The organism is Streptomyces sp. NPDC050738 (genome assembly GCF_040654175.1).
Taxonomy (GTDB): domain Bacteria; phylum Actinomycetota; class Actinomycetes; order Streptomycetales; family Streptomycetaceae; genus Streptomyces.
On record NZ_JBFAHN010000013.1, the window covers coordinates 1 to 113,767 of the forward strand.

Sequence of the window (113,767 nt, forward strand, 5' to 3'; positions counted from 1 at the left end):
GCCGTCGGCGCCTCCCGCGCCGCCGTCGACGCCGGCTGGTACCCCCACTCCAACCAGGTCGGCCAGACCGGCAAGAGTGTCAGCCCCCAGCTCTACATCGCCAACGGCATCTCCGGCGCCATCCAGCACCGCGCCGGCATGCAAACCTCCAAAACCATCGTCGCCGTCAACAAAGACGCCGAAGCCCCCATCTTCGACCTCGTCGACTACGGCATCGTCGGCGACCTCTTCCAGGTCGTCCCCCAACTCACCGAAGAAGTGAACACCCGCAAGGGCTGAGCCCCCAGGCACAGCGTCACCTGTTCGGACCTCTCGCGTCGCCGAGCACCGCTCGGCGCACCAGGCTCTAGCGCAAGCGCACAAGTGCGCGGCCCGACGGCGCCAAGGAGAAGGTCATGGACGACTATCCGCTGCTCAACCTGTTCTGGACCATGATGTGGTTCTTCCTCTGGATGATGTGGCTGTTCCTCCTCTTCAAGGTCATCGGCGACATCTTCCGCAGCCACGACCTCAGCGGCTGGGCCAAGGCCGGCTGGCTGATCGTGGCGCTGGTCCTGCCGTACCTCGGTGTGCTCCTGTACGTCATCTTCCGCGGCAAGTCGATGGGCGAACGGGACCTCAAGCAGGCCGAGGCCCAGCAGGCGGCGTTCAAGGAGTACGTACGCGATGCCGCCGGCTCAGGGTCGGGAGGCACGCCGGGGTCGAGCGTGGACGAGCTCACCAAGCTCGCCGACCTCAAGGAGAAGGGCGTGCTCAGCGACGCGGAGTTCCAGCAGGCGAAGGAAAAGCTGCTGGCCTGAGCGGCTGAGCGGAACCACGACGGCCGGGCCCCCGCCGCAATGGCGGGGGCCCGGCCGTCGGGCTGTGCCCAGGCTTCCAGGCGTCAGGAGAGCACGGGTACCGGGTACGTCGGGTACTCGACCCCGGAGACGTGCTGGACGACACGGATGACCTGGCAGGAGTAGCCGAACTCGTTGTCGTACCAGAGGTAGAGGATCGCGTCGTCGCCCTCGACCTTGGTGGCCCCGGCGTCCACGATCGACGCGTGCCGCGAGCCGATGAAGTCGCTCGACACCGCGTCGGGCGCGCTGGTGAAGTCGATCTGGCGCTTGAGCGGCGAGGTCAGCGACACATTGCGCAGGTAGTCGAGCACCTCTTCGCGGGTGGTCTCGCGGGCGAGCCTCAGGCTGAGGATCGCGATGGAGACGTCGGGTACCGGAACGCGGATCGAGCTGCCGGTGATCCGCGCGTTCAGGTCGGGCAGCGCCTTGGCGACGGCGGAGGCGGCACCGGTCTCGGTGATGACCATGTTGAGCGGCGCGGAGCGGCCGCGGCGGTCGGAGTCGTGGTAATTGTCCAGCAGGTTCTGGTCGTTGGTGAACGAGTGGACGGTCTCCACGTGACCGCGCAGGACGCCGTACTCGTCCGCCATGGCCTTCAGCGGCGGGACGATCGCGTTGGTGGTGCAGGACGCGCAGGACAGGATCTGCTCGTCCGGCTTGATCATGTCGTGGTTGACGCCGTGGACGACGTTGGGGACATCGCCCTTGCCCGGCGCGGTCAGGACGACCTTGGCGATACCGGGGCGCAGGTGCTGCGAGAGGCCCTCGCGGTCGCGCCACTTTCCCGTGTTGTCGATGAGGATGGCGTCCTTGATGCCGTACGCCGTGTAGTCCACCGCCGTCGGGTCGTTCGAGTAGATCACCTTGATCTCGTTGCCGTTGGCGATGATCGTGCTGTTCGCCTCGTCGACGGTGATCGTGCCCTGGAACTGCCCGTGGATGGAGTCGCGGCGCAACAGCGAGGCGCGCTTGACGATGTCGTCCCCGGCGCCCTTGCGGACCACGATGGCGCGCAGCCGCAGACCGTTTCCGGAGCCGGCCTTCTCGATGAGCAGGCGGGCGAGAAGGCGGCCGATGCGGCCGAACCCGTAGAGCACCACGTCACGCGACTCGCGCCGCTCGACCTTGTTGGCGCCCGTGGCACCGGCCACGGCCTCGGCGGTGAACTCCTCCACCGAGAGACCGCGGTCGTCGGTCTTGTACGTGGAGGCGAGCATGCCGAGGTCGATCTGGGACGGACCGAGGTCGAGGGCGGCGAGGGCCCGCAGGAACGGCAGCGTCTCGGTGACCGAGAGCTCCTCCCCTGCGATCTGACGGGCGAACCGGTGGGTCTTGAGGATGCTGACCACGGACTTGTTCACCAGGGAGCGGCTGTGCAGCAGGACGGTGACGTCCCTCTCCCGGTGCATCGTGCCGATGATCGGGATCATCGCCTCCGCGATCTCCTCGCGGATCTTCCAGTTGGTGAAAGAGTCGTCATTGACAGTCACAGGTTTATCTTTCGAGCTAGGCGGCGCTCATATGCTAGCCGCACGCTCTTTCGATCATGCACACCGGGCCCGGTACGGCTCTGAGCAGCGACGATGCGGTCAGGCCGCGACCCGCAGCTGCTGGCGGACCACGATCGCGTCGAGCCGGATCGAGAACGGGACGACGTCGGAGATCTCCAGGGCGGTCGCCCTCTCCTTCTCCAGGCCGACGGTCACATCGATGCAGCAGGCGATCGCGTACATGTGCTCTCCTGTCTCCTCGTCCTGGAGCGCGAAGAACAGATCGCGGTAGTAACTGGTCCGGTCCTCGCCTTCGTCGTAGTACGAGAGCCCCGGCTCGCCCTCCTGCGCCGCCAGCCCGGTGAAGGCGCGCACCAGTTCCCGCTCGATGGTGTCCCAGAAGTCGGCGTCGGCAAACGTATCCGGAAGGGCCTGGCGCACCGCCTCCTTGAGGGAGAGCACCATGACCATGACCGGGGCGTGCTCCTGGAGCCCCCAGCCACGGACCATCTTCACCGTGTCGCTGTCGGGTAGGGCGGCCGCAGCGTCGCGGATGTGGCCGAAGTCGAAGTTGACGGTCGCCGGGGCGATCGCCTCCTGGAACAACTGCCCTATGGCCCGGGCCTGTTCGAGATGTCCGGGGCCCACCTCTATGACGGTCCTGAAGCCGGCGGCCATGGTTCCTCCTGTGGTGCTGCGCTGAGAAAAGGGGATCAGTCCGCGGACGGGCCCGGGGAGACGGCCTCCCAGGCGAATCCGTCCGGGTCGGTAAAGGGTCCGGCGGAGCTGACGATCGCGATCCGGTGCGATCCGCTGCCGTCCGGGTCGACGCCGGCGTCCTTGGCCAGGGCGCTGCGCCCGTACAGCCCCAGCTTCACGGGGCTCGACGGTGTGGCGAACTCGACGTACTTGCGGCCGAAGCTCTTTGCGACGGCGAAGCCGCGGTCGACGTAGAACTTCTTGCTCTCGGCCATGTCCGCGACGCCGAGCAGGAGCACGATGTCGTCGATCTTCCGGGTGTCGGGGCCTGTGTCCTTCTTCGCCGAGGTCGCGACCTTCCAGATCGTGCCGTCGGGGGCCTGGACGACGCCTCCGAAGCCCCACAGCGATTTCTTGACGGGCTTGAGCGAGGTGGCACCGGCGGCGAGGGCCGCGTCGACGAAGGCGTTGACGGTGGCCGGCTGGGAGACCGTGAGCGAGAGCGTGAACGCGCGGAAGCCGGAGGTGGGCGCCTCGGAGGCCCGCAGATCGAGCTGAGTGTCGAGGCCGAAGGCGTCGGCGTAGAAGCGGCCGGCGGCCTTGGGGTCGGCCACGTCGAGGGTGAGGGATGCGATGGAGGTCATGCCGACGACGCTACGCAGGGCCCGGAACCCGCGCTTCTCGATTCCTGACCGGTATCGGCGGGGCGTCCGGGCCGGCCGGTGAGGGCCGGCCCGGACAGCACCGTCAGACGAGGTCGAACCGGTCCAGGTTCATGACCTTGACCCAGGCCGCGACGAAGTCGTTCACGAACTTCGCCTTCGCGTCGGCGCTCGCGTAGACCTCCGCGAGCGCGCGCAGCTCGGAGTTCGAGCCGAAGACGAGGTCGGCTCGGCTGCCCGTCCACTTGACCGCGCCCGTGGCCGGGTCGCGGCCCTCGAAGGCGTCCTGCGCCTCGGACGTCGACTTCCACTCCGTGCCCAGGTCGAGCAGGTTGAGGAAGAAGTCGTTGGTCAGCTTGCCCGGGGTCGCGGTGAGCACGCCCTGCTTCGACTGCTGGTGGTTCGCGCCGAGGACCCGCAGGCCACCGACGAGGACCGTCAGCTCGGGGGCGCTCAGCGTCAGCAGGTTCGCCTTGTCGAGCAGCAGGTACTCGGCCGGGAGGCGGTTGCCCTTGCCCAGGTAGTTGCGGAACCCGTCGGCGGCCGGCTCGAGCGCGGCGAACGATTCCACGTCCGTCTGCTCCTGTACGGCGTCGACCCGGCCCGGCGTAAAGGGGACCTCGATGTCGTGACCGGCGTTCTTGGCCGCCTCCTCGACGGCGGCGCCGCCGGCGAGCACGATCAGGTCGGCCAGCGAGACGTTCTTGCCACCGGCGTTGAAGGACTCCTGGATGCCTTCGAGGGTGCGCAGCACCGACGCCAGCTGGTCCGGGTTGTTGACCTCCCAGCTGCGCTGCGGCTCCAGGCGGATGCGCGCACCGTTGGCTCCGCCGCGCAGGTCGCTGCCGCGGAAGGAGGAGGCCGACGCCCAGGCGACCGACACCAGGTCGGAGACCGTGAGGTCGGAGGCGAGGATCTGCTCCTTGAGGGAGGCGATGTCCGCCGCGTCGACGAGCTCACCCGTACGGGCTGGCAGCGGGTCCTGCCACAGCAGCGTCTCGGAGGGGACCTCGGGGCCGAGGTAACGGACGACCGGGCCCATGTCGCGGTGGGTCAGCTTGTACCAGGCGCGGGCGAAGGCGTCGGCGAACTCCTCCGGGTTCTCGAAGAAGCGCCGCGAGATCGGCTCGTAGACCGGGTCGAGGCGCAGCGAGAGGTCGGTGGTGAGCATCGTGGGGAGGCGCTTCTTCGACGGGTCGTGCGCGTCGGGAATGGTCGCCTGCGCGTCCTTGGCCACCCACTGGTTGGCGCCGGCCGGGCTCTGGGTCAGCTCCCACTCGTAGCCGAAGAGGTTCGAGAAGAACTCGTTGCCCCACTTCGTCGGCGTGCTCGTCCAGGTGACTTCGAGGCCACTGGTGATGGCGTCGCTGCCCTTGCCGGTGCCGTACGCGTTCTTCCAGCCCAGGCCCTGCTGCTCCAGGGGAGCGGCCTCGGGGTCGTCGCCGACGTTCTCGGCCGGGCCCGCGCCGTGGGTCTTGCCGAAGGTGTGGCCACCGGCGATCAGGGCGACGGTCTCTTCGTCGTTCATCGCCATGCGGCGGAAGGTCTCACGGATGTCGCGGGCCGCGGCGATCGGGTCCGGGTTGCCGTTGGGGCCTTCGGGGTTGACGTAGATGAGGCCCATCTGGACCGCGCCGAGGGGGTTCTCCAGGTCGCGGTCGCCCGTGTAGCGCTCGTCGTCGAGCCAGTTGACCTCGGGACCCCAGTAGACGTCCTCCTCGGACTCCCACACGTCCGCGCGGCCGCCGGCGAAGCCGAAGGTCTTGAAGCCCATCGTCTCCAGGGCCACGTTGCCGGTGAGGACCAGGAGGTCGGCCCAGGAGAGGGACTGGCCGTACTTCTGCTTGACGGGCCACAGCAGCCTGCGGGCCTTGTCGAGGTTTCCGTTGTCCGGCCAGCTGTTGAGCGGCGCGAAGCGCTGCTGACCGGCTCCGGCGCCGCCGCGGCCGTCGCTGATGCGGTACGTGCCGGCGCTGTGCCAGGCCATCCGGATCATCAGCGGGCCGTAGTTGCCGAAGTCGGCGGGCCACCAGTCCTGCGAGGTCGTCAATACCTCGGCGATGTCCCGCTTCACGGCCGGGAGGTCGAGGGTGTTGAAGGCCTCGGCGTAGTCGAAGTCCTCACCGAGGGGGTTGGCCACGGCGGGGTTCTTGGCGAGGATCTTCAGGTTGAGCCGCTCGGGCCACCACTGGCGGTTTCCGCCGCCCTGGGTCGGGTGCGGTGCGCGCTCGTGTGCGACGGGGCAGCCGGATGTCTCCTCCGGCTTGGGGTCGGTGACGATCGCGTCGTGGTTCTCAGTCATGGGAATCCTTCCGGACGGGGCGGATCACACTGCTCAGGAGCTGAGGGCGGTGGAACAGCGCGTCCCGTGAAGTCACGCGTTTTCCCCTGCTGTTGTCCTGACCCTTGGCTGTCGGCCGGAATCGATCCTACGATGGACTAAGTCCAAGTCAATACGACAGACAGACCCGTACGAGTCATTCGTCAGACGGCGCACAGGAAGACTGGTGGGCATGAGCGACCTGCTGAGACGACTCCGCGGACGCGGCTGGCGTATGACAGCCCAACGCAGGGTGGTCGCCGAGGTACTGGCCGGTGAACATGTCCACTTCACCGCGGACGAGGTGCTCGCGCGCGCGACCGTGCGCCTGCCCGAGATCTCCCGCGCCACCGTCTACAACACCCTCGGTGAACTCGTCGCCTTGGGCGAGGTGATCGAGGTGTCGGCCGACGGTCGGGCCAAGCGCTACGACCCGAACGCCCATCACCCGCATCAGCACCTGGTGTGTTCGGGCTGCGGAGCGATCCGGGACGTCCACCCCGGAGGCGACCCGCTGGAGCAGCTGCCTGCCTCCGAACGGTTCGGCTTCGCCGTCTCCGAGGTCCAGATGACCTTCCGGGGACTCTGCCCGGACTGCTCCCGCGGGTGACGTAAGTCCGCTCCCCCGCTGGTTGCCGAGGCACCGTCAGCACCCGCTCCGGACGCGGGTATTCCGGGAATCCTTGACACCTCGAACCGGCAGGAGGAGCATCCCTTCGTCGTTGACAACGTTGTCGGAGTTGCTCCGTCACATACGTCCGAAGGGCAGGAACGGTGTCATACACGCGCACCCGGCTCAGAGCTGTCAGCTCGCTCGCGGTGGCCGCCTTGGCCGCACTGGGGCTGGCCGACGCGGCCTCCCCCGCCTCGGCGGCACCTTCGTACAACACCGTCAAGGACCCGGTGTCGTACGTGAATCCGCTCATCGGCACGTCCAATGCGGGCAACACCTACCCCGGCGCGGTGCAGCCGTTCGGCATGCTGGCCTGGAGTCCGCAGAACTCGAAGGGCAAGCAGGTCTCGACGCCGGCACCCGGCGGCTACCAGTACAACGCGACGAAGATCCGCGGCTTCAGCCTCACGCACCTCAACGGGGTCGGCTGCTCCGGCGCGAACGGTGACATCCCGATCATGCCGTACGCGGGTGATGTCGACTCCTCGCCCAGTTCGGACACCACCGACGCGAAGTACGCGAGCACCTTCGCGCACGCGGACGAGACCGCCTCGCCCGGCTACTACAAGGTCGGCCTGGCCGGTGGCGCGTCCGCCGCGCTCACCACCACCGCCCGTACGGGAACAGGGCAGTTCGGCTTTCCGGCGGACAAGCCGGCCACCATGCTCTTCCGTACGTCGAACTCGGAGAGCGGCAGTACGGGCGCCACGGTGAAGATCGACGCGGCGAAGCGGACCGTGACGGGCTCCGTCACCGCGGGGAACTTCTGCGGGCCGCAGAGCGCGAACAACCGCAAGGATCTCTACACGCTGTACTTCACCGCCCACTTCGACAAGGCGTTCGCGAAGATCGGTACCTGGACGGACGGCACGGTCGCGCCCAACTCCACGTCTGCTTCCGGCGGTACGGGCTACAGCGCGTCGGGCAACGCCGTGGAGGGCAAGGGCTCGGGCGGATACATCACCTTCGCCGACGGGACCACCAGCGCCCAGGTGAAAGTCGCCGTCTCCTACGTCAGCCCGCAGAGCGCCGAGGCCAACCTCCTTGCGGAGAACGGGCCCCGCGAGAGCTTCGACTCCGTACGGGCGCATGCTTCGCAGACCTGGAACAAGGCGCTGAAGTCCATAGAGGTGGGTGGCGGCACCGACGCCCAGCGCGCGACCTTCTACACCGCGCTCTACCACTCCATGCTGGAGCCCACCCTCACCAGCGACGTGGACGGCCGCTATCTGGGCGCCGACCGCGCGCCGCACCGGCTCGCCAAGGGGCAGAAGGCGCAGTACGGCACCTTCTCCGGATGGGACCAGTACCGCGCACAGGTGCAGCTGATGACGCTCCTCGACGCGCGGGCGGGCAGCGACTATGCGCAGTCGCTCTACAACTACGCGAGTCAGCGCGGCGGAGAGTGGGACCGCTGGCTGCTGGAGAACGGCAAGACGAGTGTGATGTCGGGGGATCCCTCCGACGCGGCGCTCGCCGGGATCTACGCCTTCGGCGGCCATGACTTCGACGTCAAGGGTGCGTTGAAGTCGCTGGTCACGGCGGCGACCGTACCGACGGCCAACGACTCCGACAGCTCGGGCTGCAATGTCGAATGCGTGGGACAGCGGCCCGCGCTCGACAAGTATCTGGAGCTCGGTTACGTACCGGCGGACAACTGCCACTGCTGGGGAGGCGCAGCCGAGACGCTGGAGGACGCGGCCGCCGACTACGGCCTGTCCGAGCTGTCCCGGCAGACCGGGAACACCGCCGACGCGAAGAAGTTCCTGGACCGCTCGGGCAACTGGACGAACGTCTTCGACGCCAACGCCACCGCGCAGGGCGGCTACATCCGCGACCGCAAGGCCGACGGCACCTGGGCGGGCACCTTCACGCCGGGCACCGGCAGCGGCTTCGTCGAGGGATCCAGCGCGCGCTACACCTGGATGGTGTATTCGGACGTGGCGGGGCTGGCCGGCGCGATGGGCGGCGACGCGACGGCGGTGAAGCGGCTCGACGCCTTCTTCCGTACGCCGGACGGGAAGTTCGACTTCTCGGCGAAGGACGCGACGCGCTACGACGCGACCAATGAGCCGGACATCAACGCCCCTTATCTCTATGCCTACTTGGGCGCGCCGTACAAGACGCAGGAAACGGTCCGCGCGGAGATGGACCAGCTGTGGAACGACACTCCGGGCGGTATCCCGGGCAATGACGACGCGGGCACCATGTCGTCCTGGTACGTCTTCTCGGCGCTCGGCATGTACCCGCAGAACCCGAGCCGCGCCGATCTGACTCTCTCCGCACCGCTGTTCCCCCGCGCCGTGGTGCACACCGGGCGCGGGAAGACGATCACGGTCAACGCACCGGCCGCTTCGGCTCAGAACACGTACATCCACGGCCTGAAGGTCGACGGCAGGACGTCCGGCAAGCCGTGGGTCCCCGCCTCGCTCGTCACGCACGGCGGCACCCTGGACTACACCCTGGGCGCCACGGCGGACACGTCCTGGGGCAGCGCCGAGGCCGATGCCCCGCCGTCCTTCCCGGGCGGTGGCGTGAAGTACTTCACCGGTGCCTCGCCGGACCAGCTGAAGGTCGAGCCCGGTTCCGGGAGCGCCGAGACGACCGTCAAGGTGCAGACCCTGGAGACGAAGGCCACCACCGTCCACTGGTCGGCGAAGGCACCGGCCGGTGTCACCGTCACCCCGGCGGAAGGCGACTTCACGGTCCCGGCGCGTGGTGCGGCGAGCGCGAAGCTCACCGTGGCGGCCGCCGCGGACACGGCCGAGGGCCACTATGCGGTCCCGGTGACCTTGACGTCGTCGACCGGCGCGGAGCTTCCGAAGACGTCCGCCGCGGTGACGGTCGCCGCGAAGAACAGCATGCTGTGGAACCGCAACAGCACCGCCATCTCCACCGACGACGACAATCCGCAGGCCAACTTCGACGGTGAGGGCTGGAGTTACTCGGCGAAGGCACTCGCCGCCGCGGGCACGACACCCGGCGGGACGGTGTCCTCCGGCGGCTTCGACTTCGTCTGGCCCAAGGTCGGCGCGGGCGAACCGGACAACATCGAGGTGGCCGGCACCGCACCCCAGGTGCTGAACGTCCCGTCGGCGGCGGGCGCCACGAAGCTGAGCCTGCTGGGCAGCGCGGCCGAGGGCACGGCCTCCGGACAGGCGACGCTGACGTACACCGACGGCACCACGCAGCAGGCCGGGATCGGCTTCAGCGACTGGACGCTGGGCGGTGGCACACAGCAGCCTTCGTACGGGAACACGGTCGCGGTCCACACCACGTACCGCGACGTCCAGGGCGGCGGTACGGACCCGGTGGGCACGGAGGTCTTCGCGACCGCTCCGATCGCCCTTCAAGCGGGCAAGCAGCTCGCGAGCGTGACACTGCCCGCCACCACGGAAGGCGGTGTGATCCACATCTTCGCCGTGGCCACCGCATAGGGGGTGTCCGGCCAACTGACGGCCTGTTGTGTGCTGTTCCGCTCAGCGGCACAGCACACGACAGGCCGGTCGCGCGTCAGCAGGCTGTTCTCGTTGGCCGGGCGCCTGGCCCGCACCTCGTCGGTGCACCGGGCTCCCGCGGTCTCCAAGGAGGACACCATGGGGTTGTCGGCGACGCGTGACGGGACGGGTGACCATGCCCGCACTCCCCGCGGCACCGTTCCACGCGCCCGCCGCGGCGACCTGCTGGGCCTGCTGACCGCGGAGTTCGACGGCGTCCACGACGTGTGGCGCTCGGCCGCCGGCACGGTGTGCGTCGCCGGTCCGGAAGCCGCCCGGGCGGTGATGGGCAACCGGCACGCCACCGTGGCCGGGACATCGGACTTCTTCCGTGTACGAGGCGGGGTCTTCGGACCGCGCGCCGCCCAGATCCGCATCGGCCGCTCGGCGCGCGCGCTCGTCCGCCGCCATCTCGACGCGACGCGGGCCGGACTCCCGGCGCTGATCGCGGAGCGGCTCGCGCCCCGCAACGTCTGGCCCGATGCCGGGAACCTTCTCGTCTTCCGGTATCTGCGGGACGTCCTGCTCCACCCGGACGCGCCCCCACCGCTGCACGAGGCCATCGAGGCGATCGTCATGCGCTCGGTCCTCGCGGGCGCCCGGCAGCGCCACTCGCCGCCGTCGCGTCTGCTCTTCCGCCGCCGGGCGCTGGGTGTGCTGCACACCGCGATACGGGCCAGGCAGTACGCATCCGAGCAGCGCCGGGGTCCGGGGGAACCGCGCGATCTGCCCGATGTCGTACTGGAAGGGAGCGGTCCGGGAGCGGATCCACGCGATCTCGCCGAGGTCCATCTCTCGTTCCTGTTCGCCGCCGTCGGATCGGTCGGCTTCGCACTCGGCTGGTCGCTCCGGTGAGCGCTCCCGCCGCGCTACGGTGCCTGCCATGCCTCGATCAACCGCTGAACCGCTGCCCGTCACCGCCGACGACCTCGATCAGGCCGTCCAGCTCTCCCTCGCCACGCTCAGGGAGGCACCTTCGACGGCCTGGGAGTCCAAGGCCGGCTCGCTGGAGTGGGACTGCTGGGAGACCGTCGAGCACCTGAGCGACGACCTTTTCGCGTACGCGGCCCAACTGGGCCCCAAGCAGCCGCCGTTGGACAGCGAGGTCCCGTTCGTCTACGAGAGCCGCAGGCCCGGCGGCCCCAAGAACACCGTGCACGCCAACCGCGCGGCGGGAGCTGCCGGCCTGCTGCAGGTGCTGGACGCGAGCGGCGCGCTGCTGATCGCCATGGTGCGTACGACGTCCCCGCAGGTCCGTGCGCACCACGTCTTCGGCGTCTCGGACCCCGAGGGCTTCGCCGCGATGGGGATCGTGGAGACGCTGGTGCACACCCATGATCTGGCCGAGGGGCTCGGACTGGCCTGGGCGCCGCCCGCTGACCTGTGCGCGCGGGTCCTGGCCCGGCTGTTTCCCGATGCGCCGTCGGACACGGACCCCTGGACCACACTGCTGTGGGCCACCGGCCGCGCCGAGCTGCCCGGTCACCCCCGCCTCACCACCTGGCGCTGGTACGGCGCACCTCGCCCCTAGCTCAGACGGCCCCGGGGTCCTGGTACACCGCGTCGAGCGCGAGGTGGGCGCCGCCCCGGGCCGCGGCGGCGAATCCCAGTGCGGACAGGCGTACTTCGCAGCCACCCGCGTCCGGCGCCATCACGCGTTCGCGGAGCACCTCGTGGATCCGGTCCAGCATGAGATGCCCGATGTGGGTGAAGTACCCGCCCAGGACCACCACCCGGGGATTGAGCACATCGGCCAGCAGGGCGAGCCCGAGGCCGAGGTCTTCTGCGACGCGCGCCAGTGCCTCGCGGGTCCGCACGTCGCCTTCATCGGCGCGGCGGCGCACCTCGCCCAGGCGGGATTCCAGTTCGACGGCCGGGTCGTGGATCCAGTCGCCGTCGCCCGTGCCGGCCAGGCGCAGGATCGCGTCCAGGCCCACCATCGTCTCCCAGCATCCGCGCCGGCCACAGGCACAGGGGGTGCGCCGCGGGTCGAGGGGCATGTGGCCGACCTCGCCGGCGAAGCCGGTGGAACCCCGCAGCAGCCGGCCGTCGCTGATGATGCCGGCGCCGATGCCGCGTTCGCCGGTGATGCACACCATGTCGTGTACGTCGGAGCCCTCCGTCTGGACGTATTCGGCGAGGGCGCCGAGCTTCGCGTCGTTGTCGACGGTGAGGTGCGGCAACGGCTGTCCCAGGCGCCGGCGGAGGCCTTCCGCGACAGCGACTTTGCGCCAGCCGATGGCGGAGGCGTACTCGACCGTGCCGGCCGCGGTGTCGATGACGCCGGGTACGGCGAGGGTGAGGCCGACGGGGCGGATGCCGTCGCGGCCGAGCGCGGTGAAGCAGGCGCGGATCGCCTGCGCGGTGAGGTCGAGCACCTCCTCCGTGCCCGCTTCGGCGACCGCGACGGCGACGCGGTGTTCGTAGACGCTGTCCCCGCCCAGAGTCAGCGCGAGGACGTGCACGTAACTCGTGCTGATCTCCACGCCGATGCCGCACAGGCCACGGCCGTCGATCCGCACCAGGGTGCCGGGGCGGCCCACGGCGCCTTCGCGTTGCGCGGATCCTTCGCTGATCAGGCCGTTGGCGACGAGTTCGGCGACGAGCGTGGTGACGGTCGGCTTGGGCAGACCGGTGTCCGTGGCGATCTGCGCGCGCGAGCGCGGTCCCGCGTCACGCAGGATCCGCAGCACCACACCGAGGTTGGTGCGCCGGATGGAACTCCGGTCCCGGGGCCGGGAGGACCCGGCGGGGGCGGCGTACGGAAGCGTCGCCGCACGAAGATCGGTCACTGCGTCCTCATCTCTGGGCGGTGCTGCCAGGGCACTCATGATGGCAAGCCCGGTGCCCGGCGTCAGGCCCGGGCCGATCCCGGTGATGAGCCTTGACAGCCTTTCAGTTAATTAGGATTCTAGCCGAACTAATCTCCACGCCGCTGTGAACACCCGCGCTCCGCACCAGATGAGGAGTATCAGTGTCATTCCGTACGAGAACGAGGACCGCCGGCACGCTCGCCGCCACCGCCGCCCTCCTGTTCGGCGCACTGGCCACCGCCCCGGCCACGGCCCAGTCCCCCACCGCCGCCCCGGCGTCCCCCGAGTACTCCGTATCCATCGGTGCCAAGGGACCCTGGACCAACCCCGACGACACCCCCTCGGCCACGTACATCGACAAGAACGGCGCGTTCTACTACCAGTCGGCCCACGCCCTGTACGGCGCGAACGACCCCCGCAAGTGGACGTTCTACACCGGCAAGGACTTCGACTCGGCCACCCGCTCCGCCGCACTCAGCGACGCCGTGAACCCGGCCAACGCCGACGACCGCAACAACGACACCACATGGCGCTGCAACAACAGCCCCACCGGCCGTGAGGCCACGTACGCACCCGACACCTCCGGCTACGCGCAGAAGAACTACTGCGACCTGATGGGCGTCTGGGTGGACCCCGACACCGGCGACTGGTACGGCCTGGTCCACAACGAATTCACCCCGCAGCCCCACGGCGACGGACTGCACTACGACGCGATCGACCGCGCCGTCTCCAAGGACCAGGGCAGGACCTGGGCGATCAAGGACCACGTGCTGACCTCGCCGTACAGCACCAAACGCGGCGACAACCAGGCGTTCCCCCACGAGACGTACCACTACGGCAACGGCGACGCGCGCCTGTTCGTGGACACCGCGTCCGGCTACTTCTACGTCTACTACAACTCGCGCGTCATCCCGAAGGGCGGCGTCCCCGGAGGCTGGACCTCCGCCAGCCGCGGGCATGTGGCCCGCGCCCCCATGTCCGGGAAGATGACGCCCGGTTCATGGAAGAAGTGGTACGACGGCTCCTGGTCCCAGCCCGGAACCGGCGGCCTGGAGAGCAACATGGAGCCGGTCGACGCGACCCACACCACCGGCTACACCCCTGTCGCACACGACTACAACCCGGCTAACCCCGGCAACGTCCAGGAGCAGCAGGCGGCCGGCACCCTGCCCGCCAAGTCCGACCTGCTGACCATGAACATCGCCTACAACGCCTACCTGGGCCTGTACGTGGGCGAGCCCGAGACCGTCAAGCAGGACGGTACCGAGAAGCAGCGCTTCTACGTCACCGACAACCTCGCCACCCAGAAGTGGAAGCTGGTCGGCGACTCCGGCGACTACACATCAGGGTCCTGGTACCGCTGGCTGCTGGACTCGGTGAACAGGACCGGTTCCACCATCGTGGGCAAGAAGTTCCGTTCGTACTGCTCGTTCTTCTGCTCCGAAGGCGCCGACGGCGAGTACTACGACACCGTCATCGACACCAACTCCCCTGCCGCGCCTGTCGATCCGGGCACGGCCTACACGATCGCCGGCGGCACCGGCCGCGTCCTCACCCAGGTGCGGGGCAGTACGGCGACCACCTCGCAGGCCTCCTCCCGCGCCTCCGCCCTCGGACAGTGGATCTTCACCCCCAACGGTGACGGCTCGTACCGGATCGCCAACGCGTCCACGCACCGGCTCCTGGGCGTCGACGCGAAGAGCAACGCGGGGCGCGCCTGGGCGGCCAAGCCCACCGCGACCGACGCGCCAGCCGGCGGACCCACCGTCGGCCAGCAGTGGTTCGTCGTCGCCAACACCACCGTCGGCGCGAAGCCCACCGGCACCTACCGGCTGGTGAACCGCTACAGCGGTCTCGTCATCGGGCTTTCGGCCACCGCGGGGCGCCTCGCCGAGACCACGCCCACCCGTGCGTGGACCGACACCACCGGCGGCCAGGTCGGCAGCGGTCGCAGTGCCGCGGAGCAGATGCTCACGCTCACCGCCACAGGCGCTGCCCACCACGGCCACTGACACCCGCGCCGGGCGGGCCCGCCCTGCACCCGATCCACACCTTGGAGGCCCCGCGTGCCCGCCCGGTACCACCTGCGATTCCAGCTCCACCCCACTGCGGCCGCCGGCCGTCAGGCCGCCGAACTGGCCGAGTTCTGCCGCCAGTCGGGCGTCGAGGAGGTCGTCCTGCTGCTCGCCGCCGAGGAGTTCGCCAGCGGACACCCTTCACCCGGCGACGAGGACCTTCTGTACGACACGGCGGCCACCGCCGCCGCCATCCTGCGGCAGGCCGGCCTCGACGTCAGCCTCAATCCGTGGGTGACCGCGGGGCACGCCGATCGCGGCCGCCACGACCGCCATGGCTTCGCCCCCATGGTCGGGCCCGACGGCCGGTCCGCCACGGAGCAGGCGTCCTTCGCCTGTCCACGCTGGCGCGCCTGGATCGCCGCGCACTACGCCCGTTTCGCCGGGCTCGGCTTCCGCGTCCTCTGGCTGGAGGACGACTTCCGCTATCACAACCACGCACCGCTGGAGTGGGGCGGCGGGTTCGAACCGCTCATGCTGGACCGCCTCGCGGACCTCATCGGCGCTCCCGTGACGCGCGAGGAAGTGGTGGCGGCCGTGACGGCCCCTGGCACCCCGCACCCCTGGCGCGCGCTGCTGCGGCAGACCTGGCGTACGGCACAGCTCGAGGTCGCCGCCCTGGTCGCCGAAGCCGTCGCGAAGCACTCGGCAGGCCGCTCGCGGCTCGGTCTGATGAGCTCGGGCCCCGGCGCCCACGCGATCGAAGGCCGCGACTGGCAGGCCCTCTTCGACACGCTCGCCATCGAGGGCGAGACGGTCCACCGGCCCCACTTCGCTCCGTACAGCGATGTCCCGGGCCGTGAACTGAGCCGCTCCGTCTGGATGCTGGACGTCCAGCGAAGCCTGCGGCCCGCCTCCGTGCGCACCGAACCGGAGATCGAGAACTGGCCGCACACCGCCTGGTCCAAGTCCGACACCCAGACCTGGTCGGAGATGGTGACCGCACAGCTGTCCGGCGCGGACGCGATGTTCCTCAATGTCCTGCCCGTCCCGTCCGGCCACGCCCTGCGCCATCCGCGCGTCGCGGATCTCCTGAAGCGATCCCGGCCGGCACTGGACTTCGCGGCAGAACGCCGGCTCGGCGAACTCGGCACCTGTGGCGTGGGACTTCCCGTCCTCCCGGATGGCTCGGCGCATGTCCGCACGGCCCGGACAGGGAATCTCGCGGACCTGGCCGTCGACCCCGGCCCCGCGGCGGAGTTCCTGCTGCACTACGGGGTGCCGGTGACGGCCGAAGAGGCGCCGGTACGGGTGCTGTGCGGCCAGGCCGCCTGGTCGTTCGACGACGCGGAGCTGCGGCGGATGCTCTCCGGCGGGCTCCTCGTCGACGGGCTCGCCGCGTACATCCTGAGCGAACGCGGTTTCGGGGAACTGCTCGGTGTCACCGTGCCGGAGATCGTCGACCGGCAGGATCGGGCCGCGCCGGGTCCGTACGCCATAGAACAGGTCCACAGGTCCGCGGACGGCGCGGGCCACGACGTCTACCTGAGCGTCAACATGCAACCGGCCCTGGCCCGGCTGCTCCCCTCCGCCGGAGCCGAAGTCCGGACCAGCATCCTCACCCCTGACCTGCAGCAGTGGGGAGCGGGCCGCTGCCTCTTCACCAACGCACTCGGCGGCCGTGTCGCGGTCCTCGCCGCCACAGCACCTCAGCTGCTGCCGTACGACGACGAAGGCCAGCGACTCCTGCACGCGACGGTGCGCTATCTGGAGGGCGGTACGCCCACGCTCCCCCTGGTCAGCGGCGGACCGTATCTGATCCCCCGCCTGGCACGCACCGAGAACGGCTGGCAGCTCGCCGTCGCCAACGGCAGCGCAGACCCGGCCCGCCCCCGTATCACCTTGCCCTCCATGCCGGCCGAGGCGGAGGCGACGCTGCTCCACCCGCTCGCCGCCCCCGCCCAGGCCACGCTGACCGCATCGGCCACGGCCCTGACCCTCGACCAGGAACTCCCGCACCGCGGCTGGCTGCTGGTCGCGGGCTCCACGCCGGCGGTCAGGCCGCCGTCGCGGCCTCGCGCATGATGTCCGCCAACTCACCGCGCAGCCTGGCGAATTCAGCACTGCCGCGCAGTGCAGCGGGGTCCGTGGCGGAGTCCCGGGTCAGGTCCACATCCACCTCCGCGACGATCCGGCCCGGGTCCGCCGCCATCACCAGGACCCGGGTGCCCAGCAGCACCGCCTCCTCCGCGGAGTGCGTCACGAAGAGCACCGTGGTGCCGAGGGACGCGGCGAGCGCACGTACCTCCTCCTGAAGCCGTTCCCTGGTCAGCGCGTCCAGGGCGGCGAACGGCTCGTCCATCAGCAGGACTTGGGGCTCAGCGGCAAGTGCCCGCGCGATGGCGACGCGCTGTTGCTGTCCGCCGGACAGCTCCCAGGTGCGGCGCCCTGCCGTGCCGCCGAGCCCGACGCGGTCGAGGAGCGACGCGATCCGCGCGGGGCGTTCCGCGCGCGGCACCCCGTGGCGGGCGAGTGCGAAGCCGATGTTGCCGCCGACCGTGCGCCAGGGGAAGAGCCGGGGCTGCTGGAAGACGATTCCGGTGCCACGACCGGGCGCTGCGGGCGCCCCCTGCACCACGCCGGTGCCCGAGGTGGCACGCTCGAAGCCCGCGACGATGCGCAGCAGGGTCGTCTTTCCGCAGCCCGAAGGCCCGACCAGGACCACGAACTCTCCGGCACGCACGGTCAGCGAGACATCCTCCACCGCGGTGACGGCCGAGCCGCCCTTCCCGTACCGGACCGTGATGCCGTCGAGGACGACGGCCTCTTCACTCTGCGGCGACACCGGCCAGCTCCTTCACGGCGAGGGCCTTCTGGAAGACCGTCTTGTCGGGCACCGCGTCCACGGCCTTCTGGCCCTTGAGGAAGACGGCCGCGTCGTGCAGATTCACCGCGAGCTCGCCGGGTGCGCCGGGCTTTCCGAGGTACTGAGGACCGGCCTGCTCCTTGGCGGTCAGCAGGACCAGTTGGGCGAGTTGCGCCTTGGCCTGCGCGGTGGACAGGCCGAGTTCTCTGCCGATGGAGGCGGCGGCCTTGGCCGGGTCCGACTTGGCCTGGCCGACGGCCTGGTCCTCGGCCTTGAGCCAGGCGCTGACGATCTCGGGGTGCTTGGCGGCGAAGGCGTCGGTGACGACGCCGAGGTCGGCGGTGGCCTTGCCCTGGGCGGCGAGCTCACGGCTGGTGATCAGCACCTTGCCGTCCTTCTCCAGTTCACCGAGGGTCGGTGTCCAGACGTAGGCGGCGTCGATGTCGCCGCGCGTCCAGGCGGCGAGCGCGTCCTGCGGCTGGAGGTCGATGATGTTCACGGCGGAGGGCTCGACTCCGGCGTCCTCCAGCGCCGCGAGCAGGGAGTAGTGCGAGGTGGAACCGAAGGGGGCGGCGACCTTCTTGCCCACCAGCTGCTTGAAGTCGTTGATGCCCTTCTTCGCGACGAGGGCCTCGTTGTCGCCGATGACGTCGTGGATCCAGACGACCTTGTACGGGATGTTCAGCGGTGCGGAGAGCCCCTTGGTGACCGGGCTCGAACCGGCGAGGCCCAGATCCACCGAGCCCGCGATCACCGCGGTGTTCACATCGGCGCCCGAGTCGAACTTCACCCACTTGATGTCGGCGTCGGGCAGCGCCTTCTCCAGGAGTCTCTGGTCCTTCACCACCAGGTCGGCGTTGGGTATCGCCTGATAGGCGATGCGCACGGCGGTCTTTCCACCGCCGCTGTCGGAGGAGCCGGATCCGCCGCAGGCGGTCGCGGCGAAAGCGGTGAGGGTGGCGGCGGCCAGCAGGGCGGCACGGCGTACGGACACGAGGACATCTCCAGGACTCGAAAGGTCGAACAGGAAGAAAGAGGAAAAGCGACGGGCGCGTGCTGCGGGGGCCGTTCAGGCGCGGCCGCGCCAGGGCACCAGGACCCGCTCGGCCCACTTCAGCAGCGCGTCGAGCACGATCCCGGACAGCCCGATGGCGATGATCCCGACGATGACGACGGCGGTCTGGTTGTAGCGCTGGGCGTCGCGGATCATGCCGCCGATACCGGGAACTCCGTTGATGGTCTCGGCCGCGACGACCGAGGTGTACGCGACGCCGACCGCGATCCGAACACCGGTGAGGATCTCCGGAAGCGCGGCCGGCAGCCGTACGGAGAGCAGCAGCGTGATGCGGCCGGAGCCCAGAGCCCGTGCCGCCTCGACGAGTCCGGCCGGTACCGTGCGCACCGCCGCTGCCGTGGCCGCCGCGATCGGCGGGAGGGCGGCGATCACCAGCAGCCAGATCTTCGGGGACTCGTCGATGCCGAACCAGATGACGAGCAGGGAGAGATACGCGAGCGGAGGCAGCGTCCGCAGGAAGGTGACCGCAGGCTCCAGTACGACGGCGACGGGCCGGACCGCTCCGATCAGCAGCCCGAGGGGGATCCCCACCAGCGCCGCGTATCCGGTGCCGATGCCGATGCGGCGCAGGCTGACGCCCAGATGCTCGATGAGGAGATGACCGCCGTAGCCCCGTACGCCGTCATGGACGGTCGAGGTCAGCACGAACTGGTGCCACACCTCGCCCGGCGACGGCACCAGGACGCGCGGCCACACCTCGGCCGTGACCACCAATTGCCAGGCCGTCAGCAGCACGGCGAGCGCGACCGCCCGCAACGCCAGCCACCGCAGGGCCCCGGCGCGCGGCGCGCGCCGTTCGCGCACGGCGATCCGCGCGGGAGCGGCGGTCTTCTCCAGCACGGTCATCGCGCGCTCTCTTCGGCGATCAGCGCGTGCAGTCGGGGGGCGACCTCTTCGCCGACCCGGTAGGCCTCTTCGAGGTGCGGGTAGCCGGAGAGAATGAACTCGTCGACGCCCAGCGCGCGGTACTCGTGGAGTCGCTGGGCGACCTCGTCGTGCGAGCCGACGAGTGCCGTGCCCGCGCCTTCGCGTACGAGCCCGATGCCCGCCCAGAGGTTGGGGGCGATGGTGAGCTTCGCGGTGTCCTCGCCGGAGCCGTCGTGCAGTGCGGTCATCCTGGCCTGCCCGGCGGAGTCCATCTGCGCGAACCGCTGCTGGCTGGCGCGGATCGCGGCCGGGTCGAGACCGCGCAGGATCCGGTCGGCCTCGCCCCATGCCTCGGCCGCGGTGTCCCTGCTGATGATGTGCAGCCGCAGCCCGTACCGCAGGGCGGGAGCCTTGGCCCGCAGCCGTGCGATGCGTTCCGCGACGGCGGCCGGCGGTTCGCCCCAAAGGAGTTGTACGTCGGCGCGACGGGCGGCGACCTCTTCGGCGGCGGGCGAGGCTCCGCCGAAGTACAGCGGGACGGGATGCTGGACGGCGGGGTCGACGAGGTGCGCGCCTTCGACGTGCACATGCGCCCCGTCGAAGTCGACGCGCTTGCCGTCGAGCAGTTCTCGCAGCACAGCCATGGTCTCGTCGGTACGGGCGTACCTCTCGTCGTGCGCCAAGTGGTCCCCATAGGCCCGCTGCTCCGCCGGATCCCCTCCGGTCACCACATTGAGCCGGAGCCTGCCGCCGGCGAACCGCCGGAAGGCGTCGGCCTGTTGGGCCAGCAGGGTGGGGCTGGCGAAGCCGGCCCGGAAGGCGACCAGGAAGCCGATGCGATCGGTGTGCTGGGCGAGTGCGGCGGTGAGGATCCACGGGTCCACGCAGCCGAGCCCGACCGGCGTCAGCAGCGAGTGGAAACCCACTTGTTCGGCGGCGCGCGCGACCTGCGCCAGGTATCCGATGTCCGCGGTCCTGCGCGTGGCGGAACCGGTCCTGCCCTGGACGGAGGTGACGCCGCCGGGGTCGCGGCCGTCGCCTCCGGTGGGCAGGAACCAGTGCAGCAATGGATTGATTTCGGGCATGACGAAACCTCGATGGCAGCAGGGAAGTCGGGTGGGATCGACTGTGGCGGCGCGCGACGGCGGCCCGTTACGAAAACGGGCTGCGGAGAGGCAGAGCAGAAAGGGGTGTCAGCAGCCGGACAGAGGGCTGGACTTGACCCGACAGAGCATGCTCGAGACACGCTGGAGATCCACGTGTCGGCGCGAGACAAGGGCGGGGGTCATGCCCGCATCCTGACCGCGGACGGCACGCCCCGACAACCACGTCCCGTATGGCGGACACGACGATGTCAGCTGTCGAGACGGCCCCATGGCCGGAGGGGCGCCGGTCCCAGGCCGGGGACCGGCGCCCCTCCGGGCGGCGATTCAGGTCACCACAGGACGGGCAGCCGCTCCGGAATCCGCTTCATGAACCCGGTCCGCCACACCAACTGCTCGATGGGTACCGCGAGTTCGAGCTGCGGCATGCGCTCCAGCAGGGTCTCCAGGGCGATCTCCGCATGCTTCTTGCCCAGCGCGGTGGCGGGGCAGTAGTGCTGCCCGCCACCGAAGGACAGATGGGCCGTGCTGTTCTCCCGGCCCGGATCGGCTCGGTGCGGGTCGGGAAAGACCTCCGGGTCGAAGTTGGCTCCTTCCACGAGCACCAGGACCAACTCGCCCTTTTTGACGTCCACTTCACCAAGTCGTACGTCGTCGAGGGCGAGGCGCGGCAGCCCGTCTCCGATGGAGAGATTGATCCGCAGCAGCTCGTCGACGGCGGCCGGGATCTTGCTCCGGTCGGCGAGGAGTTCGGCCTTCAGCTCGGGGTGCTGCATGAGCGAGACGAGCGCCATGGTCAGGAAGCCCGAGGTGGAGACGACCCCCGCACCGAACATCGTCACCCCCACCGTGGCGAGCATCTCGTCCGTGAGATGCCCGTACTGCGGGTCCTCCCGGAGCGCCGCGAGTTCGGCCATGAGCCCGGTGGTGGCCGGATCGTCCAGCCGCTCGGCCATGTACGCGATGTCGCGGTCCCAGTTGAGCCGTGCACCGCTGATCGGGCAGGCGGAGTTCATGAACGCGATGTCGAGGCTGCGCATCAGCTTCGGCGCGGCGTCCTGCGGGATCCCCAGGATCCGGTTGTGCATGCCGGCCGAATAGGGGTCGGCGAACCCGCCGCGCAGATCTGCGGGCGCGCCCTGTGCCATGAGCCCGTCGACCAGCTGCGCCGCGTGCGTACGCAACCACTCCACCAGGCCCGGGGCCTTCGGGTTGAGCGCCTTGAGCACGGCCTTGCGCAGCCCGGCGCCGGTGATGTTGCCCATGTTGTTGACGACCTCGGGCGGGATCGTCAGCGCGTACTGGCGCGGCACCCCCGGGGCCGAGGTGTCCTTGAGGCTGAACCGGCTGTCCTCGAGCACCTGCTTGCACAGGGCGTACGAGGACACCAGCCAGGCCTCGTCCCCGGCGATGGTGCGCACCCGGCGCACGGGGCTGGTGGTGCGCAGCGCCTCCGTCTCCGGAGGGATGCGGTCGCCGCGCCAGGAGAACGGGAAGTCCACGAGACCGTCCGTGGTGGTGTCGGGCAGCGTCTCAACGGACATCGGAGTCTCCTTCGGCGGGGGTGACGACGGCGTGGCCCTGATTGCGGGAGGCGCGCAGCCCCGAGCCGCGCGAGTAGAGGAGTTCCGCCATCGGCAGGAGCTGGTGGTAGCAGTTGAGCGAGGAGGGCACGCCCAGGATGGCCGGGGTGTCCAGGAAGAGCGGGGCCTCGGCGCAGACGTACCTGCGGCACACCTCGCGCTGGAGCGGGGTGGCGGCTTCTCCGTTCAGGACCTTGGAGCGGAGAAAGGAGTCCACGAGCGCGTCGCACGTCGCGCGGAAGTCCGGGTCCGCCGTCAGGAGGGTCTGGATGTGCTGATGGATGCGCCGGTAGGCCGGGTTGTCCGTGAGGGCCGACATGGGCTGTCCACGGAGCCGGCCACCGCCGGGATCGAGGTCCCGTACGGCGGCCGTCACTTTGGCCCGTACTCCGCGCAGGTTCTTCACCGCTTTGCGGCGGGCGTCCTCCGCGCCGTATCCGAGGGCTTCGTACATCTCCGCCACGTGCAGGTCGGTATAGACGAAGTCGACGCGGTCGAAGTGCTCGATGCCCCACAGGGCGAGATCGTTGACCCGCTGGGCGGAGAAGTAGCTGTTGCCCGGCGAGACCCCGATCACCGCGTGATCGCGGTCGGCGAGGATCACCTCACAGTGCGGGGTGTAGCAGTCGGTGGTGAAGGTACGGGGGGATGTCGCTGTCTCTGTCGTTGCAATGCTCACGGCTGGAGAGCCGTCCTTAGCCGCCGCTAGTCCCGAGGGGCCCTGTGCCCCTGGTGTGGCGACGACGACACAACGCTATGGATCGACAGCGCAATGTCACTGTTACCCGGGGTTCTTGGCTGGAAAAGACACCGCGGGACGGAGCGGACGGCGTGATCAGGTCCGGTCCAGCACCGATCCGCCGGCGTACCGGGCGGATGCACCCAACTCCTCTTCGATCCTGATGAGTTGGTTGTACTTCGCGGTGCGGTCGGACCGCGACAGCGAGCCGGTCTTGATCTGGCCGCAGCCCGTCGCCACCGCCAGGTCGGCGATCGTGGTGTCCTCCGTCTCGCCGGAGCGGTGCGACATGACGACGGTCCAGCCCGCACGGTGCGCGGTGGCGACCGTGTCGAGGGCTTCGGTCAGGGTGCCGATCTGGTTGACCTTGACGAGGACCGAGTTGCCGACGCCGGTACGGATGCCCTCGCGCAGCAGGCCCTCATTGGTGCAGAACACGTCGTCGCCCGTGAGCTGGCAGCGGTCGCCGACGCGGGCGGTCAGCTCGCGCCAGCCGTCCAGGTCGTCCTCGGCCATCGGGTCCTCGATGGAGACGATCGGATACGCGTCGATCAACTTGGCCAGGTAGTCGACCTGTTCGGCGGGAGAGCGGCGCACACCCTCGCCCGCGTAGACATACGTACCGTCCACGAAGAACTCCGACGAAGCCGGGTCCATGATGAGGCCGAAGTCCGTTCCGGGGCGGTATCCGGTGCGGTCGATGGCCGCCATGACGAAGTCGAGTGCCTCTTCGGCGGTACGGAGCGCGGGCGCGAAGCCGCCCTCGTCCCCGACGCCCGTGGAGTGCCCGGCGGACAGCAGGTCGCGGCGGAGCGTGTGGAAGACCTCGGAACCCATGCGTACGGCTTCCGCGAAGGTCTCCGCACCGATCGGCGCGATCATGAACTCCTGGAAGTCCAGCGGGTTGTCGGCGTGGGCGCCACCGTTGACGATGTTCATCATCGGCAGCGGGAGAAGGCGGGCGTCGGCGCCGCCGAGGTAGCGGTAGAGCGGCTGGCGGTGGGCCGCCGCGGCCGCCTTGGCCGTGGCGAGGGAGACGCCGAGGAGCGCGTTGGCGCCGAGGCGGGACTTGTCGCTCGTGCCGTCGAGCGCGACGAGCGCGGCGTCGAGTCCCGCCTGATCGTCGGCGTCACGGCCCACGACCGCCGCCGCGATCTCCGCGTTGACATGGGCGACCGCACGGTCGACGCCCTTGCCGTGCCAGCGCGCGGGGTCCCCGTCGCGCAGTTCTACGGCCTCCCGGGCTCCGGTGGAGGCACCGGACGGGACGGCGGCGCGGCCGAGCGACCCGTCGGTGAGGAGGACATCGGTCTCGACCGTGGGGTTGCCCCGGCTGTCGATGATCCGCCGGGCGGTGACGGAGCGGATGGCGGTGGGCTCAACTGCCTTGGAAGCCATGGGAGGTCCTTCTCGTCGATGCACGCCGCGGCCCTGCTGCGACAACGCTGGCGCGTGCCGCGACAGAACAGACTGTACAGCAAGGCTGTTCAGTTCAGCTGTTCAGTTGTGCTGCTCAGCTCAGCTGCGCAGTTCGGCTGTGCAGTGCAGCTGTGCAGGTGAGGTACGCAGCCTCGCTGGCGATCACCGGTTAAAGTGCCCTATGCCCACCCCGGAACCCGCCGCCGTCGCCACCGAACTGCGTACCGCGATCGGCAAGCTCTCGCGGCGCGTGAAGCACGAGGACCGGATCCCGCACGGTCAGGTCTCCGTGCTCGGCACCCTCGACCGCGACGGGGCCATGACCACCAGCGATCTCGCGGCGGACCAGCGCGTACGTCCTCAGTCGATGGCGCGCGCGGTCGGGCTGCTCATGGAGCAGGGGCTCGTCGCCCGCCGGGCGCACCCCACCGACGGCCGCAAGTCCCTGGTGGAGCTGTCCAGCGCGGGTCGGGCCGCGCTGGAAGAGGAGCGCGGCCGCAGGGCCGGCTGGCTGGCGCAGGTCATCGAGAGCGAACTGACCGCCGAGGAGCGGGACGTGCTGGCGCGCAGCGCCGCCCTGATGGACCGGCTCTCCGCGCGCTAGCTCGTCTCAGCCCACCAGGTCGGGTGCGCGCAGCATTTCGGACGGGATCCCCCAGGCGTCGACGAGGTCGACCGCGAGGGGCCGGACCTTGCGGCAGAGGTCGCTCACCTCACGGCTGATCGCCTTGGAACGCTGGACGGTCAGCCGCCCGTGCTCCATGAACCAGGCCCGGTCCGCCTCGATCGTCGTCAGGGCGAAGAGATCGCACAGCAGGCCCAGCGCCACCTTGTTGTCGCCCTCGGGCTGCGCGCGCGTCCGCTCCACGAACGCCTCGAGGACCAGCCGCTCGACATGTGCGTGGGCGACCGCGATGACATGGTCCTGGACCTGCGAGAAGACGGCCCCGGGACTGCGCTTCTGGTCGATGCCGCGCTTGAGCCGGCGGGCCACGCCGGCCAGCATGTGCTCCTCGCGGTAGCGGAGCATGGCGAGGTGGTAGTCGGAGTCGAGCAGGCCGGCTTCCTGGTCCCACTCCTCGCCGCCCGGCAGCAGGTCGCGTACCCGCTCCAGCAGCTTGTGGACCGACGTCTTCTCTATGACCGTCTCGACGGCGAGGCCGGTGACGTAGCGGACCATGCCGAGCTGGTCCAGGTCCTCGAACTCGCCGGCGTAGTGGGTGAGGAGGCCCTTCGCCACCAGCTGCAGCAGGACGTGGTTGTCGCCCTCAAAGGTGGTGAAGACGTCGCTGTCGCCCTTGAGGGCGGCGAAGCGGTTCACGGTGAGATAGCCGGCGCCGCCGCACGCCTCGCGGCACTCCTGGACCACCCGGGTGGCATGCCAGGTGGCGAGTGCCTTGGTGCCTGCGGCCCGCGACTCCAGCTGCCGGCGCGCGTGCGGATCGTCCTTGATGCCGGAGAAGACCTCGTGCAGTTGCGTACGGACGACGTCCTGCGCGAAGTGCAGCGCGTACGTACGCGCGATGAGCGGCAGCAGCCGGCGCTGATGCAGCCCGTAGTCCAGGAGGAGTTGCTCCTCGGTGTCCGGGGCCGCCGCGAACTGCCTGCGCCGCACCGCGTACTTCGTGGCGACCGCCAGGGCGACCTTGGCCGTGCCGACCCCGGCGCCGCCGACGCTGACCCGGCCCTGCACCAGGGTGCCGAGCATGGTGAAGAAGCGCCGGTCGGGATTGTCGATCGGGCTCTCGTAGACGCCCTCGGGGGTGACGTCGGCGAAGCGATTGAGCAGCGCCTCGCGCTCCACCCGCACGCCGTCGAACCAGATGCGGCCGTTGTCCACGCCGTTGAGCCCCATCTTGCGTCCGGCGTCCTCGATCCGGACGCCGGGCACCACCTCGCCGCCCTCCCGGATCCGTACGACAAAGGCGTGCACGCCCTCAGCTTTCCCTTCGACCTCCAACTGGGCGAAGACGACGGCCAGTTCCGCGTGGCGGGCCGCGTTGCCGATGTAGTCCTTGCGCGCCTGGTCGCCCTGGGTGGTGAGGACGAACTCCTGGCGTGCGGCGTCGTACCGCGCCACGGTGCCGAGCGCCTGGACGTTGGAACCGTGCCCGGTCTCGGTCATCGCGAAGCAGCCCATCAGCCGACCGGTGATCAGGTCGGGGAGATAGGCGTCGTGGTGGCGTTCGGTGCCCAGATGCAGGATCGCGCCGCCGAAGAGCCCGAACTGCACACCGACCTTCACGAGCACCGACAGGTCGCCGAAGGCGAGCGTCTCGAACGCGGCGATCGACGCTCCGATGTCGCCGCCCCCGCCGTACTTGTCCGGGAAGCCCATCCCGGTCTGCCCCGTCGCGGCCATCTCGACCACGAGCTCGCGCACCCGCTCGCGATACGCGTCGGTGCCGAGCTCGTCGGCCTCGTCGAGCACGGAGGCGTGAGTCACCAGGTTGGTGCGGACGAGATCGCGGATCCCGGCGTACTCACCGTCGAGCAGCCCGGTCAGTGCCGGGACGTCGATCTCGGGCTGGACATAACCGCTCGCAGCAGTGGATGTGTTGTCGGTGGCCATGACATTCCGCTACCCCACCGGGCGACGATCAAGCGGTCGCCCGGGGATCTTGGAACCGTACGGGGGACGGAGGCGCGGCCACACAGCGCCCTCGGCGCCGAGTGGGACCGGCACGGAGGGCCCCGGTAGCGTGCCGGGGATGGAGAAGACCGTGAAGACCGTCACGTATCTGGAGATGACCGATCCCGGTGAGCTGAAGCCCGGCCGGGTCGTGCCTTCGTTGGCGCTGCGCCGCGAGGCGGGGCTGTCGGAGTCCGCGCGTTCGGTGCAGGCCCGGGTCGGAGCGGCCTACGGGTGGCGGAGCTCGACGCGTTCCGAGCAGGAGTGGCAGGAGCTGGCGCACGCGCACCCGAACCGCCAGTACTGGTTGATCGAGCTGGCGGGCGAGACGGCCGGGATCGCCGCGCTGGAGCCCCAGCCCGGTGGGGTCGTGGAGATCCGCACCTTCGGACTCCTGCCGGAGTACGTGGGCCGGGGGCTCGGCGGGCATGCCCTGACACTGGCGCTGCGACAGGCCTGGGCAACCGAACCGCTGGAAGCGGGGGCCGTGCGCAGGGTCTGGCTGCACACCAACTCCAACGATCACCCGAGCGCGCTCCTCAACTACCGGAGCCGGGGCCTGCGCGTCTACCGCACCGAGGTCGAGGAGTAGGTTCTCACCGCGCGAGCGCGCCCATGGGGTCCCAGGCCGGCAGGACGATCGGCGGCTCGCCGAGGGCGGCGGCGAGCTCCGGCGGCAGCGCCGAACGCCGTACCGCGACCTCGAAGACGTGCTCGCCGAACCACGAGTCGTTCATCGTCCAGAAGCCCTTGTCGGCCTTCTCGTCGCCCCAGCTGTTCTCGACCCGCCAGCGGCGCGGAGCGCCGTCGACCACATCCACGCCGGTGAACAGCATGGCGTGCGTCATCTGGGTCTCGCGATGGACGAGCCTGGCCGCCTTGTCCATCTCGAACGACGCGTCGTAGACCGCCTCGTAGTCGTAGAGCGCCGCATCCCAGAGCCCCACGTCCCCGCTCATCATCCGGCCGACGTCACAGCCGAACCAGACGGCTTCGCCGCCCACGACGGAGTCCATGCTGAGACGCTTCAGCAGGTCCATCTCCACATTGAGATAGACCACCGGCGGAGCCTCGATCACATTGCCCAGGTACTCGACGGTGAAGGTCCGGCCGGCCGGGCTCGACTCCCTCGGGTCGTGGACGAGACACACGTACTCGTCGAGGGGTATCTGCACATACGCGGCCGCGAACTCGGCCGGCGTCATCCAGCCCTCACGGTGGAACTCCTGCTTCTCGTCCCGCCACTGCCACAGGAACCGCTGCGGCGGCGTGCCGAGATGGATGCTGAGCACCCGGTGGACGGCGGCCAGCACCTCGCCCTTGTGCACGCGCTGTGCCTCGACGCCCTCCGATGCCATACGGCGAAGATCGCGGGCGCCCCGGCGGAGCAGACTCATCAGGGCGCGGTTCATGGGCCCCGTCGCCGACGAGCTGTCCGTCTCCGGCATCGCCGACTTCGGCACCAGGCCGTGCTTGGCGACCAGCGCCACGAACATGTTCCACTGGCCGCCGTCACTGATGGGGTCCCCGAGCAGGTGCGCCACCGTGCGGTCGTCGGCGTCGCGTCCCGAGGTCTCGACGATGCTCTCCAGGAAGTGGTTCGCCCGCTCGAACTTGTCCCACCAGAGCACATAGTTCTGCGAGAACTCGAAGTCCTTGACGCCGAGCTTCCGTGCGGCGCCGACGCGCAGCAGGTTCAGCCCGGCGAACATCCAGCAGCGGCCGCTCTTCTTCTGGTTGGTGACCTTCCAGTCGTCCAGGTGGTGGGAGACCGAGTGGTCGGCGGCAGTCACGATCCGCCGGTCAAGGGCGATCTCGTCCACAGGTGTCCGGGTCACGGCGTTCTGCATCAGCCGGTTCGCCGCGCGGGAGGCGAACTCCTTCTCGAACAACTCGAGTTGCGCGGGGGTGAGACTGCGGTCCATGGCCTGACGGGAGTGAACGTGTCCGAGCGTCACAGTGATCCGGTTCCAGTTCTCGAGGCGGGCCGTGATCGCGCGGGCCCGGGACAGGCAGGAGGGGCAACGCGCTCTCACCGTCGCACGGCCGCTCAGCCGCGGTCAACGAAGTTGCCGAGGCGCTCGAGGCGGTGACCTGCCGTGCCGGGAACAGCCGCCGGAGCGGCGATGTTGCACGGGGAAGGGGCGGAACCGTACCCAGACCTTTTCCCACAGGAGGACGTTTCATGAAGGACGGGACCTTGACGCTCATGGCGGTCCACGCCCACCCCGACGATGAGGCGACCAGCACGGGAGGCGTCCTCGCGCGGTACGCGGCAGAAGGAATCCGCACCGTTCTCGTGACGTGTACGGACGGCGGTTGCGGCGATGGACCGGGGGGCATCAAACCGGGCGATCCCGGGCACGATCCGGCAGCCGTCGCCGCGATGCGGCGCCAGGAACTCCAGGCGAGCCGTGACGTCCTGAAGATCAGCGATCTGGAGACGCTGGACTACGCCGACTCCGGAATGATGGGCTGGCCGAGCAACGACGCACCCGGGTCGTTCTGGCGGACCCCGGTGGAGGAGGGTGCGGCGCGGCTCGCGGAGCTTTTCCGGCGCTACGAGCCCGATGTGGTCGTGACCTACGACGAGAACGGCTTCTACGGCCACCCCGACCACATCCAGGCCCACCGCATCACGATGGCGGCGCTGGAGCTGGTCCCGCAGACGCCGAAGGTGTACTGGACGACGGCGCCGCGCTCGATGATGCAGCGGTTCGGTGAGGTCCTGCGCGAGCTCGGGGAGGACTTCCCGGAGCCGGATCCGGCCGAGGCCGAGGCGATGGCCAAGATCGGACTCCCCGACGAGGAGATCACCACCTGGGTGGACACCAGCGCGTTCGGCGGCCAGAAATTCGACGCGCTGGCCGCGCACGCCAGCCAGGGCGAGAACATCTTCTTCCTCAAGATGGGCCAGGAGAAGTTCACCGACCTGATGGGCGTGGAGACCTTCGTACGGGTCCAGGACACCACCGGCGCGGCCGTGCCCGAGAACGACCTCTTCGCCGGACTGCGCTGACCGCCTGCATGGGCCTATGAAGTCACGCGCTCGCGCGCGGGTTCAGCCGGTGCATCGAGTTCAGCGGATTCCAGGTGATCCGAACCGCCGGTCGGGACGGTGCCACGCAGCGCCGCCTCGACCCGGCGGTTGTCGGTCATGCTCGCCGTGACGGCGGTCATGGCGAGGAGGAGACCGCCGGCGGCGTAGATCGGGGTGCGGATGTCGTACGTGGTCGCCAGCCAGCCGCCGAGGAAGGCGCCGAACGGGGCGGCGCACATGGCGAGCATGCGGGAGGTCGAGGCGACCCGGCCCATCAGATGGGCCGGGACGATCGCCTGCCGCAGCGAGGGCCCGAGCACCATCGTGGCGCCCATCCCCGCCCCGCAGACGGCGAGCGCGAGCCCGGCCGCGTACGGATTCGGGGCGGCGGCAAGCCCCAGAATGGCAAGCCCCTCGACCGCGGCCGTGCAGGTCAGCGCGGTGCCGGTGCCCAGTCGCCGGCCGAGGAAGGAGGCGATGCCCGCGCCGAGCAGGCCGCCGGTGGCCTCCGCCGTGAGGAGCAGGCCGAAGCCGAAGCTGCCGATGCCCAGACGCTCGTGCGCGAAGAGGGCGAGCACGGTCTCCACGGCGAGGAAGGCGATGTTGCCGACCGCCGGACGGAGCGCGAGTCCGAGCAGCAACCGGTCCCCGAAGACGTACGAGGCCCCGGCCCGCGCCTGCCGGAGCAGCGACTCGCGGGCCGCCGGTTCGGGCCGGGGCGCGTCGGGCAGCGACCGCACGAGCAGCGCGGAGAACACGAACGACACCGCGTCGGCGATCAGTGGAACCGCTCGCCCGAGCGCGAGCAGCGCACTGCCCGCGGGCGGCCCGGCGAAGCCGGACATCGCGGTCTGGGCGCCGTGCAGGCGGGAGTTGGCGCGCTCCAGGGATGCGGGGTCTCGGCCGAGCAGATCCGGCAGATAGGCCGTGGCGGCCGTGTCGAAGAAGAGTCCGCCGAGGCCGAGCAGGAAGGCGACGGCCGCGAGCAGCGGAATGCTCAGCGCGTCGAGCGCGGCGGCCGCCGCCGGTATCGCGAGCAGCACCGCACGCGCCACGTCCGCGACCCACATCGTGCGCCGGCGGTCCCAGCGGTCCACCAGCGCACCGCCGAGCACCCCGAAGAGCAGCCACGGCAGCGTCCCGGCGGCCGTGACGACGGCGAGCGCCATCGGATCCCGGGTCAGCGCAAGGGCGAGCAGCGGCAGCGCGGCATGCATCACCCCGTCGCCGAACGAGGACACCGTCTGCGCGGTCCACAGCCGACCGAACCCGGACGGCAACGTCGACTTCCCTGTATCCAAGGTCACTTGGACTCCCCCTCGGCCTGCTCGCCCGACGCAGGCCGGAACAGTGCGAAGGCGAGCGACACGTCCGGCAGTGACGGATCGGACAGCTCGCGGTACTCGTCCGCCAGTGCCCCCAGCCGCGCCCCGAGCTCCGCGAACTGCTCGTCGGTGAGCCGCAGATGCGCCATCCGCACGTGCCGCTCGCTGTCCGCCGGCGCCGCTTCCAGGTCGGCCACCGCATGGCGCATCAGCAGGTCGGGCTGTCCCACCCCCGCATCCGGCAGCACGATCGACCGCGCGGCCATGGCGTAGTACCGCTCGGTGACCCCCCGCACCTTCCGCGTCCGCACCACCTTGACCAGGCCGGCCCGCTCCAGCAGTCGTACGTGGTAGCTGGAGCTCCCCTTCGCGAGGCCCACCCGCCCGGCGATCTGCGTGATCGTCGCCGGCTCGAAACGGAGCACGGCCATGATCCGGTGACGCGTGAGATTGGAGACGGCGCGCAGCTGCTCGTCCGTCGTGACGTGAAACGCCTCGGGAAGATCATCGGTTGACATGCGTCCAATGGTCAACGTTTCTTGACCATTGCGCAAGGGGATTGCGCGGAGCGGCGCAGACGATCTTGAACAGGGCCGCGCCGCCCTGGGTGCGGCGGCGCTACGCTGCTGTGCCGTGCAGGAGACGCGCCTCGACATCGACCGGATCCGGGCGGCTCGCCGGGTCATCGACCCGATGTATCTCGACACTCCGCTGTACTGCTGCGAGGCACTGGAGCCCGGCCTCGGATGCACGGTGAGCATCAAGCTCGAAACGGCGAACCCGGTCCGCAGCTTCAAGGCCCGCGGCACCGAGGTGGTGGCGAGCCTGCTCGCCGGCACCGGCTCGCGCGCCGTGGTGTGCGCCAGCGCGGGCAACCTCGGCCAGGCCCTCGCCTGGTCCGGTCGCGGCCGGGGGCTCGACGTCACGGTCGTGGCATCCCGCTTCGCGACTGCGACCAAACTCGACGGTATCCGCGCATTGGGCGCCAGGCTGGAACTGGTGGACGGGGACCACGAGACGGCCCGCGACCGGGCGGCGGCCATCGCGCGCCGCGACGGTATCCGGCTGGTCGAGGACAGCCTGGACATCGAGACCTGCGAAGGCGCGGCGACCATTGGCCTGGAACTGGTCGCCGCCCCGCCCTCGTTCGACACCGTCCTGATCGCTCTCGGCGGCGGAGCGATGGCCACCGGCATCGGTCATGTACTGAAGGCCCTGGCCCCCGAAGTCGAGGTGATCTGCGTCCAACCCCTGGGCGCACCGGCGATGACGTACTCATGGCACCAACGCCGCGTCGTCACCACCGACGCGACCGACACCATCGCCGACGGTGTCGCAGGCCGGCGTCCCATCGCGGCCGTCCTGGACGACCTCCTCCTGGTGGCCGACGACGCCGTCCTGGTCCGGGAGTCGTCGATCATCGCCGGTATGCGGATGCTCCTCGACCACGCCGGCCTCGTCGTCGAACCGTCGGCCGCGCTCGGCATCGCGGCGATCCTGGAAGACCCCGAGCGCTTCGCCGGCCGACACGTGGCCACCATCGTGTGCGGCAGCAACGTCGATCCGGACGCCTATCGCCGCTGGATCGATGCGCCCCTCCACAGGCCTTGACCATCACTGACGTAGACTCGTCGGCTGTGGCGGACACCCAGTACGAAGACCTGTTGCGGCTAGTGCTCACCTCCGGAACGGCCAAAGCCGACCGGACGGGCACGGGCACCCGAAGTGTCTTCGGGCACCAACTGCGCTACGACCTCTCGCAGGGGTTCCCGCTGGTCACCACCAAGAAGGTGCACCTGCGGTCCATCGTGTACGAACTGCTGTGGTTCCTGCGCGGCGACTCGAACGTCGGCTGGCTGCAGGAACACGGCGTCACCATCTGGGACGAATGGGCCGACGCGGACGGTGGACTCGGCCCGGTCTACGGCGCGCAGTGGCGCAGCTGGCCCACCCCGGACGGCAAGCACATCGACCAGATCAGCGATGTCCTGGGAACGCTGCGCAGCGACCCGGACTCCCGCCGGATGATCGTCTCCGCCTGGAACGTGGGAGAGCTGGCCAAGATGGCGCTCGCGCCGTGTCACGCCTTCTTCCAGTTCTACGTCGCCGACGGCAAGCTCTCCTGCCAGCTGTACCAGCGCAGCGCGGACCTGTTCCTCGGCGTCCCCTTCAACATCGCCAGCTACGCCCTGCTCACACACATGGTGGCGCAGCAGACCGGCCTCGAGCCGGGCGACTTCATCTGGACCGGCGGCGACTGCCACATCTACGACAACCACGTCGAGCAGGTCACCGAGCAGCTCTCGCGCACCGCGTTCGAGTTCCCCGAGCTGCGTCTGCGCGCAGCCGGCTCTCTCTTCGACTACGCCTACTCCGATGTGGAAGTGCACGACTACCAGCACCACCCGGCCATCAAAGCCCCGGTCGCAGTGTGAACATCGGGCTGATCTGGGCGCAGACGCCTGCCGGCGTGATCGGCGCGGGCAACGCCATTCCGTGGCGCGTACCTGAGGACATGGCGCACTTCAAGGCGACCACCCTCGGCCACCCTGTGGTGATGGGGCGCAAGACATGGGATTCGCTGCCTGCGCGATTCCGCCCGCTGTCCGGCAGGCGCAACATCGTGGTGACGCGCGATCCGCGGTGGGCGGCCGAAGGCGCGGAACGCGCCGGGTCCATCGCCGACGCTCTGGAACTCGCAGCCGATGCGTCGGGGCCGGCTGCCCCCGCTGAGGCATGGGTGATCGGCGGCGGGGAAATCTACCGCGCCGCCATGCCCCACGCCACGGTGCTCTCGGTCACCGAAGTCGACTCGACGATCGACGGCGACACCTACGCCCCGACACCGGACCCGAGCTGGAAGGTCTCCGAGGACGAAGGCTGGCAGTCCTCGACCTCAGGGCTGCGCTACCGCATGCGCCGATACACCCGCTGACACGCGCACCGCGTAGCCGGTGAATCAGCGGGGGCCGAGTCCGGTGCGCCCGTCGAGGAGTTCGCGGACGATGTCCAGATGGCCGGCGTGACGTGCCGTCTCTTCCACCATGTGCATGATGATCCCCCGCAGGTCGGCGACTTCGTCGTCCACCATGCCGGGGTGAGACCCCTGCGGGGGCGCCGACAGCGGCGTGCGGGCGATCACCGCGTCGGAGCGCCGGCACTGGTCTTCGTAGAAGGCGAAGACCATCTCGGGCGGTCGCGGTGTCGTCGATGGGTCGTGGTCGTCGGGCCACACCAACGGCTCGGCTTCCCCGGTGACGACCTCCTGGAACCAGTGCCGCTCCGCGTACCCCAAGTGCTCTATGAGCCCGAGAGGCGTCCACCCGGAGGGCACGACCGACGTGGTCAGAGCCTGAGGGTCGAGGCCGTCGAGGATGGCCAGCACGCTGGTTCGCTGCGCCGCGAGGTACGCCGACAGGACCTTCTTCTCCTTGCTGTCCGTATTCATGTGTGCATGGTGGCAGCCGCCACTGACACCGGTCACGGGTGCAGCGCGAGAGCGATGTGCGGAGACAGGGCGCGGAGGAAGTCGGGGGCATCGAAGAGTTCGCCTGCGGAGGCGACACCGGTCGTGCGGGTCTGTCCGGTCAGGATGCGGTGGACCGCTTCGACCGCGAGGGGTGCGGTGACGGCGTAGATGTCCTGACCGCTTGCCGTGGCACGCCGTTCGGTGTCACCGGAGCGTACGACCACGTCGACGAGGAAGGTCTGTGCGGAGCGCCCTTGTTCGTCGACGGCGGTGGGGGTCGGGGTGTCCGGGGACGCGATGCCGGTGGCCGCCTCCGTCGCCATATAGGTGCGGACCTCGGGGATGGACAGATGGCTCGGGATGGTGATGACGTCGGCCATCGTGAACTCGCCGACGACGGCCCGCGGCCCCATCGGATCGGGGAAAGGCCACTGCACCGTGGGGAGTTCATCGGTGTGGTACTCCAACTGCCCCTTCGTGAAACGGACACGGCGACCGCCGCGCCGATCGGCGGAGACCTTGCCCGCCACCCGCGTCCCCTCCGTGGGCTCCCAGCTGTTGAGCCCGTAGGCGATGTGCGCCTCGTCGGCTGCGGTCCAGTCGCCCATCGCAGCGGTGGCGAGCAGGTCGCCGAGGCCGCCGTAGAAGGCCATCGCAGGCACGATCACCGTGCCTGCTTCGCGGGCCCGGTCCGTGAAATGCGCGAAGGTGTCGGCATTGGCCTCGATCTCGGCCGCCACGTCGACGTACGGAATCCTGGCCCGCAGGGCGGCCTCGATCAACGGGGCGGCCGTCGTGGCGAAGGGACCCGCGCAGTTGATGACCGCCGCGGAGCCCGCCAGGGCGGTATCGAGCGAGTCCGGGTCGGCGACGGATGCCGGGCGGATCTCGAGACCGGGGTAATCCTGTGCCAGCGCCTTGAGCTTGTCGGCGTCGCGCCCTGCCAGGACGGGGACGAACCCGCGCTCGCGCAGCTGCGCCACGACGAACCTGCCGGTGTGCCCGTATGCGCCGTACACCGTGACCGTCTGCCCCGCTGTCATGTCCTTCTCCTGTGTTCGATGCGACCAACTGCTCGACTGCGACCATCCTGGCCTGGTTGAACCATCAATCGTGAGCGTCTGGAACGACACGCCCCGTACACTTTCGGACATGAGGTCTGTCGCGCTGGCCGTCACCGACGGGATGCTGCACTTCGAACTGTCCGTCGCCCATGAGGTGTTCGGCTCCGCTCCGGCCGCGGTGACCGTCCCCTGGTACGACCTGACGCTCTGTGGACCCGCGACCGTCTCCTTCGGCCCTTTCCGTCTGGAACCCGAACGCGGCCTCGACCACCTCCAGCACGCCGACACCGTGATCGTCCCCGGCTGGGCCGACACCGACGTGGCCCCGTCCGCGGACCTCATCGACGCGATACGGGCCGCCCATGACGCGGGCGCCCGGATGGTCTCCCTGTGCACCGGCGCGTTCGTCCTGGCCGCCGCCGGCATCCTCGACGGCAGGCGCGCCACCACGCATTGGGCGCACACCGACGCGCTGGCCGCCCGCTACCCCCAGGTCGAGGTCGACCCGGACGTCCTCTACGTGGACAACGACAACGGCCGCGTACTCACCTCCGCAGGCAAGGCCGCCGCACTCGACCTGTGCCTGCACCTCGTCCGCCTCGACCACGGCTCCGCCATCGCCAACACCACCGCCCGCCGCCTGGTGGTCCCCCCGCACCGCTCCGGCGGGCAGGCCCAGTTCGTCACCGCACCCGTACCCGAGCACGACGACCACCCCCTCACCGCCCTGCTGCCGTGGATCATCCAACGGCTCGACGAGCCGTTGACCGTGGAAGACCTGGCCCGCCAGGCCCGGATGAGCTCCCGCCACCTGGGCCGCCACTTCCGCGCCGCGACCGGCACCACCCCGCTGCAATGGCTGCTCGCCCAGCGCATCCGCCACGCCCAGGAACTCCTGGAGACGACCAGCGACAGCATCGACGCCATCGCGACCGCCACCGGAATGGGCACCGCCACCACCCTGCGCCGCCACTTCAATCGCACCCTCGGCGTCCCCCCGGACGCCTACCGCCGCACCTTTCGCACCCGAACCCCTTCTCAGGGCGGCACCGGCGCGGGCGAGGTGTGACGGCGGCGGTGTCAGTCCTCTGACGTAGTCTTCCCGCCACCGCACACCGACTGGGAGGATCAGAAGAGTTGACTGGCCTGTCTGCTTTCCCGCTGCCGTTTCAGGCTTCCCGTTCCATATCGTTCGCGACACCCCGGACGCTGCGGGAACTCCAGATGATGCGGTGCAGCGCGCACATCCGCGCGAAGCCGGAGTGGTTCGACAAGATGAACGATCCCGACATCGTCGCCAGGTGGACGCAGGAAGCAGTCTCTCAGGGGCTCACCGAGGCGCAGGTTCGGTATGTCCTTGCCGAACTCGCGCACTACGCGGCGCTGCGGGACGGACGAACCGGTATCGAGATGTCCGCCGTCGACGGGGTCTGGCAGTCGGACACGCTGGTGGACGACCGGCTCAGGTCCCGTCTGCGCAAGGCGGTCCTGGTTCTGGAAGAGGTCCCCGAAGAGGAGCAGGACTGGCATCCGGGATCCGACGGCCAGGTACTGGATCTGGTTCATCCCTCACTGTTCTGTCTGGTGAGAGAAGCGAGCGGTGCGCCCGAGCAGGCGTGGCAGAACCCGACGAACCACCACTCGAAGTACGAGTTCTCGGAGAGATTCCAGTGGCTGCCCACGGACGTCGACGTCAGTGCCGATGGTGCTGTCGTCTTCCGTTCGTACATCAACAACGTCCACCCCGGGACCCATCACGAACTGGCCTCTGTCCTCCCGGACTTGTTCGCACGCCTGCGCCCCCTGCTGGAGAACGTGCTCACCGATCTGCGCCATCCGCGGCCCCTGCGGATCGAGGCCGATCCCTACGGGTGGTACGCATCGGAGCCGGAGTACCCGCGCAAATCCTCCTCCAGCGACGATGCGGCCCACGCGGAAGCCCTCCGCGCATGGGAGCAGGCACACGAGGACTGGTGGGAGACCCGCCGCCCGGTCGTCCCCGACGCACCGGACTTCACCCCGCCCGAGCTGCCCGACGGATCCGCCCGGGTCGACCTGCGCGGCCGTCGTCTGCAGGTCATCGCCAAGCTCGCCACCATCCATCTCACCCCGGAAAAGCCCGAGTACGCCGGCGGATCCTGGCATGTCGAGGGGATGTTGAACGAGCGGATCGTCTCGACCGGCATCTACTACTGGGACAGCGAGAACATCACCGAAAGCCGGCTGGGCTTCCGGGCCGTACTCGACGACCCGGACTACGAACAGAACGACGACAACGGCGTGCGTGAGGTCTACGGCCTGGAGGACGAGGACGCACTGAACCAGACACTGGGATCGACATCGACCCCGGCGGGCCGCTGCCTGGCGTTCCCGAACATCCTGCAGCACCGGGTCGACTCGTTCCGCCTCACTGACCCCACCCTTCCCGGACATCGCAAAATACTCGCGTTCTTCCTGGTCGACCCGTCGGAAAAGATCGTCTCGACATCCGACGTACCACCGCAGCAACCATGGTCGGACCACTCGACCATGACGCTCGAAGAGGCCGAGCAATACCGCGAACAGCTCATGCAGGAACGCAAGTTCTTCGTCGATGAACACAACGAGCAGCTCTACGAGCGAGAGTTCTCCCTCTGCGAACACTGAGCGGAAGCGGCCCTCGCGGTTGTATCGAAAACGACCGGATTCATCGAAAACAACGGAACATTCCGGTCCCCCGTCCTACGATCGCCGCATGCTGCTGCGCCGGACGTTACGTATGCCCATGATCCTCGCGATGACTGTCGCCCTCGCTTTCGCGATGGTCCTCACCGGCACGGCGCGAGCCGCGGAGGGGCCGAGGGAAAGCATGGAAGACGGGCGGCAGTTGCTGTTCTACAACCACGCCTACGGGGTGTTCGACCGCGAGACGGCCGACGCCATCGAACACTCCGCGTATCTCCCCCAGTTCGCCAACTTCCAGGTCAGAACCACCACCGGGAGCGGAGGGGAGACCTGGACCGGGCGCTATCTGATGGGCCGTGAGACCTACTTCGAGCTGTTCGGGGTGGGCGATGTACCCGGCAAGGACGGCGAACTCGGCGCAGCCGGGATGGGCGTCTCGGTCGAGCGCGCGGGCGATCTGGCCACGGTGAAGCAGCGACTCCGCGACCAGGGGAACCCGAACCCCTTCGAATTCCGCCAGACGCGCGACTTCGGTGACGGTGTTCCGGTGCCGTGGTTCGACGCGGTCTTCACCACGGAGCAGTACGACGCCTTCGGCGCCTGGGGGATGGAGTACCTGCCCGAGTACTTCGCCGACCCGCGCAGCAAGACCGAACCCGCCTCTTTCCCCGGCGACATGGGCCGCGAGCGCTACCAGAACGACGAGTACCGCAACCACCTGATGCGCGACGTGACGTCGGTGCGCCTCGCGGTCACCCCGCGCGACCTCGCCAACACGGTGCCGCTGCTGAGGGCGGGCGGGTTCGCCGTCAAGACCCTGCCGGGAGGCGGAGCGCTCGCACAGGGCGGTGGCACCACGATCCGGCTGGACGCCGTGCCGCGCGCGGAGGCGGGCCTGCGGCAGATCGAGATGTCACTCAACCACCCGGTGAGGACGCGCCACACGGAGACGCTCGGCCACTCGAAGCTCGTCGTCGGCCCTGGCAGCCACGCGGTGTGGACGTTCCCCGAGAACAGGTAGCGTGATCGACTGGCGCATGGAGTGTCCATGCGTACGGCCGGCCCGTGCGGGGAATCCGGTGGCGAGCGATGGGACCGCGATGAGCGAACTGACGAAGCCCGCAATCGAGGTTCCGGAGGGTGACGCGCCCACCGAGCTGACGGTCCGGGACCTCGTGGTCGGGGACGGACCTGAAGCACAGCCGGGCAGGGTCGTCCAACTTCACTACGTAGGAGTCACGTTCGCATCGGGAAAGGAGTTCGACTCCTCCTGGGAGCGGGACCAGCCGTTCAAGTTCGCCGTGGGCGGTGGCAGGGCCATCAAGGGCTGGGACCGTGGAGTGCGGGGAATGAAGGTCGGCGGCCGCCGCGAGATCATCGTTCCCCCGCGTCTCGGTTACGGCAAGCAGTCGCCCTCGGCTCTGATCCCGGCGGGCTCGACGCTGATCTTCGTCGTGGACCTGCTCACGGTCGTGGGCGGGCCGCCGGTGCGAGGCACGGCCTGAACACCATCACCGACGATGGACGCTGACGGCATAGCCGCCGCCGTCGTAAGGGTCGGCGTCCCACGTGGCAAAGCGGTCGACGAGGGTGAGGCCGGCCGCGGCGCAGCCATCGTCGTACTCCGGCAGTGTGAGGCTGGGCGGCACCGGCAGGTGGGCTTCGTCCAGGCCGAAACCGGCGACCAGCAGGCCGCCCGGGCGCAGGGCCGCTGACAGTCGCCCGACCACCGTGTTCTCGGTGCCTGGGGTGAGCAAGGGGAAGATATTGCCCGCGGCGACGACAAGGTCGAAGCCCGCCGCGATGCCGAGCAGGCCGGGCTCGAACTCGGCCAGATCGAGCTGGAACCAAGGCAGTTCCGGCGACAGCTTCCGCGCCACTGCCAGCATCGACGCGTCAAGATCCACCCCGACACAGTCGTAGCCGAGTTCCGCAAGGCGGATCATGACCCGTCCCGTACCGCACCCGGCGTCCAGTACCCGCGCTCCGGCAGGCACGAGGGCCGCACAGAACCGTGCCTCGCCGTGCATGTCCTCGCCGCCGAGGGTCAGCGACGCGAAGCGTGCGGCGTAGTCCTCCCCGGTCGGTTTCCCGGTCAGTTCCGTCCAACGGCTCATGAGACCGACTATAGGTCGCCCGCCTGGGGTCCCTCCCGGCTGAGCTCATTGGCGCGGTCGATCTCGGCCATGTGTTCCTCGGCCCAGTTGCGGACCATGGCCAGGGGGCCCTCCAGGGACAGGCCCAGCTCGGTGAGCCGATAGTGCACGCGGGGCGGCACCGTGGGCTCCACCCTCCGGCTGACCAGCCCGTCGCGGGTCAGTCCTTGCAGAGTGACCGACAGCATCTTCTGCGAGACGCCCGCCATCCGGCGCTGCAGTTCCGCGAAGCGCACCTCGCCCGGGGAAGCCTCCGCAAGGACCTTGACGGCCATCGACGTCCATTTCGTGCCGATCCGATCGAGCAGACGCCGGGTCGGGCACTGCGGGGAGAAGAGATCACCGCGTGCGCCCTTTGGCGTACGCGGTGCGGGGGAGGTCACTTGAAGCTCACCACCTGTGGCGAATGTGCGGTCTTGGCCTCCCCAAGGTAGTTACCTACCGTTGGGTTGTCACCATTGGTAACCAGGAACAGGAAGAGGTCTTCATGTCCCAGTGGCCCGCAACAGAGCTGCGCCGCGTCACGGCCAACGGCGTGGAACTCAACGTGGCGATCACCGGAGAGGGCCCCGCAGTCCTGCTGCTGCACGGCTTCCCGCACACCTGGCGCCTGTGGACCGATATTCTGGGCCCGCTGTCCGAACGGCACCGGGTGATCGCCCCGGACCTGCGCGGCCTCGGCGCCAGCACGCGAGCGGCGGACGACTACGACGCCGGGACCCTCGCCGCCGACGCCGAAGCCCTCCTGGATGCTCTCGGTGAGACCTCCGCAGCCGTTGTCGGCATCGACGCGGGCACCCCGCCGGCCTTCCTGCTGGCCATGCGCCGCCCCGACCTCGTGCGACGGCTGGTGGTCATGGAATCGCTCCTGGGAAGGCTCCCGGGCGCCGAAGGATTCCTTGCGGACGGAGCGCCGTGGTGGTTCGGCTTCCACTCGGTGCCCGGCCTCGCGGAGAGCGTACTGACGGGCCACGAAGCGCAGTACATCGACTGGTTCCTCGATTCCGGCACCCACGGGCAGGGGCTCCGCCCCGAAATCCGTGACGCATTCATCAGCGCATACACCGGCAGGGCGGCCCTGCACAGCGCCTTCTCGTACTACCGCGCACTGCCCACGAGCGCACGCCAGATCCAGGAAGCCGCCGCCCGCCGCCTCACTGTGCCCACCATGGCCATCGGTGCCCACCCGGTGGGGACGGCGCTCGAACAGCAGCTACGACCCCTGGCCGACGACCTCGTCGGCCACATCATCGAGGACTGCGGTCACATCATCCCGCTTCACCGCCCCGAGCCCCTTCTCGGCCTCTTGAAGCCGTTCCTCACCGCTTGATGCCCCCGCTTCAGATGCAGATCACGATCTTTCCGCGTGTGCGTCCGCGCTCCGCGTGCGCGTGGGCGTCGGCGATCCGCTCCAGGGGGTAGCTCTGTTCGATACGGGGTGTGTAGCGGCCCTGCCGGCCCAGTTCCGCGGCCTCGGACAGGAGAGTAGAGTCGTTCTCCGCGTTGACCACATGCGTGCCCAGGCGCTGCCCGCCCGCGTGGTCGGCGACCGTCGCGACGCGCGTCGGATCGCCCGTGATCGCGACGAGGTCGTCCAGGGATCCGGAGGCCGCGGTGTCGAGCGCGATGTCGACGCCGTGCGGAGCGAGAGCGGAGAGACGCTGCGCGAGACCGGGGCCGTAGGTGGTGTGAACGGCGCCGAGAGAGGTGAGGAACTCGTGGTTGCGTTCGCCGGCCGTCCCGATCACGGTGGCACCTCGCGCCACAGCAATCTCGACTGCCGCGCTGCCCACACCTCCGGCGGCGCCCTCGACGAGAAGGGTGCGCCCCGCGAGGGAGCCGAGCGCGTTCAGGCCCCGCATCGCGGTCACGGACGCGAGACCGGCGCCCGCGGCCTGCCCGTCGTTCCAGGTGTCGGGGGCGTGGGCCCAGGCCGAGAGGATGACCAGCTCCGCGGTTGCGCCGGTGACACCGCCCAGCCCGAAGACGCGGTCGCCGATGCTCACCCCCTGCACCCCGTCACCGATCTCGTCGACCACCCCGGCGGCGTCGCGCCCGGGAATGGCGGGCAGCGCCACAGGAAGCAGCTGCCGCAGGGCGCCGGCGCGCAGCTTCCAGTCGATGGGATTGACGCCGGCCGCCGCGACGCGGACACGGACCTCACCGGGTCCGGGGTGGGGGTCGGGGGCCTGCTCGATCACCAGGCTCTCCGCTCCGCCGTATTCATGGAAGCGGGCTGCACGCATAGTGTCCTGCCTTACCTTTTCAGGTCGGAATACCTGCCGTTGACTCGATGCTCCGGAAGATATCCAGAAGGTCGGTCACCAGCTGGATACCAAGACCGGAGACGGGAGACTTTCGATGACGCAACGTCCGGCGCTGCCACCCGATTTGTTCGACGAGCTGTGCCCGTCCTCGCTGTTGCCTTTCCGCTTCGGTGACAAGTGGGCATCCATGGTCCTCCTCTGCCTGGAGGACGGCCCGCGCAGATACTCCGAACTCCGCGTGCCACTGAGCCGCGTCACCCCGAAGTCGCTCACCCAGTCGCTCCGCGGCTTGGAGCGGAACGGGTTCGTGTCACGCACGGCGCACGCCGACCCGAAACTGCGGGTGGAGTACGCGCTGACACCGCTGGGCCGCAGCGTGCTGGAGCCGCTGGCCGCCTCGTGCCAATGGGCGGCCGAGCACTGGGACGAACTGCTCGACGCCCGCGAGGGCGCCGAGGGCGGCATCTCCTCCATCGGCTGACGCGCACCGGCGCCGGTGCGTGCCGCACCGGACGAACCGCAGACCTGCGGTCGGCACTCTCGTCACGCAAGGAACGACAGTCGAACCTGGCGACGGGGATTGTCCTGATTGGTGTCCACCAGGCAGACCGACTGCCAGGTGCCCAGTTCCAGCCGGCCCTCGATCACCGGCAGCGTGGCGTGCGGCGGTACGAGCGCGGGCAGTACGTGGTCCCTGCCGTGGCCGGGGCTCCCGTGGCGGTGCTGCCAGCGGTCGTCGGCCGGGAGCAGCGTGCGCAGTGCGGCGAGCAGGTCGTCGTCGCTGCCGGCGCCGGTCTCCAGGACGGCGATCCCGGCCGTCGCATGCGGTACGAACACGTTGAGCAGGCCGTCGCGGCCCGCCGCCGCCTCGCGCAGGAACTCCTCGCAGTCAGCGGTCAGATCGGTCACGGTCTCCGACCGGCCGGTGGCGATGTGCAGGACGCGGGTGGTGAAGGTGTCGGACATGCGGCCCATTCTCGCGCGGCCGGCGCTCGTCCAGGGGGCGAGACACCATTGACCGGATCGTGGCCGCTCGCTACTTTCGGCGCCATGTTGCGTTCAGTGCTGCTCACCACGCGCGGTCATATCGACCTGCTGCGGGTGGCCTCTGCCGCGTGTTGTCGCCGCGGGCTCTGACGCCTTTCCGCCTTTTCGCTTCGCCCCTCCCCTGTCTTCCCTTTCTACGGAAGAGGCTTCGCCATGTCCGTGCATCTGCACTGGTTCCTGCCCACCGGCGGTGACGGCCGCACCCTCGTCGACCGCCATGCGTACACCGATGGAGGGATCACCCGCTCGAAGATCACCCCCACCGGCGGGGTGCGCGCTCCCGACATCGAGTACCTGGCCCAAATAGCCAAGGCGGCCGAGCAGTTGGGGTTCGAGGCGGTGCTCACGCCGACCGGGACCTGGTGCGAGGACGCCTGGCTGACCACCGTCGCGCTGGCGCAGCACACCTCGCGGCTGAAGTTCCTGGTGGCGTTCCGGCCGGGGGTCATCTCGCCCGTGCTCGCCGCGCAGATGGCGGCCACGTACCAGCGGATCACCCGCGGGCGGCTGCTGCTGAACGTGGTGACGGGCGGGGACGCGACCGAGCAGCGGAGGTTCGGGGACCATCTCGACCACGACCGGCGCTATGCGCGCACCGCGGAGTTCCTGTCGGTGGTGCGGGGCGCCTGGGGCGGGAAGCCGTACGACTTCGACGGGGAGCACTTCCAGGTGGAGGGCGGGCTGACCGCGCTGCCGCCGGACCCGCTGCCGGAGATCTTCTTCGGGGGCTCGTCGGCTGCCGCCGGGCCCGTCGCGGCCCAGCACGCGGATGTGTATCTGACGTGGGGCGAGCCGCCCGCCCAGGTGAAGGAGAAGATCGACTGGATCCGGGGGCTCGCGCAGGAGCGGGGGCGGACCGTCCGGTTCGGCATTCGTCTCCACACCATCTCCCGGGACTCCGCGCGCGAGGCCTGGGCGACCGCGGACCGGCTCCTCGACGATCTCGACGCCGGGACGGTCGCGGCCGCGCAGCAGGCGCTCGGCAGGAGCGAGTCGGTGGGGCAGCAGCGGATGCTGGCCCTGCACGGCGGGTCGCGGGACAAGCTGGAGATCGCGCCGAACCTGTGGGCGGGTGTGGGGCTGGTGCGCGGCGGGGCCGGGACGGCGCTGGTGGGGAGCCACAGCGATGTGGCGGACCGGATCGAGGAGTATCACGCGCTCGGCGTCGAGCACTTCGTGTTCTCGGGCTATCCGCATCTGGAGGAGGCGTACTGGTTCGGGGAGGGCGTACGGCCCGAGCTGGCGGCCCGCGGGCTGCTGCCCGCCGGCTGAGCCGCCCGTACGGGAAGATCCGGGGCCGCGCCCGCGTTGGTAGAACCGTGAACAACTTCGGGGTGCGAGACATCGACGTGGTCGTGATCGGCGCCGGGCAGGCCGGCCTGTCCGGCGCCTTTCATCTGCGGCGGGCGGGCCTGGAGCCCGACCGGGATTTCGTCGTGCTCGACCATGCGCCGCGCCCCGGGGGCGCCTGGCAGTTCCGCTGGCCCTCGCTGACGTACGGCAAGGTGCACGGGATGCACGCGCTGCCCGGGATGGAGCTGACGGGCGCGGACGAGCGGCGGCCGTCCTCCGAGGTGATCATGGAGTACTTCACCGCGTACGAGGAAGCCTTCGACCTGCGGGTGCACCGGCCGGTCGAGGTGAGCGCCGTGCGCGAGGGTGCGGGCGGGCGGCTGCTCGTCGAGACCTCTGAGGGCGACTACGCCGCCCATGCGCTGATCAATGCGACGGGGACGTGGGACCGGCCGTTCTGGCCGCGCTATCCGGGCCAGGAGACCTTCCTGGGGCGGCAGTTGCACACCGCCTCCTACCCGGGGCCCGAGGCCTTCGCCGGGCAGCGCGTCGTCGTGGTGGGCGGCGGGGCCTCCGGAACCCAGCACCTGATGGAGATCGCCCCGTACGCCGCCGGGACCACCTGGGTCACCCGGCGGCCGCCCGTCTTCCGCGAGGGCCCTTTCGGCGAGGACGCGGGACGGGCCGCCGTCGCGATGGTCGAGGAGCGGGTGCGGCGCGGGCTGCCGCCGCAGAGCGTGGTGTCCGTGACGGGGCTGCCGGTCAACGACGCCGTGCGCCGCGCCCGCGAGCAGGGCGTGCTCGACCGACTGCCGATGTTCGACCGCATCACCCCGCACGGGGTCGCCTGGGACGACGGTCGCACGGTCGAGGCGGACGTCATTCTGTGGGCCACCGGCTTCCGTGCGGCGATCGACCATCTTGCGCCGCTGAAGCTGCGCGAGACGGGCGGTGGCATCCGCGTCGAGGGGACGCAGGCCGTCCGCGACGAGCGGATCCACCTCGTGGGTTACGGCCCTTCGGCCTCCACGATCGGCGCGAACCGGGCCGGGCGGGCCGCGGTGCACGACATCCGGAGACTGCTGGAGCGCGCACCCTCCCTCGCCTGAAGCGGCTAACCGCGCGCACTCTTCTGGTTGTCGTTGAACTCCCGGACGTTTTTCTGCTGCTCGCTGTAGTCGTCGGTGAAGCGGGTGTCCCCCGGTGCGACGGTGACGAAGTACAGCCAGTTCCCCGGCGTCGGGGCGATGGCCGCATTCATGGCGTCCTGCCCCGGGTTGCCGATCGGGGTGGGCGGAAGCCCTTTGCGCTCATAGGTGTTGTAGGGGCTGTCGATCTTCGTGTCGCCGGTGGTGGTGTCCAGGGTGGAGCGGTTCAGCGCGTAGTTGAGAGTCGAATCCATCTGCAGCGGCATGCCCTGGGCGAGCCGGTTGTAGATGACGCGGGACACCTTCCCCATGTCGGCGGTGGTGTCCGCCTCCGCCTGCACGATGGAGGCGATGACGACGGTCTGATAGACCGTCACGCCGTTGCGCTTCGCCCCTGCGGCGATGTGATCCGCCCCGAAGTGCTGGTTGGCCGTGTTGACCATGTACGTGAGCAGGCCGGCCGGGGACGTCTGCCCGTCGATCGGGTAGGTCGCGGGGAAGAGATAGCCCTCGGGGTTGCCCTTGGCCTCCGGCGGCAGCTTCAGATCCGCCGTCGCGGCGGCCTTCTGTGTCGTGCCGGGCGGCACGTCCAGCGCCTTGTCCGCTGCCGCATAGACCTGACTCGCACGCCAGCCCTCCGGGATGAGCAAGGACCGTGTCCCTCCGCTGTCGCCGCTGCCGAGCAGAATCGCGGTGAGCACTCCGCCCGCCACCACGACCACCGCGGCCGCGAGGAGGATCAGTCGGCCGCGGCGCGTGAAACGGGGCTTGTCGTTCGGCATGCGGGCAACTTATCCCGCCATACCGGCCGTTTACGGCAGCCGGCGACCCCGGCGGAGTCACGGCGAACAGACGAACAGGCGATCGGATGTTCGCCAGAACGCGTGATCGTCCCGGAATCCATTGCCCAACTCCCCTGCTGCGCATGATGCTTACGGTGCGCAAGCGACGGGCTGCAGACCGTGATTGCGCAGTCCCACTGATGAATCATGCACAAGGAGAACGCACCACCATGAACTTCCTCACCAACCTGCTTGCCGGAATCGTCCACTTCGTGGGTTGGCTCGTCTGACCGTAGTTCCGACCGGCGCCGTCGTTCCCCGTCCCACGGGAGCGGCGGCGCTGCCGTGTGCGGTCACGCTGCTCGGGTCAGCTCGCTGTCGCGCCGCACCAGAGCTGCGTACCGCCCGTCCAGCGCGAGGAGTTCCTCGTGCGTGCCCCGCTCGGCTATGCGCCCGGCATCCAGGACGACGATCTGGTCGGCATCGCGGACGGTGGAGAGGCGGTGCGCGATCGTGATGGTCGTACGGCCCGCGGAAAGCCCGTCGATGGCCTGCTGCACCGCGTGTTCGGTACGGGTGTCCAGCGCGCTGGTGGCCTCGTCGAGGATGAGCACCGGCGGGTCGCGCAGGATCGTACGGGCGATGGCGAGGCGCTGCTTCTCGCCGCCGGAGAAGCGGTAGCCGCGCTCGCCGACCAGGGTGTCGTACCCGTCGGGCAGCGAGGCGATGTGGTCATGGATCTGCGCCGCCCTGGCCGCCTCTTCGAGCTCTTCATCGGTGGCGTCCGGCTTGGCGAACCGCAGATTGTCGGCCACGGAGGCGTGGAAGAGGTAGGTCTCCTGGGAGACGACGCCCACGGACCTGGCCAGGGTGTCGAAGTCCAGGTCGCGTACGTCGACGCCGTCCAGGGCGACCCTGCCGCCGGTCACGTCGTACAGCCGCGGCACCAGATAGCTGAGGGTGGACTTGCCCGATCCGGTCGGGCCGACCACGGCCAGGCTGCCGCCCGCGGGGACGGTGAGGTCGATCGACTGGAGCGTCGAGCCCGTCTTCTCCTCGTAGTGGAACTCGACGTTCTCGAACCGGACTTCGCCCTTGGCCTGGTCGAACCGGACCGGGTCGGCGCGCTCGGTGATGTCCACCGGCAGGTCCAGATACTCGAAGATCCGCTGGAAGAGGGCGAGCGAGGTCTGCATCTGCACGCCGGTCGACAGGAGGCTCACGGCGGGGCGGAACAGGCCCTGCTGGAGAGAGACGAAGGCGACCAGCGTACCGATCGAGACCGAGGGGCCGCCGGTCTGCAGAGCCAGTCCCGCAGCCCAGTAGATGACAGCCGGCATGGCGGCCATGACGATGCCGATGGTCGACATCCGCCAGCGTCCGGCCATGCTGGAGCGCACTTCGAGGTCGACGAGCTGCTCGGACTCCTCGGCGAAGCTCTTGGTGAGCGAGTCCGCGCGGCCCATGGTGCGGCCGAGCAGGATGCCGCTGACCGACAGCGATTCGGTGACCGTGGCGGCCATCGCGGCCATCTGCTTCTGGCGCTTCGTCGTGATCTTCTTGCGCTCGCGGCCCACCCGGCGGCTGATCCACACGAACACCGGCAGCAGGAGCAGCGAGACGACGGTGAGCCGCCAGTCGAGCGCCAGCATCGCGACGATCGAGGCGATGACGGCGGTGAGGTTGGAGACGAGCGAGGTCGCGGTCGAGGTGACCGTCGCCTGCATGCCGCCGATGTCGTTGGCGATACGGGACTGCACCTCGCCTGTGCGCGTCCGGGTGAAGAAGGCGAGCGGCATGCGCTGCAGCTGGGCATAGACGGCGGTGCGCAGGTCGTGCATGACGCGCTGGCCGACGGTCGTCGATATCAGGGTCTGCAGGACGCCGAAGACGCTCGTGACCACCGCGGTCACGATCATGCCGAGGGCGAGCAGGCTCAGCAGTCCCGTACGGCCCTGCGGGATCGCCACGTCGAGAATCTCGCGCAGCAGGAACGGGGAGGCCACCGAGACCAGCGACGAGGCGCCGACCAGCAGGCCGACGACGGCGAGGCGGCCGCGGTAGGGGCGGAAGAGACGGAGAATGCGGCGCACCTCTGCGGGCGGCTGGTCTCCGTCGCGGGGCGGGGGTGTCCACGTGGGTTGATCGGGCTTCATGGGCTCCTTCATCGGGGTGAGAGATCTCAAGACTTTGAGAGCATAGCTCATTGTTACCTATACTCACAATGAACCAGGTCCTGATATTGTTCCCGGTATGAGCATTCCCAACGCCGACGCCGACGGCGTGCTGGCCGAGCAGTTGCTGCGCCTCACCCGCAGACTGCACCGCATCCAGAAGCAGCATCTGGAGCCCGTCGGCATCACCCCCGCGCAGTCCCGCCTGCTGCGCACCGTCTCGCACTACCCCGAGCCCCCGCGGATGGCCGACATCGCCGCCCGTCTCGAAGTCGTGCCGCGCGCCGTGACCAGCCTGGTCGACGCCCTGGAGGAGTCCGGCAGGGTCCGCCGCGTCCCCGACCCGACCAACCGCCGGGTGGTGCGCATCGAGCTCACCGACGACGGCCGCACCACCTTGCGCGCCCTGCGCAACGCGCGCCGGGGCGCCGCAGAGGAGATCCTGGCACCACTGTCCGCCGATCAGCGCGAGGTGCTCGGCGGTCTGCTGTCCGCTCTGGTCGACGGTGCACTGGAGCGCAAATGCTGAGGGGACTGTGCCCAGATGCCGCTGCTCGAGCCGAAACCAGGCGCTCTCCGCCCGACGACGAGCGAGGGGCCTTCACCCGACCGGGTCACCGACGACCGGGCGGCCGGCACCCCTGAGCCGCTGGCCCGCGACCTGACGGCCCTCCTGGGCCCGGAGAAGGTGCTGACCAAGGTCTCGGACCTCGTACGGTACGCATCGGACGCCAGCCCCTACCGCTTCCTCCCCCAGGTCGTGGTGATCGCCGAGACCGTCGCCGACATCTCCGCGGTCCTCGCGTACGCACACACCAAAAAGCGCGAGGTCGTCTTCCGGGCCGCCGGGACCTCCCTCAACGGGCAGGCCCAGGGCGAGGACATCCTCGTCGACGTACGCCGCCACTGGGCCGGGATCGAGGTGCTCGACGACGGCGCACGGGCCCGCATCCAGCCGGGCACCACGGTCGTACGGGCCAATGCCACCCTGGCCCGTCACGGCCGCATCCTGGGCCCGGACCCGGCCAGCGCCATCGCCTGCACGCTCGGCGGCGTCGTCGCCAACAACGCATCGGGCATGACCGCGGGCACCACCCGCAACTCCTACCGGACGCTCGCCTCGCTCACCTTCGTCCTGCCGAGCGGCACCGTCGTGGACACCGCGTCCCCGACCGCCGACGCCGATCTGGCCGGGACCGAACCCAACCTCTGCGCGGGTCTGCTCGCCGTCAAGGCCGAGATCGAGGCCGACACCGACCTCACGGAGCGCATCCGCGCCAAGTACGAGATCAAGAACACCAACGGCTACCGCCTCGACGCCTACCTCGACGGATCCACGCCCGCCGAGATCCTCCGCGGCCTGATGGTCGGCTCCGAAGGCACCTTCGGTTTCATCTCGGAGGTCGTCTTCGACACCCTCCCGCTGAACCGCCTGGTCTCCTCCGCGCTGCTCTTCTTCCCCTCGCTGCCCGCCGCGGCCGCCGCCGTGCCGCTCTTCAACGAGGCCGGCGCCATCGCGGTGGAGTTGATGGACGGCAACACCCTGCGCGCCTCGGTGAGCGTGCAGGGTGTGCCCGCCGACTGGGCCCGGCTGCCCAAGGAGACCACCGCGCTCCTGGTCGAGTTCCGGGCACCCGACGAGGAGGGCCGCCGCGCGTACGAAAACGCCGCGGCGCGGACGGTCGCCGGGCTCGAACTCATCACCCCCGTCGCCTCGGTGACCAATGAGTTCACCCAGGACGCCAAGACCATCGCCGGGTACTGGAAGGCCCGCAAGGCCTTCGTCACGGCGGTCGGCGGCGCCCGCCCCTCCGGTACGACGCTGATCACCGAGGACTTCGCCGTACCGCCCTCCCAGCTCGCCGACGCCTGCACCGCCCTGATCGAACTGCAGACCCGGCACGGCTTCGACGCGGCGGTCGCCGGTCACGCGGCCCACGGCAATCTCCACTTCCTGCTCGCCTTCGACGCGGCGAAGCCCGAGGACGTGGAGCGGTACGCCTCCTTCATGGAGGACTTCTGCCGCCTGACCGTCGAGCGGTTCGACGGCTCGCTCAAGGCCGAGCACGCCACCGGCCGCAACATCGCACCGTTCCTGGAGCTCGAATGGGGCCCCAGGGCAACGGAGTTGATGTGGCGTACGAAACAGATCATCGACCCGGCCGGGATCCTCGCGCCCCGCATCGTCCTGGACCGTGACCCCCGGGCCCATCTGCGCGGGCTCAAGACCATCCCCAAGGTCGAGCTCGTCGCCGACCCCTGCATCGAGTGCGGTTTCTGCGAACCGACCTGCCCCAGCCATGACTTGACCACGTCCCCGCGCCAGCGGATCGTGCTGCGCCGCGAGATGATGCGCCAACCGGGCGGCTCACCGGTCGAGGAGAGTCTGCTCGATTCGTACGGTTACGACGCCGTCGACACCTGCGCCGGGGACTCCACCTGCAAACTCGCCTGCCCGGTCGGCATCGACACGGGCGCGATGATGAAGGACTTCCGCCACCGGCGCCACACTCCGCGCGAGGAACGGATCGCGGCGCTGGCCGCCAAGAACTTCAAGACGGTCGAGAAGTCGGCGCGCCTCGCCGTGGCGGCCGCCGACCGGATCAGCGACCAGCTCCTGGGGTCCGTAACAGGCCTGGCACGCAAGGCGATTCGCCCCGACCTCGTCCCGGAGTGGCTGCCCGAGATCCCGGGCGCGGCGGCCCGCGCACTCCCCCGCACGGCCCGCTCCGGCGCCACCGCCGTGTACTACCCCGCGTGCGTCAACCGCATCTTCGGCGAGCCCGACGGATACCGCGGCCCCTCCCTCCCGCAGTCCGTCGTCCTGCTCGCCGAGCGCGCCGGGAAGCCCGTATGGATCCCGGAGGACGTCACGGGCACCTGCTGCGCCACCATCTGGCACTCCAAGGGGTACGACGAGGGCAACACCGTCATGGCCAACCGCATCGTCGAGGCCGCCTGGGGATGGACGGGGGGCGGAAAGCTGCCCCTCGTCGTGGACGCCTCCTCGTGCACGCTCGGCATCGCGCACGAGGTCGTCCCGTACCTCACCGACGACAACCGCCAACTCCACCGGGAGCTGAGGATCGTCGACTCGATCGTCTGGGCGGCGGACGAGCTCCTCCCCGAGCTCACCATGGTCCGCAAGGCGCGCTCGGCCGTCCTGCATCCGACCTGCTCCATGCAGCACCTGGGCGACGAGGACCAGCTCAAAACCGTCGCCGAGGCCTGCGCGGAGGAGGTCGTGGTCCCCGACGACGCGGGCTGCTGCGCCTTCGCGGGCGACCGCGGCATGCTCCACAAGGAGCTCACCGCGTCGGCCACCGCGAAGGAGGCAGCGGAGGTCACCGCCAGGGACTTCGAGGTGCATCTCTCGGCCAACCGCATGTGCGAGGTCGGCATGGACCACGCCACGGGCCGGAGCTACTTCTCCGTACTCCTGGAACTGGAGCGTGCGACCCGTCCCGGACCCGATTACCTGCGGCGCAGCTGACCCTCGGGCACCCGGCGCAGGATGGCTCATTCTGGGTCGGAGCGCAGAAAATCGATTGCCCTGAAGGTGGTGGGAGCGCGAACCTTGCACGGTTTGCGCCAACCATCGATCTCTGGGACGTCATGCAGATTCGCGATCTTCCGTATTCAGATCCCGGCGATCCGGACGTCCGGTCAGGCCCCCGCTTCCTGTACTGGCTGGGCCGCAACCAGCTGCCCGGACAGCTCAAGTCCCTCGCCTGGGGTCTGCTCCACCAGTGCGCCATCGCCGGTTTTCCGTTCGCCGTCGGGATGGCGGTGCAGTCCGTCATCGACCGCTCGGGCGGCCGTCTGGTGGTCTCCGGCGGCCTGATCATGCTGTGCGGCCTGATGACCGCCCTCGGCGACACCATGCTGCACCGCACCGCCGTCACCAACTGGATCACCGCCGCGGCCCGTGTCCAGCAGCTGCTGGCGCGCAAGACCGCCCAACTGGGCTCGGCGCTGACCCGGCGGGTCGCCGCGGGCGAGGTCGTGGCGGTCTCCACCGGCGATGTGGAGAAGATCGGCTGGTTCGTCGAGGCACTGTCGCGCTTCGCCGCCGCCGCGACCGCGCTGGTGCTGATCTGCGTCGGCCTGGCCTTCTACCTGCCGTCGCTCGGCGTGCTGGTCGCGATCGCCATGCCCGTACTGGCCCTGGCCGTACTGCCGTTGCTCCCCCGCGCCACCCAACGCGCCGACATCCAGCGCGAGAAGGCGGGCAAGGCCACCGAGCTCGCCTCGGACACCGTCGCGGGCCTGCGCGTCCTGCGCGGCATCGGCGGCGAGGAGCTCTTCCTCGGCCGCTACCGCCGCGCCTCGCAGGAGGTCCGCAAGGCCGCCGTGCGCAGCGCCCGTATGTGGGCGCTGATCTCGGCGATCCAGGTGCTGCTGCCGGGGCTGCTGCTGATCGGCCTGGTCTGTTACGGGGCGAAGCTCGCCTCCGAGGGCACGATCGAGGTCGGCCAGCTGGTCACCGTGTACAGCGCCGTGACGCTGATGCTCTTCCCGCTCAGGCACTTCGAGGAGATCGCGATGGCGTACTCCTTCTCCCGGCCCTCCGCCAAGCGCGCGGCGCGGGTGCTGTCGCTGGAGCGGACGTCGTACGAGACCGAGGCGACCGTGTCGGCCACCCCGTCCGGGGACCTCTACGACCCGGCCACCGGACTGCTCGCGCCCGCGGGCCGTTTCACCGCCGTGGTGTGCGGCGACCCGGACGCCGCAGGCGTCCTCGCCGAACACCTCGGCGGGCACGCGGCGGCCGAGGAGAAGGTGCCGTCCGTCCTGCTCGGCGGCATCGCGCTCGACGACCTGGAACTGGACGCGGCCCGCCGGGCCGTTCTCGTACAGGACAAGGATCCGGTGCTGCTCTCCGGCACGCTGCGCGAGCTGTTCGACGTTCCCTCGTCCGGTGAGGTGAGCGCCGAGGAAGCGCTCGACGCGGCGCACTGCGGCGATGTGCTGGCCGCGCTCGCGCAGGCGTCCGCCGACGACAGCGGGGACCCGATGCGCACCCGGATCACCGAACGCGGCCGCTCGCTCTCCGGCGGACAGCGCCAGCGCCTCGCGCTGGCCAGGTCGCTGGTCACCGACCCCGAGGTGCTGGTCCTCGACGAGCCGACCTCGGCCGTCGACTCGCACACCGAGGCGCGGGTCGCGGCGGGCATCAAGCGGCTGCGCACCGGGCGTACGACCGTCGTCCTCGCCTCCTCGCCGCTGCTGCTCGACCACGCGGACCGGGTGGTGTTCGTGCACGACGGCGCGGTCGCCGCGGTGGGTGTGCACCGCGAGCTGGTGCACACCGAGCCGCTGTACCGCGCGGTCGTCACCCGCGAGACAGAAGAAGAATCCCAAGCCTTCGCAGAGATCGAGGAGTCGGCATGATCGGCGTGGCGCCCCCGGCGTACGACCCGGCGGCACCCCAGACCGCCACCACCCTGCCGGTCGGCACGCCCGCGACCGTACGGACCTATGTGGCCGAGTTGATACGACGCCACCGCAAGGCCTTCGCCCTGCTGATCGGTGTCAACGCGATCGCGGTGATCGCCTCGATGGTGGGCCCGTACCTCCTGGGCTCCCTGATCGAGGACCTGACGGACGGGGCGAAGGAACTCCATCTGGAGCGCACCGCAGCCGTGTTCGGGCTCGCGCTCCTCGTCCAGACCGTCTTCACGCGGCTGGTACGGCTGCGCGGTGCGATGCTCGGCGAGGAGATGCTGGCCGATCTGCGCGAGGACTTCCTCGTGCGGGCGGTCGGGCTGCCGCCGGGCGTCCTGGAGCGGGCGGGCACCGGCGACCTGTTGTCGCGTATCACCACGGACATCGACCGGCTCGCGAACGCGATGCGCGAGGCCGTGCCGCAGCTCGCCATCGGCGTGGTGTGGGTGGCGCTGCTGATCGGCGCGATGACGGTGACCGCGCCGCCGCTGGCGCTCTCCGTGCTGGTGGCGCTGCCGGTGCTGATCGTGGGCTGCCGCTGGTACTTCAAGCGGGCGCCGTCGGCGTACCGCTCCGAGGCTGCCGGGTACGCGGCGGTCGCCGCCATGCTCACCGAGACCGTCGACGCCGGGCGCACCATCGAGGCCCACCGCCTCGGAGCGCGCCGCGTGGCGCTCTCCGACCAGCGGGTCGAGGAGTGGACGGCCTGGGAGCGGTACACGCTGTTCCTGCGCTCGGTGCTCTTCCCGGTCATCAACATCACGTACGCCACGATCCTCGGGGCGGTGCTGATGCTCGGCGGCTGGTTCGTCCTGGAGGACTGGATCACGGTCGGCCAGCTGACGACGGGCGCGCTGCTGGCGCAGATGATGGTCGACCCGGTCGGCCTGATCCTGCGCTGGTACGACGAGCTGCAGGTGGCGCAGGTGTCCCTCGCCCGGCTGGTGGGCGTACGGGAGATCGAGCCGGACGCCGGCGACGAGCGGATCGGGCCCGACGGGCGCGCGGTCCGCGCCGACGATGTGCACTTCGGCTACCGGGAGGGCGTCGACGTCCTGCACCGGGTGACCCTGGACGTGCCGCCGGGAACGCGGATGGCGCTCGTCGGCCCCTCCGGTGCGGGCAAGTCGACGCTGGGCCGGCTGCTCGCCGGGATCTACGCACCACGTACGGGTGAAGTCACCCTGGGCGGCGCCGAGTTGTCCCGGATGCCGGCGGAGCGGGTGCGTGAGCACGTCGCACTGGTCAACCAGGAGCACCATGTCTTCGTGGGCTCCCTGCGCGACAATCTGCTGCTCGCGCGGACCGGGGCGGGGGACGCCGAACTGTGGGCGGCGCTCGGCGCGGTCGACGCGGACGGCTGGGCGCGCGCCCTGGAGGAGGGCCTGGACTCCGAGGTCGGCTCGGGCGGCACCGCTCTCACCCCGGCACAGGCCCAGCAGATCGCGCTGGCCCGTCTCGTACTGGCCGATCCGCACACGCTGGTCCTCGACGAGGCGACGTCTCTCCTGGACCCGCGGGCGGCCCGCAATCTGGAGCGGTCCCTGGCGCGGGTCCTCGACGGCCGTACGGTCGTCGCGATCGCGCACCGGCTGCACACCGCGCACGACGCGGACGTGATCGCGGTGGTGGAGGAGGGCCGGATCAGCGAGCTGGGCAGCCACGACGAACTGGTCGCGGCGGACGGTGCGTACGCGGCGCTGTGGCGGTCCTGGCACGGATAGAAAACCCCGGGGCGACCTCGGCTAGGGTGCGTTTTCATGACGGGCGAGTGGGTCGATTCGGCGGAGCGGATCGGCAGCGATCTGCATCTGGACCTGTCGGGCCCCGGCAGTCGCCGTGCCGTGCTCATCGGGGCTCTGCGTGATGCGGTACGGGAAGGACGTCTGGCCCCCGGGACCCGGCTGCCCCCGTACCGCTCGCTCGCCGCCGACCTCGGGATCGCGCGCAACACCGTCGCCGACGCCTACGCAGAGCTGGTCGCCGAAGGCTGGCTGACCGCCCGGCAGGGCTCCGGCACCGAGGTGGCCAGGCGTGCCGAGCCCGTCCGCCCCGCGCGCGTCCCGAAGAAGGCGCCGGGGCGTCCGGCCGCGCCCGCGCACGACCTGCAACAGGGCCGGCCGGACGCCGCGTCCTTCCCCCGTACCGCCTGGCTGGCAGCCTCCCGGCGCGCCCTGAACGCCGCCCCGAACGAGGCCTTCGGCCCCGGCGACCCGCAAGGGCGCCTTGAGCTGCGGAGCGCCCTGGCCGACTATCTGGCGCGGGCCCGCGGGGTCCGCACCACCCCGGACCGGATCGTGGTCTGCTCCGGTTTCGCCCACGCGCTGCGGCTGCTGTACGGCGGCGGGGTGCTGCGCGGTCCCCTCGCCGTGGAGTCGTACGGCCTCGCCTTCCACCGCTCGCTGCTGGATGCCGCGTCGGTCCGTACGATCCCCTTGTCGCTCGACGAACACGGCGCTCGCACCGAGGAGTTGAGCTCTCTCAAGGGCGTACGGGGAGCGCTCCTCACCCCGGCCCACCAGTTCCCGACCGGCGGTCCGCTGCACCCGGACCGGCGGGCGGCCGCGGTCGACTGGGCGCGTTCCACCGGGGGCGTGCTGCTGGAGGACGACTACGACGGGGAGTTCCGCTACGACCGCGAACCGGTCGGCGCGGTCCAGGGCCTCGACCCCGAACGCGTCCTCTACATCGGCTCGGCCAGCAAGAGTCTGACCCCCGCACTGCGGCTGGGCTGGATGGTCCTCCCCGAGCAGCTGCTCGCCCCGGTGCTGCAGGCCAAGGGGGAAAGGGAGGGTTCGGCGAGCATCCTCGACCAGCTGACGCTCGCCGACTTCATCGCCTCGGGCCATTACGACCGTCACGTACGCCGGATGCGGCAGCGCTACCGGGCCCGCCGCGACCTCCTGCTGGCCGCACTCGCGGACGGCGCCCCGCACATCGCGCCGACGGGCATCGCGGCCGGTCTGCACGCCGTGCTGCGGCTGCCGCCCGGTACGGAGCGCACCACGCTCAAGGCCGCGGCCTGGCAGGGTCTCGCCCTCGACGGGCTCGCGGGCTTCCGCCACCCGGCCGCCACAATGCCCGCCGCGGACGGACTGGTCGTCGGATACGCCACCCCGCCCGAGCATGCCTACGGTGCGGCTCTGGAAGCGCTGGTCAGGGCGCTCCCACCGGCACCGGAACCTCAGATGTAGCCGAGCGCCGCGGCGCAGCCCACCCCGCCCGCCACCATGAACACCGGCATCAGCACCTTCAGCTCCACCCAGCTGCCGGCCCTGAACCGCATCAGCTTCGGCGGTCCGATCGGGTACCAGCGCCTGCGGCCGATGGGAATGGGCCACAGGATCGGGCATCCCGACACCGTGAGCGCGTCCCCGATGTCGTGCACGAGCGCGCCCAGCACGATCGGCAGACCCAGCCACATGTACTCCTGGCCGGGAGAGGTGAACAGCCAGTCCGCGCCGTTCCCCGGCTTGTCCAGGACCCCCGCGAGGATCCATGCGCCGGCCGCGGCGAGCAGCCACACCAGTACGTCGCTGCTGGTGCCGCGCGCCGCCCGCCACAGCAGGCCCTCGATCGCGAGGACCAGGTGGACGAAGAGGATGCCGAGGACCGCCCACCGGCCGCCGAAGATGGCCGTGGCCGAGATCCCCGCGCCGAGCAGCACCGCCCACACCCAGGTGTGCGTGAGGGTGCGGTGGCCGCCGTTCCTGCGCGGGTCGCCCTTGGCGCGGGTCGCTTTGTAGACGCCGGCCGAGATCTTGTCGACGATCTCGCAGAGCGCCCAGGAGACAGGGCCGAAGGCCCGCGAGATGGTCGCGGACTTGTGGTCCAGGTCGGGCGCGAGGGCCGCACCCGCGCAGATCAGTGCTCCGACGACGAGCACGGGCCACGGCATCGGGTGACCCTTGGCGGCCGCAGCCGCCCCCACCCCCAGCCAGGCTGCCGCTCCTGACAGAGAGTGTGCCGGTCCCATCATGGTCGTTCCCGCCCCATTGCCGTTGTGGTGAAGCCAGTTGAGGGATGAGCGTATCGCTCGTGATCTTCGTCCGGCCGTCCGGTTCCCTGATCCGTCTCTCCGGCAGGCAAGATGGGGGTGTGACCCTTATCGATCAGCTGCCGCCGACCGCCGACCCCGACGCCCTCTTCGAGGCCTTCTCGTCATGGGCGGAGGGCCAGGGCATCACTCTCTACCCGGCCCAGGAGGAGGCGCTGATCGAGGTGGTCTCCGGGGCCAACGTGATCCTTTCCACCCCCACCGGGTCGGGAAAGAGCCTGGTCGCGGCCGGTGCGCACTTCGCCGCACTGGCCCAGGACAAGGTCACCTTCTATACCGCCCCCATCAAGGCGCTGGTCTCGGAGAAGTTCTTCGACCTCTGCAAGCTCTTCGGCACGGAGAACGTCGGCATGCTGACGGGCGACGCCTCCGTCAACGCGGACGCCCCGGTCATCTGCTGTACGGCGGAGATCCTGGCCTCCATCGCCCTGCGCGACGGCAAGCACGCCGACATCGGCCAGGTCGTGATGGACGAGTTCCACTTCTATGCGGAGCCGGACCGCGGCTGGGCCTGGCAGATCCCGATCCTGGAGCTCCCGCAGGCCCAGTTCATCCTGATGTCCGCGACCCTCGGCGACGTCAAGCGCTTCGAGGAGGACCTGACCCGCCGCACGGGCCTGCCCACGTCGGTGGTCAGCTCGGCGACCCGCCCGGTCCCGCTCAGTTACGAGTACCGCCGCACCCCCATCACCGAGACGATCACCGAGCTCCTGGAGACCAAGCAGTCCCCGGTCTACATCGTGCACTTCACGCAGGCGGCCGCCGTCGAGCGCGCGCAGTCGCTGATGAGCATCAACATGTGCTCGAAGGAGGAGAAGGAGAAGATCGCCGACCTGATCGGCGCCTTCCGCTTCACCACCAAGTTCGGCCAGAACCTGTCGCGTTACGTCCGCCACGGCATCGGCGTCCACCACGCGGGGATGCTCCCCAAGTACCGCCGCCTGGTCGAAAAGCTGGCGCAGGCAGGCCTGTTGAAGGTCATCTGCGGTACGGACACCCTGGGCGTCGGCGTCAACGTCCCCATCCGTACGGTGCTGTTCACCGCGCTCACGAAGTACGACGGGACGCGGGTGCGCACCCTGCGCGCCCGTGAGTTCCACCAGATCGCGGGCCGCGCAGGCCGGGCCGGCTTCGACACGGCGGGCTTCGTCGCCGCGCAGGCGCCCGAACACGACGTGGAGAACCAGAAGGCCCTCGCCAAGGCGGGAGACGACCCGAAGAAGCGCCGCAAGGTGGTCCGCAAGAAGGCCCCCGAGGGCTTCGTCGGCTGGTCGGACGCCACGTTCGAGAAGCTGATCGCCGCCGACCCCGAGCCGCTGACCTCGCGCTTCCGGGTCACACACACCATGCTGCTCTCGGTGATCGCCCGCCCGGGCAACGCCTTCAACGCGATGCGCCACCTCCTCGAGGACAACCACGAGCCGCGCAAGGCGCAGCTGCGCCACATCCGCCGCGCGATCGCGATCTACCGCTCGCTGCTGGACGGCGGCGTGGTCGAGCAGCTCGACACACCCGACGCCGAGGGCCGCATCATCCGCCTGACCGTCGACCTCCAGCAGGACTTCGCGCTCAACCAGCCGCTCTCCACCTTCGCGCTGGCCTCCTTCGACCTCCTCGACCCCGAATCCCCTTCCTACGCCCTCGACATGGTCTCCGTCGTCGAGTCGACGCTGGACGACCCCCGGCAGATCCTGGCCGCCCAGCAGAACAAGGCGCGCGGCGAGGCGGTGGGCCAGATGAAGGCCGACGGCATCGAGTACGAGGAGCGGATGGAGCTCCTCCAGGACGTCACGTACCCCAAGCCCCTGGAAGAGCTGCTGGTCCACGCGTACAACGTGTACCGCAAGAGCCACCCGTGGGTCGGCGACCACCCGGTCTCGCCGAAGTCCGTCATCCGCGACATGTACGAACGCGCCATGACCTTCACGGAGTTCACCTCCCACTACGAGCTGGCGCGCACCGAAGGCATCGTGCTGCGCTATCTCGCGGGCGCGTACAAGGCCCTGGACCACACCATTCCCGACGACCTCAAGTCCGAGGACCTCCAGGACCTCATCGCCTGGCTGGGCGAGCTGGTCCGCCAGGTCGACTCCAGCCTCCTGGACGAATGGGAGCAGCTCGCCAACCCCGAGGTGGAGACGGCCGAGCAGGCCGCCGAGCGCGCCGACCAGGTCAAGCCGGTCACGGCGAACGCCCGCGCCTTCCGCGTCCTGGTCCGCAACGCGATGTTCCGCCGCGTGGAGCTGGCCGCGCTCGACCGCGTCTACGACCTGGGCCAGCTGGACGCCGAGTCCGGCTGGGACCAGGACGCGTGGAGCGAGGCGATGGACGCGTACTGGGACGAGTACGAGGAGCTGGGCACGGGCCCGGACGCCCGCGGCCCGAAGTTGCTGATCATCGAGGAGGACACCGCGCACGGCCTGTGGCGTGTCCGCCAGATCTTCGCCGACCCGAACGGCGACCATGACTGGGGCATCAGCGCGGAGGTGGATCTCGCGGCCTCCGACGAAGAGGCCCGCGCGGTGGTCCGCGTCACCGCGGTCGGCCAGCTCTGACCCCTCCGACTTCACGGGAGAATCACCCATGACGAACCCCGCCGAGCGCCTCGTCGACCTGCTCGACCTGGAGCAGATCGAGGTCAACATCTTCCGCGGCCGCTCTCCGCAGGAGTCCCTGCAGCGGGTCTTCGGCGGCCAGGTCGCGGGCCAGGCGCTGGTCGCGGCCGGGCGTACGACGGAGGGCGACCGCCCGGTCCACTCCCTGCACGCGTACTTCCTGCGCCCGGGCCGCCCCGGCGTCCCGATCGTCTACCAGGTGGAGCGGATGCGCGACGGCCGCTCCTTCACCACGCGCCGGGTCACCGCGGTCCAGCAGGGCCGCACGATCTTCAACCTGACGGCCTCCTTCCACCAGCCGGAAGAGGGCACCTTCGAGCACCAGCTGCCCCCGGCCCGCGAGGTCCCCGACCCGGAGTCGCTGCCGACGATCGCCGAGGAGGTCCGCGAGCACCTGGGCGAACTCCCCAACGCCCTGGAGCGGATGGCCCGCCGCCAGCCTTTCGACATCCGTTACGTCGACCCGCTGCGCTGGACTCAGGAGGAGATCAAGGGCGCCGAACCGCGCAGTGCGGTCTGGATGCGGGCGGTCGGCCCGCTCGGCGACGACCAGCTGGTGCACACCTGCGCCCTCACGTACGCCAGCGACATGACGCTCCTCGACGCGGTCCGTATCCCCGTGGAACCGCTGTGGGGCCCGCGCGGCTTCGACATGGCGTCGCTGGACCACGCGATGTGGTTCCACCGCCCGTTCCGCGCGGACGAGTGGTTCCTGTACGACCAGGAGTCCCCCATCGCCACGGGCGGCCGTGGCCTGGCGCGCGGCCGGATCTACGACCGGGCGGGGAACCTCCTGGTGTCGGTGGTCCAGGAGGGTCTGTTCCGCCCGATGGACGTACGGCACACGGGCGCGGCAAAGCCCCAGTCCTGACGTCACCGCCTGCGGCGCGATCGCGGCGCGGTGTGCGGGACGCGTGCCGCCCCCGGCCCGTGGACCGGCGGGAGCGCCGGACGTGCGGGCCGGGGGCGGCATTCGGTGGAGTCGCGAGGTGTCAGGACGCGCTGGGCAGCGCGGCCAGGACAACCTTGGTCGAGCCTCCGTCCTCGCGGTCCATGGCGTAGAACGCCACCTGGCCCCGGTTGTTGATGCCGATGCCCTCGGTCGGCACCCAGCGCGAAGAGTCGATCATCGCGCTCAGGTCGTACATCCGGCCCTCGGGGTCCCATACGACCGGATGGTCGGAGTCGGGAGCGACCTCCGCGTTGCCCACGATCCAGCCCGCGTCATTCACCTTCAGCGCCTTGGCGCTGAAGCCGAAGTCGGGCAGCCGGGTCATCGTGCCGCCGGGCTTGAGCACGAACGCGTCGTCACCGCTGGTGCCGACGATCTCGCCCGAGGAGTTGACCGCTTCGGCGTAGCTGTCGGCCATGCCGGGCAGCGTGCCCAGGTCGGTGATCGCACCGTCGGCGTCCCACCGGACGGCGCGGCGCTTGCCCTCCTTGGACGAATGGCCGACCACCACACCGGAGTTGTTGATGGCGATCGGCTCGGTCAGGTTCCGGCTGTCGGTGAGGTGCGGCAGCTTGCGGAAACCGTCCTTCGCGGTCCAGGCGAACCCCTCGTTCACCTCGACGTTGCGCCCCGTCGCCGGGTCGGTGACGCTGCCGGTGGCGTTGCCGACCACCGTTCCCGCGTCGTTGACGGCGAATCCGCGGGCGAAGCGGTACGCGGCCCAGTCGGGCAGCGGCAGGGCGGTGAGTTTCCCGTCCGCGTCCCACAGGACGGCCCGGGTGCCCTGGGTCAGTGTGAGCTGCCCGGTGGCGTAGCCGGTGGTCGCGCTCTGGTTCAGTGCGTGACCGTCGCGTGCGTCCCCGTTGTCGAGCAGGGTGACGCCGTTCTGCGCGTCCCAGCGGATCGCCCGGCTCCTGCCGGAGATCTGCTGGGATCCGGATACGCGCCCGTTGTCGTCCAGGCTGAAGCCGATCGCCGGGCCGAACGAGGCCGTGACGTCCACGTGCGGACTGGTGACCTTGCCGAGCAGTACGTCGGCGCTGCCCAGCGTGGTGTTCGCGTCCGTGGCCAGCGAGAACCGGCCCACCAGCCGGCGCCCCGCCGGCGGCGCGGTGTCCGCGACGAGACGGCCACGCACCTTGACGGACTCACCCGTGCCCAGGCGCTGCGGCGTGTCCTGGTCCACGGTGGTCGTGCCGAGCGACGTCGAGAACATCGTGTCCTGGATGTCGAATGTGGTGCTGCCCGAGGGCACGTCCGTACCGGCGATGAAGAGCAGGTAGTAGCCGGGCGTGGGGTGGTTCAGCGCGATCGACTCGCGTGACCCGCCGTTGGTGGAGGAGGCGATGAGCGTCCCGGACTGGGCGACCAGGTACAGGTCGAGGTCGGCGTTCTCGTCGGAGGCGTTGCCCATCGACACCTCAAGACGCGTCGCGTCCCTCGGCACCGTGATCTGCTTGCCGGTCATGTCCTGGTCGGCGACGGTCGGGTGCGCCTGGGACAGCGCGCCGAGCGGGCCGCCCACCGCGTGAGCGGTCACCGGTGCGAACCGGTTGACGGCCGTGAACGACTTCTCGGTGGGCGCGTGGACCGCCGCCTCGTCGATCACCGAGGACGCCGGGTCGAGCACGGCACCCTGCACGGTGGCGGTCAGCCTGTACGGGTTCTCCAGCACGGGCGACGTGCGGCGCGCCTCCACCTCGAACTCCCAGACACCGGGCATCGGTTGGGCGTACGTACGCGAACCGGGAGCGCAGTCCTCGGCGTCCGAGAAGTGGGTGAAGCAGCGGCTGACGGCGGTGTCCTCCACCGGCTTGCCCTGGGGGTCGATCGCCAGGAAGCGGGTCTGGCTGTCGTCGGCGACGCCGGACAGGTCCACCTTCAGCGCCGCGGAGCCCTCGGGGACCGCCACGAAGACGGACCGGGTGCCGTTGCGGTCGACCGAGCCCTTGTCGGACACGGCGTACGACGGCTTCGCGGGCGCGGCGGCGGCCACGACGGTGACCGGAACGAGACGGTCGACACCGGGCGTTGCCGGGTCGTCGACGCGCAGGAGTGCCGAGTGTGCGCCCGTGCTCTTCGCCTGGGCCCGGATGCTGATGGTGGTGGCCTTGCCCTCGGACAGCCTGACGCTGCGCGGAGCGCTGAACGTACCATCGTTGCCGAGCCATGACAGCTCGGTCGTGCTGCTGCCGGATCCGGTCCGGGTCAGCTCCACCGCGTAGTTCTTCGCGTGGTGGACCTCCTGCCCGCCGTCGCCGGGAGCGCAGCGGTTGTACACACCGGTGCCGGACTTCGGGGTGGCCAGCAGTCCCGCGAGGACTCCGCAGACCGGCGCCTTGACGGCGTACGCGGTCGGCTGGGTCTTCTTCGCCAGCCGCTTCCATGCCGCGGGGACGGAGATCAGTCCGGCGCCCTGCGCGTACGAGGGCCGGCCGGGAAGGTACGTCGCGGAGCTGGTCAGCGCGGTGCGCAGCGCGGCGGGCGTCGCCTTGACGCCGGTGTCGGCCGCCGCGGAGAGCAGCAGGGCGACGGCGCCGGTGGCCTGCGGCGATGCCATCGACGTACCGTTGAACATGCCGTAACCGGCGGGCAGTTCATACCCTGCCTGCGGGACGCCCTCGCCGGGCAGCCACGTCGGTATGGACGACACGGCGGCACCGGGGGCGATGATTTCCGGCTTCATTCCGCCGTCCTCGCGCGGACCGCGCGCGGAGAAGGGGAACAGCGACTGGCGGTCCTCGACCCGGGAGCCGTAATCGGCCCACCAGGTGTCCTTGCTGACCGAGGCGCCCACCGCGATGACCTTGTCGGAGATCGCCGGGTCGGCGACGGTGTTCATGCCGGGACCGTCGTTGCCGGCCGAGGAGACGATCTGCACGCCGTACTCGTCGATGAGGCGGTTGTAGAGGACCGCGCGCACATTGTTGCCGTCGTTGAGCGCGGGCAGCCCGCCGATCGACAGATTGACCACGTCGGCGCCCTTGTCGACGACGACGTCGATCATGCCTTCGGTGAGCGCGTAGGTGGTGCAGCCAGAGGCGAAGAGGCAGACCCGCTCGGAGACGATCTGCGCGCCTGGCGCGGCGCCGTCCATCTTTCCGCCGAACAGCCCGTGGCCTGCGGTGATTCCGGCGACATGGGTGGCGTGCGCGCCGGAGACGATGCCGATGTTCACAAAGTCGGCGGTCTTGCCGACGCTGGTGCCGCCCCGCGCGGAGAGGTCCACGTCGTCGCGGGACTCAACGGTGAAGGGCATCGACTCGACGACGGGCGTGGCCGGGTCGTCGGTGCCGAAGGTCCCCCAGGTGCCGCTCTGCGCGTACGGCTCGACGACATCGGAGTCGCCGAACGTCGCGTCCAGGTTGGAGTCGACCCACACCCGGTGGTCCGACTTGCGGTACAGGACACCGAACTTGTCGGTGTAGTCACCGTCGCGGTTGACGTCGCCGCCCAGTTCGCTGCCCCACGTCACCTGCTCCTGGAAGATCTGGAACTCGTACGTTCCGTCAGGGGCTTTGTAGTCCACCCCGCCGTAGCGGAAAGCGCCGTTCGTGGCGGTGACCTTGAGGCGCATCTCCAGCCACGTCGGGTCGGCGTCACTGACCGGGTCGGTCGCCGTCACCCAGTCCTTGATCTTCGGCTTGCCGGTCGTGGTGGTGCGCAGGGCCGGGTGGGACGGGTCGACTCCGGTGTCCAGGATGCCGACGGTCACTCCGCGGCCGTCCCAGGAACGGTGGCTCTGGGTGAAGTCGGTGGCGCCCGTCTCGGCCACGGGCAGATACGGGTTGTCCGCCGGGGTGTTCTTGCCGGGCGCGGCCGGGGTGGTGGAGCCGGCGGACCCCGTGCCCTTGGTGTTCTTCTTGTCCTCGGTGGTGACCGGCGAAGGATCGGGGATCTTGTACGTCTCGTTCAGGTCGACGGCGCGGACCGAGGTCAGCGCGGCGAGCGCGGTGACCTTCCCGGTGGGCACGGTGGCGCGTACGTAACCGAGCTTGTCGTCCGCCTTGACGACATGACCGCCGAGTTCCGCGACCTTGGCGCGCAGCGTCCCGGTGTCGCCCTCCCCAGTGGCCAGCATGACGGTCACCGTCTTGCTCTTCTTGCTCTCGGCCTGCTGCAGCAACGTGCGGTCGTGCGAACCCAGCCTGTCCCGCTGGGACGTCAGCGCCTTCTTCGGCGCTTTGGGCACGGCTGTGCCGAACGGGTGTGGCACATCGGCCGCTTGGGCGGGAAGGGCCGACAGGCTCAGCAGCGAGCCCGTCAGGCCGACCGCCAGAACGCCGGCGGTGAACCGCCGTCTGTGGCGGGTGATGAGGCGGGACATGGGTGCCCTTTCGCATGGCGTGGAGCCCGGTGGTACCGGGACCTCGTCGATGACATCCGCCAACACCGTGGGCGACGGCGGATGTTGATGGGCACGGTCTACCGAGTCGACGACGGCCGGCGCACGCGATCCGGGTGGCAACTGTTCGCCACGGCGTCAACTCGCCACAGCCCGCCGCTGCGGCAAGGCGCCGCATACAAGCCCAAAGCAGGCGCAGGGCTGGCGACTTGCCGACTGACGCAATCTCGCCAGCGGAGAGCTCTTCCCGCCGACCGTGCCGACACCTCATGATCATGCGATTGCCCGCCTCCCGTCGCCCACAAGGAGAGGGGAGGCCCCGTCCCTGCCCAGAGCGGAGCCAGGAATCATGACGCATGCCCCGGGGCGCAGACACCGCGCCATGGCCGCGGCCGCCACCGTGCTCGCCACCCTGACGGCCACGGCTCCCGCCGCGGTCGCGGCGCCGGAACCCGCCGGACCGTCGAGTGCCCACGCCGTACTCGCCTCACTCGACGACCAGGAGACGCAGGCCCTGCACCGTATGGCCGGACTGGACGTCGGCGGCCTGCACATCACGGACAAGGCCGCGCTGCGCAGCACCGCGCCGGTCGATGTGATCGTGCAGTTGAGCACGCCACCCGCCCGGACCGCCCGTCTCCTGGCGGCGACCGAAGGACGCACTGTCAGCGACGCCGAGGCGCGCGACGCGGTGAAGAAGGCTCAGGACACGTTCCGTTCGGGGCTCGACGACATGTTCGCAGCGGCGGACAGCAATAAGTCGGCGAAGAAGGAGGCCGCCCCACGGCCGGGGCGCACCTTCACCCACAGCTTCGACGGTGTGAGCCTCAGGCTGCCGGGCAACCGCGTCGCCGATCTGCTGGACAACGAACAGGTCACCGCCGTCTGGCCGGACACCACGGTCAAGGCGCTCGCCCAGGAGGCTCCGGCGCGCGACACCCCTGCCTCCGGCTCCGAGCAGGACACCGATGACGGGGTGGCCCGGCTGCACTCCGAGGGCATCACCGGCAAGGGCGTCAAGGTCGGCATCATCGACACCGGCATCGACTACCACCACCCCGATCTGAAGGCTGCCTACGCGGGCGGGTACGACTTCGTCGACGACGACTCCGACCCGATGGAGACGACGTACGCCGACTGGAAGGCCTCCGGCCTGGCCGAGACCAACCAGGGATCGACCTACTACACCGAGCACGGCACCCACGTCGCCGGAATCGTCGCGGGCCGCGGTGCGGATTCGAAGGAGCGCGCCGCTCACGGAGTCGCACCCGGCGCATCCGTGTACGCGTACCGGGCGCTCGGCCCGTACGGCAGCGGTCGCACCAGCGACATCGTCGCCGCGATGGACCGCGCCGCCGACGACGGCATGGACGTCGTCAACATGTCCCTCGGCGCGGCGATCAACGACCCGCTCAGCCCGACGTCCATAGCCGCCGACAACCTCGTGCTCAACGGAGTCACCACGGTCATCGCCGCCGGGAACAGCGGACCGGCTGCGAACACCCTCGGCAGCCCGGGTGCCGCCGCTCTGCCGCTGACTGTCGGCGCGCACGACGAGCCGATGACCCTGCCGGAGTTCACGCTGGAGGCCGGCGGCGGCACGGGCGAGAGCAGGCTTCTCGCACAGCCCTTCGGTGACGCGCTGGACAAGCTCGTCTCGGGCAATTGGCCCGTGGCCGATGTCTCCACCGGCACCGCCGCCGGGTACACCGGCAAGGACGTGACGGGAAAGGCCGTCCTGGTGCGCCGCGGCGGGATCAGCCTCGACGAGAAGGTGCGGCGCGCGCGGACCAAGGGCGCCGCGGCCGTGCTCCTCGTCAACGACAACGCCACCGAGGGCCACATCCCGGCCTACCTCGGTGAGAGCCCGGCCTACGTCCCGGCCTTTTCCCTCACAGCGGCCGACGGCGCCGCGCTGGCCGAGAGGACCGCCGACGGGACCGCGCGGCTGTCGTTCGCCGCCCACGGGACCTTCCAGCTCGGCAACGGCGCGCTGGCCGACTTCAGTTCGCGCGGCCCGGTGTACGGCACCGGCGACATCAAGCCGGAGATCACCGCTCCCGGTGTCAGCGTGCTGTCGTCCGTCCCGGCGGACGTCGTCGCCCCGGAAACCGGGGACTACACGTACGCGTACGCACGCCTCAGCGGGACCTCCATGGCCTCTCCGTACGTCGCGGGGACAGCGGCCCTGATGCTCCAGCGCGACCCGCGACTCACCCCCGACGCCATCAAGACAGCGCTGATGAACACCGCGCGCCCGCTGCCCGGCCGGGTGAGCGTCTTCGACGCGGGCGCGGGCGGCATCGACCCGTACGCCGCCGCGCACGCCACGGCCTCGCTCCAGGCCGCGGCCCGCACGCCTTTCGTCGCGCTCGACGGCACTACCACCGAACTGGACCGCCATACGGGCGCCCTCGACCTCGGTGTGCTCCCGCTCGGCAAGGCGGTGCAGACCGAACAGCGGCTGAGTCTCGTCAACAGCACTGACACGAAGGGCCGTTACGCCGCACGCGTCGAGTTCACCCGGGGCAGCGGCGCCTCCGGGGATGCCGAGGCCGCCCACATCACGTTGAGCACCGACGACCGGGTCGACGTGAAGGCCCACGGCCGGACGACGGTGCGCACCGCCCTTCGGGTGCCTGCCAGTGCCCCGGCCGGCTACTACGAGGGTTACGTGACGCTGACTCCCGTACAGGGCAAGGCACTTCGGACGATCCGCATGCCCTTCGGGCTGCGCGTGGCGAAGTCCGGCTTCGACGAGATCACCATGACGAAGTCGGTGATGTCCACGAACCAGTACTCCGACGCCGGTTCCGCCAACGGCGGGACGGCCACCTTCGACCTGCGGATGGCGGGGCAGCTGCGCAGCGTCGACGTGTTCCTCACCGACGCCCACGGCAAGGATCTCGGATACATCGGCGGCGTCAGCACGGTCGGTCTCACCGAGGGCGTCCTCTACGGTCCGGTGACCGTCGGCAGCTGGTACCACCCGCTGACCGGACGCAAGGCCACCCCCGTCGACCCACGGGGCCGCTGGGCCGACGACGGTTCGTACAGGCTGCGGATCGTGGGCACCGACGCCCACGGCGGCACGTCCACGGAACTGCGGGACATCTATGTGGACTCCCACGCACCGTCCTACGACGACGCTTACGGCGCCTGGGACCCGGCCCGCCCCACGGTCGTCCAACGCCCGGCCGACGCCACCTCGTTCGCCGTCACCGGCACGCTGCTCGACAAGGAGACCGATGCGATCCACGCGTCCGGACTCGACATCGGCCAGGACGACAACCAGCTCTACTACTCCACCTACAGCCCCAACGCACCCACCGGCCACACCAACGCCGACGCCCAGGGCAAGGTGAACCTCCAGGTCCCGATCTCCGCGGGCCCGCCGACCACGTACCTCAAGCTGTGGCCGACGGACGCCGCGGGCAACATCGGCGGCGTCCGCATCGTGAATGTGATCAAGGCGGGGGTGCCGTACGCCGTCGGGGACGCGAGTGTCGCGGCGGCACGCGATGGCGATCGGGTCACGTACACCCTCACCGCGCACGACCTCGAGCAGTGGAAGTCGTTCACCTCCCAGATCCGCTACGACGACCGCAATGTGAAGCTCGTGGGCGTCGAGCCCACCGCCGAACTGGCCGCGCACAGCCCATCCGCGATCCGCAGGACCGATGTGTCCAACGGGGCGCTGTCGTACAGCACCATCGGATTCGACGTCGACGAAGCGGCGGGGCTGAGCGGTGACTCGATGCCCTTGCTGAAGGTGACGTACGAGGTGTCCGGGGAGCACTGGACGGCCTCGGCGGGGCTGAACACCGGCTCGACGTACGCCGTCGACACGGCGGGCGCCAAGGTGCAGCTGCTCACGCAGTACTACGGCTCGGTCCGCATGCTGAACCCGCAGTCCACCTTCGGTGCGCGGCCCGCGGCCCAGGCGCTGCTGACCGAGGGCCAGGCCTTCGACGCCGGGCGCGACTACCGTCTCGACGGCATCGAGGCGTCCCTGACCGCACCGGACGGCACCCGGCGGATCCTGACGGGCGACGCGCTCGGCAAGATGTCGGCCGACGCCCTGACTCCGACCGAGAAGCCGTACCGCTTCGAGGTCAAGGTGCCCGGCCACTTCACCTGGTCCGAGGACATCGATCTGGGGCTGCACGGATACGGGGCCGTGTCCGGCACCGCGGGCTCGTCCCAGGCGGCCCTGGTCGCAGGTGACGTCAACGGAGACGACGTCATCGACGTCCGCGACGCCGCCGCCGTGTACGCGTCGCGCGGCACCGCGAACCGGGCGGCCGACATCGACCACAACGGCACGGTGGACGCCCGGGACCTGCACTGGGTGGTGCAGAACTACCTGCGGCACAACACCATGTCCGACCGCGTCACCGATCCGGTGAAGCAGCTGCACGGCAGGACCCTGGAGGACTACGCGCACCTGATGTGACCCACCGCCCGGGGTGCCGCCTGCCGGCACCCCGGCAACGGGCCGTTCAGACCCAGTTGTTGCGCATGGCGTACCAGCCGAGCTGAACGCGCGAGGAGACGGCCGCCACGTCCATCAGGGCGCGCAGCCGACGCTGGACCGTACGGGGCGACGTGTCGAGCTGGTGGGCCGTCGCCGCGTCCGTCAGCCCTGACAGCATCAGCTGCAGAAGCCGGCGGTCCATCGGGCTCAGATCGCCGTCCTCGCGCAGATAGGGCCGGGAGCGCCGCCAGACCGACTCGAACAGCTCGACCGCCAGGAGCACCACGGGCGGTCCCAGCACCATCGACCGGCCGCCCTCCACCTGGACCATCGCGGTCTCGCCGTCGGCGATGACAAGTTTGATCAACGGCTGGTCCACGACCCTCACTTGATGTCCGGCCGCCAGGCGTTCGTCGAGCGCGCGCAGGGCCGCGGGCTCGGAGAGGAAGTCGCGGTCGACGACGACGCGGTAGGCGGCCGCCGGATTCCCTTCCTTGCGCAGCACAGGCTCCTCCGGCTCCTCCGGCTCTTCCAGCTCCTCCTCGGTGTCCGCCGGCTTGATCAGCGTGGACGGGACGGGCGCGACGTTGTTGGCCCCGGACTGGAACACGAGAAGCGACGAGCGGGCCCCGTACTCCAGCTCGTACAGACGGCGGGCCTGCGCCTCCCTGCCCTCCCAGAACTCGATGAGCTGCTCGGGCTCCCCGGCGGCATCGGGACGCCACTGGCCGAGGAGGAGCGCCAGCGAGTCTTCAGCCCGGCGCAGGTCGTCCTGCAGCCTGGTCAAGGACGAACGCACGGAGGGCGATGGTATGCGGGATTCGGACGACATGGCTCAAGTGTCGTATCGAGTGGATCAGTCCTCAAAACGCCCCCCTCGAAAGCGACATGGAGCTGCGCGGATTCCTGCGCCGCGGGTACGGGCTCCAGCCGCCAGGAGTGTCGGGATTACGTCATGGCGGTCACTCGCCACCGCCAAGGGCCCCGCCGGGCAGCCGAGTTGGCCACGCTGCTGCTCACCGGACACTTCACTCCCCTGGAGAACATCGATGAGACGCACCAGGCCATGGCGCAGGACGGCGACCGCTTTCGCCGCTGTCGCCCTGTTGGCCGCCGGATCCCCCCTGGCCGTCGCCCATGACGCGGGAGACGAGACGCCGGCCCCGATCACGGGCTCCGCCGACGCCGGCCGGGCGGTGACCATCACCCTGATCACCGGTGATGTCGTCGACGCCCGCGTCGACGCCGCGGGCCGGGTGCTGTCGGCGGCTCTGCGCAACGGCGACGGCACCGATCATGCTTCCGCCACCTGGCAGGACGGCTCCCGTACGTACGTGTTCCCGCAGGGCACGGAGCGTCTGGTGGACGCCGGACTGGTGGACGCCTCCCTCTTCGACATCGGCAGGCTCGTCGCCGACGGATACGACGACGCGCACAGCGACACCATGCCCGTCGTCGTCGAGTACGCCGGGGGCCGGACCCCCCGCAGCACCGTGCCTGGCACCCGGACCACCGCTTCGCTGGAGTCCATCGGCGGCGCCGGACTCGCCGTCACCAAGACGTCCGCGGCCGCCGTCTGGCGGGACCTCGCCCCCGCATCGGGTCAGGCGGCCCGGTCCACCGGAGGCGTCGGCAAGATCTGGCTGGACGCCAAGATCAAGGGCGCCGCCGTGTCCGATCTCGGCACTCCGACCGTTCCCCTCACCGGCGCAACGACCGCGCACCGCGCGGGACTCGACGGCTCGGGCGTCAAAGTCGCCGTACTGGACACCGGCGTGGACGCCGGGCACCCCGACCTCGTCGGGCGGATAGCGCAGTCCAAGTCGTTCGTCGTCGGTACGCCGGACACGGGCGACCGCACCGGCCATGGCACCCACACCGCCTCGACCGTCGCCGGCACCGGCGCCGCCTCCCACGGCACGTACGCGGGCATGGCACCCAAGACCGACCTCCTGATCGGCAAGGTCCTCGGGGACGACGGCTCCGGCACCCTCAGCGGCATCGTCAACGGCATGGAATGGGCTGTCGACCAGGGCGCCCAGGTCGTCTCCATGTCGCTCGGCTCCGATGGCGACAAGAGCTGCAGCGGACCGGGCGTCGACGCGGTGGAACGCCTCAGCGACAAGGCCCTGTTCGTGATCGCCGCGGGCAACGCCTCGCTGCGCGGCACCGTCTCGACCCCCGGCTGCGCACCGAGCGCTCTCACCGTCGGTGCGATCGACCGCTCGGGCGCCACCGCGTCCTTCTCCAGCCGCGGCCCCTCGGTGGACGGCATCACGGCGAAGCCGGACATCGCCTCGCAGGGCGTCGGCGTCGTCGCCGCCAACTCCGGCGGCCGGGGCGATCAGGCGTACCGGACGATGTCCGGCACCTCGATGGCGACTCCGCACGTCGCGGGCGGCGCCGCGCTGCTGCTCCAGCAGCGGCCCGGACTGACCCCTGCAGGACTCAAGGCCCTGCTCACCTCGTCGGCCGCCTCCACGGACGCGCCCGTCCTCGAACAGGGTGCGGGACCGATGGACGTGGCCCGTGCGACGACCCAGCCGGTCACCGCCCCGCCGGCCCCTCTCCTGGGCGACTTCGCGTATCCGCAAGCGCATCTGGCCCCCGTCGAGAAGCAGGTCACGCTGACCAACCTCACCGGCCGCGAGGTGAAACTGCGCCTCCGGGTCCAGGACGTGCGCGGTGACGACGGAAGCCGGGTGTCCGGTTTCGCGACACCGGACCGCACCTCGGTCACCGTGCCCGCCAACGGCACCGCCGAAGTCCCGGTCCGCATCGACCCGGGCGTCCGTCTCGCCTCCGGTGCGTATGGCACGATCACCGGCCGCCTGGTCGCCACCGGATCCCACGGCACCCGCGTCGTCGTCCCGTTCGGCGTCCATATGGAGGTGCCGTCCGCGAATCTCACCGTCAAGGGCCTGGACCGGCACGGCGACCCGACGCTCTCGCCGTCGGCCTTCCAGCTGTTCGACGACCACCACGACACGGCCGCCCGCTACACCCTCGGCTACCCCGAGGCAGGCAGCACCACGGTGCGCGTACCGATCGGGAGCTACTCGCTGAGCGGTCTGATCATGACCAGGGACGAGCCGGGCAACATCGGCAGCGTCGACTCCGTCAGTCAGCTCTACCGGCAGCGCGTGAGCGTCTCCGGCGACACCGAGGTCACCCTCGACGCCAGGGACGCGAAGCGCATCTCCTGGGACACCGACCGCCCGGCCCAGTCCGCCGGTTTCGCGCTCGGACTGGCCGTCGGGCTCGACGACAGCCGTCAGCTCAAGGCCGGGTACCTGACCTCGGTCCCCTCCTACGTCAAGGCTGTCTACGCCGAGCCGGTGCACGGCGACGACCGGCTCAGCTTCCTGGCCTCCGCACGGATGACCGCGCCGCTCGCGAAGTTCACCACCACCGGCGGCCGGGTCCTCGATCCGCTCCCCGTGCAGAAGGCGACCGAGTTCGGTGGCAGGGGATCGGCCCCCGTCACGTACATCGGCAAGGGCACCGACGCCAACTTCGCCGCTCATGACCTGAAGGGCCGGATCGCCCTCGTCGACGCGGGCGTCGGCGGCGGCAATGCCTTCGGATGGGCGACGGCGGCCAAGGCGGCGGGCGCCGCGGGTGTGCTGGCCGCGGTCCCGGACATCGCGGGCAGGTTCCAGGTGACCGGTCCGGAAGGGGTTCCTCAGGCCACGATCACCTGGGCCGACTCCCAGGCCATCCAGGCCGAACTGGAGAACGGCGGTGCCTCGGTGTCCTGGTCCGGCACCCCGACCGCACAGAGCCCGTACCTCTACAACCTGGCCTACGCCTCGCACGGTTCGATCCGCACCGGCACACAGCGGGTCCACGACAAGGACCTTGCGGCGATCGACGCCGGCTACCACGTCCAGAGCACCGACGACGCGACCTACTGGTCGGACGTCCAGATCGGCGGCTCCGGCTTCCCCGCGGTCTGGGCGGGCGGCAGCACCCTGCCGCTGCGTGCTCCGCAGCAGCGCACCGAGTACTTCACCCCGTCCGGGAAGGACGGCCTGACGTGGACGACCCTGATGCGCCGGGATCTGGGCCCGTACGGAGGCACCGCCTATGACGGCCCGCGTGCGATGACCGAGGGCCGGACGACCTCCCAGTGGTACAAGTCGCCGTACGGACCGGTGCGCAACACCTACGCCAAGTCGCTGATGACGCGCGAGAGCAACCGCCTCACGTACGCGATGGCCCCCGTGGGCGACGCGGGCGGACACGACTCCACCCTCGCGAGCATCGACTCCGGCACCCGTCAGCTGCTGGTGGACGGCGTACCGCAGTCACCGGTCTCCGGTATGTACGAACTCCCGCAAGGCAGAGCGGAAGTAACGTTCCGTCAGAACTGGCAGCGCCGCCCGGGCATCCTCGACCGGACGGGTCTCGCCTACGCCACCGAGTGGACCTACACCACCGACGCGGCGGCCCAGGGCGCTCAACGCCTTCTGGTGCCGGTGCTCGATGTGCCGTCCGACCTGCGCAACGCACGGCCGGCGGGCACGGCGACGACCATCGGCCTGGGCGCCGTCCTCGACGGCTCCCCTCTGCCGGTCGCACTCGACGGCGTACAGGTGGAGTACGCGTACGGCGACCAGAGCACCGTCGGCGCGGTCACGGACTGGCACCCGGTCCACGCGGTGTCCGCCCACGGCAGGTGGCAGGCGCAGCTCGCGGGTGACGCACCCGCGGGAACGTTCGTGCACCTGCGGGTCACGCTCGTCGACACGAAGGGTGCACGGGTGACGCAGACGATGGTCAGGGCATTCGAGGTGCGCTGACGCGGGGGCGCGGCGGGCCTGAAAGAGTGCGTAGGCATAGATCCGAGATCCGTACGACAGGAGCTGACGATGAGCCTCTACGACATCCCGCTGCGCACCCTGACCGGCGAGCCCACCTCCCTGGCCGACTACCGCGGCAAGACCGTGCTGCTGGTGAACGTCGCGTCCAAGTGCGGCCTCACCCCGCAGTACGCCGGCCTGGAGCAGCTGCAGAAGACCTACGGCGAGAAGGGCTTCACCGTCCTCGGTGCGCCCTGCAACCAGTTCGGGGGCCAGGAGCCGGGCAGCGCGGAGGAGATCCAGACCTTCTGCTCCGCCACGTACGGCGTGACGTTCCCGATGCTGGAGAAGCTCGAGGTGAACGGCGAGCACCGCCACCCGCTGTACCAGGAGCTGACGCAGGTCACCGACGCGGAGGGCGAGGCCGGCGACATCCAGTGGAACTTCGAGAAGTTCCTCATCGGCACCGACGGCAAGGTCGCCGCCCGCTTCCGCCCGCGCACCGAGCCGGACGCGCCGGAGGTCGTCTCGGCGATCGAGGCCCAGCTCTCCGCCTGAGACGCGACGCGAACGCCCGCCCCCGGTGAGGGGGCGGGCGCTCGTGCGTGGTGCGGTACCGCCCTAGCGGATCGGCATCCCCGACAGGGTGCGGGCGATGACCAGGCGCTGGATCTCGCTCGTGCCCTCGAAGATCGTGTAGATCGCCGCGTCGCGGTGCATCCGCTCCACCGGGTACTCCCGCGTGTAGCCGTTGCCGCCGAGGATCTGGATGGCCTGGGCGGTGACCTTCTTGGCCGTCTCGCTGGCGTACAGCTTCGACATCGAGCCCTCCGCCGAGGTGAACGGCTTGCCCGCGCTCGCCATCCAGGAGGCGCGCCACACCAGGAGGCGGGCCGCGTCGATCTGGGTGCGCATGTCGGCCAGTTGGAAGGCGATGCCCTGGTTGTCGATGATCGGGCGGCCGAACTGGGTGCGGGTCTTGGCGTAGTCGAGTGCGACCTCGTACGCGGCACGGGCGGTGCCCACCGCCATCGCGCCGACAGCCGGGCGCGAGGCCTCGAAGGTGGCCATCGCGGCGTTCTTCACCCGCTCGCCGCCACCCGCCCTGGCGCGCTCGCGGGCGCGGGCGATGCGGTCGTCCAGCTTGTCCTTGCCGCCGAGCAGGCAGTGGCCCGGGATACGTACGTCTTCCAGTACGACCTCCGCGGTGTGCGAGGCGCGGATGCCGTGCTTCTTGAACTTCTGGCCCTGGGAGAGGCCGGGGGTGTTCGGCGGGACGATGAAGGAGGCGTGGCCCTTGGAGCCGAGCTCGGGGTCGACGGCCGCGACGACCACGTGGACGTTGGCTATGCCGCCGTTGGTCGCCCAGGTCTTGGTGCCGTTGAGGACCCACTCGTCCTTGGCCTCGTCGTAGACGGCGCGGGTGCGCATCGCCGCGACGTCCGAGCCCGCGTCCGGCTCGGAGGAGCAGAAGGCGGCGACCTTGACGTCGGCGGCGTCGCCGTACATCTGGGGGATCCAGGTGCCGATCTGCTCCTCGGTGCCGTTCGCGAGGACGCCGACCGCGGCCAGGCCCGTACCGACGATGGACAGGGCGATGCCCGCGTCGCCCCAGAAGAGCTCCTCCATCGCCATCGGGATGCCGAGGCCGGTGGGGTCGAAGAACTGCTGGGCGTAGAAGTCGAGCGAGTAGATGCCGACCTTGGCGGCCTCCTGGATCACCGGCCAGGGGGTCTCCTCACGCTCGTCCCACTCGGCTGCCGCCGGGCGGATGACATCCGCGGCGAAGCCGTGGATCCAGTCGCGAACCTGCTTCTGGTCGTCGTTGAGCTCGAGCGTGAACTCGGCCATGTCCCCTCCAGTACTGCGATTCTCCAGGGCGTTACTTGCGGTAACCGCAGTCTGTTACTGGGAAGTAGGGTCTGTCAACCTGTTACGTTTCGGCGGGGAATCGAATCGTACGGACGGGCGGGGAGAACCACCATGGAGACCACACAGGCCACGCAGCAGCGCTCGGCGGAGAACCGGCGCCGCCAGCTGCTCGAGGCCGCCGACCGGGTGGTGCTCCGCGACGGCCCGAAGGCCTCCATGAACGCCATCGCCGCCGAGGCCGGCATCACCAAGCCGATCCTCTACCGGCACTTCGGCGACAAGGGCGGCCTCTACCGCGCCCTGGCCAAGCGCCACACCGACGCCCTCCTCGACGCCCTGCGTGCGGCCCTGGACGCCCCGGCCGAGCGGCGCGAGCGGGTCGAGGCCACGCTCGACACCTATCTCTCGGCGATCGAGGCCAGGCCGCAGGTCTACCGCTTCCTGATGCACCCCACCGAGGTCACCCCCGAGTCCGCGGTCCCGGAGAGCGGCTTCGACGTCGGGCTGCACTCGGCGCCGCTGCTGCGCCGGCTCGGCGAGGAACTCGCCAAGGTGATCGCCGAGCGCGTGGACCTCGGCCCCGGCAGCGAGCAGCTGGCGCGGGTGTGGGGGCACGGAATCGTAGGAATGATGCACGCCGCCGGCGACTGGTGGCTGGGCGAACGGCCCTGCTCGCGCGCCGAGTTGGTGCGCTCGCTGGCCGATCTGCTCTGGGGCAGGCTGGCCGCGGCGGGCAACCGCGCGGGCGGTCCCGGCTTTTAGCGGGCGTCAGGCGTTCGCGCCCCAGGCCGTCTTGCGGGCCGCCCGCATCACCTTGCCCTTGCGCCAGCCGCCGAGCCGGTCCGTGTAGACGAGCCCGTCGAGGTGGTCGCACTCGTGCTGCAGACAGCGGGCGAAGAAGCCCGTCCCGGCGATCCGGACTGGATCGCCGTCCACCGTGAAGCCCTCGACGACCGCATGGTCGAAGCGCGCGGTGGCGGCCTCGAGGCCCGGAAGCGAGAGACAGCCCTCGGGTCCGCGTACGGTGATGCCGTCCGCCTCGACCAGCCGCGGGTTCACCACATGGCCCAGGTGACGGACGTCCTCGTCGTCGGGGCAGTCGTATACGAACACCCGCTGCGCCACGCCGATCTGGTTGGCGGCGAGCCCGACACCCTGGGCCGCGTACATCGTCGCGAACATGTTCTCGACGAGGCGGGCGAGCGGCGGACCGAACTCGGTCACGGGTTCGCAGGGCGCGTGCAACACCGGGTCACCGAGCAGGGACATCTCCTGCGCGGTTCCCGAACTGCCGGGGATCGGACGGTTTCGCATGGCGGCAAGGTTACGTTCTGTACAGGGCGGGCCGCCGCCGGTGGAGCCGAGGTCGGGCCCCGATGCGGATCTCGATAGGCTGAGACCCGCGCCGATGCAAGGAGGATCAGGGACGATGTCAGGCAACACGGAGCCGCTGACGCCGCGGGCCAAGCTGGCCGTGACGGCAGGCAAGGCCGCGGCAGCGGTATCCCGCGCCGCGGGGCGCGGCAGCGGATCGGTGATCGGCGGCAAGGTCGCGCTGAGGCTCGACCCGGATCTGCTGGGCCGACTCGCCCAGCATCTGGACGTCGTCCTCGTCTCGGCGACCAACGGCAAGACCACCACGACCCGGCTGATCGCCGAGGCGCTGCGGGCCAGCGGCCCGGTGGTGTCGAACGCGCTGGGCGCCAACATGCCCGCAGGCATCACCTCCGCCCTGGCCGGCGGCTCGGACGCCCGCTACGGCGTGATCGAGGTCGACGAGAAGTACCTCTCCGGAGTCGCACGCGATGTGACCCCCAAGGCGATCGCACTGCTCAACCTCTCCCGCGACCAGCTCGACCGGGCCGCCGAGACGCGCATGCTGGCCGAGAAGTGGCGCGAGGGACTCGCGGGCACGAAGGCCGTGGTCATCGCCAACGCGGACGACCCGCTGATCGTCTGGGCCGCCTCCTCGTCCCCCACCGTGGTGTGGGTCGCGGCAGGACAGGAGTGGAAGGACGACGCCTGGTCGTGCCCCTCCTGCGGCGGTGTGCTGCAGCGCCCGAGCGACGACTGGTTCTGCGGCGAGTGCGGCTTCCGCCGCCCCGCGCCCACCTGGGCGCTCTCCGGCGACCACGTCCTGGACCCGCACGGCTCGGCCTGGCCGATCCGGCTGCAGCTGCCCGGCCGCGCCAACAAGGCCAACGCGGCTGTCACCGCGGCCGTCGCGGCCACCTTCGGTGTGCCGCCGCAGGTGGCGCTGGAGCGGATGTACTCCGTACAGGCCGTGGCCGGACGCTATGACGTGGTCCAGTTCCAGGGCCGCGACCTGCGCCTGCTGCTCGCGAAGAACCCGGCCGGCTGGCTGGAGACCTTCTCGCTGATCGACCCGCCGCCCACTCCGGTGATCCTCTCCGTCAACGCCCGCGGCGCCGACGGCACGGACACCTCCTGGCTGTGGGACGTCGACTACACCCGCCTCGCAGGACACCCGATCTGCGTGATCGGCGACCGCAGGCTCGACCTCGCCGTACGCCTCGAAGTCGCCGGGCTGGACTTCCGGGTCTGCGAGAGCGTGGACGAGGCCGTCCAGAACTCGGCCCCCGGGCGGATCGAACTCATCGCCAACTACACCGCGTTCCAGGACGTGCGCCGCCGAGTCGGCAACTGACCCTGTGAGGAGAGAACGCATGAGCGACAACAGCCTGCGCCTGGTGTGGGTCTACCCCGACCTGCTGTCCACCTACGGCGACCAGGGCAACGCCCTGGTCGTGGAGCGCCGGGCCCACCAGCGCGGCCTGGACGTGGCACGCATCGACGTACGCAGCGACCAGCCGGTGCCCACCTCGGGCGACATCTATCTGATCGGCGGCGGCGAGGACCGGCCGCAGCGGCTGGCCTCCGAGCGGCTGCGCCGCGACGGCGGGCTCAGCCGGGCCGCCGCCAACGGCGCGATCATCTTCTCGGTCTGCGCCGGATACCAGATCCTGGGCCACGAGTTCATCAACGACCTCGGCGAGCGCGAGCCGGGCCTGGGCCTGCTCGATGTGGTCTCGACCCGCGGCGAGGGCGAGCGGTGCGTCGGCGACGTACTGGGCGACATCGACGAGCGGCTCGGGCTGCCGCCGCTGACCGGTTTCGAGAACCACCAGGGCATCACCCACCTCGGCCCCTCCGCCCGCCCCTTCGCACGGGTACGCCTCGGCAACGGCAACGGCACGGGCGACGGCACCGAGGGCGCGTACAACGACACCGTCTTCGGTACGTACATGCACGGCCCCGTTCTCGCCCGCAATCCGCAGATCGCGGACCTGCTGCTGAAACTGGCCCTCGATGTGAACGCACTGCCGCCCACCGACGACCGGTGGTACGAGGCGCTGCGCGCCGAGCGCATTGCATCTGCAACGCAGCCCGCATGACGGCTACTTCGCTCGTCTGAGCGAAGTCCAGCAGGCGGACGCCCGGTTCGGTCCCGCCACCCTGCGCCGGTAGGGTGGCGGGGATCCAACCGGACGACGTGGTCCGGTCATCGGCCCACGTTGCAAAGGTATAGCGGGCAATGCGAATTGGTGTGCTCACCTCCGGAGGCGACTGCCCCGGCCTGAACGCCGTCATCCGATCGGTCGTTCACCGCGCGGTCGTCGACCACGGTGACGAGGTCATCGGCTTCCACGACGGGTGGAAGGGCCTCCTTGAGTGCGACTACCGCAAGCTCGACCTCGACGCGGTGGGCGGAATCCTGGCCCGCGGCGGCACCATCCTCGGCTCCTCCCGCGTCCAGCCCGCCCACCTGCGCGGCGGCGTGGAGCGGGCCCGCGGTCACGTCGCGGACCTGGGCCTCGACGCGATCATCCCGATCGGCGGCGAAGGCACGCTGAAGGCCGCCAACCTCCTCTCCGAGGCGGGGCTGCCGATCGTCGGCGTACCGAAGACCATCGACAACGACATCGCGTCCACCGACGTGACCTTCGGCTTCGACACCGCCGTCGGTGTCGCGACGGAGGCTCTCGACCGGCTGAAGACCACCGCCGAGTCGCACCAGCGGGTGCTGATCGTCGAGGTCATGGGCCGGCACACGGGCTGGATCGCACTGCACTCGGGCATGGCGGCCGGTGCGCACGCCATCGTCGTCCCTGAGCGCCCCTTCGACATCGAAGAGCTCACCGAGCTGGTCGGCAAGCGCTTCTCGGCCGGCAAGAAGTTTGCGATCGTGGTCGTCGCCGAGGGCGCGAAGCCCCGCGAGGGCGGTGCGATGAACCTCGACGTCGGCGTCAAGGACGTGTACGGGCACGAGCGCTTCACCGGGATGGCCAACCTGCTCTCCGTCGAGCTGGAGCAGCGCCTGGGCAAGGAGGCCCGCCCGGTCATCCTCGGCCACGTCCAGCGCGGCGGCACGCCCACCGCGTACGACCGCGTGCTGGCCACCCGCTTCGGCTGGCACGCCGTCGAGGCCGTGCACCGCGGCGAGTTCGGGATGCTGACCGCACTGCGCGGGACCGACATCGTGATGGTTCCGCTCGGCGAGGCGACCGAGACCCTGAAGACGGTTCCGGCCGAGCGGTACGCCGAGGCCGAGTGCGTGCTCTGACGCTCCTGGATGCGTCCGATACGTGAGCGAACTGCCCCCGGCCACAGCTGTGGCCGGGGGCAGTTCTACTCTGGTGCGGATACATATGGCACGAATCAGGAGCAGATGAATGGATCACAGCGGGCACGGCATGATGAACATGGATCTGCCGCCGTTCACGCTGGGGCGGGGGCTCGAATTCTCCGCGGACCCCTTCTTCCTGATCGCCTGCCTGGCGGGGCTCGGACTGTACGGCTGGGGCGTGGTGCGGCTGCGCAGACGCGGCGACAGCTGGCCGGTGCACCGGATCATCCTGTTCACGCTCGGCGTGCTGAGCGTCGCGCTGGTCATGTGCACCAAGCTCAACGACTACGGCATGGTCATGTTCAGCGTGCACATGGTGCAGCACATGGTCATCTCCATGCTCTCCCCCATCCTGCTGCTGCTCGGCGCCCCGGTGACCCTCGCCCTGCGTGCGCTGCCGGTGGCCGGACGCGGCAGGCGCAAGGGGCCCCGCGAGTGGCTGCTCGCCCTGCTGCAGAGCCGGTACATGCGGATCGTCACGCATCCGGCGTTCACCATCCCGCTGTTCATCGCCAGCCTCTACGCGCTGTACTTCTCTCCGCTGTTCGACTTCCTGATGGGCAGCAGGACCGGCCACATCGCGATGATGGTGCACTTCCTCGCCGTCGGTGTCGTCTTCTTCTGGCCGATCATGGGCGTGGACCCGGGGCCGCACCGGCCCGGCTATGTGATGCGGATGCTGGAGCTCTTCGCGGGCATGCCGTTCCACGCCTTCTTCGGGATCGCGCTGATGATGGCGACGGAGCCGATGATCTCCACGTACAAGAACCCGCCCTCCTCGCTCGGTATCGACGCGCTCGCCGACCAGAGCGCGGCCGGCGGGATCGCCTGGGCGTTCAGCGAGATCCCCTCGGTGCTGGTGCTGATCGCGCTGGTCTTCCAGTGGTACCGCTCGGAACAGCGGATCGCACGGCGCTCGGACCGGGCCGCCGACCGGGACGGCGACAAGGAACTTCAGGCGTACAACGCCTATCTGGCGTCACTGCAGACGCGCGAGCAGTAGCGGAGCGGGCACGCTCCGGGTGACGATGGCCCCCTCCAGTCGAAGGAGGGGGCCCTTTCCATGACAGGTTCCACGAAGGCGATGGGTGTACTGACCGTCGGTGCGCTGGTCACGGTGACCGGCTACACCGTGGTGATCGGCAGCAACGGCTGGCTGTGGTTCAGCTGGGTGGTGCTGGGGCTGTCGACCCTCGGGATGGTCGCTTCGCGCGGCAACTGACCGGGGTCAGAAGCGGAAGACGGGGCCGGTCGCCGCGTCCAGCATGCAGGCGTTGGCGTACGTCTTGTGCCAGGCGGTGGGACGGCCGAGCCAGGTGCCCGTCGCGCCGACCGTCACCGGCGCGTACTCCTTGGTGCACGCGTGCGGGTCCGCGGGCAGCCGGTCGAGGTCGCCTGCCGCGTCGTGGAGCGCTGCGCAGGCGGCTTCGGCGTCCGGGTGGTGGCTCGTGTCGTCCGCCGGGCACCGGAGCAGGACGCCTCGCATCCAGGTGTTCTCGTCGCCGGAGACCGTGAGGAAGAGCCCTCGCGGCGGGGTGGGATCCGCCTGGGCGGGGGCTGCCGCGGCGAGGGCGACGAGAATTGCGGCGGCGAGAGTTGCGGGGATACGCATCCGTGGCTCCTGGGGGTCGTGGTGCGGTTGTGGTGTCGCGGGGAGAGGCCAGGCCACCGCCCCGTGTCGCCGCGCGGCAAGCGGCCACGCCGGTCCTCCCTCGTACGAGCTGGGCATCTCCCTCGGTCAGCGGCTTCCGCAGGAGGCGGTGCAGCGACTACTCTGCGTCGGCACCGGATCACGGGGGAGGGTGGGCCACGATGTTCTACTACGTGCTCAAATACATCTTTTTGGGGCCTCTGTTGAGAGTGCTCTTCCGGCCCAGGATCGAAGGGCTCGAGCACATCCCGGAGGACGGCGCGGCGATCGTCGCGGGCAACCACCTCTCGTTCTCCGACCACTTCCTGATGCCGGTCGTGCTGAAGCGCCGGATCACCTTCCTCGCCAAGCAGGAGTACTTCACCGGCCCCGGCGTCAGGGGCAGGCTGACCGCCGCCTTCTTCCGCAGCGCGGGACAGATCCCGGTGGACAGGTCGGGCAAGGAGGCGGGTCAGGCGGCGGTCCGCGAGGGGCTCGGGGTGCTGGGCAAGGGCGAGTTGCTGGGGATCTATCCCGAGGGCACCCGCTCGCACGACGGGCGGCTCTACAAGGGCAAGGTCGGGGTCGCCGTGATGGCGATCAGGGGGCAGGTGCCGGTGGTGCCGTGCGCGATGGTGGGCACCTTCGAGATCCAGCCGCCAGGACGGAAGCTGCCGAAGATCAAGCGGGTCACCATCCGCTTCGGCGAGCCCCTGGAGTTCGCGCGCTATGCCGGCATGGAGAACGAGAAGGCGGCGCTGCGGGCGGTGACGGACGAGATCATCTACGCGATCCTCGGGCTCTCCGGCCAGGAGTACGTGGACCGGTACGCGGCCGACGTGAAGGCCGAGGAGGCCAAGAAGTTTCTGCGCCGTCCCTTGAGCTGACGGCGAAACATCCTGGAACCGGTGATCACTTCGCGCATACCGTCGCCCCATGAGCAGAGGAATCGCGTTCGTGGTCGGTGCGACGGGGATGCTGGGACGGGCCACCGTGCCCGCACTCGTCGCCGACGGCTGGGAGGTCCGGGCCGCCTCACGCCGTGGCACCCGCATGGAGAACTGGTCCGGCGACGTGCGGACGGTCGCCGTCGACCGTGACGAGGAGGGGGCCCTCGCAGCGGCCGTCGGCGAGGGCTGCGACGTCCTGGTCGACATGGTCGCTTACGGAAAGCAGCACGCGCAGCAGCTGGCAGGTCTTGCGGACCGGGTCGGCTCGGCCGTGGTGATCTCCACCGTGATGGTCTACGAGGACTCCGAGGGCAGGAGCTTCGCCACCCAGGGCAGACCGGACGGCGCCCCTCGCTACCCGGTGCCGATGGCCGAGACGCAGTCCACGCTGAGCGCCGAGGACAGCGGGAAGGTCGCCCTGGAGCAGGGGCTGCTGGCGAGCGCCCTGCCGACGACGCTGCTGCGGGCGGGGGCGATCCACGGCCCGGGCTGCAAGGCGCCGCGTGAACTGTTCTTCGTCAAGCGGGCGCTGGACGGGCGGCCGGTGCGGGTCCTGGCGTACGACGGCCTCAGCCGTTTCCAGACGGTGCACTCCTCCAATGTGGCGGAGCTCGTCAGGCTCGCCGCCGCGAAGCCCGGTGCGAGGGTGCTGAACGCCGCAGACCCGCAGGCGCCGACGGTGGCGGAGATCAGCGCGGCCGTGGACGAGGCTGTAGGCGTCCGCAGTGAACTGGTCACATTCGAAGGCGCGTCGCCGGACGGCACGGTCGGGGCGACCCCGTGGAGCGGCGAACACCCGATCGTGCTCGACATGGCCGCGGCCGAGCGGGAGTTGGGGTACCGGGCGGTGACCTCGTACGCCGGCTCGCTGCCCGTGACCGTCGCTCTGCTCGCCGAGCGGCTGCGCGGCAGGGACTGGCGGGAGGCCTTCCCCGACATGGCCCGTACGTACGATCCGCACCTCGACCTCTTCGACTACGCGGCCGAGGACGCCTGGCTCGCCGCGCGCTGACGGCATGACGAAGGGGCGGTCCCGGATCACTCCGGGACCGCCCCTTCGCGGCTCAGCCTACGGCGTGGGCGTGGCGTGCGGGGTGCACGTCACGTCGTGGCTGTCGGTCTTGCCGGTGAGCAGGTAGCTGTCCACCTTGGAGTTGATGCACGGGTTGACCAGACCGGTCACTCCATGCGAACCCGCGTCCTTCTCGGTGATCAGACGCGATCCCCTGAAGGCCTGGTGCAGCTTCACGGCGCCCTCGTACGGGGTGGCCGCGTCACGCTGGGACTGGACGATCAGGACCGTCGGGAGACCCTTGCCGGTCCTCACCTTGACCGGAGTCTGCTGCTTGGTGGGCCAGGTGGCGCACGGCAGGTTCATCCAGGCATTCGACCAGGTCAGGAACGGGTACTTCTTGTCGAGCTCGGTGTTGTCGCGGTCCCACTTCTTCCAGCTGGTGGGCCACTTGGCGTCCGCGCACTCGACCGCCGTGTAGACCGCGGTGCCGTTCTCCGAGGAGATGTTGCCCGCGGTGTCCGACATGTCGGGGCCCGCGGCGTCGACGAGCGCCTGGGTGTCACCGGCCACGTACTTGCTCCACGTGGAGGCGACGGGCGCCCACGAGGAGTCGTAGTACGGGGCGCTCTGGAAGAAGCCGAGGAGCTCGGCCGGCCCGACGACCCCGCCGATGGGGGCCTTCTTCGCGGCGGCCCGCAGCTTCAGCCAGTTGGCCTCGACCTTCGCGGGGGTGTCGCCCAGGTGGTAGACGGCGTCGTTCTTGGCGACCCACGCCTCCCAGTCGTTCCAGCGGCCCTGGAAGGCCACGTCCTGGCCGAGGTTGGCCTCGTACCAGATGTTCGACTGCTCGGGGTTGACCACGCTGTCCACGACCATGCGGCGGACGTGGCTAGGGAAGAGCGTGCCGTAGACCGCACCGAGGTACGTGCCGTAGGAGACGCCCAGGTAGTTGAGCTTCTTCTCACCGAGTGCGGCCCGGATGACATCCAGGTCGCGTGCGGTGTTCGGCGTGGTCATCTGCGGCAGCAGATCCTTGTCACTGCGCTCGGCGCAGCCGTCCGCGTACTCCTTGGCCAGCTTGCGCTGGGCCAGCTTGTCGGCCTCGTTGTCCGGGACCGGGTCGGCCTTGGGAGCCTTCACGTACTCCTGCGGGTCGATGCAGGAGATCGGCGCCGAGTGGCCCACACCGCGCGGGTCGAAGCCCACGAAGTCGTACGCCTTCGAGGTGTTCACCCAGAGCGGGTTCTTCGTGACGACGCGGTTCGGGAAGCGCATGCCCGAGCCGCCGGGGCCGCCCGGGTTGTAGACCAGCGCGCCCTGGCGCTCGGCCGCGGTGCCGGTGGAGACCGCGCGGTCGACGGCGAGCTTGATCTTCTTGCCGTTGGGCTTGGCGTAGTCGACCGGGACGGTCACCCAGCCGCACTGGATCGGCTTCGAGAAGCCCCAGTTCGCCGGGCAGTCCGTCCAGTCGATGCCGGTCTTCGCAGCCTTGGCGGCCGCGACCGCGGCGCCGTACGCCTCGGCGCTGCCCTGCGAACCGTGGCTGCCTCCATGGCCTCCGTGGTGGCTGCCGTCGGCGTTCGCCGGGACTGCCATGGCGCTCGCTATGAGCGTGGCCGCTGCGGCAATCGCGCCGGCCGAGCCGAGCACTGCGGTGCGTCTCAAGTGGTACCTCCCCCTCCGTGAAGCGCCGCTTGCGGCGGCGCGTCTGTGTACGTACCCGGGGATCCTCGCTCGTGCAGGGGTCCCGACAACAGGTCGCACGGTTGTTTCTTTACCAATCCGATAGCTGATACGGCGGCCCCGCTGAGCGGTGCACCGAGGAATTCCGTCAACTCCCGCGCATGGAACGGACATTACGGGTGACCCGGATCTCCCCGAGACTCAAGGAGTGCTCATGACCGGTTACGGAACCAGCGCATCGCGCCGTGAGTCGCGCACCAACGGCCTGGCGGTCGCGGGCCTCGTCTGCGGCATCGTCGGCCTGATCTTCTTCAGCAGCGTCCTCGGACCGCTGGCCATCGTGTTCGGCGCCGTGGGCATGAAACAGGCGGCCGTCAAGGGCGGTCGCGGGATGGCGAAGGCCGCGCTGATCCTCGGCATCGTCGATCTGGTGATCTTCGGAGTCCTGCTGGCCTTGGCCGCCTCCAACGGCGGGTTCAGCTGGTACGTCGGCAGCTGACGGCCCGTGTCACCCTGCCGCCTCGTCCCGCAGTACGTCGTCGAGGAGCCTGCGCAGCCCGAGCGCGTCCGGGGCCAGCGCGGTGACGAGGACGGCGGGGCCGGCGAGCGGGGTGAGCACGGCCGTTTCGGAGAGGAGCCTCACCTCCGGCTTCTTCTCCTCGAACACCGGGTCCACGACCAGCAGTTGGCCGAGGGCCCGGTGTCCGGCGAGGACGGCGCCGCCGTCCCAGCCGCCGGGTGCGCCGGGTCCGTAACCCACCTCCTGGTCCAGGAGCGGGCGGCCGGCGCGGTGGACGGTGAGCCGGGTGGTGAGGGTGCCGGAGGTTTCGCCGTGCCGGCCGAGGATCTGTTCCTCGCGGTAGACGAGCCGGGCGGTGGGCGCAAGGTCGATACGGGTGCGCATCCGCAGATCGCTGCCGCGGGCGGAGATCAACTGTTCGGGCAGCCAGGACAGTTCGGCATCCTCGCCGACGGTCAGGCGTACGTCGTAGTGGGCCCGGTCGGCATCCCTGCCGGGCAGCGCGATCGTGGCCGCGGCCGCGTCGACCGTCAGCCGCGACCCCGCCGCCACTTCGGCCTCGATCGCGAGCCGGTCGCCGCCGAGCGGTGCGCTCATCGCCCCGACCACGGTCACCTTGGCCCCTGACCCCTGCGCGCGCGTGCGCCGCAGCGCCAGCGGCCCGTCGCTTTCCAGGACGGGGAGCGAGGTGGAGCCCCCCGGGCCGCGGACCGCGGCGATGCGAGCGGTGGCCCTGATGCTCATGCCGTCCAGCCGGCGAGCTGCCCGCGCACCCAGTCGGCCACGGGCTCGACCCCGTCCTCGCTCTTGAGCGAGGTGAAGGCGACGGGCAGTTGACCGCGCTGCGCCTCGGCGTCGCGGGCCATCAGGTCGAGGTCGGAGCCGACGTACGGGGCGAGGTCGGTCTTGTTGATCACGAGCAGATCGGCCGTGGTGACGCCGGGACCGCCCTTGCGCGGGATGTCATCGCCGCCTGCCACGTCGATGACGAAGATCTGCGCGTCGACCAGCCCCCTGGAGAAGGTCGCGGTGAGGTTGTCGCCGCCGGACTCGACGAGGATGAGGTCGAGCGGTCCCACCGCGTCCTCCAGGTCCTCGACGGCTTCAAGGTTGGCGGAGATGTCGTCGCGGATGGCGGTGTGCGGGCAGGCCCCGGTCTCCACGGCCTGGATCCGCTCGGGCGGCAGCACCGCGTTGCGCAGCAGGAATTCGGCGTCCTCGCGGGTGTAGATGTCGTTGGTGACGACGGCGATGGACAGTTCGGCCCTGAGCGTCCTGCACAGGGCGGCCACGGTCGCCGTCTTGCCGGAGCCGACGGGGCCGCCGAGGCCGATGCGCAGGGCGCGCCTGCGTCCGTCGGGGCGCGTCGCGTCGGCGCTGACGGCGGCGGGGCCTTCGTGGGTGTGGTCGAGGTGCATGGTGCGGCTCCTGGATGCGTGCGGGCTACGAGGCGAAGAGGCGTACGGGCCAGGCCGCGTGGGCTTCGGACATGACGTCGAGCAGGGGCGCGGATGCGGCCGGCAGCGCACTGAAGTCGCCGCCGCCCGGGCAGCGTTGTGCCGCCAGAGCCGCCTGCCGCGCGACCTCGTCCATCTCCGGTGCCAGCCGGGCGAGCACGGCTGTCGCGTCGAAGGGATTCAGGCTCAGCAGCCGTACGACCGCGGTCGCCGGACTGCTGACCGTCTCGTACGCGACACAGTGCGCGGCGTCTTCGGCCCCCAGGCCGGCCGCGCGGGCGGCAAGCCCGAGGACGACGGGCTGGTGGGCGCCGCGCGGGCGGGCCGCGGCGAGGGCGTCGAGCTCCGGGGAGGGCCAGGTGGCGCGGGCGGCCCGCATCATCTGGCGCCCCAGTTTGCGGGCGGTCGCCCGCAGGGCGGGTGAGGGCGTACGGACATCGGCCGCCTCGTCGAGGCCGAGCGGGTCGAGTCCGAGCGCGGCCGCGGCGGCGAGCGCCGCCGCGGTGAGCCCGGTGGTGTGCAGCCGGCCCCGGCAGAAGGCGGCCAGGTCCGCGGCGTCGCGGATCCGCCCCGCCCGTACGGTCGGTTCGGCGCCGCCCGAGTGGGCGTGGCCGCCGGCGGGGAATCGGCCGTCGGCGAGGACGAGCAGTGCTGCGCGGCTCATCGGCACATCCCCATCAGAAGAGGAAGTAGCGCTGGGCCATGGGCAGTTCGGCGGCGGGTGCGGGGTCGACCGCCACCCCGTCGATCGTCACCGTGAAGGTGTCCGCGTCGACGGCGACCCGCGGCAGCGCGTCGTTCTCCCGCATGTCCGCCTTGGTGACTCCCCGGGTGGAGCGGATCGGGATGAGCTTCTTGCCGAGCCCGAGCCGCTCCTCCAGGCCGTCGTCGAGAGCGGTCTGCGTGACGAAGTTGAACGAATTGGCCGCGGGCGCCCGCCCCTTGGCGCCGAACATCGGACGCGGCATGACCGGCTGCGGGGTCGGGATCGACGCGTTGGCGTCGCCCATCTGCGCGTAGGCGATCTGCCCGCCCTTGATCACCAGCTGCGGCTTGACGCCGAAGAACGCGGGCTCCCAGAGGACCAGGTCGGCCAGCTTTCCGCTCTCCACGGAGCCGATCTCGTGGTCGAGACCCTGTGCGACGGCCGGGTTGATCGTGTATTTGGCGACATAGCGACGCGCCCGGTGATTGTCCGCGCGCCCGTCGCCGGGCAGCGATCCGCGCCGCTTCTTCATCACATGCGCCGTCTGCCAGGTGCGCAGGGCGACTTCGCCGACGCGCCCCATCGCCTGGGCGTCGGAGGAGATGATCGAGATGGCGCCCATGTCGTGCAGGATGTCCTCGGCCGCGATGGTCGAGGGCCTGATGCGGGACTCGGCGAAGGCGAGATCCTCGGGGACCGACGGGTTGAGGTGGTGGCAGACCATCAGCATGTCGAGGTGTTCCTCGATGGTGTTGACGGTGTGCGGGCGGGTCGGGTTGGTGGAGCTGGGCAGGATGTACGGCTCCGAGACGACCGTGATGATGTCCGGTGCGTGACCGCCGCCCGCACCCTCCGTGTGGTACGCGTGGATGGAGCGCCCCGCGATGGCGGCGAGGGTGTCGCCGACGAACCCGGCCTCGTTGAGCGTGTCGGTGTGGATGGCGAGCTGGGCGCCCGTCTCGTCGCAGACCCTGAGACAGGCGTCGATGACGGCCGGGGTGGCGCCCCAGTCCTCATGGATCTTGAATCCGAGCGCACCGCCCCGAAGTTGGGAGTACATCGCGTCGCGGGACATGGTGTTGCCCTTGCCGAGCAGCCCGATGTTGACCGGGTACTCCTCCAGCGCCTCGAACATCCGGGCAAGGTGCCACTGGCTCGGGGTGATGGTGGTGGCCTTGGTGCCCTCGGACGGTCCGGTGCCGCCGCCGACGAGGGTGGTGACCCCGGCCGACAGGGCCTGGTCGACGATGGTGGGAGAGATGAAGTGGACGTGCGCGTCCACCGTGCCCGCGGTGATGATCTTGCCGTTGCCCGCGATGATCTCGGTCTCGGGACCGATGACCAGGTCGGGGTGGACACCGTCCATCGTGTCGGGGTTTCCGGCCTTGCCGATCCCGGTGATCCGGCCGTCGCGGATGCCGATGTCGGCCTTGACGATGCCCCAGTGGTCGAGGATCACGGCACCGGTGATGACGGTGTCGGGTGCGCCTTCGGCACGGGTCGTACGGGCCTGGCCCATCGACTCGCGGATCACCTTGCCTCCGCCGAACACCGCCTCGTCGCCCGCGAGTCCGGGTCCGCCGGAGCGGTCCTCCTCGACCTCGATGAGCAGGTCGGTGTCCGCGAGGCGGATCCGGTCGCCGGTGGTGGGGCCGAAGAGGTCGGCGTACACGGCGCGGGAGAGCTCAGCCATCGAGGGGACCTCCGGTCTCTCCGCGCAGGCCGGGGATGACGCGCGCTCCGGTGAAGGGGACGAGTTCGACCTCGGCGGGGATGCCGGGCTCGAACCGCACGGCGGTGCCCGCCGCGATGTTCAGCCGCAGGCCGCGGGCGGCGGCGCGGTCGAAGTCCAGGCCGGGGTTGGCCTCGGCGAAGTGGTAGTGGGAGCCGACCTGGACGGGCCGGTCGGCGGCGTTCAGCACGGTGAGGCGGGTGACGGGGCGGCCCTCGTTGAGTGCCACGGGCGTCTGTGCGTGGAGGATCTCTCCAGGAATCATCGGTGTCGCTCCCCCGTCAGGCGATCGGCTCGTGGACGGTGACGAGCTTGGTGCCGTCGGGGAAGGTCGCCTCGACCTGGACGTCGTGGATCATCTCGGGGATGCCGTCCATGACGTCGTCGCGGGTGAGCACCTTGCGCCCGGACGCCATGAGTTCGGCGACGGTGCGTCCGTCCCTGGCGCCCTCGAGGATGTGCGAGGTGATCAGCGCGATCGTCTCGGGGTGGTTGAGCCGCAGCCCGCGCGCCCTTCGCTTCTCGGCCACATCCGCTGCCACATGGATGAGCAGGCGTTCCTGCTCATGCGGGGTCAGTTGCACGCTTCCACCTCACAGTTCGCGGCCCAGTGCCCGGCTGGGCGCAGCGGGGCCGTAAGCGAACTTCAACATTCCGTTGAGGTGCGACGACAGGCCCTGCGGCCAGGCATTGCACATTAGGGCGGAAGTTTTTCCGTTGCGTTAACTGATCCTTTGAACGCGCATGAACAGAGACTCGCGGGGCGGTTCTCCGTATACGGACCGCCGTTCAGGGCGCGCGGCGCTCAGGGCTCGCGGTGTTCCGCGGCGATGCCGAACCGGCTGCGGCCGCGTTCGCCCGGAGCGGACGAGATCGAGCGCACGGAGGAGACCGAGCTGATCACCTGCTCCTCGCCGGCCTCCGCCTCGCTCTCGAGTCGTTCCAGGTCAGCGGCAGAGACCAGGGCGATGAGCGGCTTGCCGTGGCGCGTGACGACCACGCGTTCACCGCCGTAGACGACGCGGTTGATCAAGTCGGCAAGCTCGGCTCGGGCTTGCGTCACCGGAATCTCGTAGGCCATGCTCCCCATCATAACGCCCTGTACGTCCTGTACATTTTTTACAAAGGCGCCGCCCGAGGAGAGGTCTGTCCATGTACCGCCCTTCCGCTCGATACGTCCTGCCCGAGTTCACCGAGCGCACCACGACGGGGACCCGCACCCTCGATCCGTACTCGAAGCTTCTCGGGGAGCGCGTCATCTTCCTGGGGACCGCCGTGGACGACACCGCGGCCAGTGATGTGATCGCGCAGTTCATCCATCTCGAGTACGACGCCCCGGACCGGGACATCTCCCTGTACATCAACTCCCCCGGCGGCACGGTCAATGCCATGTCCGCGGTCTACGACACGATGCAGCTCATCGGCTGCGACGTCGCCACCTACTGCCTGGGCCAGGCGGCTTCAACGGCCGCCGTGCTGCTGGCCGCAGGCGCCCCGGGCAAGCGGGCGGCCCTGCCGGGAGCGCGGATCGTCGTACAGCAGCCCTCGATCGAGGACCCCGTACAGGGGCAGCCGTCCGATCTGGAGATCGTGAGCCGGGAGCTGTTGCGCATGCGGGAGTCGATGGTCTCGATGCTCGTCACGCACACGGGACAGGACCCGGAGCGGATCGCGGCGGACATCGAGCGCGACAAGGTCTTCGACGCCGAGGCGGCCAAGGCGTACGGACTGGTCGACCACGTCGTCACCAAGCGGTGAGCGGGGATGCTGCCGCCCGAAATGGAGCCGCTGCCGGCGCTGACGCGCGCCGAGGGCGAGTTCATCGACAGCTATCTGGACGTCGTCGACCAGCTGGGGCGGATCAACCCGGCCCGCGGGCACGACACTTACGGGGCCCTGCGGGCAGCGCAGGCGCTCGTCGCGCGGGCGGGAGCGCTGCGGGACGCGCTGACGCTGATGCACATGCGGGGCGAGGACCGTCTCCACGCCGGGACCCTGGCGAACGCGCTGCGTGTGCTCGACGGGGAGCGCCGCGCGGAACGGGTCACCGTGCCACGCCCGTCGGGGAGTTGATCCGCGTACCTCGAATGGCCTAGACATTCGTAGTCATTCAGCACCAAATGACTTGCGCAGCCCGCCTAGACACTGTACGGAATGCGCTATTCCGCGCCTGGTACGGCGGTCGTCGGGGGCTCGACGCGCTACACCGAGGGTGCTCTGTCCACCCGAACAGGGCAGTCGTGATGAGCCTCACATACTGCCGGTAAGGTTCGAAAATCCGACACTTCATGGGTCAAGATCCCTGAGACGACAAGCCCCCGCCACCACGGCGGGGCGGTCCGGGCGGACGCCGAGTCCTGCCGCTGTCCCGGACGTCTGGTCGACAGGAGTGCATCGGCAGGAGTGGAGGACCCAGGCAAGACGGGTCCGATCCGAGTGTGGGGTCGGCCCTTGGGGTGAAGCCGCCAGCAGGCGGCCGGGCATCTTCGCCAGTCCGAATCCGACAGGTCATCCTTCACAGGCGGTTGACGAAGGGTTGCGCATGACTGCGCGGATCTGTGTTCCGTCCCTGCTGTCCAGGACCGGTGCCGTAACGGTCCTCACCGCCGCCGCCGTAGGCGGCACTCTGCTGGCGCCGGGCGCCGCATCGGAGGCCCAGGCGGCCACGCTCGCGACAAAGGCACTCAATGTCGCCGCATCGAAGAAGGGGTCCCCGTACAGGTACGGGGCCGCGGGCCCGTCCCGTTTCGACTGCTCGGGGCTGACCCTCTACTCGTACAAGAAGGCGGGCAAGAAGCTGCCGCGCACGGCCCAGTCGCAGTACAACAAGGTGCGCCACATCTCGTCGGGCAGCCGGCAGAAGGGCGATCTGGTCTTCTTCCATTCCGGGCGCAGCGTCTACCACGTGGGCATCTACGCCGGCAGCGGCAAGATCTGGCACTCGCCCAAGACCGGCTCCGTGGTCAAGCTGGAGAGGATCTGGACCAAGAGCGTCTGGTACGGACGCGTGCGCTGAGACGCGTGCGCTGGGATACGCACGGTCCCGTCGGCCGGAGCATGGTCCTCGGCCGACGGGCAACACGTACCGCCATGACCGTCGTGGACCCCGGCACCACACGCAACGAGACGCGGCTGGAGCGGGCCGACCGCAATTTCGGTGAGCTGCTCCAGGAACTCAGGGTCGTCCAGACCGGCGTGCAGTTCCTCTTCGCCTTTCTGCTGACCCTCGCCTTCACCAGCCGCTTTCCCTCGCTCGACACCTTCGAGCGAGGGACGTATGTGACGACCCTGCTGCTCACCGTGGTGGCCGCGGGGCTCTTCACCGCACCCGCGGCCCTGCACCGCTACCTGTTCGGCCAGGGCGCCAAGGAGCAGATCGTGGCGGTGTCCTCGCGGCTCGCGGGAGCGGGGATGGTGGCGCTGGCTCTGGCCCTGACGGGGTCGGTGCTGCTGGTCGTCGACGTCGTCCACGGGCTGCCCGAGGGCATCGCCGCCGGCGTGGGGACGCTGCTCGCCTGCGGCGGGCTGTGGGCGCTGCTGCCGTGGCTGGTCGGTCGCCGGCTCAGTGGGAAGCCGAGCCCGCCACCAGAATGACCCCGAGTCCCGCCAGTGCGGTCCCTGTGACGCCCTCGACCGTCCTGGCCGTACGCGGCCTGCGCAGCCAGCGCCCGAGCCGGTCCACCAGGAGTGCGACCGCCGGGAACCAGACGAGGGCCAGTGCCACCACGATCGAGGCCAGCAGGAGCGTACGCGGCAGGACCGGCGCCCCGTGCGGGACGAACTGGGGCAGCAGGCTGAGGAAGAGGACCGGCGCCTTGGGGTTGAGGACGTTGGTCAGGAAGCCCTGGCGCAGGCACCGCCCGATGGAGCCGGCCGCCTGCTCCTCGTCCTGCGGGCCCACGGGGGCGGGGCGGAACACACCATGGAGCGCGCGGCAGCCCAGGTAGAGGATGTAGATCCCGCCCGCGATCTGGAGCGTACGGAAGAGGACGGGGACCGCGACCAGGACGGCCGCCAGTCCCGCGACCGCCAGCGCGGTGTGCACCAGCAGTCCTGCGGCCACGCCGACCGCGCAGGCGACACCGGAGCCGCGGGAGGCGAGCGCATTGCGCACGACGACGGCGAAGTCCGCGCCGGGCATCGCGACCATGCCTGCGGCGACCCCGGTGAATGCGAGCAGTTGAGCGTCCATGACGTACAGCCTGGACTGCGCGAGGCCTTAACGTGTACTTGCAATCTTCTGGGTCTGCCTAAAGGAACGCTTATGTACGACCCCACGCGGCTGGCCGCACTGGTGGCCGTCGCCGAGGCCGGTTCGATCACCAGGGCCGCCGCCCGCCTCGGTTACACGGCGCCCGCCCTCTCCCAGCAACTCGCCAAGCTGGAGCGGGAGTCGGGCGCCACCCTGCTCGTACGCCACCACCGCGGAGCCCGGCTCACCGCGGCCGGCGAGCTCCTCGCGGCGCGGGCCCGTACGGTGCTCGACGAGATGGACCGGGCCCGGCACGAGCTGTCCCGGCTGGCCGGACTCTCCGGCGGACGGCTGAAGGTCGGCACCTTCACCACCGCGGGCATCCATCTGCTGCCGCCGGTGCTCAGCTCCTTCCGCCGCTCCCATCCGGACGTCGAGCTGACTCTCGCCGACTACGAGCCGCCGAACGGCGTGAGCGCGGTGGCCACGGGCGACGCGGATCTGGCACTGACCCATGCGTACGAGCCCGCCGCCTCTTCCGCGGCGCCTTCGGGGGTGGCGCTCGAGACGCTTCTGGTCGAGGAGCTCGTGCTGGTGACCGCGCCCGGGCACATCCTGGCCGGCGGCACGGGCCGGCTGCCGGTGGCCGACCTCGCCGGGCAGCCGCTGATCAGCAGCGCGCCCGCGCATCCGCCCCGCCAGGGTGTGGAGTCGGCGCTCGCCGAGGCAGGGGCGACGCCCGCCGTGGTGTGCGAGACGCCGGGGTACGCCCTGGTGTGTGCGCTGGTCAGTGCGGGGATCGGCGTGGCGGTGGTGCCGGAGATGGTCGCGGCGATGTCGGCGACACCGCTGGGCGTACGCCCGCTGGAGCCCTCCGCGTACCGCCGTACGATCTCGGTCGCGTACCGGACGGGTGAGGAGAGCCCGGCCGCCGACACCCTGCGGGCGCTGCTCCGCGGCGGATTCGGACGGGCGTGACCCCTAGCTCTCGACGGCGGCCGGCCAAGGCAGCGCGATCCAGACCGTCTTGCCCCCTTCGGCGGTCGGGGCGACGCTGAGCCGTCCGCCGCACTCCGCGGTCAGCCAGCGGATGATCACCATGCCGCGGCCGTTGTCCTGCTGTACGGCGGCCGGCAGCCGCTGAGGCCATCTCGGGTGGCTGTCGGTGACGCCGATGCGCAGCTGTTCGTCGCGGTCCAGCTGGACGTCGACCGTGAAGGTGGGCGACTGCCCGAAGGTGTGCTGTACGGCATTGGTCGCCAGCTCCGAAACGATCAGGCGGACCGTGTCGGCGATCTCGGCGTCTGCCGGAAGCCCCCATTCGGCCAGCACGTTGGCGACATAGCGACGGGCGGAGGATACCGAGCCCGGCTCGCTCGGCAGAGTGACGGATGCTTCCTGGTGGTCTGCCATGGCGTCGCTGTCCCTTTCCCACCGGGGCCGGCTCCGATGAATTGCGGAGTCCTTCGAGAACCGCCTCGGACTGTGCTTCGCGCCAGAGTGCCACTCATCGTGCCGCCCTCGACGCCGATCCACCAAGATGTGCATATATCTGTCGCCCGAAGTGATGAACTCTGCTACGCGAGACCGTATTTGGGCGGCAGACTGGCCCATCGCCGCGGGGCAGGAACGGGGCGGAGCGGAGAGGTGAGGAGAGGCGCGTGAGCAACGGCCCTGCGGTGCGACGCCGCAAGCTGGGGGAGGAATTACGGAATCTGCGGTTGCGGGCGGGACTCACCAGCGACCAGGCGGCACAACTGGTCGGCTGGCACCAGTCGAAAGTGAGCCGGATCGAGACGGGCCGCAGCGGGGTGAAGCCGGCCGATGTGGAACTGCTCCTCGATACGTACGGGGTGCACGATCCCGCCCAACGGGCGCTGTTCACGGCTCTGTCGGGTTCGGGCGAGGGCGAGAGCACCCACTGGTGGCACGCGTACCGCGGCCTGCTGCCGCCGCAGTACCGCGATTTCATCAGCCTGGAGTCGCAGGCGCGGACCGCACGGAGCCTGGAGACCGCGGCGGTGCCCGGGCTGCTGCAGACCCCGGATTACGCCCGGGCCGTCACACGCGCCTCGTTGGAGCATCTCCCCAAGGACACGGTCGACTCACTGGTGGACGTGCGCCTCGCCCGCCAGGGAGTCCTGCGTACGGAGTGCCCGCTGGAGCTGAGCGCGGTCGTCGACGAGGCGGTGCTGCACCGTCCGGTGGGCGGCCGCAAGGTGATGGCGGGCCAGCTGCGTCATCTGAGGGAGGCAGCCCAACTGCCGCATGTACGGCTGCAGGTGCTGCCCTTCGTCGTCGGTGGCTACGTCGGAATGACGAGTCCTTTCATTATTTTCTCCTTTCCGAACATTGCTGATCTGGATGTGGTTGTTCTCGACCATTTGACGAGTAGCCTCTACCTTGAGCGGAAAGAAGACCTTGAGGCGTACAGCGCCGCGTTCCGCACCATTCAGACGCTCGCTCTTCCGCCACAGCACTCGTTGGATCTCATCGCCGGGATCGGTGACGGCGTGTAAGGGGAGGCACCATGTCCGCGCGCCCCGCGAACACCTCTTCCAGCACTTCCACTTCTCTGCACGGCGCGCAATGGCGGCGCAGCAGCCGCAGTACCGGAATGAACAACTGTGTCGAAGCGGCACGGCTCGGCTGCGGCCGGCTGGCCGTGCGCGACTCCAAGAATGTCGCGTTCCCCGCACTGCTCTTCACGCCGGGAACATGGACGAACTTCCTGGCCGCCGTACGCAACGAGGCGCTCGGCAGCCTGGGTTGACCCTCACCCGGTGGGCGCGGTCGCGATGATCGTGTCCACCGCGGCCCTGACCTGCCGGTCGTTAAGATCGGCGCGCGCCGTGAGCCTGAGGCGCGAGATGCCGTCCGGCACCGACGGCGGACGGAAACACCCGACCGCCAGACCCGCACTCCGGCAATCGGCGGCCCAGCGCACCGCGGCTTCCGCGGACGGTGCCTGTACGGAGACGACGGCAGCCTGCGGTTCACGTGCCGTCAGCCCGGCCGCGGTCAGCCCCTGGTGCAGCGCGCTCGCCACCGTACGGGCACGCCCCGCGAGGGCGGGTTCGGCCCGCAGCAGCCGCAGGCCGGCGAGGGCGGCCCCGGCCGCGGCAGGGGCGAGGCCCGTGTCGAAGATGAACGTACGGGCGGCATTGACCAGGTGCTCGATGACCCGGGCGGGCCCCAGGACCGCGCCGCCCTGGCTGCCGAGCGACTTGGACAGCGTGACGGTCGCCACCACATCCGCGTCGCCCGCGAGCCCCGCGCCGGCGAGCGCCCCGCGCCCTCCCTCGCCGAGCACGCCGAGGCCGTGCGCGTCGTCGACGACCAGGGCGGCTCCGAACTCACAGCAGGCGTCCGCGAGTTCGGTGAGCGGCGCGGCGTCCCCGTCGACGGAGAAGACCGAGTCGGTGACCACGAGCGCCCGGCCGCCATGGGCGTGGAGCGCCTTGAACACGGCCTCGGGGTCACAGTGCGGAACAACGGCCGTCTCGGCGCGCGACAGCCTGCAGCCGTCGACGATCGACGCGTGATTGCCCGCGTCGGAGACGATCAGCGAGTCGCGTCCGGACAGTGCCGTGAGCGCGGCCAGGTTGGCCGTGTACCCGGACGAGAAGACCAGCGCGGCCTCGAACCCGCAGAACTCGGCGAGTTCGCGTTCGAGTTCGGCGTGCAGCTCGGTCGTGCCGGTGACGAGGCGGGATCCGGTGGCGCCCGCGCCCCAGCGACGGGCCGCCTCGGCCGCGGCCCCGGTCAGCTCAGGCCGGCGGGTGAGCCCCAGATAGTCGTTGCTCGCCAGATCGAGCAGATCCGACTCCGCGGGCCGCGGCCGCAGGGTGCGCACCAGACCTGCCGCCTCGCGTCCACGGGCCGCTTCGTCGATCCAGTCGAACCCGGAGAAAGACTCACGCGGCATGGGCGTTCCTTTTGTAGGCAGTCCACAGACCCTAGCGGCGGCTGCCGGAGGTCAGGGTGTGGCAATACACACACCCCGCACACCGTCTGTTGTGCAGTTCCTCCTTGGCTGCGCAGGGTGCCGTACGCCAGGATCAGGCCCATGGATCTGTTGACCACGCTGGTGGACAAGGGGCTTCGGCGCGAGCTGCCGACCCGTGAAGAAGCGCTCGCCGTACTGGCGACCTCCGACGACGAACTGCTCGATGTGGTGGCCGCGGCGGGCAAGGTGCGCCGCCAGTGGTTCGGGCGGCGCGTGAAGCTCAACTACCTCGTCAACCTCAAGTCGGGACTCTGCCCCGAGGACTGCTCGTACTGCTCCCAGCGGCTCGGCTCCAAGGCCGAGATCCTCAAGTACACCTGGCTGAAGCCGGACGAGGCCTCGCAGGCGGCGGCCGCCGGTGTCGCGGGCGGCGCCAAGCGGGTCTGTCTGGTGGCGAGCGGGCGCGGGCCGACCGACCGCGACATCGACCGCGTCTCGGAGACCATCGAGGCCATCAAGAGCGAGAACGAGGGCGTCGAAGTCTGCGCCTGCCTGGGGCTGTTGAAGAGCGGACAGGCGGAGCGGCTGCGGACCGCGGGCGCAGACGCGTACAACCACAACCTCAACACCTCAGAGGCCACATACAAGGACATCTGCTCCACGCATGAGTTCTCCGACCGCGTGGAGACCGTCCAGCACGCCCAGTCGGCCGGGCTCTCGGCCTGCTCCGGGCTGATCGCGGGCATGGGCGAGAGCGACGCGGACCTGGTCGACGTCGTCTTCGCGCTGCGCGGTCTCGACCCCGACTCGGTGCCGGTCAACTTCCTGATCCCCTTCGAGGGCACGCCCCTCGCGGAGGAGTGGAACCTCACCCCGCAGCGGTGCCTGCGCATCCTGGCGATGGTCCGTTTTGTCTGCCCGGATGCGGAAGTACGGCTCGCGGGCGGGCGCGAGGTCCATCTGCGCTCCATGCAGCCGCTCGCCCTGCACCTGGTCAACTCCATCTTCCTGGGCGACTACCTGACCAGCGAGGGCCAGGCGGGCAAGGCCGACCTGGACATGATCGCGGACGCCGGTTTCGAGGTGGAGGGCGCGGAGGAGACGACGCTGCCCGAGCACCGCGAGGGGCTCGTGTCGGTGCGCCGCCGGGGTGCCGGAACGGACCTCGCGCCCAATGCGTGAGCTGCTCGAACTCGACCGCCGCCATGTCTGGCATCCGTACGGACCGATGCCAGGACGCCAGGAGCCGCTGCTCGTGGAGTCCGCCTCCGGCGTACGGCTGCGGGTCGCGGGGACCGGCGATCTCATCGACGGCATGTCCTCCTGGTGGTCGGCGATCCACGGCTACAACCACCCGGTGCTCAACGCGGCGGCCCACGGCCAGCTGGAACGGATGAGCCACGTGATGTTCGGCGGGCTCACCCACGAGCCCGCCGTCCGGCTCGCGGCGAAGCTGGTGGAGATCACGCCCGGGCCGCTGCAGCACGTCTTCCTCGCCGACTCCGGTTCGGTGTCGGTCGAGGTCGCGGTGAAGATGTGCCTGCAGTACTGGCGCTCGGTCGGCCGCGGCGCCAAACAGCGGCTGCTGACCTGGCGCGGCGGCTACCACGGGGACACCTGGCAGCCGATGTCCGTGTGCGATCCCGAGGGCGGGATGCACGAACTGTGGTCCGGCGCGCTGCCCCGCCAGGTCTTCGCGGACGCCCCGCCCACGGAGTTCGACGAGGCGTACGCCGAGCATCTGCGGGAGCTCATCGGCGCCCATGCGCATGAGCTGGCCGCGGTGATCGTCGAGCCGGTCGTGCAGGGTGCGGGCGGAATGCGGTTCCACTCCCCCGCGTATCTGCGGGTGCTGCGCGAGGCGTGCGACGCCCATGACGTGCTGCTGGTCCTCGACGAGATCGCCACCGGTTTCGGCCGCACCGGCGAGCTCTTCGCGGCGGACCACGCGGGTGTCTCGCCCGATGTGATGTGTGTGGGCAAGGCGCTGACCGGCGGTTATCTGACCATGGCGGCGACCCTGTGCACGGAGCGGGTGGCGGCGGGAATCGCTCAGGGCGAGGTCCCCGTGCTGGCGCACGGTCCGACCTTCATGGGAAATCCCCTCGCTTCCGCTGTCGCACTCGCCTCCATCGAGCTGCTGCTCGGGCAGGACTGGCGCCAGGAGGTCAAGCGGCTGGAGACCGGTCTGCGCGAGGGACTGTCCGGTGCCGCTGATCTGCCGGGTGTACGGGACGTACGGGTGCTGGGCGCGATCGGGGTCGTACAGCTGGACCGCGAGGTGGACATGGAGGCGGCCACCCGGGCCGCGGTACGCGAGGGCGTCTGGCTGCGTCCGTTCCGCGATCTCGTCTACACCATGCCGCCGTACGTCACCGGGGACGCGGACCTGGCACAGATCTGCCGTGCGGTGCGCGCGGTCGCACAGGAGGCATGAGATGACGATTCTCGTCGTGACCGGGACGGGCACGGAGATCGGCAAGACCGTGGTCACCGCCGCTCTGGCTGCCACCGCGCGGGCGCGCCGCCGGTCGGTGGCCGTGCTCAAGCCCGCGCAGACCGGGCTCGCCCCCGGCGAACGCGGCGATGTGCAGGAGGTGGCACGCCTTGCGGGTTCCGTGACGGAGCTCGAACTGGCCCGGTTCCCCGAGCCGTTGGCGCCCGCGACGGCCGCGCGGCGCGCGGGGATGGCTCCGGTGCGGCCCCATGAGGTGGCCGAGGCCGCCGAGAAGCTGGCCGCCGAGCACGATCTGGTGCTGGTCGAGGGGGCGGGCGGGCTGCTCGTACGCTTCGACGACGAGGGCGGGACTCTCGCCGATGCGGCCCGACTGCTGCGGGCGCCCGTACTGGTGGTGGCGCAGGCCGGACTCGGCACGCTCAATGCCACCGCGCTGACCGTGGAGGCCCTGGGCGTAAGGGAGTTGGAGTGCGCGGGGGTCGTGATCGGCAGCTGGCCCGCCGCCCCCGACCTGGCCGCCCTCTGCAATCTGGAGGACTTCCCTGAGGCCACCGGGGCCGAGCTGATGGGTTCGGTGCCGGCGGGTGCGGGATCGCTAGCCCCTGTCGACTTCCGCGCCCGTGCGGCGAGTTGGCTCGCGCCGGATTTCGGCGGTAGCTGGGCGCGCTGAAGGGGTCAGGCGGCCCGCACGGGGGGACAATCACTCAAGCCGCCCGTGCGGAGGCGGACCGGGTTCTCCCGAGGAGGTCCGTGATGCCCCTGCGCCGCCCTGCCAAGGTTCCCCGGGACGCCGTGCACCACCCGCTCTTCGCGCGCGTCTACGCCCGCCTGAGCGTGACCGCCGATCTGAAGGGCGGGGTCGCGGCCCACCGCGCCGAAATGCTCGCCGGGCTCTCCGGGCGGGTCATCGAGATCGGCGCGGGCAACGGCCTCAATTTCGCCCACTATCCGGCGGCCGTCTCCGAGGTGGTGGCGATCGAACCGGAGCGCACCCTGCGCCGGCTGGCCCTGCAGAGCGCGGCGCACGCCGAGGTCCCGGTGGATGTGGTCCCGGGCGCGGCCGAAGCACTGCCGGTGAAAAGCGAGGCCTTCGACGCGGCCGTGGCCTCGCTGGTGCTGTGCACCGTACGGAATCTGCCGCGGGCCCTCGCCGAGATCAGGCGGGTGCTCAGGCCGGGCGGTGAGCTGCGGTTCTTCGAGCATGTGCTGGCGCCGCAGCGGGCGATGGCGACGACTCAGCGGGTCGTGGACCGCACCGTCTGGCCGCTGCTCTTCGGCGGCTGCCACACCTCACGGGACACGCTCGCCGCGATCGAGGCGGCCGGGTTCGATGTGGTGACGTACCGGCGCCTGACCATTCCGGAGAAGGGGCTGCAGGTCCCGTCCTCGCCCTGCGTGCTGGGCGTGGCACGCCGGCCACAGCGCGCCGGGGAGTGAGGGCGGCGAGGAATCACACGCTCCACTGGCGCAGTTCGTCGGCGATGGTCCGCACATCGGCCTTGTCCTGTTTGACGAGCCGGGCCAGATCCCTGACCTGTTCGGGCGAGGTGGCCACCTTCAGGCCGCAGGCGACGAGATAGCCGTAGGCGACGGCCGAGGCGAACATCGCGTTGGAGTGCTCCAACGCCGGTACATGGAGGAGGAGTTGGAGTAAAGCGGCAGCGCGGGCGGGCGGGTCGCTGTAGACCGGGATGCCGAATATCTCCGCCTCGTGCCGGGACACCGCGGCGACCAGCGCGCCCCAGTCGGTGACCTGCGGATCGCCCGGGGTCTTGTGCTCGGCGACCATCAGCAGCCAGGCCAGGTCGATCTCGAGGTTCAACGGTGGCCTTTGCGCTGCTGCTCGGCGTCGAATTCCTCGGCGAACACCGAGGCGTACTGCTTCATGAAGTCGGCCGCGGCGTCGACGAAGGTGCGCCCCACCTCGCCCGCGTCCTGCTTCACCAGCTCCTCGATGTAGCGGTTCACGCTCATACCGCGCTGGAGAGCGCGCCGCTTGGCGGCTTCCGCGGTGGACTCGTCCACGCGTACGTTCAGCTGAGTTTTGGCCACCCCACCAAGCTAGCGCCGATGTGCTAGCACCGGCAAGAGGACCAGACCTCCGGGGGATACCGGAGGCGGCACCCGAGCCTCTACTCTCAGCAGCTGCAAGGGAGTTGGGAATTCAGGACGGCCACAAACGGGGAGGCGGCCTTGTCCACACCTTCGACTGCTCGCACATACGGCCTGGTGTCGGGGGCCCCGGTGGCGGCGCGCGCCCGCGGGCTGACCAAGGCGTACGGAACCGGCGAGACGACCGTCCTGGCCCTGGACTCGGTCGACGTCGACATCGCACGCGGACGCTTCACCGCCGTGATGGGCCCCTCGGGGTCCGGCAAGTCCACACTGATGCACTGTCTGGCCGGGCTCGACACCGTCTCCGCCGGGCAGGTGTGGCTGGACGAGACGGAGATCACCGGGCTGCGGGAGCGCGAGCTCACGCGGCTGCGCAGGGACCGTATCGGCTTCATGTTCCAGTCCTTCAACCTGCTGCCCACGCTCACCGCGGCGGAGAACATCACGCTGCCCATGGACATCGCGGGGCGCAAGCCGGACGAGAAGTGGCTGGAGCAGGTGATCGACACGCTCGGTCTGCGCGACCGCCTCAAGCACCGCCCCACGCAGCTGTCCGGCGGACAGCAGCAGCGCGTGGCCTGTGCGCGGGCGCTCGCCTCCCGGCCCGAGCTGATCTTCGCCGACGAGCCGACGGGCAACCTCGACTCGCGCGCGGGCGCCGAGGTGCTCTCCTTCCTGCGCGACGCGGTGGACCAGCTGGGCCAGACCGTGGTGATGGTGACCCACGACCCGGGGGCCGCGGCCCACTCCGACCTGGTGCTCTTCCTCGCCGACGGACGGATCGTGGAAGAAATGGCGGAGCCCACCGCGGACCGGGTCCTGGAGCGGATGAAGCGCTTCGACTCGACCCGCAAGAGCTGAGAGGCACGCCGTGCTGAAAGCGACTCTGCGGAGCTTCTTCGCCCACAAGGGCCGCATGCTGCTCTCCGCGATGGCCATCATCCTTTCCGTGGCCTTCGTCGCGGGGAGTCTGATCTTCTCCGACACGGTGAGCCGCACCTTCGACCGGCTCTTCGCCTCCACGTCCGCGGACGTCCAGGTCCAGCCGAAGAAGGACGTGGACGAGAAGATTCCGTCCGGCATCACCCGGACGGTCCCGGCCTCGCTCGCCGACCGGATCGGGAAAGCCGACGGGGTCTCCAAGGCGTGGGTCGACGTATCCGTGGAGAACATCACCATCGTCGACCGCAACAACAAGAACGTGGGGCCGACGAGCGGCGCCCCCACCATCGCCACCAACTGGTATGTCACCGACCGCAGTCCGGTGAAGCTGACCAGCGGGCACGAGCCGCAGGGCGCGGGCGAGGCACTCCTGGACAAGGACACCGCCGACAAGAAGAAGGTGCGGATCGGCGACTCGCTGACGGTCCTCGCCCAGCCCGGATCCTTCAAGGTCCGGATCGTGGGCATCGCCACCTTCACCACGACCAACCCCGGTGCGGCCCTGGTCTTCCTGGACACCCCGACCGCGCAGAGCAAGCTGCTCGGGAAGGCGGACGCGGCGACCGCGATCTCCGTCGAGGCGGCCAAGGGCGTCGACGACACGGTGCTCAAGCAGCGGGTCACCGCCCTGGTCGGAGGCGGTTACGAGCTCAAGACGGCGGCCGAGCAGGCCAAGGACTCCGCCGCCGACCTGGGCGCCTTCCTCGACGTCATCAAGTATGTGATGCTGGGCTTCGCCGGTGTCGCCGTACTGGTCGGCATCTTCCTGATCGTCAACACCTTCTCCATGCTCATCGCCCAGCGCACCCGCGAGCTGGGCCTGCTGCGGGCGCTGGGCGCCGACCGCCGTCAGGTGCAGCGCTCGGTGCGGATCGAGGCGCTGCTGCTCGGCACGATCGGCTCCACGCTGGGGCTGGCGGCGGGCATCGGTCTCGCGTACGGACTCATCGCGCTGATGGGCACCTTCGGGATGAACCTGAAGGCGGCCGAGATCGTGATCGGCTGGGCCACGCCGGTCGCCGCGTATCTGGTGGGCATCGGGGTCACCTTCGTAGCCGCGTATCTGCCGGCCAGGCGGGCGGCGCAGGTCTCCCCGATGGCCGCGCTCTCGGACGCCGAAGTGGCGGGCGTGGGGCGGCCGTTGAGGGTACGCGCACTGGTGGGCGGCGTCCTCGCGGCGGCCGGTGCGGCGGCGCTCGCGGGCTGCGCGGCGAGCACCAAGACCTCGACCTCCTCGTCGCTGCTCGGACTCGGCGTCGTCTTCACGCTGATCGCCACGGTGGTGGCGGGGCCGCTTCTCGTACGCCCGGTGATCCGGGTCCTGGGCGGCGCCTTCCCCAAGGTCTTCGGCTCCGTCGGCCGCATGAGCCAGCGCAATGCGCTGCGCAATCCGCGGCGTACCGGTGCGACCGCGTCGGCGCTGATGGTGGGCCTGGCCCTGGTGGTCGGGATGTCGGTGGCGAGCGCCTCCATGACCAAGTCCTTCGACCGGCAGATCGACCGCACCCTGGGCGCCGACTACATCGTGCAGAACAGCAACTTCACCCCGTTCCCCCAGGAGATCACCCGGAAGATCCGTGATGTGGACGGGGTGGGCACGGTCGTACGGCAGCGGTTCGTCCCCCTCCAGCTCCGCCTTCCCGACGGCCGGCACATCGACTCGACAGCCTCGGGATACGACCCGCAGCTCGACGACGTAGCGCATCTCACCTACACCGGCGGCTCCTCCGCCCAGGCGCTGGCGCCCGGGCATGTGGCCATGGACCGCGACTACGCCCGCGACCACGGCCTGAAGCTCGGCTCCCCCGTACAGGTCGCGTTCCCCGGCGGCGCCACGGCGAGCCTGACGCTGTCCGCGCTGACGGACATGCCGTCCACGGGCGGCGGCGGCATGGACGCGGGCCTGTTCATGGGGATGGCGACAGCGGAGAAGTACCTTCCCGATGCCCAGGACGCGGTCGTCTACGTCAACGCGTCGAGCGGCACCGACCAGCAGACGCTGCGCACGTCCCTGGAGCGGGCCCTCGCCGCGTATCCGCAGGTGAAGGTCAACAACCAGGCCGACTACAAGAAGTTGATCTCCGACCAGATCTCCGTCCTGCTCTACCTCGTCTACGCACTGCTCGGGCTCGCGATCGTCATCGCGGTGCTCGGCGTCGTCAACACCCTTGCCCTGTCGGTCGTCGAGCGCACCCGGGAGATCGGGCTGCTGCGGGCGATCGGGCTCTCGCGGGTACAGCTGCGGCGGATGATCCGCCTGGAGTCCGTGGTGATCGCCGTCTTCGGCGCCCTGCTGGGACTCGTCCTCGGCATGGTGTGGGGCGTGGCGATGCAGCAGGTCCTGGCGCTGCAGGGGCTGACCGCGTTCGCGGTGCCGTGGTCGACGGTGATCGCGGTCGTGGTGGGCTCGGTGGTGGTGGGCCTCGCGGCCGCGATCCTGCCGGCACTGCGGGCCTCGCGGATGAACGTGCTGACCGCCATCGCGCATGAGTGACCGCACGACGGCTGCGCCCTAGTCGAGGCGCACGTCGGCCTGGAGCGTGTGGTGGTCCGAGTACGCGCTGGGATGCACCCGGTGTCCGAGCGCGGCGATGCCGCGCAGGAAGATGTAGTCGAACGTGCTCTGCCAGTCGGTGGTCGGCTCGCAGGTGCCGCCCGACGAGGGGCGGCACCCGGGGTCCGCGTCGGCGGCCAGCGCCCACATACGGGTGAGTTCGGGGGCGTCCGGCACGGCGTTGAAGTCGCCGAGGACGATCGCACGGTCGTACCGGGCGACGGCTGCGGCGAGTACGGGGGTCTGGCCTGCCCGGATCGCCTCCTGCCGCCGCTGGGCGAGGTGCGTGTTGAAGACGCGGACGGATCGGCCGCCCACCCGGGTGGTGACCGCCATGTACCCGCGGTCCTCCGAACCGCCGTCGGGATACTCCACGTTCACGCGGTCGGTCATCGGTGCTGCCGAGAGGATCGCCTGCCCGAATCCCCCCGCGCGCCACGGCACTCCCCCGCAGCGGCCCCGATTCCGGAGGACCGACCCGTACTCGACGTGATAGTCCAGCCCGTAGAGGTGCTCCAGATAGTTCCGGATCTCCTCCACGTCACGCACGCACGCTTCTTGCAGGCCGATGACCTGGGGCGCGTACGTGGCGATCTCCGCGGCCCGGCCGAGGTTCTGCCCGTGGCCGCGGCAGGGATTGCAGATGTTCCACGTCATGACCCGGTTCGGTACGACATCCCTGGCGGTCACATCGGGAAGCGGCCTGTCGTAGAGGTCACCGTTCGGTGCGCTGGGTCCTACGAGCACCATGCAGAGCACGGTCAGAATTCCCGCGAGCCACCGCGCACCCACTCCGATCACCATCGCCTCCAGACATTGACCGCATCAGAGCTGAATCTTTTCCACCTCCGCCACCTCCAGTGCGTGAACCGGCCGCGCGGGCCGGGACATCAGGAGGAACGAAGCACGCTGATCGCCATCATCGCAGTGGCCGCAGCACTCTTCCGGGGCTGCCCGGTCTGCAGGGAGGACAACTCCTCGCTCCGAACACCTCGGTGGAGGCGCACCGCGCCTGCGATCATGCGCAGCATGATGACGCGAGCAGCGCTGCCGGCCCACACGATCGACGTCGGGACCGAGCCCCTGGACCGGCCGACCCGGAACTCAGTGGGCGGCTGGCCTTTCCTCGACAACTCCCAGGAATGGCCCGAGTGTTTCTGCGGCGAGCGGATGCCTCTGTTCTTCCAGCTCGACATACCCCTGGACTTGGAACCGTTCCGCGGAGACCACCTGCTGGTCTTCCACTGCCGTGCACACAACGACGCTGCCGAACCGGAGTTGGCACAAGGCCGGCTCGTGCCCGGTTACTGGGATGCTCCGCAGTTGCCCTACCCGCGTCCGTTCTGGCGCGTCCTGCTCCAGCGCAACGCCGTGCTGCCGACGGCGGAGGCCGAACCATCACTGTGCGCCCTGCCGTTGACGTTGCGGCCTTTCGTCGACACCCCCGACCGTCGCGGGCTCGGAGCCCAGGCGTTCAAGGTCGGCGGCACACCGTCCTGGGCACAGGATCCCGAGTCCTACACGTGCGCGTGCGGCGCCGACCTGGTGTACCTCTGCCAGGTGCCGGAGGGCATGGAGTTCGCAGTCCGTCCCGGAGCCCAGGAGCAGCCCTACAGCACCCGCGCCGAGACCTACGGGATGTTCCTTTCCAACGAGATCTACCTGCTGGCGTGCCCGGCCCACTGTGATCCGGCGGCGGTCTGGCCGGTGAACCAGAACTGACCCGGCGGCCGCGCATGTCCGATGTGGCCAGGAGCGCAAGGAGCGCCAACAGCGCTCGACACCGGACCCGGCCTCTTCCCTCCAGCGTTCTCCCGGCAGCAAAACCGCTCGCCGAACCGGTCGGCAGTCTGCTTGGCTCGCCCGATGAGCGATCTCCACATACGAAGCGCCGCCCTCTCGGACATCGATGCCGTGCTGCTGTTCTGGCGCGAAGCCGCGGAGGGGACGAGCATCAGCGACGACCACGACGGGGTCGCCCGCCTCGTGAAGCGGGACCCCGAAGCTCTGCTCCTCGCGGAGCGCGACGGCCTCCTCGTGGGGACCGTCATAGCCGGTTTCGACGGCTGGCGCTGCCATCTGTACCGGCTCGCCGTCCATCCGGACCAGCGGCGCCGTGGTATCGGTTCCGCACTGCTCGCCGCAGCGGAGGAACGGTTCGTCTCCCTGGGCGGACGGCGCGCTGACGCGATGGTGCTCAACCACAACGAAAGCGGGCAGCACGCCTGGCAGGCAGCCGGTTACGGTCCGCAGGAGCAGTGGACCCGCTGGGTCAAGCCGCTGACCGACTGAGTCCACACTTTGCCCTTCCTTTACTATGGGTGGACCTTGTTCCGACGACCGAAAGGTGTGAGCGTCCGCCCATGGGCGAGCCTCCCAGTACCCGACATCGCGCACTCCTCCCCTCCCTGGCCGATCATGGTCAGGAGGTGAACCGATGACCGAAGTGCTCCTGCTCGTCGTGGCGCTGCTGCTCTGCCTTGCCTGCGCGGTCTTCGTCGCGGCCGAGTTCTCGCTGACCACCATCGAGCGCAGCGAGCTGGAACAAGCGGTGGAACGCGGTGACCGCGGTGCGTCGAGCGCGCTGCAGGCGGTACGCAGCCTCACCTTCCAGCTCTCCGGCGCCCAGCTCGGCATCACCGTCACCAACCTGGTGATCGGCATGCTCGCCGAGCCCTCGATCGCGAAGCTCATCCGCGGCCCGGTCGAATCCGTCGGCCTGTCGGCCGGCACCGCGTCCACGGTGGCCCTCATCATCGGCACCGGCCTCTCCACCGTCGTACTGATGGTGGTGGGCGAGCTCGTCCCGAAGAACTGGGCGATCTCCTCGCCGCTGACCGTCGCCAGGGTGGTCGCCACCCCGCAGCGCGCCTTCAGCGCTCTCTTCAAGCCGCTGATCAGTCACCTGAACAACACCGCGAACCGGCTGCTGCGCCGTCTCGGCATGGAGCCCGCCGAGGAACTGGCCTCCGCGCGCACCCCCCAGGAACTGGTCGCGCTGGCACGGCACTCCGCCAAGGCGGGCGCCCTGGAGGCCGACACCGCCGAGTTGTTCGTCCGTACGCTCAACCTCGCCGATCTGACCGCGGAGAACGTGATGACCCCCCGGGTCCAGGTCACCGCGCTCGACGTCCACGCCACCGCGGAGGACGTCGCCAACGCCACCCGCGCCACCGGCCTCTCCCGCTTCCCCGTCTATCGGGGCAGCCTCGACACGGTCGTCGGCGTCGCGCACATCAAGGACGTCCTCGCCGTCCCCGCCGACCGCAGGCCCCGTCACCCCGTCTCCGAGCTGCTGCGCGAACCGCTGCTCGTTCCGGAGACGCTGACCGTGGACCGCCTGCTGGACCGGCTGTACGGCAAGCGCACCATGGCCGTCGTGATCGACGAATACGGCGGTACGGCCGGTGTCGTCACGCTCGAGGACATCGTCGAGGAGGTCGTCGGCGAGGTACGCGACGAGCACGACCCCCACGAGACGCCCGACCTCGCCCCGGCAGGGCAGGACGCGGACGGCCGCGCGGTCTACTCGGCCGACGGCGCCGCCCGCACCGACCAGCTCGAGACGATCGGGATGCGAGTGCCGGACGGTCCGTACGAAACCCTCGCAGGGCTCGTCGCCACCGAGCTGGGTCGCATCCCGGTAGAGGGCGACTCCTTCGAGGCCGCGGGCTGGCAGGTGGACGTGGTGGACGCGTCCGGGCGGCGCGCGGCACGCGTGCTGCTCCATGAACCGCTGCCGGCCGGCACAGACGAGGAAGAGGAGGCGGGCCGATGACCGCGATTCAGTTGCTCATCGGTCTGCTGACGCTGGTCGTCAACGCCTTCTTCGTCGGCGCGGAGTTCGCGCTGATCTCGGTGCGCCGCAGCCAGATCGAGCCCGAGGCGGAAGCCGGCAACCGCCGTGCGCGCAGCGTCCTCTGGGGCTTGGAGCATGTGTCTGCCATGCTGGCGGCGGCCCAGCTGGGCATCACGCTCTGCACCCTGGTGCTCGGTATCGTCGCCGAACCCGCCATCGCGCACCTGCTGGAGCCGGTGTTCCACGCGGTGGGCATGCCGGGCGGTCTGATCCACCCGATCTCGTTCGTCATCGCGCTGGCGGTGGCGACGTATCTGCACATGCTCTTCGGCGAGATGGTCCCGAAGAACATCGCGCTGGCCGCCCCGGTGCGCACCGCGCTGCTGCTCGGCCCGCCGCTGGTGGCGATCGCGCGCGCCCTGCGCCCGGTGATCTTCGCCATCAACGCCTTCGCCAACTTCCTGCTGAAGCTGCTCAAGGTGGAGGCGAAGAGCGAGGTCGCGGCCACCTTCTCCGACGACGAGCTGGCCCGGATGGTCACCGACGCCAAGATCGCCGGGCTGCTCGACGACCGGGCGACCGAGCGGCTGCACGACGCCCTGGAACTGGGCCGCCGCCCGGTGCGCGACGTCGTGGTGCCCTTGGAGAAGGTCGTGTACGCACGTCTGGGGACGACCCCCGAACAGCTGGAGCAGCTCTCCTCGGAGTCCGGCTTCTCCCGCTTCCCCGTGGTCGACTCCGCCCAGCGGATCCTGGGTTACCTCCATGTGAAGGACGCCCTGGACGCCGCCCCGCGCGACGTACCGTTCCCGGCCGCCGACATGCGGCCCATCGCACGGGTGCGGGCGGCGACACCGCTGGACGACGTGCTGACCGCGATGCGCCGCAGCCGTACGCACCTGGCGGCCGTCCTCGGCGACGAGGGCACGCTCGCCGGACTGGTCACGATGGAGGACGTCCTGCGCGAGCTGGTCGGCCAGCCGCCCGTCGCCTCCTAACGGTCGGTCGTCTCGGTCAGGCCGGGGCCCTGCCGGCCCACGCCCGAGGCACCGATCGCGGTCAGTACGGCAAGGAGCGTGGCGAGGCCCGCCGTCGAGAGGGCGGCGGGCCACGCGACGTCGA

Annotated in this window: 104 protein-coding genes and 1 riboswitch (1 of these 105 cut by a window edge); of the genes, 58 read left to right on the forward strand and 46 right to left on the reverse strand. The window is 70.1% G+C overall.

Features of this window, described 5'->3' with window-relative positions; all coding sequences use genetic code 11:
* Both AB0H78_RS28110 and AB0H78_RS28115 read left to right on the forward strand, forming a co-directional pair.
* On the forward strand, positions 1-279 hold a 279-nt coding region (locus AB0H78_RS28110; RefSeq protein ID WP_363237424.1), incomplete at its 5' end, for an electron transfer flavoprotein subunit alpha/FixB family protein.
* Positions 280-395: 116 nt separating this feature from the next.
* The gene (locus AB0H78_RS28115; RefSeq protein WP_363237425.1) at positions 396-800 is read left to right on the forward strand and encodes an SHOCT domain-containing protein; all 405 of its coding nucleotides are present in this window, start codon (positions 396-398) and stop codon (positions 798-800) included.
* Positions 801-883: 83 nt separating this feature from the next.
* Here the strand turns inward: AB0H78_RS28115 and AB0H78_RS28120 are convergent, their stop codons facing one another.
* The 4 genes from AB0H78_RS28120 to katG form a co-directional block, all read right to left on the reverse strand.
* The gene (locus AB0H78_RS28120; protein ID WP_363237426.1) at positions 884-2,332 is read right to left on the reverse strand and encodes a glyceraldehyde-3-phosphate dehydrogenase; all 1,449 of its coding nucleotides are present in this window, start codon (positions 2,330-2,332) and stop codon (positions 884-886) included.
* Between the two features lie 99 nt (positions 2,333-2,431).
* Positions 2,432-3,010: a Type-2Aa cytolytic delta-endotoxin gene (locus AB0H78_RS28125; protein WP_363237427.1), complete on the reverse strand. Its 579-nt coding sequence runs from the start codon at positions 3,008-3,010 to the stop codon at positions 2,432-2,434.
* 35 nt (positions 3,011-3,045) lie between these two features.
* Positions 3,046-3,675, reverse strand: a complete 630-nt coding sequence (locus AB0H78_RS28130; protein ID WP_363237428.1) for a glyoxalase — start codon at positions 3,673-3,675, stop codon at positions 3,046-3,048.
* A gap of 103 nt (positions 3,676-3,778) precedes the next feature.
* Complete coding sequence (gene katG / locus AB0H78_RS28135) at positions 3,779-5,995, reverse strand: catalase/peroxidase HPI (protein ID WP_363237429.1); 2,217 nt, start codon at positions 5,993-5,995, stop codon at positions 3,779-3,781.
* Between the two features lie 211 nt (positions 5,996-6,206).
* Between katG and AB0H78_RS28140 the strand changes: the two genes are divergently transcribed.
* The 4 genes from AB0H78_RS28140 (at position 6,207) to AB0H78_RS28155 (ending at position 11,714) form a co-directional block, all read left to right on the forward strand.
* Positions 6,207-6,623, forward strand: coding sequence for a transcriptional repressor (locus tag AB0H78_RS28140; RefSeq protein ID WP_363237430.1), 417 nt, complete (start codon positions 6,207-6,209; stop codon positions 6,621-6,623).
* 164 nt (positions 6,624-6,787) lie between these two features.
* Positions 6,788-10,123: a GH92 family glycosyl hydrolase gene (locus tag AB0H78_RS28145; RefSeq protein ID WP_363237431.1), complete on the forward strand. Its 3,336-nt coding sequence runs from the start codon at positions 6,788-6,790 to the stop codon at positions 10,121-10,123.
* A 93-nt stretch (positions 10,124-10,216) separates the two neighbouring features.
* Positions 10,217-11,038 (forward strand): hypothetical protein, encoded by an 822-nt coding sequence (locus AB0H78_RS28150; protein WP_363237432.1) that lies wholly within the window; start codon positions 10,217-10,219, stop codon positions 11,036-11,038.
* Positions 11,039-11,066: 28 nt separating this feature from the next.
* Complete coding sequence (locus AB0H78_RS28155; RefSeq protein ID WP_363237433.1) at positions 11,067-11,714, forward strand: maleylpyruvate isomerase N-terminal domain-containing protein; 648 nt, start codon at positions 11,067-11,069, stop codon at positions 11,712-11,714.
* Between the two features lies 1 nt (position 11,715).
* Here the strand turns inward: AB0H78_RS28155 and AB0H78_RS28160 are convergent, their stop codons facing one another.
* The gene (locus AB0H78_RS28160; RefSeq protein ID WP_363237434.1) at positions 11,716-12,975 is read right to left on the reverse strand and encodes an ROK family transcriptional regulator; all 1,260 of its coding nucleotides are present in this window, start codon (positions 12,973-12,975) and stop codon (positions 11,716-11,718) included.
* A 182-nt stretch (positions 12,976-13,157) separates the two neighbouring features.
* On the opposite strand from AB0H78_RS28160, the gene AB0H78_RS28165 reads away from it, so the two are divergent.
* Together AB0H78_RS28165 and AB0H78_RS28170 are read left to right on the forward strand one after the other, a co-directional pair.
* Positions 13,158-15,008, forward strand: a complete 1,851-nt coding sequence (locus tag AB0H78_RS28165) for an RICIN domain-containing protein (protein WP_363237435.1) — start codon at positions 13,158-13,160, stop codon at positions 15,006-15,008.
* Positions 15,009-15,062: 54 nt separating this feature from the next.
* Positions 15,063-17,096 (forward strand): hypothetical protein, encoded by a 2,034-nt coding sequence (locus AB0H78_RS28170; protein WP_363237436.1) that lies wholly within the window; start codon positions 15,063-15,065, stop codon positions 17,094-17,096.
* Here the strand turns inward: AB0H78_RS28170 and AB0H78_RS28175 are convergent.
* The 8 genes from AB0H78_RS28175 to eno all read right to left on the reverse strand — a co-directional run bounded on the left by AB0H78_RS28175 (position 17,068) and on the right by eno (position 24,642).
* Positions 17,068-17,856: an ABC transporter ATP-binding protein gene (locus AB0H78_RS28175; protein ID WP_363237437.1), complete on the reverse strand. Its 789-nt coding sequence runs from the start codon at positions 17,854-17,856 to the stop codon at positions 17,068-17,070. The genes AB0H78_RS28170 and AB0H78_RS28175 overlap by 29 nt on opposite strands.
* The gene (locus AB0H78_RS28180) at positions 17,840-18,871 is read right to left on the reverse strand and encodes an ABC transporter substrate-binding protein (protein ID WP_363237438.1); all 1,032 of its coding nucleotides are present in this window, start codon (positions 18,869-18,871) and stop codon (positions 17,840-17,842) included. The genes AB0H78_RS28175 and AB0H78_RS28180 overlap by 17 nt, the downstream gene beginning before the upstream one ends.
* A gap of 75 nt (positions 18,872-18,946) precedes the next feature.
* Positions 18,947-19,798, reverse strand: a complete 852-nt coding sequence (locus AB0H78_RS28185; protein ID WP_363237439.1) for an ABC transporter permease — start codon at positions 19,796-19,798, stop codon at positions 18,947-18,949.
* Positions 19,795-20,904 carry an LLM class flavin-dependent oxidoreductase gene (locus AB0H78_RS28190; protein WP_363237440.1) on the reverse strand — a complete coding sequence of 370 codons (1,110 nt, stop codon included), beginning with the start codon at positions 20,902-20,904 and terminating at the stop codon, positions 19,795-19,797. The genes AB0H78_RS28185 and AB0H78_RS28190 overlap by 4 nt, the downstream gene beginning before the upstream one ends.
* 108 nt (positions 20,905-21,012) lie before the next feature.
* Positions 21,013-21,195 (reverse strand): putative leader peptide, encoded by a 183-nt coding sequence (locus AB0H78_RS28195; protein ID WP_363237441.1) that lies wholly within the window; start codon positions 21,193-21,195, stop codon positions 21,013-21,015.
* Positions 21,196-21,254: 59 nt separating this feature from the next.
* A complete protein-coding gene (locus AB0H78_RS28200; protein ID WP_363237442.1) occupies positions 21,255-22,466 on the reverse strand; it encodes a cytochrome P450 in 1,212 nt (403 codons plus the stop codon).
* Positions 22,456-23,184: a tRNA-dependent cyclodipeptide synthase gene (locus tag AB0H78_RS28205; RefSeq protein WP_363237443.1), complete on the reverse strand. Its 729-nt coding sequence runs from the start codon at positions 23,182-23,184 to the stop codon at positions 22,456-22,458. Before AB0H78_RS28205 ends, AB0H78_RS28200 begins: the two co-directional genes overlap by 11 nt.
* A gap of 156 nt (positions 23,185-23,340) precedes the next feature.
* Positions 23,341-24,642 (reverse strand): phosphopyruvate hydratase, encoded by a 1,302-nt coding sequence (gene eno / locus AB0H78_RS28210; RefSeq protein ID WP_363237444.1) that lies wholly within the window; start codon positions 24,640-24,642, stop codon positions 23,341-23,343.
* Positions 24,643-24,844: 202 nt separating this feature from the next.
* Between eno and AB0H78_RS28215 the strand changes: the two genes are divergently transcribed.
* Positions 24,845-25,267, forward strand: coding sequence for a MarR family transcriptional regulator (locus AB0H78_RS28215; protein ID WP_363237445.1), 423 nt, complete (start codon positions 24,845-24,847; stop codon positions 25,265-25,267).
* Positions 25,268-25,273: 6 nt separating this feature from the next.
* On the opposite strand, the gene AB0H78_RS28220 is transcribed toward AB0H78_RS28215, so the two are convergent.
* Entirely contained in the window at positions 25,274-27,235 is a 1,962-nt protein-coding gene (locus tag AB0H78_RS28220) for an acyl-CoA dehydrogenase family protein (protein ID WP_363237446.1), read from the reverse strand.
* Positions 27,236-27,374: 139 nt separating this feature from the next.
* On the opposite strand from AB0H78_RS28220, the gene AB0H78_RS28225 reads away from it, so the two are divergent.
* Positions 27,375-27,887 (forward strand): GNAT family N-acetyltransferase, encoded by a 513-nt coding sequence (locus AB0H78_RS28225; RefSeq protein WP_363237447.1) that lies wholly within the window; start codon positions 27,375-27,377, stop codon positions 27,885-27,887.
* 4 nt (positions 27,888-27,891) lie between these two features.
* Here AB0H78_RS28225 and AB0H78_RS28230 read toward each other — a convergent pair whose 3' ends face one another.
* On the reverse strand, positions 27,892-29,220 hold the full coding sequence (locus AB0H78_RS28230; RefSeq protein WP_363237448.1) for a C1 family peptidase: 1,329 nt from the start codon (positions 29,218-29,220) through the stop codon (positions 27,892-27,894).
* Positions 29,221-29,480: 260 nt separating this feature from the next.
* On the opposite strand from AB0H78_RS28230, the gene AB0H78_RS28235 reads away from it, so the two are divergent.
* Entirely contained in the window at positions 29,481-30,314 is an 834-nt protein-coding gene (locus tag AB0H78_RS28235; protein ID WP_363237449.1) for a PIG-L family deacetylase, read from the forward strand.
* Between the two features lie 14 nt (positions 30,315-30,328).
* Here the strand turns inward: AB0H78_RS28235 and AB0H78_RS28240 are convergent, their stop codons facing one another.
* A complete protein-coding gene (locus AB0H78_RS28240) occupies positions 30,329-31,615 on the reverse strand; it encodes an MFS transporter (protein ID WP_363237615.1) in 1,287 nt (428 codons plus the stop codon).
* A 23-nt stretch (positions 31,616-31,638) separates the two neighbouring features.
* Entirely contained in the window at positions 31,639-32,178 is a 540-nt protein-coding gene (locus AB0H78_RS28245) for a winged helix-turn-helix domain-containing protein (RefSeq protein ID WP_363237450.1), read from the reverse strand.
* 115 nt (positions 32,179-32,293) lie between these two features.
* Here AB0H78_RS28245 and AB0H78_RS28250 point away from each other — a divergent pair, with 115 nt between their 5' ends.
* The 3 genes from AB0H78_RS28250 to AB0H78_RS28260 are packed head-to-tail and all read left to right on the forward strand — an operon-like array spanning position 32,294 to position 34,595.
* On the forward strand, positions 32,294-33,271 hold the full coding sequence (locus AB0H78_RS28250) for a pyridoxal-phosphate dependent enzyme (protein ID WP_363237451.1): 978 nt from the start codon (positions 32,294-32,296) through the stop codon (positions 33,269-33,271).
* A gap of 26 nt (positions 33,272-33,297) precedes the next feature.
* Positions 33,298-34,095 carry a thymidylate synthase gene (locus AB0H78_RS28255; RefSeq protein WP_363237452.1) on the forward strand — a complete coding sequence of 266 codons (798 nt, stop codon included), beginning with the start codon at positions 33,298-33,300 and terminating at the stop codon, positions 34,093-34,095.
* Positions 34,092-34,595, forward strand: coding sequence for a dihydrofolate reductase (locus tag AB0H78_RS28260; RefSeq protein WP_363237453.1), 504 nt, complete (start codon positions 34,092-34,094; stop codon positions 34,593-34,595). Before AB0H78_RS28255 ends, AB0H78_RS28260 begins: the two co-directional genes overlap by 4 nt.
* Positions 34,596-34,619: 24 nt before the next feature.
* On the opposite strand, the gene AB0H78_RS28265 is transcribed toward AB0H78_RS28260, so the two are convergent.
* Both AB0H78_RS28265 and AB0H78_RS28270 read right to left on the reverse strand, forming a co-directional pair.
* The gene (locus AB0H78_RS28265) at positions 34,620-35,108 is read right to left on the reverse strand and encodes a DinB family protein (RefSeq protein WP_363237454.1); all 489 of its coding nucleotides are present in this window, start codon (positions 35,106-35,108) and stop codon (positions 34,620-34,622) included.
* A gap of 32 nt (positions 35,109-35,140) precedes the next feature.
* The gene (locus tag AB0H78_RS28270; RefSeq protein WP_363237455.1) at positions 35,141-36,172 is read right to left on the reverse strand and encodes a saccharopine dehydrogenase NADP-binding domain-containing protein; all 1,032 of its coding nucleotides are present in this window, start codon (positions 36,170-36,172) and stop codon (positions 35,141-35,143) included.
* Positions 36,173-36,281: 109 nt separating this feature from the next.
* Here AB0H78_RS28270 and AB0H78_RS28275 point away from each other — a divergent pair, with 109 nt between their 5' ends.
* The 4 genes from AB0H78_RS28275 (at position 36,282) to AB0H78_RS28290 (ending at position 40,362) form a co-directional block, all read left to right on the forward strand.
* The gene (locus AB0H78_RS28275) at positions 36,282-37,262 is read left to right on the forward strand and encodes a helix-turn-helix domain-containing protein (protein WP_363237456.1); all 981 of its coding nucleotides are present in this window, start codon (positions 36,282-36,284) and stop codon (positions 37,260-37,262) included.
* 68 nt (positions 37,263-37,330) lie between these two features.
* Positions 37,331-38,839: a DUF4246 domain-containing protein gene (locus tag AB0H78_RS28280; RefSeq protein WP_363237457.1), complete on the forward strand. Its 1,509-nt coding sequence runs from the start codon at positions 37,331-37,333 to the stop codon at positions 38,837-38,839.
* 118 nt (positions 38,840-38,957) lie between these two features.
* Positions 38,958-39,878, forward strand: a complete 921-nt coding sequence (locus tag AB0H78_RS28285; protein ID WP_363237616.1) for a DUF5829 family protein — start codon at positions 38,958-38,960, stop codon at positions 39,876-39,878.
* A gap of 79 nt (positions 39,879-39,957) precedes the next feature.
* Complete coding sequence (locus tag AB0H78_RS28290) at positions 39,958-40,362, forward strand: FKBP-type peptidyl-prolyl cis-trans isomerase (protein ID WP_363237458.1); 405 nt, start codon at positions 39,958-39,960, stop codon at positions 40,360-40,362.
* A 6-nt stretch (positions 40,363-40,368) separates the two neighbouring features.
* On the opposite strand, the gene AB0H78_RS28295 is transcribed toward AB0H78_RS28290, so the two are convergent.
* Together AB0H78_RS28295 and AB0H78_RS28300 are read right to left on the reverse strand one after the other, a co-directional pair.
* On the reverse strand, positions 40,369-40,974 hold the full coding sequence (locus tag AB0H78_RS28295) for a class I SAM-dependent methyltransferase (protein WP_363237459.1): 606 nt from the start codon (positions 40,972-40,974) through the stop codon (positions 40,369-40,371).
* 8 nt (positions 40,975-40,982) lie between these two features.
* Entirely contained in the window at positions 40,983-41,396 is a 414-nt protein-coding gene (locus AB0H78_RS28300; protein ID WP_363237460.1) for a helix-turn-helix domain-containing protein, read from the reverse strand.
* Positions 41,397-41,500: 104 nt separating this feature from the next.
* Here AB0H78_RS28300 and AB0H78_RS28305 point away from each other — a divergent pair, with 104 nt between their 5' ends.
* Positions 41,501-42,343 (forward strand): alpha/beta hydrolase, encoded by an 843-nt coding sequence (locus tag AB0H78_RS28305; protein WP_363237461.1) that lies wholly within the window; start codon positions 41,501-41,503, stop codon positions 42,341-42,343.
* 10 nt (positions 42,344-42,353) lie between these two features.
* On the opposite strand, the gene AB0H78_RS28310 is transcribed toward AB0H78_RS28305, so the two are convergent.
* Positions 42,354-43,259, reverse strand: coding sequence for an NADP-dependent oxidoreductase (locus tag AB0H78_RS28310; protein WP_363237462.1), 906 nt, complete (start codon positions 43,257-43,259; stop codon positions 42,354-42,356).
* Between the two features lie 115 nt (positions 43,260-43,374).
* On the opposite strand from AB0H78_RS28310, the gene AB0H78_RS28315 reads away from it, so the two are divergent.
* Positions 43,375-43,761, forward strand: a complete 387-nt coding sequence (locus tag AB0H78_RS28315; RefSeq protein WP_363237463.1) for a helix-turn-helix domain-containing protein — start codon at positions 43,375-43,377, stop codon at positions 43,759-43,761.
* A 62-nt stretch (positions 43,762-43,823) separates the two neighbouring features.
* Here AB0H78_RS28315 and AB0H78_RS28320 read toward each other — a convergent pair whose 3' ends face one another.
* Positions 43,824-44,246, reverse strand: a complete 423-nt coding sequence (locus AB0H78_RS28320; protein ID WP_363237464.1) for a secondary thiamine-phosphate synthase enzyme YjbQ — start codon at positions 44,244-44,246, stop codon at positions 43,824-43,826.
* A gap of 234 nt (positions 44,247-44,480) precedes the next feature.
* On the opposite strand from AB0H78_RS28320, the gene AB0H78_RS28325 reads away from it, so the two are divergent.
* Together AB0H78_RS28325 and AB0H78_RS28330 are read left to right on the forward strand one after the other, a co-directional pair.
* The gene (locus AB0H78_RS28325; RefSeq protein ID WP_363237465.1) at positions 44,481-45,599 is read left to right on the forward strand and encodes an LLM class flavin-dependent oxidoreductase; all 1,119 of its coding nucleotides are present in this window, start codon (positions 44,481-44,483) and stop codon (positions 45,597-45,599) included.
* A 62-nt stretch (positions 45,600-45,661) separates the two neighbouring features.
* The gene (locus AB0H78_RS28330; RefSeq protein WP_363237617.1) at positions 45,662-46,729 is read left to right on the forward strand and encodes an NAD(P)-binding domain-containing protein; all 1,068 of its coding nucleotides are present in this window, start codon (positions 45,662-45,664) and stop codon (positions 46,727-46,729) included.
* Between the two features lie 5 nt (positions 46,730-46,734).
* Here AB0H78_RS28330 and mltG read toward each other — a convergent pair whose 3' ends face one another.
* Positions 46,735-47,550, reverse strand: a complete 816-nt coding sequence (gene mltG, locus AB0H78_RS28335; protein WP_363237466.1) for an endolytic transglycosylase MltG — start codon at positions 47,548-47,550, stop codon at positions 46,735-46,737.
* Positions 47,551-47,903: 353 nt separating this feature from the next.
* Entirely contained in the window at positions 47,904-49,706 is a 1,803-nt protein-coding gene (locus tag AB0H78_RS28340; protein ID WP_363237467.1) for an ABC transporter ATP-binding protein, read from the reverse strand.
* Between the two features lie 97 nt (positions 49,707-49,803).
* Here AB0H78_RS28340 and AB0H78_RS28345 point away from each other — a divergent pair, with 97 nt between their 5' ends.
* From AB0H78_RS28345 to AB0H78_RS28365, 5 genes are all read left to right on the forward strand, one after another.
* Positions 49,804-50,253: a MarR family transcriptional regulator gene (locus AB0H78_RS28345; RefSeq protein WP_363237468.1), complete on the forward strand. Its 450-nt coding sequence runs from the start codon at positions 49,804-49,806 to the stop codon at positions 50,251-50,253.
* A gap of 15 nt (positions 50,254-50,268) precedes the next feature.
* Positions 50,269-53,217, forward strand: coding sequence for an FAD-binding and (Fe-S)-binding domain-containing protein (locus tag AB0H78_RS28350; RefSeq protein ID WP_363237469.1), 2,949 nt, complete (start codon positions 50,269-50,271; stop codon positions 53,215-53,217).
* 122 nt (positions 53,218-53,339) lie between these two features.
* Positions 53,340-55,118, forward strand: coding sequence for an ABC transporter ATP-binding protein (locus tag AB0H78_RS28355; RefSeq protein ID WP_363237470.1), 1,779 nt, complete (start codon positions 53,340-53,342; stop codon positions 55,116-55,118).
* On the forward strand, positions 55,115-56,896 hold the full coding sequence (locus AB0H78_RS28360) for an ABC transporter ATP-binding protein (RefSeq protein ID WP_363237471.1): 1,782 nt from the start codon (positions 55,115-55,117) through the stop codon (positions 56,894-56,896). Before AB0H78_RS28355 ends, AB0H78_RS28360 begins: the two co-directional genes overlap by 4 nt.
* Positions 56,897-56,932: 36 nt before the next feature.
* Positions 56,933-58,366, forward strand: coding sequence for a PLP-dependent aminotransferase family protein (locus tag AB0H78_RS28365; protein WP_363237472.1), 1,434 nt, complete (start codon positions 56,933-56,935; stop codon positions 58,364-58,366).
* Here the strand turns inward: AB0H78_RS28365 and AB0H78_RS28370 are convergent.
* Complete coding sequence (locus tag AB0H78_RS28370; RefSeq protein ID WP_363237473.1) at positions 58,357-59,151, reverse strand: metal-dependent hydrolase; 795 nt, start codon at positions 59,149-59,151, stop codon at positions 58,357-58,359. The genes AB0H78_RS28365 and AB0H78_RS28370 overlap by 10 nt on opposite strands.
* Before the next feature lie 119 nt (positions 59,152-59,270).
* Here AB0H78_RS28370 and AB0H78_RS28375 point away from each other — a divergent pair, with 119 nt between their 5' ends.
* Both AB0H78_RS28375 and AB0H78_RS28380 read left to right on the forward strand, forming a co-directional pair.
* Positions 59,271-61,784: a DUF3516 domain-containing protein gene (locus tag AB0H78_RS28375; RefSeq protein ID WP_363237474.1), complete on the forward strand. Its 2,514-nt coding sequence runs from the start codon at positions 59,271-59,273 to the stop codon at positions 61,782-61,784.
* A 28-nt stretch (positions 61,785-61,812) separates the two neighbouring features.
* Positions 61,813-62,715 carry an acyl-CoA thioesterase II gene (locus AB0H78_RS28380; RefSeq protein ID WP_363237475.1) on the forward strand — a complete coding sequence of 301 codons (903 nt, stop codon included), beginning with the start codon at positions 61,813-61,815 and terminating at the stop codon, positions 62,713-62,715.
* A gap of 121 nt (positions 62,716-62,836) precedes the next feature.
* On the opposite strand, the gene AB0H78_RS28385 is transcribed toward AB0H78_RS28380, so the two are convergent.
* Positions 62,837-67,123, reverse strand: coding sequence for a S8 family serine peptidase (locus AB0H78_RS28385; protein WP_363237476.1), 4,287 nt, complete (start codon positions 67,121-67,123; stop codon positions 62,837-62,839).
* A gap of 367 nt (positions 67,124-67,490) precedes the next feature.
* Between AB0H78_RS28385 and AB0H78_RS28390 the strand changes: the two genes are divergently transcribed.
* On the forward strand, positions 67,491-71,597 hold the full coding sequence (locus tag AB0H78_RS28390) for a S8 family serine peptidase (protein ID WP_363237477.1): 4,107 nt from the start codon (positions 67,491-67,493) through the stop codon (positions 71,595-71,597).
* Between the two features lie 46 nt (positions 71,598-71,643).
* Here the strand turns inward: AB0H78_RS28390 and AB0H78_RS28395 are convergent, their stop codons facing one another.
* A complete protein-coding gene (locus tag AB0H78_RS28395) occupies positions 71,644-72,417 on the reverse strand; it encodes a LuxR family transcriptional regulator (protein ID WP_363237478.1) in 774 nt (257 codons plus the stop codon).
* Positions 72,418-72,667: 250 nt separating this feature from the next.
* On the opposite strand from AB0H78_RS28395, the gene AB0H78_RS28400 reads away from it, so the two are divergent.
* Entirely contained in the window at positions 72,668-76,423 is a 3,756-nt protein-coding gene (locus AB0H78_RS28400; protein ID WP_363237479.1) for a S8 family serine peptidase, read from the forward strand.
* A 69-nt stretch (positions 76,424-76,492) separates the two neighbouring features.
* Positions 76,493-76,981, forward strand: a complete 489-nt coding sequence (locus AB0H78_RS28405; RefSeq protein ID WP_363237480.1) for a glutathione peroxidase — start codon at positions 76,493-76,495, stop codon at positions 76,979-76,981.
* A gap of 63 nt (positions 76,982-77,044) precedes the next feature.
* Here the strand turns inward: AB0H78_RS28405 and AB0H78_RS28410 are convergent, their stop codons facing one another.
* Positions 77,045-78,274 (reverse strand): acyl-CoA dehydrogenase family protein, encoded by a 1,230-nt coding sequence (locus AB0H78_RS28410; protein ID WP_363237481.1) that lies wholly within the window; start codon positions 78,272-78,274, stop codon positions 77,045-77,047.
* Positions 78,275-78,406: 132 nt separating this feature from the next.
* Here AB0H78_RS28410 and AB0H78_RS28415 point away from each other — a divergent pair, with 132 nt between their 5' ends.
* The gene (locus tag AB0H78_RS28415) at positions 78,407-79,057 is read left to right on the forward strand and encodes a TetR family transcriptional regulator (RefSeq protein WP_363237482.1); all 651 of its coding nucleotides are present in this window, start codon (positions 78,407-78,409) and stop codon (positions 79,055-79,057) included.
* Positions 79,058-79,063: 6 nt separating this feature from the next.
* Here the strand turns inward: AB0H78_RS28415 and def are convergent, their stop codons facing one another.
* Positions 79,064-79,609: a peptide deformylase gene (gene def, locus AB0H78_RS28420; protein WP_363237483.1), complete on the reverse strand. Its 546-nt coding sequence runs from the start codon at positions 79,607-79,609 to the stop codon at positions 79,064-79,066.
* A gap of 115 nt (positions 79,610-79,724) precedes the next feature.
* Here def and AB0H78_RS28425 point away from each other — a divergent pair, with 115 nt between their 5' ends.
* From AB0H78_RS28425 to AB0H78_RS28445, 5 genes are all read left to right on the forward strand, one after another.
* The gene (locus tag AB0H78_RS28425) at positions 79,725-80,963 is read left to right on the forward strand and encodes a MurT ligase domain-containing protein (RefSeq protein WP_363237484.1); all 1,239 of its coding nucleotides are present in this window, start codon (positions 79,725-79,727) and stop codon (positions 80,961-80,963) included.
* A gap of 19 nt (positions 80,964-80,982) precedes the next feature.
* Positions 80,983-81,711 (forward strand): glutamine amidotransferase, encoded by a 729-nt coding sequence (locus tag AB0H78_RS28430; protein ID WP_363237485.1) that lies wholly within the window; start codon positions 80,983-80,985, stop codon positions 81,709-81,711.
* 140 nt (positions 81,712-81,851) lie between these two features.
* Positions 81,852-82,880: a 6-phosphofructokinase gene (locus tag AB0H78_RS28435; protein WP_363237486.1), complete on the forward strand. Its 1,029-nt coding sequence runs from the start codon at positions 81,852-81,854 to the stop codon at positions 82,878-82,880.
* 109 nt (positions 82,881-82,989) lie between these two features.
* Complete coding sequence (locus AB0H78_RS28440; RefSeq protein ID WP_363237487.1) at positions 82,990-83,946, forward strand: cytochrome c oxidase assembly protein; 957 nt, start codon at positions 82,990-82,992, stop codon at positions 83,944-83,946.
* 60 nt (positions 83,947-84,006) lie between these two features.
* Entirely contained in the window at positions 84,007-84,165 is a 159-nt protein-coding gene (locus AB0H78_RS28445; RefSeq protein ID WP_363237488.1) for a hypothetical protein, read from the forward strand.
* A gap of 6 nt (positions 84,166-84,171) precedes the next feature.
* Here the strand turns inward: AB0H78_RS28445 and AB0H78_RS28450 are convergent, their stop codons facing one another.
* The gene (locus AB0H78_RS28450) at positions 84,172-84,555 is read right to left on the reverse strand and encodes an SSI family serine proteinase inhibitor (RefSeq protein WP_363237489.1); all 384 of its coding nucleotides are present in this window, start codon (positions 84,553-84,555) and stop codon (positions 84,172-84,174) included.
* A 200-nt stretch (positions 84,556-84,755) separates the two neighbouring features.
* On the opposite strand from AB0H78_RS28450, the gene AB0H78_RS28455 reads away from it, so the two are divergent.
* Entirely contained in the window at positions 84,756-85,460 is a 705-nt protein-coding gene (locus tag AB0H78_RS28455) for a lysophospholipid acyltransferase family protein (protein ID WP_363237490.1), read from the forward strand.
* A gap of 49 nt (positions 85,461-85,509) precedes the next feature.
* On the forward strand, positions 85,510-86,535 hold the full coding sequence (locus AB0H78_RS28460) for an NAD-dependent epimerase/dehydratase family protein (RefSeq protein WP_363237491.1): 1,026 nt from the start codon (positions 85,510-85,512) through the stop codon (positions 86,533-86,535).
* 57 nt (positions 86,536-86,592) lie between these two features.
* On the opposite strand, the gene AB0H78_RS28465 is transcribed toward AB0H78_RS28460, so the two are convergent.
* A complete protein-coding gene (locus tag AB0H78_RS28465) occupies positions 86,593-88,203 on the reverse strand; it encodes an alpha/beta hydrolase (protein ID WP_363237492.1) in 1,611 nt (536 codons plus the stop codon).
* Positions 88,204-88,435: 232 nt separating this feature from the next.
* Between AB0H78_RS28465 and AB0H78_RS28470 the strand changes: the two genes are divergently transcribed.
* Positions 88,436-88,720 (forward strand): DUF4190 domain-containing protein, encoded by a 285-nt coding sequence (locus AB0H78_RS28470; protein ID WP_363237493.1) that lies wholly within the window; start codon positions 88,436-88,438, stop codon positions 88,718-88,720.
* A gap of 9 nt (positions 88,721-88,729) precedes the next feature.
* On the opposite strand, the gene AB0H78_RS28475 is transcribed toward AB0H78_RS28470, so the two are convergent.
* From AB0H78_RS28475 to AB0H78_RS28505, 7 genes are all read right to left on the reverse strand, one after another.
* On the reverse strand, positions 88,730-89,485 hold the full coding sequence (locus AB0H78_RS28475; protein ID WP_363237494.1) for an urease accessory protein UreD: 756 nt from the start codon (positions 89,483-89,485) through the stop codon (positions 88,730-88,732).
* Positions 89,482-90,159: an urease accessory protein UreG gene (gene ureG / locus AB0H78_RS28480; protein WP_363237495.1), complete on the reverse strand. Its 678-nt coding sequence runs from the start codon at positions 90,157-90,159 to the stop codon at positions 89,482-89,484. Before ureG ends, AB0H78_RS28475 begins: the two co-directional genes overlap by 4 nt.
* 25 nt (positions 90,160-90,184) lie before the next feature.
* Positions 90,185-90,862: an urease accessory UreF family protein gene (locus AB0H78_RS28485; protein WP_363237496.1), complete on the reverse strand. Its 678-nt coding sequence runs from the start codon at positions 90,860-90,862 to the stop codon at positions 90,185-90,187.
* Positions 90,863-90,875: 13 nt separating this feature from the next.
* Positions 90,876-92,597, reverse strand: a complete 1,722-nt coding sequence (locus AB0H78_RS28490; RefSeq protein WP_363237497.1) for an urease subunit alpha — start codon at positions 92,595-92,597, stop codon at positions 90,876-90,878.
* Positions 92,590-92,901 (reverse strand): urease subunit beta, encoded by a 312-nt coding sequence (locus AB0H78_RS28495; protein WP_363237498.1) that lies wholly within the window; start codon positions 92,899-92,901, stop codon positions 92,590-92,592. The genes AB0H78_RS28490 and AB0H78_RS28495 overlap by 8 nt, the downstream gene beginning before the upstream one ends.
* A 16-nt stretch (positions 92,902-92,917) precedes the next feature.
* The gene (locus tag AB0H78_RS28500; RefSeq protein WP_363237499.1) at positions 92,918-93,220 is read right to left on the reverse strand and encodes an urease subunit gamma; all 303 of its coding nucleotides are present in this window, start codon (positions 93,218-93,220) and stop codon (positions 92,918-92,920) included.
* Positions 93,221-93,441: 221 nt separating this feature from the next.
* The gene (locus AB0H78_RS28505) at positions 93,442-93,717 is read right to left on the reverse strand and encodes a type II toxin-antitoxin system Phd/YefM family antitoxin (protein WP_363237500.1); all 276 of its coding nucleotides are present in this window, start codon (positions 93,715-93,717) and stop codon (positions 93,442-93,444) included.
* Between the two features lie 71 nt (positions 93,718-93,788).
* On the opposite strand from AB0H78_RS28505, the gene AB0H78_RS28510 reads away from it, so the two are divergent.
* From AB0H78_RS28510 to AB0H78_RS28525, 4 genes are all read left to right on the forward strand, one after another.
* Positions 93,789-94,394, forward strand: coding sequence for an ATP-dependent Clp protease proteolytic subunit (locus AB0H78_RS28510; protein WP_363237501.1), 606 nt, complete (start codon positions 93,789-93,791; stop codon positions 94,392-94,394).
* A 6-nt stretch (positions 94,395-94,400) separates the two neighbouring features.
* A complete protein-coding gene (locus AB0H78_RS28515; RefSeq protein WP_363237502.1) occupies positions 94,401-94,709 on the forward strand; it encodes a hypothetical protein in 309 nt (102 codons plus the stop codon).
* 265 nt (positions 94,710-94,974) lie between these two features.
* Positions 94,975-95,175, forward strand: a riboswitch (cyclic di-AMP (ydaO/yuaA leader).
* 3 nt (positions 95,176-95,178) lie between these two features.
* Positions 95,179-95,652 carry an NlpC/P60 family protein gene (locus AB0H78_RS28520; protein WP_363237503.1) on the forward strand — a complete coding sequence of 158 codons (474 nt, stop codon included), beginning with the start codon at positions 95,179-95,181 and terminating at the stop codon, positions 95,650-95,652.
* Between the two features lie 74 nt (positions 95,653-95,726).
* A complete protein-coding gene (locus AB0H78_RS28525) occupies positions 95,727-96,230 on the forward strand; it encodes a DUF6328 family protein (RefSeq protein ID WP_363237504.1) in 504 nt (167 codons plus the stop codon).
* Here the strand turns inward: AB0H78_RS28525 and AB0H78_RS28530 are convergent.
* On the reverse strand, positions 96,199-96,828 hold the full coding sequence (locus tag AB0H78_RS28530) for a LysE family translocator (RefSeq protein WP_363237505.1): 630 nt from the start codon (positions 96,826-96,828) through the stop codon (positions 96,199-96,201). The two genes, AB0H78_RS28525 and AB0H78_RS28530, sit on opposite strands and share 32 nt — an antisense overlap.
* A gap of 72 nt (positions 96,829-96,900) precedes the next feature.
* On the opposite strand from AB0H78_RS28530, the gene AB0H78_RS28535 reads away from it, so the two are divergent.
* Positions 96,901-97,806 carry a LysR family transcriptional regulator gene (locus tag AB0H78_RS28535; RefSeq protein WP_363237506.1) on the forward strand — a complete coding sequence of 302 codons (906 nt, stop codon included), beginning with the start codon at positions 96,901-96,903 and terminating at the stop codon, positions 97,804-97,806.
* A gap of 3 nt (positions 97,807-97,809) precedes the next feature.
* Here AB0H78_RS28535 and AB0H78_RS28540 read toward each other — a convergent pair whose 3' ends face one another.
* Entirely contained in the window at positions 97,810-98,241 is a 432-nt protein-coding gene (locus AB0H78_RS28540; protein ID WP_363237507.1) for an ATP-binding protein, read from the reverse strand.
* Between the two features lie 248 nt (positions 98,242-98,489).
* Here AB0H78_RS28540 and AB0H78_RS28545 point away from each other — a divergent pair, with 248 nt between their 5' ends.
* On the forward strand, positions 98,490-99,347 hold the full coding sequence (locus AB0H78_RS28545; RefSeq protein WP_363237508.1) for a helix-turn-helix transcriptional regulator: 858 nt from the start codon (positions 98,490-98,492) through the stop codon (positions 99,345-99,347).
* Positions 99,348-99,358: 11 nt separating this feature from the next.
* Positions 99,359-99,601, forward strand: coding sequence for a DUF397 domain-containing protein (locus AB0H78_RS28550; RefSeq protein WP_363237509.1), 243 nt, complete (start codon positions 99,359-99,361; stop codon positions 99,599-99,601).
* A gap of 3 nt (positions 99,602-99,604) precedes the next feature.
* On the opposite strand, the gene AB0H78_RS28555 is transcribed toward AB0H78_RS28550, so the two are convergent.
* The gene (locus AB0H78_RS28555; protein ID WP_363237510.1) at positions 99,605-100,756 is read right to left on the reverse strand and encodes an 8-amino-7-oxononanoate synthase; all 1,152 of its coding nucleotides are present in this window, start codon (positions 100,754-100,756) and stop codon (positions 99,605-99,607) included.
* A gap of 141 nt (positions 100,757-100,897) precedes the next feature.
* Between AB0H78_RS28555 and bioB the strand changes: the two genes are divergently transcribed.
* From bioB to AB0H78_RS28575, 4 genes are all read left to right on the forward strand, one after another.
* Positions 100,898-101,959, forward strand: a complete 1,062-nt coding sequence (bioB, locus tag AB0H78_RS28560; RefSeq protein ID WP_363237511.1) for a biotin synthase BioB — start codon at positions 100,898-100,900, stop codon at positions 101,957-101,959.
* Complete coding sequence (locus AB0H78_RS28565; RefSeq protein ID WP_363237512.1) at positions 101,952-103,214, forward strand: adenosylmethionine--8-amino-7-oxononanoate transaminase; 1,263 nt, start codon at positions 101,952-101,954, stop codon at positions 103,212-103,214. Before bioB ends, AB0H78_RS28565 begins: the two co-directional genes overlap by 8 nt.
* A 1-nt stretch (position 103,215) precedes the next feature.
* Positions 103,216-103,905: a dethiobiotin synthase gene (gene bioD, locus AB0H78_RS28570; protein WP_363237513.1), complete on the forward strand. Its 690-nt coding sequence runs from the start codon at positions 103,216-103,218 to the stop codon at positions 103,903-103,905.
* Positions 103,906-103,988: 83 nt separating this feature from the next.
* On the forward strand, positions 103,989-104,672 hold the full coding sequence (locus tag AB0H78_RS28575) for a class I SAM-dependent methyltransferase (protein WP_363237514.1): 684 nt from the start codon (positions 103,989-103,991) through the stop codon (positions 104,670-104,672).
* Positions 104,673-104,685: 13 nt separating this feature from the next.
* Here the strand turns inward: AB0H78_RS28575 and AB0H78_RS28580 are convergent, their stop codons facing one another.
* Together AB0H78_RS28580 and AB0H78_RS28585 are read right to left on the reverse strand one after the other, a co-directional pair.
* Positions 104,686-105,057 (reverse strand): fic family toxin-antitoxin system, toxin component, encoded by a 372-nt coding sequence (locus tag AB0H78_RS28580; RefSeq protein ID WP_363237515.1) that lies wholly within the window; start codon positions 105,055-105,057, stop codon positions 104,686-104,688.
* Positions 105,054-105,287, reverse strand: a complete 234-nt coding sequence (locus AB0H78_RS28585; RefSeq protein WP_363237516.1) for an antitoxin — start codon at positions 105,285-105,287, stop codon at positions 105,054-105,056. The genes AB0H78_RS28580 and AB0H78_RS28585 overlap by 4 nt, the downstream gene beginning before the upstream one ends.
* Positions 105,288-105,428: 141 nt before the next feature.
* On the opposite strand from AB0H78_RS28585, the gene AB0H78_RS28590 reads away from it, so the two are divergent.
* Positions 105,429-106,211: an ABC transporter ATP-binding protein gene (locus tag AB0H78_RS28590; RefSeq protein ID WP_363237517.1), complete on the forward strand. Its 783-nt coding sequence runs from the start codon at positions 105,429-105,431 to the stop codon at positions 106,209-106,211.
* Positions 106,212-106,221: 10 nt separating this feature from the next.
* Positions 106,222-108,786, forward strand: a complete 2,565-nt coding sequence (locus tag AB0H78_RS28595) for an FtsX-like permease family protein (protein WP_363237518.1) — start codon at positions 106,222-106,224, stop codon at positions 108,784-108,786.
* 18 nt (positions 108,787-108,804) lie between these two features.
* On the opposite strand, the gene AB0H78_RS28600 is transcribed toward AB0H78_RS28595, so the two are convergent.
* Entirely contained in the window at positions 108,805-109,650 is an 846-nt protein-coding gene (locus tag AB0H78_RS28600) for an endonuclease/exonuclease/phosphatase family protein (RefSeq protein ID WP_363237519.1), read from the reverse strand.
* A gap of 225 nt (positions 109,651-109,875) precedes the next feature.
* On the opposite strand from AB0H78_RS28600, the gene AB0H78_RS28605 reads away from it, so the two are divergent.
* From AB0H78_RS28605 to AB0H78_RS28620, 4 genes are all read left to right on the forward strand, one after another.
* The gene (locus AB0H78_RS28605) at positions 109,876-110,568 is read left to right on the forward strand and encodes a hypothetical protein (RefSeq protein WP_363237520.1); all 693 of its coding nucleotides are present in this window, start codon (positions 109,876-109,878) and stop codon (positions 110,566-110,568) included.
* A 144-nt stretch (positions 110,569-110,712) separates the two neighbouring features.
* A complete protein-coding gene (locus AB0H78_RS28610) occupies positions 110,713-111,138 on the forward strand; it encodes a GNAT family N-acetyltransferase (protein ID WP_363237521.1) in 426 nt (141 codons plus the stop codon).
* Between the two features lie 145 nt (positions 111,139-111,283).
* Positions 111,284-112,624: a hemolysin family protein gene (locus AB0H78_RS28615; protein WP_363237522.1), complete on the forward strand. Its 1,341-nt coding sequence runs from the start codon at positions 111,284-111,286 to the stop codon at positions 112,622-112,624.
* A complete protein-coding gene (locus tag AB0H78_RS28620; RefSeq protein WP_363237523.1) occupies positions 112,621-113,643 on the forward strand; it encodes a hemolysin family protein in 1,023 nt (340 codons plus the stop codon). The genes AB0H78_RS28615 and AB0H78_RS28620 overlap by 4 nt, the downstream gene beginning before the upstream one ends.
* Here the strand turns inward: AB0H78_RS28620 and AB0H78_RS28625 are convergent.
* Positions 113,640-113,767, reverse strand: the 3' portion of a protein-coding gene (locus tag AB0H78_RS28625; protein WP_363237524.1) for a holin. It continues 100 nt past the right edge of the window; 128 of the gene's 228 nt are visible here — the last part of the coding sequence; the start codon falls outside the window, past its right edge — the gene reads right to left on this strand; its stop codon occupies positions 113,640-113,642. The genes AB0H78_RS28620 and AB0H78_RS28625 overlap by 4 nt on opposite strands.

Coding starts and splice junctions, on each gene's coding strand:
- AB0H78_RS28115 (WP_363237425.1), top strand. CDS start 396: ATGGACGACTATCCGCTGCTCAACCTGTTCTGGACCATGATGTGGTTC.
- AB0H78_RS28125 (WP_363237427.1), bottom strand. CDS start 3,010: ATGGCCGCCGGCTTCAGGACCGTCATAGAGGTGGGCCCCGGACATCTC.
- AB0H78_RS28130 (WP_363237428.1), bottom strand. CDS start 3,675: ATGACCTCCATCGCATCCCTCACCCTCGACGTGGCCGACCCCAAGGCC.
- katG (WP_363237429.1), bottom strand. CDS start 5,995: ATGACTGAGAACCACGACGCGATCGTCACCGACCCCAAGCCGGAGGAG.
- AB0H78_RS28140 (WP_363237430.1), top strand. CDS start 6,207: ATGAGCGACCTGCTGAGACGACTCCGCGGACGCGGCTGGCGTATGACA.
- AB0H78_RS28155 (WP_363237433.1), top strand. CDS start 11,067: ATGCCTCGATCAACCGCTGAACCGCTGCCCGTCACCGCCGACGACCTC.
- AB0H78_RS28185 (WP_363237439.1), bottom strand. CDS start 19,798: ATGACCGTGCTGGAGAAGACCGCCGCTCCCGCGCGGATCGCCGTGCGC.
- AB0H78_RS28190 (WP_363237440.1), bottom strand. CDS start 20,904: ATGCCCGAAATCAATCCATTGCTGCACTGGTTCCTGCCCACCGGAGGC.
- AB0H78_RS28195 (WP_363237441.1), bottom strand. CDS start 21,195: ATGGGGCCGTCTCGACAGCTGACATCGTCGTGTCCGCCATACGGGACG.
- AB0H78_RS28200 (WP_363237442.1), bottom strand. CDS start 22,466: ATGTCCGTTGAGACGCTGCCCGACACCACCACGGACGGTCTCGTGGAC.
- eno (WP_363237444.1), bottom strand. CDS start 24,642: ATGGCTTCCAAGGCAGTTGAGCCCACCGCCATCCGCTCCGTCACCGCC.
- AB0H78_RS28215 (WP_363237445.1), top strand. CDS start 24,845: ATGCCCACCCCGGAACCCGCCGCCGTCGCCACCGAACTGCGTACCGCG.
- AB0H78_RS28220 (WP_363237446.1), bottom strand. CDS start 27,235: ATGGCCACCGACAACACATCCACTGCTGCGAGCGGTTATGTCCAGCCC.
- AB0H78_RS28225 (WP_363237447.1), top strand. CDS start 27,375: ATGGAGAAGACCGTGAAGACCGTCACGTATCTGGAGATGACCGATCCC.
- AB0H78_RS28230 (WP_363237448.1), bottom strand. CDS start 29,220: ATGGACCGCAGTCTCACCCCCGCGCAACTCGAGTTGTTCGAGAAGGAG.
- AB0H78_RS28235 (WP_363237449.1), top strand. CDS start 29,481: ATGAAGGACGGGACCTTGACGCTCATGGCGGTCCACGCCCACCCCGAC.
- AB0H78_RS28245 (WP_363237450.1), bottom strand. CDS start 32,178: ATGTCAACCGATGATCTTCCCGAGGCGTTTCACGTCACGACGGACGAG.
- AB0H78_RS28265 (WP_363237454.1), bottom strand. CDS start 35,108: ATGAATACGGACAGCAAGGAGAAGAAGGTCCTGTCGGCGTACCTCGCG.
- AB0H78_RS28270 (WP_363237455.1), bottom strand. CDS start 36,172: ATGACAGCGGGGCAGACGGTCACGGTGTACGGCGCATACGGGCACACC.
- AB0H78_RS28275 (WP_363237456.1), top strand. CDS start 36,282: ATGAGGTCTGTCGCGCTGGCCGTCACCGACGGGATGCTGCACTTCGAA.
- AB0H78_RS28285 (WP_363237616.1), top strand. CDS start 38,958: ATGATCCTCGCGATGACTGTCGCCCTCGCTTTCGCGATGGTCCTCACC.
- AB0H78_RS28290 (WP_363237458.1), top strand. CDS start 39,958: ATGAGCGAACTGACGAAGCCCGCAATCGAGGTTCCGGAGGGTGACGCG.
- AB0H78_RS28295 (WP_363237459.1), bottom strand. CDS start 40,974: ATGAGCCGTTGGACGGAACTGACCGGGAAACCGACCGGGGAGGACTAC.
- AB0H78_RS28305 (WP_363237461.1), top strand. CDS start 41,501: ATGTCCCAGTGGCCCGCAACAGAGCTGCGCCGCGTCACGGCCAACGGC.
- AB0H78_RS28310 (WP_363237462.1), bottom strand. CDS start 43,259: ATGCGTGCAGCCCGCTTCCATGAATACGGCGGAGCGGAGAGCCTGGTG.
- AB0H78_RS28315 (WP_363237463.1), top strand. CDS start 43,375: ATGACGCAACGTCCGGCGCTGCCACCCGATTTGTTCGACGAGCTGTGC.
- AB0H78_RS28320 (WP_363237464.1), bottom strand. CDS start 44,246: ATGTCCGACACCTTCACCACCCGCGTCCTGCACATCGCCACCGGCCGG.
- AB0H78_RS28325 (WP_363237465.1), top strand. CDS start 44,481: ATGTCCGTGCATCTGCACTGGTTCCTGCCCACCGGCGGTGACGGCCGC.
- mltG (WP_363237466.1), bottom strand. CDS start 47,550: ATGCCGAACGACAAGCCCCGTTTCACGCGCCGCGGCCGACTGATCCTC.
- AB0H78_RS28340 (WP_363237467.1), bottom strand. CDS start 49,706: ATGAAGCCCGATCAACCCACGTGGACACCCCCGCCCCGCGACGGAGAC.
- AB0H78_RS28345 (WP_363237468.1), top strand. CDS start 49,804: ATGAGCATTCCCAACGCCGACGCCGACGGCGTGCTGGCCGAGCAGTTG.
- AB0H78_RS28350 (WP_363237469.1), top strand. CDS start 50,269: ATGCCGCTGCTCGAGCCGAAACCAGGCGCTCTCCGCCCGACGACGAGC.
- AB0H78_RS28355 (WP_363237470.1), top strand. CDS start 53,340: ATGCAGATTCGCGATCTTCCGTATTCAGATCCCGGCGATCCGGACGTC.
- AB0H78_RS28360 (WP_363237471.1), top strand. CDS start 55,115: ATGATCGGCGTGGCGCCCCCGGCGTACGACCCGGCGGCACCCCAGACC.
- AB0H78_RS28365 (WP_363237472.1), top strand. CDS start 56,933: ATGACGGGCGAGTGGGTCGATTCGGCGGAGCGGATCGGCAGCGATCTG.
- AB0H78_RS28370 (WP_363237473.1), bottom strand. CDS start 59,151: ATGATGGGACCGGCACACTCTCTGTCAGGAGCGGCAGCCTGGCTGGGG.
- AB0H78_RS28380 (WP_363237475.1), top strand. CDS start 61,813: ATGACGAACCCCGCCGAGCGCCTCGTCGACCTGCTCGACCTGGAGCAG.
- AB0H78_RS28385 (WP_363237476.1), bottom strand. CDS start 67,123: ATGTCCCGCCTCATCACCCGCCACAGACGGCGGTTCACCGCCGGCGTT.
- AB0H78_RS28390 (WP_363237477.1), top strand. CDS start 67,491: ATGACGCATGCCCCGGGGCGCAGACACCGCGCCATGGCCGCGGCCGCC.
- AB0H78_RS28400 (WP_363237479.1), top strand. CDS start 72,668: ATGAGACGCACCAGGCCATGGCGCAGGACGGCGACCGCTTTCGCCGCT.
- AB0H78_RS28405 (WP_363237480.1), top strand. CDS start 76,493: ATGAGCCTCTACGACATCCCGCTGCGCACCCTGACCGGCGAGCCCACC.
- AB0H78_RS28410 (WP_363237481.1), bottom strand. CDS start 78,274: ATGGCCGAGTTCACGCTCGAGCTCAACGACGACCAGAAGCAGGTTCGC.
- AB0H78_RS28415 (WP_363237482.1), top strand. CDS start 78,407: ATGGAGACCACACAGGCCACGCAGCAGCGCTCGGCGGAGAACCGGCGC.
- def (WP_363237483.1), bottom strand. CDS start 79,609: ATGCGAAACCGTCCGATCCCCGGCAGTTCGGGAACCGCGCAGGAGATG.
- AB0H78_RS28425 (WP_363237484.1), top strand. CDS start 79,725: ATGTCAGGCAACACGGAGCCGCTGACGCCGCGGGCCAAGCTGGCCGTG.
- AB0H78_RS28430 (WP_363237485.1), top strand. CDS start 80,983: ATGAGCGACAACAGCCTGCGCCTGGTGTGGGTCTACCCCGACCTGCTG.
- AB0H78_RS28435 (WP_363237486.1), top strand. CDS start 81,852: ATGCGAATTGGTGTGCTCACCTCCGGAGGCGACTGCCCCGGCCTGAAC.
- AB0H78_RS28440 (WP_363237487.1), top strand. CDS start 82,990: ATGGATCACAGCGGGCACGGCATGATGAACATGGATCTGCCGCCGTTC.
- AB0H78_RS28445 (WP_363237488.1), top strand. CDS start 84,007: ATGACAGGTTCCACGAAGGCGATGGGTGTACTGACCGTCGGTGCGCTG.
- AB0H78_RS28450 (WP_363237489.1), bottom strand. CDS start 84,555: ATGCGTATCCCCGCAACTCTCGCCGCCGCAATTCTCGTCGCCCTCGCC.
- AB0H78_RS28455 (WP_363237490.1), top strand. CDS start 84,756: ATGTTCTACTACGTGCTCAAATACATCTTTTTGGGGCCTCTGTTGAGA.
- AB0H78_RS28460 (WP_363237491.1), top strand. CDS start 85,510: ATGAGCAGAGGAATCGCGTTCGTGGTCGGTGCGACGGGGATGCTGGGA.
- AB0H78_RS28470 (WP_363237493.1), top strand. CDS start 88,436: ATGACCGGTTACGGAACCAGCGCATCGCGCCGTGAGTCGCGCACCAAC.
- AB0H78_RS28475 (WP_363237494.1), bottom strand. CDS start 89,485: ATGAGCATCAGGGCCACCGCTCGCATCGCCGCGGTCCGCGGCCCGGGG.
- ureG (WP_363237495.1), bottom strand. CDS start 90,159: ATGCACCTCGACCACACCCACGAAGGCCCCGCCGCCGTCAGCGCCGAC.
- AB0H78_RS28485 (WP_363237496.1), bottom strand. CDS start 90,862: ATGAGCCGCGCAGCACTGCTCGTCCTCGCCGACGGCCGATTCCCCGCC.
- AB0H78_RS28490 (WP_363237497.1), bottom strand. CDS start 92,597: ATGGCTGAGCTCTCCCGCGCCGTGTACGCCGACCTCTTCGGCCCCACC.
- AB0H78_RS28495 (WP_363237498.1), bottom strand. CDS start 92,901: ATGATTCCTGGAGAGATCCTCCACGCACAGACGCCCGTGGCACTCAAC.
- AB0H78_RS28505 (WP_363237500.1), bottom strand. CDS start 93,717: ATGGCCTACGAGATTCCGGTGACGCAAGCCCGAGCCGAGCTTGCCGAC.
- AB0H78_RS28510 (WP_363237501.1), top strand. CDS start 93,789: ATGTACCGCCCTTCCGCTCGATACGTCCTGCCCGAGTTCACCGAGCGC.
- AB0H78_RS28515 (WP_363237502.1), top strand. CDS start 94,401: ATGCTGCCGCCCGAAATGGAGCCGCTGCCGGCGCTGACGCGCGCCGAG.
- AB0H78_RS28520 (WP_363237503.1), top strand. CDS start 95,179: ATGACTGCGCGGATCTGTGTTCCGTCCCTGCTGTCCAGGACCGGTGCC.
- AB0H78_RS28525 (WP_363237504.1), top strand. CDS start 95,727: ATGACCGTCGTGGACCCCGGCACCACACGCAACGAGACGCGGCTGGAG.
- AB0H78_RS28530 (WP_363237505.1), bottom strand. CDS start 96,828: ATGGACGCTCAACTGCTCGCATTCACCGGGGTCGCCGCAGGCATGGTC.
- AB0H78_RS28535 (WP_363237506.1), top strand. CDS start 96,901: ATGTACGACCCCACGCGGCTGGCCGCACTGGTGGCCGTCGCCGAGGCC.
- AB0H78_RS28540 (WP_363237507.1), bottom strand. CDS start 98,241: ATGGCAGACCACCAGGAAGCATCCGTCACTCTGCCGAGCGAGCCGGGC.
- AB0H78_RS28550 (WP_363237509.1), top strand. CDS start 99,359: ATGTCCGCGCGCCCCGCGAACACCTCTTCCAGCACTTCCACTTCTCTG.
- AB0H78_RS28555 (WP_363237510.1), bottom strand. CDS start 100,756: ATGCCGCGTGAGTCTTTCTCCGGGTTCGACTGGATCGACGAAGCGGCC.
- bioB (WP_363237511.1), top strand. CDS start 100,898: ATGGATCTGTTGACCACGCTGGTGGACAAGGGGCTTCGGCGCGAGCTG.
- AB0H78_RS28565 (WP_363237512.1), top strand. CDS start 101,952: ATGCGTGAGCTGCTCGAACTCGACCGCCGCCATGTCTGGCATCCGTAC.
- bioD (WP_363237513.1), top strand. CDS start 103,216: ATGACGATTCTCGTCGTGACCGGGACGGGCACGGAGATCGGCAAGACC.
- AB0H78_RS28575 (WP_363237514.1), top strand. CDS start 103,989: ATGCCCCTGCGCCGCCCTGCCAAGGTTCCCCGGGACGCCGTGCACCAC.
- AB0H78_RS28600 (WP_363237519.1), bottom strand. CDS start 109,650: ATGGTGATCGGAGTGGGTGCGCGGTGGCTCGCGGGAATTCTGACCGTG.
- AB0H78_RS28605 (WP_363237520.1), top strand. CDS start 109,876: ATGATGACGCGAGCAGCGCTGCCGGCCCACACGATCGACGTCGGGACC.
- AB0H78_RS28610 (WP_363237521.1), top strand. CDS start 110,713: ATGAGCGATCTCCACATACGAAGCGCCGCCCTCTCGGACATCGATGCC.
- AB0H78_RS28615 (WP_363237522.1), top strand. CDS start 111,284: ATGACCGAAGTGCTCCTGCTCGTCGTGGCGCTGCTGCTCTGCCTTGCC.
- AB0H78_RS28620 (WP_363237523.1), top strand. CDS start 112,621: ATGACCGCGATTCAGTTGCTCATCGGTCTGCTGACGCTGGTCGTCAAC.